General features: G+C 68.4%; 117 protein-coding genes and 1 pseudogene (2 of these 118 only partly in view). 31 read left to right on the forward strand and 87 right to left on the reverse strand.

Translation table 11 applies throughout. From position 1 onward, the window contains the following. Both FB475_RS09940 and FB475_RS09945 read left to right on the forward strand, forming a co-directional pair. A protein-coding gene (locus FB475_RS09940; RefSeq protein WP_141854644.1) for a hypothetical protein crosses the window boundary here: on the forward strand, positions 1 to 76 show its final stretch. Its footprint begins 1,373 nt before the window's first position; the window shows 76 of its 1,449 coding nt (coding positions 1,374–1,449); its start codon lies beyond the left edge, outside the window; it ends in the stop codon at positions 74 to 76. Between the two features lie 73 nt (positions 77 to 149). Next, positions 150 to 710, forward strand: a complete 561-nt coding sequence (locus tag FB475_RS09945; RefSeq protein WP_141854646.1) for a TIGR03086 family metal-binding protein — start codon at positions 150 to 152, stop codon at positions 708 to 710. Positions 711 to 736: 26 nt separating this feature from the next. On the opposite strand, the gene FB475_RS09950 is transcribed toward FB475_RS09945, so the two are convergent. From FB475_RS09950 to groES, 10 genes are all read right to left on the reverse strand, one after another. Further along, positions 737 to 1,141, reverse strand: a complete 405-nt coding sequence (locus tag FB475_RS09950) for a hypothetical protein (RefSeq protein WP_141854648.1) — start codon at positions 1,139 to 1,141, stop codon at positions 737 to 739. A 41-nt stretch (positions 1,142 to 1,182) separates the two neighbouring features. Further along, positions 1,183 to 1,911 (reverse strand): alpha/beta fold hydrolase, encoded by a 729-nt coding sequence (locus FB475_RS09955; RefSeq protein ID WP_185759171.1) that lies wholly within the window; start codon positions 1,909 to 1,911, stop codon positions 1,183 to 1,185. Beyond that, positions 1,908 to 3,014, reverse strand: a complete 1,107-nt coding sequence (locus FB475_RS09960) for a GuaB3 family IMP dehydrogenase-related protein (RefSeq protein ID WP_141854652.1) — start codon at positions 3,012 to 3,014, stop codon at positions 1,908 to 1,910. The genes FB475_RS09955 and FB475_RS09960 overlap by 4 nt, the downstream gene beginning before the upstream one ends. 9 nt (positions 3,015 to 3,023) lie before the next feature. Beyond that, positions 3,024 to 3,779, reverse strand: a complete 756-nt coding sequence (locus FB475_RS09965; protein WP_141854654.1) for a DUF7674 family protein — start codon at positions 3,777 to 3,779, stop codon at positions 3,024 to 3,026. Then, the gene (gene guaB, locus FB475_RS09970; protein ID WP_141854656.1) at positions 3,776 to 5,290 is read right to left on the reverse strand and encodes an IMP dehydrogenase; all 1,515 of its coding nucleotides are present in this window, start codon (positions 5,288 to 5,290) and stop codon (positions 3,776 to 3,778) included. Before guaB ends, FB475_RS09965 begins: the two co-directional genes overlap by 4 nt. A 132-nt stretch (positions 5,291 to 5,422) precedes the next feature. Further along, positions 5,423 to 6,967 (reverse strand): hypothetical protein, encoded by a 1,545-nt coding sequence (locus FB475_RS09975; protein ID WP_141854658.1) that lies wholly within the window; start codon positions 6,965 to 6,967, stop codon positions 5,423 to 5,425. Further along, positions 6,960 to 7,583: an RNA polymerase sigma factor ShbA gene (gene shbA, locus FB475_RS09980; protein ID WP_141854660.1), complete on the reverse strand. Its 624-nt coding sequence runs from the start codon at positions 7,581 to 7,583 to the stop codon at positions 6,960 to 6,962. The genes FB475_RS09975 and shbA overlap by 8 nt, the downstream gene beginning before the upstream one ends. A 125-nt stretch (positions 7,584 to 7,708) precedes the next feature. Then, positions 7,709 to 8,341, reverse strand: a complete 633-nt coding sequence (locus FB475_RS38085) for a GNAT family N-acetyltransferase (protein ID WP_272952061.1) — start codon at positions 8,339 to 8,341, stop codon at positions 7,709 to 7,711. Between the two features lie 1,648 nt (positions 8,342 to 9,989). Continuing rightward, on the reverse strand, positions 9,990 to 11,609 hold the full coding sequence (gene groL / locus FB475_RS09995; protein WP_141854665.1) for a chaperonin GroEL: 1,620 nt from the start codon (positions 11,607 to 11,609) through the stop codon (positions 9,990 to 9,992). Positions 11,610 to 11,731: 122 nt separating this feature from the next. Then, entirely contained in the window at positions 11,732 to 12,028 is a 297-nt protein-coding gene (gene groES / locus FB475_RS10000; protein WP_133782216.1) for a co-chaperone GroES, read from the reverse strand. A gap of 213 nt (positions 12,029 to 12,241) precedes the next feature. Between groES and FB475_RS10005 the strand changes: the two genes are divergently transcribed. Both FB475_RS10005 and FB475_RS10010 read left to right on the forward strand, forming a co-directional pair. Next, positions 12,242 to 12,832 (forward strand): peptidoglycan-binding domain-containing protein, encoded by a 591-nt coding sequence (locus tag FB475_RS10005; protein ID WP_141854667.1) that lies wholly within the window; start codon positions 12,242 to 12,244, stop codon positions 12,830 to 12,832. Between the two features lie 9 nt (positions 12,833 to 12,841). Then, on the forward strand, positions 12,842 to 14,011 hold the full coding sequence (locus FB475_RS10010; RefSeq protein ID WP_141854669.1) for a class I SAM-dependent methyltransferase: 1,170 nt from the start codon (positions 12,842 to 12,844) through the stop codon (positions 14,009 to 14,011). Here FB475_RS10010 and FB475_RS10015 read toward each other — a convergent pair. Then, complete coding sequence (locus FB475_RS10015; RefSeq protein ID WP_141854672.1) at positions 13,969 to 14,922, reverse strand: zinc-binding dehydrogenase; 954 nt, start codon at positions 14,920 to 14,922, stop codon at positions 13,969 to 13,971. The genes FB475_RS10010 and FB475_RS10015 overlap by 43 nt on opposite strands. Positions 14,923 to 14,976: 54 nt before the next feature. On the opposite strand from FB475_RS10015, the gene FB475_RS10020 reads away from it, so the two are divergent. Further along, positions 14,977 to 15,753, forward strand: coding sequence for an AraC family transcriptional regulator (locus FB475_RS10020; RefSeq protein WP_141854674.1), 777 nt, complete (start codon positions 14,977 to 14,979; stop codon positions 15,751 to 15,753). A gap of 175 nt (positions 15,754 to 15,928) precedes the next feature. Here FB475_RS10020 and FB475_RS10025 read toward each other — a convergent pair whose 3' ends face one another. The 10 genes from FB475_RS10025 to FB475_RS10070 are packed head-to-tail and all read right to left on the reverse strand — an operon-like array spanning position 15,929 to position 24,404. Beyond that, positions 15,929 to 16,654 carry an alpha/beta fold hydrolase gene (locus tag FB475_RS10025; protein ID WP_141854676.1) on the reverse strand — a complete coding sequence of 242 codons (726 nt, stop codon included), beginning with the start codon at positions 16,652 to 16,654 and terminating at the stop codon, positions 15,929 to 15,931. Then, entirely contained in the window at positions 16,651 to 17,097 is a 447-nt protein-coding gene (locus tag FB475_RS10030) for a GNAT family N-acetyltransferase (RefSeq protein WP_141854678.1), read from the reverse strand. Before FB475_RS10030 ends, FB475_RS10025 begins: the two co-directional genes overlap by 4 nt. Beyond that, a complete protein-coding gene (gene tsaD, locus FB475_RS10035; protein WP_141854680.1) occupies positions 17,094 to 18,146 on the reverse strand; it encodes a tRNA (adenosine(37)-N6)-threonylcarbamoyltransferase complex transferase subunit TsaD in 1,053 nt (350 codons plus the stop codon). The genes FB475_RS10030 and tsaD overlap by 4 nt, the downstream gene beginning before the upstream one ends. Beyond that, complete coding sequence (locus FB475_RS10040; RefSeq protein WP_141854682.1) at positions 18,143 to 18,592, reverse strand: GNAT family N-acetyltransferase; 450 nt, start codon at positions 18,590 to 18,592, stop codon at positions 18,143 to 18,145. The genes tsaD and FB475_RS10040 overlap by 4 nt, the downstream gene beginning before the upstream one ends. Then, positions 18,589 to 19,269: a tRNA (adenosine(37)-N6)-threonylcarbamoyltransferase complex dimerization subunit type 1 TsaB gene (tsaB, locus tag FB475_RS10045; protein WP_141854684.1), complete on the reverse strand. Its 681-nt coding sequence runs from the start codon at positions 19,267 to 19,269 to the stop codon at positions 18,589 to 18,591. Before tsaB ends, FB475_RS10040 begins: the two co-directional genes overlap by 4 nt. Position 19,270: 1 nt before the next feature. Beyond that, positions 19,271 to 20,197 (reverse strand): tRNA (adenosine(37)-N6)-threonylcarbamoyltransferase complex ATPase subunit type 1 TsaE, encoded by a 927-nt coding sequence (tsaE, locus tag FB475_RS10050; RefSeq protein ID WP_141854686.1) that lies wholly within the window; start codon positions 20,195 to 20,197, stop codon positions 19,271 to 19,273. After that, a complete protein-coding gene (locus FB475_RS10055; protein ID WP_141854688.1) occupies positions 20,194 to 21,312 on the reverse strand; it encodes an alpha/beta fold hydrolase in 1,119 nt (372 codons plus the stop codon). The genes tsaE and FB475_RS10055 overlap by 4 nt, the downstream gene beginning before the upstream one ends. Before the next feature lie 6 nt (positions 21,313 to 21,318). Then, a complete protein-coding gene (gene alr / locus FB475_RS10060; RefSeq protein ID WP_141854690.1) occupies positions 21,319 to 22,482 on the reverse strand; it encodes an alanine racemase in 1,164 nt (387 codons plus the stop codon). Between the two features lie 15 nt (positions 22,483 to 22,497). Beyond that, a complete protein-coding gene (locus FB475_RS10065; RefSeq protein WP_238332063.1) occupies positions 22,498 to 23,139 on the reverse strand; it encodes an HAD family hydrolase in 642 nt (213 codons plus the stop codon). 56 nt (positions 23,140 to 23,195) lie between these two features. Further along, on the reverse strand, positions 23,196 to 24,404 hold the full coding sequence (locus FB475_RS10070) for a GH12 family glycosyl hydrolase domain-containing protein (RefSeq protein ID WP_141854693.1): 1,209 nt from the start codon (positions 24,402 to 24,404) through the stop codon (positions 23,196 to 23,198). A 145-nt stretch (positions 24,405 to 24,549) separates the two neighbouring features. Here FB475_RS10070 and FB475_RS10075 point away from each other — a divergent pair, with 145 nt between their 5' ends. Continuing rightward, positions 24,550 to 25,323, forward strand: coding sequence for an META domain-containing protein (locus FB475_RS10075; protein ID WP_238332064.1), 774 nt, complete (start codon positions 24,550 to 24,552; stop codon positions 25,321 to 25,323). On the opposite strand, the gene FB475_RS10080 is transcribed toward FB475_RS10075, so the two are convergent. The 3 genes from FB475_RS10080 to FB475_RS10090 form a co-directional block, all read right to left on the reverse strand. After that, a complete protein-coding gene (locus tag FB475_RS10080) occupies positions 25,307 to 28,249 on the reverse strand; it encodes a PIG-L family deacetylase (protein ID WP_141854695.1) in 2,943 nt (980 codons plus the stop codon). The genes FB475_RS10075 and FB475_RS10080 overlap by 17 nt on opposite strands. A gap of 105 nt (positions 28,250 to 28,354) precedes the next feature. Then, a complete protein-coding gene (locus FB475_RS10085) occupies positions 28,355 to 29,746 on the reverse strand; it encodes an NAD(P)H-hydrate dehydratase (protein WP_141854697.1) in 1,392 nt (463 codons plus the stop codon). Positions 29,747 to 29,749: 3 nt separating this feature from the next. Further along, entirely contained in the window at positions 29,750 to 30,100 is a 351-nt protein-coding gene (locus FB475_RS10090) for a holo-ACP synthase (RefSeq protein ID WP_141854699.1), read from the reverse strand. Between the two features lie 67 nt (positions 30,101 to 30,167). On the opposite strand from FB475_RS10090, the gene FB475_RS10095 reads away from it, so the two are divergent. Next, positions 30,168 to 30,950, forward strand: coding sequence for a COG4705 family protein (locus tag FB475_RS10095; protein ID WP_185759173.1), 783 nt, complete (start codon positions 30,168 to 30,170; stop codon positions 30,948 to 30,950). Here FB475_RS10095 and FB475_RS10100 read toward each other — a convergent pair. Continuing rightward, complete coding sequence (locus FB475_RS10100; protein ID WP_141854703.1) at positions 30,947 to 31,945, reverse strand: LacI family DNA-binding transcriptional regulator; 999 nt, start codon at positions 31,943 to 31,945, stop codon at positions 30,947 to 30,949. The two genes, FB475_RS10095 and FB475_RS10100, sit on opposite strands and share 4 nt — an antisense overlap. Positions 31,946 to 32,099: 154 nt before the next feature. Here FB475_RS10100 and coaA point away from each other — a divergent pair, with 154 nt between their 5' ends. Next, a complete protein-coding gene (coaA, locus tag FB475_RS10105) occupies positions 32,100 to 33,053 on the forward strand; it encodes a type I pantothenate kinase (RefSeq protein WP_141854705.1) in 954 nt (317 codons plus the stop codon). Positions 33,054 to 33,059: 6 nt separating this feature from the next. Here coaA and FB475_RS10110 read toward each other — a convergent pair whose 3' ends face one another. Continuing rightward, positions 33,060 to 34,223, reverse strand: coding sequence for an MFS transporter (locus tag FB475_RS10110; protein WP_141854707.1), 1,164 nt, complete (start codon positions 34,221 to 34,223; stop codon positions 33,060 to 33,062). Between the two features lie 101 nt (positions 34,224 to 34,324). Between FB475_RS10110 and FB475_RS10115 the strand changes: the two genes are divergently transcribed. From FB475_RS10115 to murQ, 6 genes are all read left to right on the forward strand, one after another. Next, complete coding sequence (locus FB475_RS10115) at positions 34,325 to 34,873, forward strand: 4'-phosphopantetheinyl transferase family protein (RefSeq protein ID WP_141854709.1); 549 nt, start codon at positions 34,325 to 34,327, stop codon at positions 34,871 to 34,873. A gap of 102 nt (positions 34,874 to 34,975) precedes the next feature. Next, positions 34,976 to 37,576: a glycoside hydrolase family 3 N-terminal domain-containing protein gene (locus FB475_RS10120; protein WP_185759175.1), complete on the forward strand. Its 2,601-nt coding sequence runs from the start codon at positions 34,976 to 34,978 to the stop codon at positions 37,574 to 37,576. A gap of 10 nt (positions 37,577 to 37,586) precedes the next feature. Beyond that, entirely contained in the window at positions 37,587 to 38,861 is a 1,275-nt protein-coding gene (locus tag FB475_RS10125) for an exo-beta-N-acetylmuramidase NamZ family protein (RefSeq protein ID WP_141854711.1), read from the forward strand. Positions 38,862 to 38,920: 59 nt separating this feature from the next. Further along, positions 38,921 to 40,597: a serine hydrolase domain-containing protein gene (locus FB475_RS10130; RefSeq protein WP_185759177.1), complete on the forward strand. Its 1,677-nt coding sequence runs from the start codon at positions 38,921 to 38,923 to the stop codon at positions 40,595 to 40,597. A 36-nt stretch (positions 40,598 to 40,633) separates the two neighbouring features. Continuing rightward, on the forward strand, positions 40,634 to 41,521 hold the full coding sequence (locus FB475_RS10135) for a MurR/RpiR family transcriptional regulator (protein WP_141854714.1): 888 nt from the start codon (positions 40,634 to 40,636) through the stop codon (positions 41,519 to 41,521). A gap of 58 nt (positions 41,522 to 41,579) precedes the next feature. After that, positions 41,580 to 42,464, forward strand: coding sequence for an N-acetylmuramic acid 6-phosphate etherase (gene murQ, locus FB475_RS10140; protein ID WP_141854716.1), 885 nt, complete (start codon positions 41,580 to 41,582; stop codon positions 42,462 to 42,464). 68 nt (positions 42,465 to 42,532) lie between these two features. Here murQ and FB475_RS10145 read toward each other — a convergent pair whose 3' ends face one another. Continuing rightward, the gene (locus FB475_RS10145) at positions 42,533 to 43,696 is read right to left on the reverse strand and encodes a low temperature requirement protein A (RefSeq protein ID WP_185759179.1); all 1,164 of its coding nucleotides are present in this window, start codon (positions 43,694 to 43,696) and stop codon (positions 42,533 to 42,535) included. Positions 43,697 to 43,706: 10 nt separating this feature from the next. Continuing rightward, positions 43,707 to 45,215 carry a ketol-acid reductoisomerase gene (locus tag FB475_RS10150; protein ID WP_238332065.1) on the reverse strand — a complete coding sequence of 503 codons (1,509 nt, stop codon included), beginning with the start codon at positions 45,213 to 45,215 and terminating at the stop codon, positions 43,707 to 43,709. A 332-nt stretch (positions 45,216 to 45,547) separates the two neighbouring features. Here FB475_RS10150 and FB475_RS37505 point away from each other — a divergent pair, with 332 nt between their 5' ends. Continuing rightward, positions 45,548 to 46,579 (forward strand): LysR substrate-binding domain-containing protein, encoded by a 1,032-nt coding sequence (locus FB475_RS37505; protein WP_238332066.1) that lies wholly within the window; start codon positions 45,548 to 45,550, stop codon positions 46,577 to 46,579. Here FB475_RS37505 and FB475_RS10160 read toward each other — a convergent pair. Beyond that, positions 46,503 to 47,567 carry a LacI family DNA-binding transcriptional regulator gene (locus FB475_RS10160; protein WP_141854720.1) on the reverse strand — a complete coding sequence of 355 codons (1,065 nt, stop codon included), beginning with the start codon at positions 47,565 to 47,567 and terminating at the stop codon, positions 46,503 to 46,505. The two genes, FB475_RS37505 and FB475_RS10160, sit on opposite strands and share 77 nt — an antisense overlap. Positions 47,568 to 47,712: 145 nt before the next feature. Between FB475_RS10160 and FB475_RS10165 the strand changes: the two genes are divergently transcribed. From FB475_RS10165 to FB475_RS10185, 5 genes are read left to right on the forward strand one after another with little or no spacing between them, the layout of a single operon-like run. Beyond that, positions 47,713 to 48,945, forward strand: a complete 1,233-nt coding sequence (locus FB475_RS10165; RefSeq protein ID WP_141854722.1) for a sugar ABC transporter substrate-binding protein — start codon at positions 47,713 to 47,715, stop codon at positions 48,943 to 48,945. A 6-nt stretch (positions 48,946 to 48,951) separates the two neighbouring features. Next, positions 48,952 to 49,890: a carbohydrate ABC transporter permease gene (locus FB475_RS10170; RefSeq protein ID WP_141854724.1), complete on the forward strand. Its 939-nt coding sequence runs from the start codon at positions 48,952 to 48,954 to the stop codon at positions 49,888 to 49,890. 10 nt (positions 49,891 to 49,900) lie between these two features. Beyond that, a complete protein-coding gene (locus FB475_RS10175) occupies positions 49,901 to 50,701 on the forward strand; it encodes a carbohydrate ABC transporter permease (RefSeq protein ID WP_238332067.1) in 801 nt (266 codons plus the stop codon). Between the two features lie 31 nt (positions 50,702 to 50,732). Further along, a complete protein-coding gene (locus FB475_RS10180; RefSeq protein ID WP_141854728.1) occupies positions 50,733 to 51,500 on the forward strand; it encodes a ThuA domain-containing protein in 768 nt (255 codons plus the stop codon). Next, a complete protein-coding gene (locus tag FB475_RS10185) occupies positions 51,493 to 52,569 on the forward strand; it encodes a Gfo/Idh/MocA family protein (protein ID WP_141854731.1) in 1,077 nt (358 codons plus the stop codon). Before FB475_RS10180 ends, FB475_RS10185 begins: the two co-directional genes overlap by 8 nt. A 54-nt stretch (positions 52,570 to 52,623) precedes the next feature. Here the strand turns inward: FB475_RS10185 and FB475_RS10190 are convergent, their stop codons facing one another. Further along, positions 52,624 to 53,472: a LacI family DNA-binding transcriptional regulator gene (locus FB475_RS10190; RefSeq protein WP_141854733.1), complete on the reverse strand. Its 849-nt coding sequence runs from the start codon at positions 53,470 to 53,472 to the stop codon at positions 52,624 to 52,626. Positions 53,473 to 53,545: 73 nt separating this feature from the next. Here FB475_RS10190 and FB475_RS10195 point away from each other — a divergent pair, with 73 nt between their 5' ends. The 6 genes from FB475_RS10195 (at position 53,546) to FB475_RS10220 (ending at position 60,207) form a co-directional block, all read left to right on the forward strand. Further along, the gene (locus tag FB475_RS10195; RefSeq protein ID WP_141854735.1) at positions 53,546 to 54,754 is read left to right on the forward strand and encodes an ROK family transcriptional regulator; all 1,209 of its coding nucleotides are present in this window, start codon (positions 53,546 to 53,548) and stop codon (positions 54,752 to 54,754) included. A gap of 224 nt (positions 54,755 to 54,978) precedes the next feature. Next, the gene (locus FB475_RS10200; RefSeq protein WP_238332068.1) at positions 54,979 to 56,643 is read left to right on the forward strand and encodes an ABC transporter substrate-binding protein; all 1,665 of its coding nucleotides are present in this window, start codon (positions 54,979 to 54,981) and stop codon (positions 56,641 to 56,643) included. Then, positions 56,643 to 57,632 (forward strand): ABC transporter permease, encoded by a 990-nt coding sequence (locus tag FB475_RS10205; protein WP_141854740.1) that lies wholly within the window; start codon positions 56,643 to 56,645, stop codon positions 57,630 to 57,632. Before FB475_RS10200 ends, FB475_RS10205 begins: the two co-directional genes overlap by 1 nt. A 9-nt stretch (positions 57,633 to 57,641) precedes the next feature. Beyond that, positions 57,642 to 58,574, forward strand: a complete 933-nt coding sequence (locus FB475_RS10210; protein ID WP_141854742.1) for an ABC transporter permease — start codon at positions 57,642 to 57,644, stop codon at positions 58,572 to 58,574. Beyond that, positions 58,571 to 59,410: an ABC transporter ATP-binding protein gene (locus FB475_RS10215; protein ID WP_141854744.1), complete on the forward strand. Its 840-nt coding sequence runs from the start codon at positions 58,571 to 58,573 to the stop codon at positions 59,408 to 59,410. Before FB475_RS10210 ends, FB475_RS10215 begins: the two co-directional genes overlap by 4 nt. Beyond that, positions 59,407 to 60,207 carry an ABC transporter ATP-binding protein gene (locus FB475_RS10220; RefSeq protein ID WP_141854746.1) on the forward strand — a complete coding sequence of 267 codons (801 nt, stop codon included), beginning with the start codon at positions 59,407 to 59,409 and terminating at the stop codon, positions 60,205 to 60,207. The genes FB475_RS10215 and FB475_RS10220 overlap by 4 nt, the downstream gene beginning before the upstream one ends. 46 nt (positions 60,208 to 60,253) lie before the next feature. On the opposite strand, the gene glmM is transcribed toward FB475_RS10220, so the two are convergent. From glmM to rplM, 3 genes are read right to left on the reverse strand one after another with little or no spacing between them, the layout of a single operon-like run. Then, positions 60,254 to 61,600 carry a phosphoglucosamine mutase gene (gene glmM, locus FB475_RS10225; protein WP_141854748.1) on the reverse strand — a complete coding sequence of 449 codons (1,347 nt, stop codon included), beginning with the start codon at positions 61,598 to 61,600 and terminating at the stop codon, positions 60,254 to 60,256. Between the two features lie 7 nt (positions 61,601 to 61,607). Then, positions 61,608 to 62,129: a 30S ribosomal protein S9 gene (gene rpsI / locus FB475_RS10230; protein ID WP_141854750.1), complete on the reverse strand. Its 522-nt coding sequence runs from the start codon at positions 62,127 to 62,129 to the stop codon at positions 61,608 to 61,610. 35 nt (positions 62,130 to 62,164) lie between these two features. After that, on the reverse strand, positions 62,165 to 62,608 hold the full coding sequence (gene rplM, locus FB475_RS10235; protein WP_131286311.1) for a 50S ribosomal protein L13: 444 nt from the start codon (positions 62,606 to 62,608) through the stop codon (positions 62,165 to 62,167). Positions 62,609 to 62,895: 287 nt separating this feature from the next. Here rplM and FB475_RS10240 point away from each other — a divergent pair, with 287 nt between their 5' ends. Continuing rightward, the gene (locus FB475_RS10240) at positions 62,896 to 64,182 is read left to right on the forward strand and encodes a citrate synthase (protein ID WP_238332069.1); all 1,287 of its coding nucleotides are present in this window, start codon (positions 62,896 to 62,898) and stop codon (positions 64,180 to 64,182) included. A gap of 540 nt (positions 64,183 to 64,722) precedes the next feature. Here FB475_RS10240 and FB475_RS10245 read toward each other — a convergent pair. The 3 genes from FB475_RS10245 to FB475_RS10255 all read right to left on the reverse strand — a co-directional run bounded on the left by FB475_RS10245 (position 64,723) and on the right by FB475_RS10255 (position 67,282). Then, the gene (locus tag FB475_RS10245; protein WP_141854754.1) at positions 64,723 to 65,328 is read right to left on the reverse strand and encodes a PIN domain-containing protein; all 606 of its coding nucleotides are present in this window, start codon (positions 65,326 to 65,328) and stop codon (positions 64,723 to 64,725) included. A gap of 26 nt (positions 65,329 to 65,354) precedes the next feature. Then, on the reverse strand, positions 65,355 to 65,795 hold the full coding sequence (locus FB475_RS10250; RefSeq protein ID WP_141854755.1) for a helix-turn-helix domain-containing protein: 441 nt from the start codon (positions 65,793 to 65,795) through the stop codon (positions 65,355 to 65,357). 1,031 nt (positions 65,796 to 66,826) lie between these two features. Continuing rightward, complete coding sequence (locus FB475_RS10255) at positions 66,827 to 67,282, reverse strand: nuclear transport factor 2 family protein (RefSeq protein ID WP_141854757.1); 456 nt, start codon at positions 67,280 to 67,282, stop codon at positions 66,827 to 66,829. 123 nt (positions 67,283 to 67,405) lie between these two features. Here FB475_RS10255 and FB475_RS10260 point away from each other — a divergent pair, with 123 nt between their 5' ends. Continuing rightward, entirely contained in the window at positions 67,406 to 67,954 is a 549-nt protein-coding gene (locus FB475_RS10260) for a TetR/AcrR family transcriptional regulator (RefSeq protein WP_238332070.1), read from the forward strand. 35 nt (positions 67,955 to 67,989) lie between these two features. Further along, positions 67,990 to 68,952 (forward strand): glycoside hydrolase family 18 protein, encoded by a 963-nt coding sequence (locus tag FB475_RS10265; RefSeq protein WP_141854759.1) that lies wholly within the window; start codon positions 67,990 to 67,992, stop codon positions 68,950 to 68,952. Here the strand turns inward: FB475_RS10265 and FB475_RS10270 are convergent. The 3 genes from FB475_RS10270 to FB475_RS10280 all read right to left on the reverse strand — a co-directional run bounded on the left by FB475_RS10270 (position 68,949) and on the right by FB475_RS10280 (position 72,183). Then, positions 68,949 to 70,631, reverse strand: a complete 1,683-nt coding sequence (locus FB475_RS10270; protein WP_141854761.1) for an ABC-F family ATP-binding cassette domain-containing protein — start codon at positions 70,629 to 70,631, stop codon at positions 68,949 to 68,951. The two genes, FB475_RS10265 and FB475_RS10270, sit on opposite strands and share 4 nt — an antisense overlap. Before the next feature lie 270 nt (positions 70,632 to 70,901). Continuing rightward, a complete protein-coding gene (locus FB475_RS10275; RefSeq protein WP_141854763.1) occupies positions 70,902 to 71,657 on the reverse strand; it encodes a hypothetical protein in 756 nt (251 codons plus the stop codon). Beyond that, positions 71,650 to 72,183, reverse strand: coding sequence for a SigE family RNA polymerase sigma factor (locus tag FB475_RS10280; protein WP_238332071.1), 534 nt, complete (start codon positions 72,181 to 72,183; stop codon positions 71,650 to 71,652). The genes FB475_RS10275 and FB475_RS10280 overlap by 8 nt, the downstream gene beginning before the upstream one ends. A 92-nt stretch (positions 72,184 to 72,275) precedes the next feature. On the opposite strand from FB475_RS10280, the gene FB475_RS10285 reads away from it, so the two are divergent. After that, on the forward strand, positions 72,276 to 74,054 hold the full coding sequence (locus tag FB475_RS10285) for a hypothetical protein (RefSeq protein ID WP_141854767.1): 1,779 nt from the start codon (positions 72,276 to 72,278) through the stop codon (positions 74,052 to 74,054). Between the two features lie 50 nt (positions 74,055 to 74,104). Here the strand turns inward: FB475_RS10285 and FB475_RS10290 are convergent, their stop codons facing one another. The 10 genes from FB475_RS10290 to FB475_RS10335 form a co-directional block, all read right to left on the reverse strand. Further along, positions 74,105 to 74,713, reverse strand: a complete 609-nt coding sequence (locus FB475_RS10290; protein WP_141854769.1) for a class I SAM-dependent methyltransferase — start codon at positions 74,711 to 74,713, stop codon at positions 74,105 to 74,107. After that, positions 74,706 to 75,518, reverse strand: coding sequence for a tRNA pseudouridine(38-40) synthase TruA (gene truA / locus FB475_RS10295; RefSeq protein WP_141854771.1), 813 nt, complete (start codon positions 75,516 to 75,518; stop codon positions 74,706 to 74,708). Before truA ends, FB475_RS10290 begins: the two co-directional genes overlap by 8 nt. Positions 75,519 to 75,578: 60 nt before the next feature. Beyond that, on the reverse strand, positions 75,579 to 76,271 hold the full coding sequence (gene rplQ, locus FB475_RS38275; RefSeq protein ID WP_141854773.1) for a 50S ribosomal protein L17, sunset domain variant: 693 nt from the start codon (positions 76,269 to 76,271) through the stop codon (positions 75,579 to 75,581). 81 nt (positions 76,272 to 76,352) lie between these two features. Then, entirely contained in the window at positions 76,353 to 77,378 is a 1,026-nt protein-coding gene (locus tag FB475_RS10305; RefSeq protein ID WP_130384620.1) for a DNA-directed RNA polymerase subunit alpha, read from the reverse strand. A 103-nt stretch (positions 77,379 to 77,481) separates the two neighbouring features. Then, positions 77,482 to 78,090, reverse strand: a complete 609-nt coding sequence (gene rpsD, locus FB475_RS10310; protein ID WP_141854775.1) for a 30S ribosomal protein S4 — start codon at positions 78,088 to 78,090, stop codon at positions 77,482 to 77,484. Between the two features lie 26 nt (positions 78,091 to 78,116). After that, complete coding sequence (rpsK, locus tag FB475_RS10315; RefSeq protein WP_131286332.1) at positions 78,117 to 78,524, reverse strand: 30S ribosomal protein S11; 408 nt, start codon at positions 78,522 to 78,524, stop codon at positions 78,117 to 78,119. A 35-nt stretch (positions 78,525 to 78,559) separates the two neighbouring features. Then, positions 78,560 to 78,931, reverse strand: coding sequence for a 30S ribosomal protein S13 (rpsM, locus tag FB475_RS10320; protein WP_141854777.1), 372 nt, complete (start codon positions 78,929 to 78,931; stop codon positions 78,560 to 78,562). A 175-nt stretch (positions 78,932 to 79,106) separates the two neighbouring features. Continuing rightward, positions 79,107 to 79,220, reverse strand: a complete 114-nt coding sequence (gene rpmJ / locus FB475_RS10325; protein ID WP_008361054.1) for a 50S ribosomal protein L36 — start codon at positions 79,218 to 79,220, stop codon at positions 79,107 to 79,109. A gap of 32 nt (positions 79,221 to 79,252) precedes the next feature. Further along, positions 79,253 to 79,474 (reverse strand): translation initiation factor IF-1, encoded by a 222-nt coding sequence (gene infA / locus FB475_RS10330; RefSeq protein ID WP_012923661.1) that lies wholly within the window; start codon positions 79,472 to 79,474, stop codon positions 79,253 to 79,255. Positions 79,475 to 79,566: 92 nt separating this feature from the next. Next, complete coding sequence (locus FB475_RS10335) at positions 79,567 to 79,890, reverse strand: winged helix-turn-helix transcriptional regulator (RefSeq protein ID WP_141854779.1); 324 nt, start codon at positions 79,888 to 79,890, stop codon at positions 79,567 to 79,569. Between the two features lie 76 nt (positions 79,891 to 79,966). On the opposite strand from FB475_RS10335, the gene FB475_RS10340 reads away from it, so the two are divergent. Then, positions 79,967 to 80,833, forward strand: a complete 867-nt coding sequence (locus FB475_RS10340) for an NAD(P)-dependent oxidoreductase (protein WP_141854780.1) — start codon at positions 79,967 to 79,969, stop codon at positions 80,831 to 80,833. On the opposite strand, the gene FB475_RS10345 is transcribed toward FB475_RS10340, so the two are convergent. From FB475_RS10345 to FB475_RS10530, 38 genes and pseudogenes are all read right to left on the reverse strand, one after another. Beyond that, complete coding sequence (locus FB475_RS10345; RefSeq protein WP_238332072.1) at positions 80,814 to 81,563, reverse strand: type III secretion system chaperone family protein; 750 nt, start codon at positions 81,561 to 81,563, stop codon at positions 80,814 to 80,816. The genes FB475_RS10340 and FB475_RS10345 overlap by 20 nt on opposite strands. Before the next feature lie 62 nt (positions 81,564 to 81,625). Next, the gene (locus FB475_RS10350) at positions 81,626 to 82,084 is read right to left on the reverse strand and encodes a DUF1707 SHOCT-like domain-containing protein (RefSeq protein ID WP_141854783.1); all 459 of its coding nucleotides are present in this window, start codon (positions 82,082 to 82,084) and stop codon (positions 81,626 to 81,628) included. A gap of 67 nt (positions 82,085 to 82,151) precedes the next feature. Beyond that, positions 82,152 to 82,973: a type I methionyl aminopeptidase gene (map, locus tag FB475_RS10355; RefSeq protein ID WP_420359204.1), complete on the reverse strand. Its 822-nt coding sequence runs from the start codon at positions 82,971 to 82,973 to the stop codon at positions 82,152 to 82,154. Positions 82,974 to 82,985: 12 nt separating this feature from the next. Next, on the reverse strand, positions 82,986 to 83,558 hold the full coding sequence (locus tag FB475_RS10360) for an adenylate kinase (RefSeq protein ID WP_185759181.1): 573 nt from the start codon (positions 83,556 to 83,558) through the stop codon (positions 82,986 to 82,988). Continuing rightward, the gene (secY, locus tag FB475_RS10365) at positions 83,558 to 84,859 is read right to left on the reverse strand and encodes a preprotein translocase subunit SecY (protein ID WP_141857909.1); all 1,302 of its coding nucleotides are present in this window, start codon (positions 84,857 to 84,859) and stop codon (positions 83,558 to 83,560) included. The genes FB475_RS10360 and secY overlap by 1 nt, the downstream gene beginning before the upstream one ends. Before the next feature lie 135 nt (positions 84,860 to 84,994). Next, positions 84,995 to 85,435, reverse strand: coding sequence for a 50S ribosomal protein L15 (gene rplO, locus FB475_RS10370; protein WP_141854789.1), 441 nt, complete (start codon positions 85,433 to 85,435; stop codon positions 84,995 to 84,997). A 1-nt stretch (position 85,436) separates the two neighbouring features. Then, a complete protein-coding gene (rpmD, locus tag FB475_RS10375) occupies positions 85,437 to 85,619 on the reverse strand; it encodes a 50S ribosomal protein L30 (protein WP_141854791.1) in 183 nt (60 codons plus the stop codon). Further along, positions 85,619 to 86,218 (reverse strand): 30S ribosomal protein S5, encoded by a 600-nt coding sequence (rpsE, locus tag FB475_RS10380; RefSeq protein WP_141854793.1) that lies wholly within the window; start codon positions 86,216 to 86,218, stop codon positions 85,619 to 85,621. Before rpsE ends, rpmD begins: the two co-directional genes overlap by 1 nt. Positions 86,219 to 86,248: 30 nt before the next feature. Next, on the reverse strand, positions 86,249 to 86,632 hold the full coding sequence (gene rplR / locus FB475_RS10385; protein WP_141854795.1) for a 50S ribosomal protein L18: 384 nt from the start codon (positions 86,630 to 86,632) through the stop codon (positions 86,249 to 86,251). A gap of 2 nt (positions 86,633 to 86,634) precedes the next feature. Next, entirely contained in the window at positions 86,635 to 87,177 is a 543-nt protein-coding gene (gene rplF / locus FB475_RS10390) for a 50S ribosomal protein L6 (protein WP_141854797.1), read from the reverse strand. A 27-nt stretch (positions 87,178 to 87,204) separates the two neighbouring features. Further along, on the reverse strand, positions 87,205 to 87,612 hold the full coding sequence (rpsH, locus tag FB475_RS10395) for a 30S ribosomal protein S8 (protein WP_141854799.1): 408 nt from the start codon (positions 87,610 to 87,612) through the stop codon (positions 87,205 to 87,207). 94 nt (positions 87,613 to 87,706) lie between these two features. Then, on the reverse strand, positions 87,707 to 87,892 hold the full coding sequence (locus FB475_RS10400) for a type Z 30S ribosomal protein S14 (protein ID WP_012923674.1): 186 nt from the start codon (positions 87,890 to 87,892) through the stop codon (positions 87,707 to 87,709). Between the two features lies 1 nt (position 87,893). After that, a complete protein-coding gene (gene rplE, locus FB475_RS10405) occupies positions 87,894 to 88,466 on the reverse strand; it encodes a 50S ribosomal protein L5 (RefSeq protein WP_141854800.1) in 573 nt (190 codons plus the stop codon). Next, a complete protein-coding gene (rplX, locus tag FB475_RS10410; RefSeq protein WP_238332073.1) occupies positions 88,466 to 88,867 on the reverse strand; it encodes a 50S ribosomal protein L24 in 402 nt (133 codons plus the stop codon). Before rplX ends, rplE begins: the two co-directional genes overlap by 1 nt. Before the next feature lies 1 nt (position 88,868). Further along, on the reverse strand, positions 88,869 to 89,237 hold the full coding sequence (rplN, locus tag FB475_RS10415) for a 50S ribosomal protein L14 (RefSeq protein ID WP_012923677.1): 369 nt from the start codon (positions 89,235 to 89,237) through the stop codon (positions 88,869 to 88,871). A 91-nt stretch (positions 89,238 to 89,328) separates the two neighbouring features. Beyond that, entirely contained in the window at positions 89,329 to 89,625 is a 297-nt protein-coding gene (gene rpsQ, locus FB475_RS10420) for a 30S ribosomal protein S17 (protein WP_141854802.1), read from the reverse strand. Further along, complete coding sequence (gene rpmC, locus FB475_RS10425; protein WP_141854804.1) at positions 89,622 to 89,900, reverse strand: 50S ribosomal protein L29; 279 nt, start codon at positions 89,898 to 89,900, stop codon at positions 89,622 to 89,624. Before rpmC ends, rpsQ begins: the two co-directional genes overlap by 4 nt. Next, positions 89,900 to 90,319: a 50S ribosomal protein L16 gene (rplP, locus tag FB475_RS10430; protein ID WP_141854806.1), complete on the reverse strand. Its 420-nt coding sequence runs from the start codon at positions 90,317 to 90,319 to the stop codon at positions 89,900 to 89,902. Before rplP ends, rpmC begins: the two co-directional genes overlap by 1 nt. A 3-nt stretch (positions 90,320 to 90,322) precedes the next feature. After that, a complete protein-coding gene (rpsC, locus tag FB475_RS10435; RefSeq protein ID WP_141854808.1) occupies positions 90,323 to 91,195 on the reverse strand; it encodes a 30S ribosomal protein S3 in 873 nt (290 codons plus the stop codon). Between the two features lie 133 nt (positions 91,196 to 91,328). Further along, positions 91,329 to 91,802: pseudogene (rplV, locus tag FB475_RS10440) on the reverse strand (50S ribosomal protein L22); the annotation flags it as partial. Positions 91,803 to 91,857: 55 nt separating this feature from the next. Beyond that, complete coding sequence (rpsS, locus tag FB475_RS10445; protein WP_141854812.1) at positions 91,858 to 92,139, reverse strand: 30S ribosomal protein S19; 282 nt, start codon at positions 92,137 to 92,139, stop codon at positions 91,858 to 91,860. Positions 92,140 to 92,154: 15 nt separating this feature from the next. After that, positions 92,155 to 92,988, reverse strand: a complete 834-nt coding sequence (gene rplB / locus FB475_RS10450) for a 50S ribosomal protein L2 (protein WP_141854814.1) — start codon at positions 92,986 to 92,988, stop codon at positions 92,155 to 92,157. Next, entirely contained in the window at positions 92,988 to 93,293 is a 306-nt protein-coding gene (rplW, locus tag FB475_RS10455; protein WP_141854816.1) for a 50S ribosomal protein L23, read from the reverse strand. Before rplW ends, rplB begins: the two co-directional genes overlap by 1 nt. Beyond that, positions 93,290 to 93,982, reverse strand: coding sequence for a 50S ribosomal protein L4 (rplD, locus tag FB475_RS10460; protein WP_141854818.1), 693 nt, complete (start codon positions 93,980 to 93,982; stop codon positions 93,290 to 93,292). The genes rplW and rplD overlap by 4 nt, the downstream gene beginning before the upstream one ends. Beyond that, a complete protein-coding gene (rplC, locus tag FB475_RS10465) occupies positions 93,979 to 94,635 on the reverse strand; it encodes a 50S ribosomal protein L3 (protein ID WP_141854820.1) in 657 nt (218 codons plus the stop codon). Before rplC ends, rplD begins: the two co-directional genes overlap by 4 nt. A gap of 16 nt (positions 94,636 to 94,651) precedes the next feature. After that, complete coding sequence (gene rpsJ / locus FB475_RS10470; RefSeq protein WP_012923688.1) at positions 94,652 to 94,960, reverse strand: 30S ribosomal protein S10; 309 nt, start codon at positions 94,958 to 94,960, stop codon at positions 94,652 to 94,654. 360 nt (positions 94,961 to 95,320) lie between these two features. After that, complete coding sequence (tuf, locus tag FB475_RS10475; protein ID WP_141854823.1) at positions 95,321 to 96,514, reverse strand: elongation factor Tu; 1,194 nt, start codon at positions 96,512 to 96,514, stop codon at positions 95,321 to 95,323. Between the two features lie 74 nt (positions 96,515 to 96,588). Next, complete coding sequence (gene fusA / locus FB475_RS10480) at positions 96,589 to 98,649, reverse strand: elongation factor G (protein ID WP_238332270.1); 2,061 nt, start codon at positions 98,647 to 98,649, stop codon at positions 96,589 to 96,591. A gap of 121 nt (positions 98,650 to 98,770) precedes the next feature. Continuing rightward, the gene (gene rpsG / locus FB475_RS10485) at positions 98,771 to 99,241 is read right to left on the reverse strand and encodes a 30S ribosomal protein S7 (RefSeq protein ID WP_141854827.1); all 471 of its coding nucleotides are present in this window, start codon (positions 99,239 to 99,241) and stop codon (positions 98,771 to 98,773) included. After that, positions 99,241 to 99,615, reverse strand: coding sequence for a 30S ribosomal protein S12 (gene rpsL, locus FB475_RS10490; RefSeq protein WP_141854829.1), 375 nt, complete (start codon positions 99,613 to 99,615; stop codon positions 99,241 to 99,243). Before rpsL ends, rpsG begins: the two co-directional genes overlap by 1 nt. 275 nt (positions 99,616 to 99,890) lie before the next feature. After that, entirely contained in the window at positions 99,891 to 100,673 is a 783-nt protein-coding gene (locus tag FB475_RS10495; protein WP_238332074.1) for a maleylpyruvate isomerase N-terminal domain-containing protein, read from the reverse strand. After that, positions 100,666 to 101,970 (reverse strand): nuclear transport factor 2 family protein, encoded by a 1,305-nt coding sequence (locus tag FB475_RS10500; RefSeq protein WP_141854831.1) that lies wholly within the window; start codon positions 101,968 to 101,970, stop codon positions 100,666 to 100,668. The genes FB475_RS10495 and FB475_RS10500 overlap by 8 nt, the downstream gene beginning before the upstream one ends. Before the next feature lie 161 nt (positions 101,971 to 102,131). Further along, complete coding sequence (locus tag FB475_RS10505; protein ID WP_141854832.1) at positions 102,132 to 105,992, reverse strand: DNA-directed RNA polymerase subunit beta'; 3,861 nt, start codon at positions 105,990 to 105,992, stop codon at positions 102,132 to 102,134. A 68-nt stretch (positions 105,993 to 106,060) separates the two neighbouring features. Next, a complete protein-coding gene (rpoB, locus tag FB475_RS10510) occupies positions 106,061 to 109,543 on the reverse strand; it encodes a DNA-directed RNA polymerase subunit beta (RefSeq protein WP_141854834.1) in 3,483 nt (1,160 codons plus the stop codon). 262 nt (positions 109,544 to 109,805) lie between these two features. After that, positions 109,806 to 110,462: a hypothetical protein gene (locus tag FB475_RS10515; RefSeq protein ID WP_141854836.1), complete on the reverse strand. Its 657-nt coding sequence runs from the start codon at positions 110,460 to 110,462 to the stop codon at positions 109,806 to 109,808. Further along, a complete protein-coding gene (locus tag FB475_RS10520; RefSeq protein WP_141854838.1) occupies positions 110,462 to 110,953 on the reverse strand; it encodes a hypothetical protein in 492 nt (163 codons plus the stop codon). Before FB475_RS10520 ends, FB475_RS10515 begins: the two co-directional genes overlap by 1 nt. Next, positions 110,950 to 112,239, reverse strand: a complete 1,290-nt coding sequence (locus tag FB475_RS10525) for an MCE family protein (RefSeq protein WP_141854840.1) — start codon at positions 112,237 to 112,239, stop codon at positions 110,950 to 110,952. Before FB475_RS10525 ends, FB475_RS10520 begins: the two co-directional genes overlap by 4 nt. Continuing rightward, on the reverse strand, positions 112,236 to 113,003 hold the 3' portion of the coding sequence (locus tag FB475_RS10530) for an MCE family protein (RefSeq protein WP_141854842.1). It continues 474 nt past the right edge of the window; only the last 768 of its 1,242 coding nucleotides appear in the window; its start codon lies off the right edge, out of view; the stop codon is at positions 112,236 to 112,238. The genes FB475_RS10525 and FB475_RS10530 overlap by 4 nt, the downstream gene beginning before the upstream one ends.

Consider the following 113,003-nt stretch of genomic DNA (forward strand, 5'->3'; position numbering starts at 1 on the left):
GCTCGCCGCGACCGGCGATCTGGCCGCGTCGTACCACGCCCACGAGGCCGCGGAGCAACTCCAGCTCGGGCGTTGACAGCCGGTAAGGTCGCGGCCGCTTGACGGCTTGTCCGCTCCGGCGGACGCTGGCGCTGGGAGGGGGTGCGGTCATGGATGTGGTGGAGCTGCACAACCGCACGGTGACGAATTTCGCGGAGCTGGTGTCAGGGGTGGCGAGCGATCAGTGGTCGGCGCCGACACCGTGCTCGGACTGGGATGTCCGGGCACTGGTGAACCACGTCGTCGGGGAGGAACGCTGGGTCGTGCCGTTGATGGAGGGCAAGACGATCGCCGAGGTCGGCGACGCGCTCGACGGCGATCTGCTCGGGGACGACCCGGCCGGCGCGGCCTCGTCCGCGGCCCGCGAGGCGACGGCCGCGGCGTCCAGCCCGATCGACAAGGTGCATCTGTCGTACGGCGACGAGGATCCGCCCGAGTACCTGCGCCAACTCGCGGCGGACCACCTGATCCACGGGTGGGACCTGGCCGTGGCGATCGGCGTACCGCCGCGGATGGAACCGGAGCTCGTCGACGAGGTCGGGACCTGGTTCGCGCAACGCGAGGAGCTGTACCGCAGGGCCGGCATCATCGCTGAGCACATCGACGGGTACACCGAACCCGCCGACGCACTGATCGCCGCCTCCGGCCGCGACCCGCACTGGTCACCTTAAGAGTCCGCGACCCGGGCCCGGGCGCCTCAGGAGTCCTGGACCTCGGTGCGGAGCGCGCCGACGAACAGGCCGGCTTCGGCTTCGGTCATGCCGGTCTCGGAGACGACCAGGGCGGTCGCCTGATGGAGCTCGCCGGCCGCCTTGAGGGCGCGCGTGCGCTCGGCCAGGTTGGTGCCGGGCCGGCGGACCAGCGGCGTACCGGTCGTCGGTGGCACGTACCGGCCCAGGCGGATGTCGTCGACCAGCTCCCGCGACTGCTTCAGGTCGAGGCCGGTGCGCTCACGGATGAGCTTGACCGCGTGCACCGCCTTCTTCGTGGTGATCAGGAACCGCACCTGGTCCACGTCGTCCGGGGACAGCTGACCTCGCGCCGCGGCGAGGGCAACATTGTCCGTGTCCTGGCTGCTGCTCCGTCGGCTGAACCATCCCATGCCGCAATCCTTCCAGAACCTGCCAACCCGCGCGGCCCTACTCAGCCTGTGAGCAACCGCAGAACGTCGCGCCAGGCGAGCTCGCCCAGCTCCCGGTCGGCCTGCTCCGAACCGCCACGGGCCATCCGCTGCCCGCCGGCCTTCGGCTGCTCGCCCGGGAACAGTGGCCGGTGCCCGGCGGCCGCGACGGTAATCGTCCGGGTCGGCAGGTCCTCGCGGGCCTCGGCGATCTCTTCGGCGAAGTCGACCGACGGCCAGACCCGGTCGTCACCACCGGCGACCAGCAGCAGCTCGCCCGCGAACCGCTCGGCCGGGATCCGCGCGGTCTCCGCGTCCGCGCCGTACGCCCGCAGACTCTGCCGGTAGAAGTCGGTGTAGCTCGGCGGGTCGTCGTCCGGCTCCCAGGCGAGGTCGAACGGTACGTACGGCAGCGGCTGGTCCTTCCACGTCCACGCCGACGTCTGCAGTTCGTCCTCGATCCACGGCCAGACGTACGCGCTCGGCGAGATCGCGACCACCGCGTCGATCCGCGGGTCGACCGTGCCGAGCAGCAGCGCGGCCTCGGCGCCCCGGGAGACGCCGATCACCACGATCCGGTCGTTCCGCGCGGCCAGGCCGGCCAGCGGGAACGACTCGAGCGGGATCTCGCTGATCCGGCCGTCGAACCACCGCGGCGCGACCACGTCACACCCCGCGGCCTCGAGCAGCCGCGCACGCTCCAGGTCCGGCGTACCACTCGAACCGTGCAGGAGGAGGACCCCCGTGCTCAACCGACGACGACCTCGACCCGCTGGAACTCCTTGAGCTCCGTGTAGCCGGTGGTCGCCATCGCGCGCTTCAACGCGCCGACCAGGTTCATCGTGCCGTCCGGGACCCAGGACGGGCCGAACAGGATCTGCTCCATCGTGCCGGTGACGCCGACCTCGACACGCTCGCCGCGGGGCAGATCCTGGTGCCAGGCCTCGGCACCCCAGTGGAACCCGCCGCCGGGGGCGTCGCTCGCGCGGGCCAGCGGCGAACCGACCATCACCGCGTCCGCGCCGCAGGCGATCGCCTTCGCCACGTCACCGGATCGGCCGACCGAACCGTCCGCGATCACGTGCACGTACCGTCCGCCGGACTCGTCCATGTAGTCGCGCCGCGCCGCCGCCACGTCGGCCACGGCGCTGGCCATCGGCACCGCCACGCCGAGCACCTTGCGGGTGGTGTGCGCCGCGCCACCGCCGAACCCGACGAGGACGCCGGCCGCACCGGTCCGCATCAGGTGCAACGCCGCCTGGTGCGTCGCGCACCCACCGACGATCACCGGGACGTCGAGGTCGTAGATGAACTGCTTGAGGTTGAGCGGCTCCGCCTGGCCGGACACGTGCTCGGCCGACACCGTCGTACCGCGGATGACGAACAGGTCGACGCCCGCGTCCACCACGTGCTTGGCGAACTGCTTCGTCCGCTGCGGCGACAGCGCCCCGGCCACGGTGACGCCGGAGTCGCGGATCTCCTGCACCCGCTGGGAGATCAGCTCGGGCTTGATCGGCGCCGCGTAGATCTCCTGCAGCCGATGCGTTGCCTGCTTCTGATCGAGGCTGGTGATCTCCTCGAGCAGGCTGGTCGGGTCCTCGTACCGCGTCCAGAGACCTTCGAGGTTGAGCACGCCGAGACCGCCGGCCTTGCCGATCGCGATCGCGGTCGCCGGTGACATCACCGAGTCCATCGGCGCGGCCAGGATCGGCAGCTCGAACCGGTACGCGTCGATCTGCCAGGCGACCGAGACCTCCTCCGGGTCCCGCGTCCGCCGCGACGGCACGATCGCGATGTCGTCGAACGCGTACGCCTGCCGGCCCCGCTTGGCACGGCCGATTTCGATCTCGGTCATGCGCACAGGCTACCGCCTGCCACCCGGCTGTCCGGCTGGTGGATCGCTCCTGCGGTACGCCGCCCGCAGTCGCGGACCGAGCATCCGCAGGATCTCGCCGCCGCGCTCACCCGGTGCAGGCAACAGCTCCAGGAACGACACGTCGATCGCGTTGTCGACGGCCGGATTCTCGCCGTACTCCGACTCCAGGAAGTCCAGCAACGGGCCGACCTCGAGCCACCGGTCGCTCGCCGCCAGCTCGGCCGCGTCGTGCGACAGCTCCGCCAGCACCGCGTCGGCGAACCCGCCGTACCGGCGGCGCTGGGCGTGCTCGGCGACCCGGTCCGCCGCCTGCGGAACCTCCTCGCCGAGCTTGAACACGAAGTCGACAACAGACTCCAGCACTCCTGCCGCGTCGTCGAGCAGCTGATCCTCCCGGGCCTCCCACAGCTTCGGACCGAGCAGCTCCAGAACCTGCGCGGACCGGTCGGCCGGCTCCGGAAGGTACGCCACGAAGAAAGACTCGATCAGCTCGTCGACCAAGTCGTCGTGGCCGAGCTCGGACTCCAAGAACACAAGGAGCTCACGGATCTGGTCGCGCCGGTCGGCGCCGCGACGCCGGCAGTCGAGCGCAAGCTTCACGAGGAAGCCCGGCAGGTGTTCCACAGCGACCGGCGGCCCCGCCCAGTCCCCGACGTACGACCGCAAGTACTCGTCCAGCTCGGACCGAAGCCCTGGTACCGCGGCGAACATCCGCCGCACCAGGGCCTCGTCCGGCTCGGTCACCGTCCCGAGTAGTTCGGGGCCTCGACCGTCATCTGGATGTCGTGCGGGTGGGACTCCTGCAGGCCGGCAGAGGTGATCCGGACGAAGCGGCCGTTCTCCTGCAGCTCGGGGATTGTGCGGGCGCCGGTGTACCACATCGACTGGCGCAGGCCGCCGACCAGTTGGTGCGCGACGGCCGACAGCGGGCCTCGGTACGGCACCTGGCCCTCGACGCCCTCGGCGATCAGCTTCTCGTCGCTCCCGCCGTCGTGCTGGAAGTAGCGGTCCTTCGAGTACGACTTGCGCAGCCCGCCGGCCGACGACATCGCGCCGAGCGAGCCCATCCCGCGGTATGCCTTGAACTGCTTGCCGTTGATGAACACCAGGTCACCCGGCGACTCCTCACAACCGGCCAGCAGCGAGCCGAGCATGACCGTGTCCGCACCGGCGACGAGCGCCTTCGCGATGTCGCCCGAGTACTGCAGGCCGCCGTCGCCGATCACCGGGACGCCGGCCGGCTTGCAGGCCAGCGCGGCCTCGTAGATCGCGGTCACCTGCGGTACGCCGACACCGGACACGACCCGGGTCGTACAGATCGAACCGGGGCCGACGCCGACCTTCACGCCGTCCGCGCCTGCCTCGACCAGGGCCTGCGCGCCGGCCCGGGTTCCGACGTTGCCGCCGACGATGTCCACGCCACGGGTCGCCGGGTCGGCCTTGAGCTTGCGGATGATCTCGATCTGCGCCTTGGAGTGCCCGTGCGCGGTGTCCACGACGAGCACGTCGACGCCGGCCTCGACCAGCGTCATGGCCCGCTTGTACGCCTCGCCGAAGAAGCCGATCGCGGCACCGACCATCAGCCGGCCGGTCGCGTCCTTGGTGGACAACGGGAACTTGTCGCGCTTGACGAAGTCCTTCAGCGTGATCAGGCCGGTCAGCTTGCCGGCCTCGTCGACCAGCGGCAGCTTCTCCACCTTGTGCTTGCTGAGCAGCGCCATCGCGTCGTCCGCGGCGATGCCCTGCTTGCCGGTGATCAGCGGCTGCTTGGTCATCACCTCGCGCACCGGCCGGGACAGGTCGGTCTCGAAGCGCATGTCGCGGTTGGTGACGATGCCGACCAGGACACCGGCGTCGTCCACCACCGGGACGCCGGAGATCCGGTACTGACCACAGAGCGCGTCGGCCTCGCCGATGCTGGCGTCCGGGCCGATCGTGATCGGCTGCGCGATCATGCCGGACTCGGAGCGCTTGACCAGGTCGACCTGCTGGGCCTGGTCCTCGATCGAGAGGTTGCGGTGCAGGACGCCGAGACCACCCTGCCGGGCCATGGCGATCGCCATCCGGGCCTCGGTCACGGTGTCCATCGCGCTGGACACCAGCGGGATGTTCACCCAGACGTTGCGGCTGACCCGGGACCGGGTGACCGCCTCGGACGGGATGACGTCGGACTCGTTCGGCTGCAGCAGGACGTCGTCGAAGGTGAGGCCGAGGACGGCGAACTTGTCGGGAACTCCAGCGGGGGTGATGTCCATGGGGAAAACGAGCACCTTTGTACGGCGAGAACGGAGCCCCATCCTATCCGCGCCCATACCAGGCCCCGAATCCGCCGTCCACAGGCAACCGCCCGCCGCGATCTCGCGGCGGGCGGTCGGTGACCAGCTGGGTTACTTCTTCGGGTCGATCGGTGCGTTGACGATGCCGAGAATCGTGAGCAGGCTGGCGTCGTCGGTGGAGCCGTGGGTGCGGGCGATCGCCGCGTGCTTGCCCTCCGGGTACTGACCGGTCGAGTGCTTGCCCTTGGCGTAGGTCTTCCGGACCGAGCCGGTGCTGACCTCACCGCTGGAGTGCTTCCCGGCCTTCGTACTGGTCTTCGTCGTACGAGCCTTCGGCTTGCTGCCCTTGCGTCCGGACGCGCTCTTCGCTGGGGCGTCCGGCTGCACGGCTGCGGGCTTGCCGAAGTACTCCTCGGCGCTCGCGGGCACGTTCGGCTGACCGGTCGGTGTCGGCAGCACGATCTGGTTCGCGACCGAGTCGAGCACCAGGTTGACCAGGTCGTTGCCGGTGGCCGGGACCGTGGTCGCCCCATCGGCCGGCTTCTGGTCGTCGGCCGGCGTGGTCGTACCGGTGGTGTTGCCGGCGTCGCCTGCCCCGGTGGTGTTGCCGGCATCCCCTGCCCCGGTGGTGTTGCCCGCGTCGCCCGCCGGGGTGGTGGTGTCACCACTTGTCGGTGCGGTCGTGTCGCCCCCGGCCGGTACGCCGGTACCGGTGCCACCGGTGCCATCGGTCGACCCGGACGGGTCGCCGGTCGGAGCGGTCGTCGGGTTGCCCGCGCTGGGATCGGTCGACGTACCGCCGTCGCTCCCGGTGTCCGTCGTAGCCGGCGGTGTCGACGGGTCCGCCGGCGGCGGCGTCGTGGCGGTGTTCGTCGGGTCGCTGGTCGGTGTCGCCGGCGGCTCGGTGGTCGTCGTCGCCGGCGGCTCCGTCGGAGTCGTGGGCGGCGGCGTCTCGGTCGTCTTGGAATCGTCCGGCGTCGTCGTCGGCTTGCTACCGGTCGGCTCTTCGGTCGTCTTGGTGCCGGTCGGCTCCTGGGTCTGGGCCGGTTCCGTCGGGATGACGAAGTTGGTCACCACCGGCCTCTCGACATTCAGCGCCGGTGGCGTGACGACCGCCTTCTGCGCTTGCGCCGGCTCGGTGGTGCCGTCACTCGAGTCGTCCGTGCCGAGCTCGCCGGCCTTGGCCTTCTTCTCGAAGTCCTTGCCGACCTTGACGATCTTCGACCGGTCGACGACCGGCAGACCGTCCAGGTCCTCCTTCGGGAAGCTGGTCTGCGGGCGGACCGCGTCGACCATCTTCTCGATGACCTTCTCGTACGGCGACAGCGGGTCACCGTTGACCGCCGCCGCGACCCCGGACACCGACAGCGCCGCCACCGCGGCCACACCGAACGCCAGGCCACGGGTCGCGACCTTGCGGGCGAACGGGTCGGTGATCGGGTTCAGCGCGGCGCAGCGCGCCAGGAAGCTCTCCGGATCGTCGATGGACTCCACCGGGAGCTCGTCCTCGACCTCCACCGCAAGCCGCAGCTCGGCCAGCAGCGCGAGGGCCGGGTCGTGCTCGCCCGCCGCGCGGGCGGACTCCCCACCGGCGGCCAGCAGATCGAGCAGTGCGTCATCGGCCTCGATCGCGTCGAGATCGAAACGGTCAGCCATGATGCCCCTCCCCTGCTGCTCCTCGTTCCAACTGTGCTTCATGCCCCACAAACCCCCTGAGCGTGTTCAACGCCCGATGCTGTGCGACCCTCACCGCCCCCGGTGTCATCCCCAGTGCCCGGCCGGTCTCCTCGGCTGACATCCCCGCAACGACGCGCAGGCGGAGGATCTCGCGCAGCTTCTCCGGCAGTTTGTCCATCAGTCCCCAGATGTGCTGGACCTCGGACTGCCGAACCGCACGTTCCTCCGGCGTCGGTGACTCGTCCGCGCCGTCCGGTAGGTCCGGCGTCGAGACGTCGGCGACCGCGAACGCACGCTGGGCATCGGCGACCTTGCGGGCCGCGATGCCGTAGACGAAAGCCTCGAAAGGCCTCCCCTCGTCACGGTACCGGCTCAAGGCGCCGAACACCGCGACACAAACCTCTTGTGCGACGTCGTCGACCATGTCGGCGCCGCCGGGATAGGTCCACAGACGGGACCGTACGTAGCGGTGCGCCACAGCGCGCACCCTGGTGAGCAGGTCGTTGAGAGCTGTGCGGTCCCCGTCGCCGGCCAGCGCGGCAAGATCCCTGAGCTCGACCCGGTCGTGGGTGTCAGGCACTTTGACCTCTGCCACCCCTCGCCCCCTCGTGTTCCAGACCGGCCAAGCCAATCTTATGGCCTGACAGATGGTATAGAGCTCAACCTCGGTTGCCTAGTGGCAATTCGTGGTCAAGCGCATGTTTCCATCACGATCTGTAACTACTGGCGAGTCAGGTCCGCAGGTGCGGCGAACCGGATGAGCTCCGAGGCGTATTCGCCGCCCCAGTCGATCGCAGTACGTCCGGTCTCGACCCACCCGGCCCGCCGATAAAGCCGTACGGCGGCACCACCGTTGTCCACCACCTCAAGCGAAAGCTCCCGCCCCAACTCCGCAGCCATCACCACACAGTGCTCCAACAGTTGCCGCCCGATCCCCCGCCGCCCCACGCCCGGATCCACGAACAACCGCTCCACCTCAGCGCGCTCGCCAACAGCGGTCAACACCACATGCCCCACCACGCGCCGACCGTCGACAGCAACCCAACACCCAAGAGCACCCTCCGGCGTCAACCACCGCCCCGGATCCCCAGGCCAGTTGATCGGATACCCGGCCAGCTCATGCACCGAACGCAGCACCTCGACGCACACACCCAAATCCTCATCACACCGCTCCCGAATCAACACCCACCCATTCCACCAGCCCCCACCCACCACCACCACCACCGCCACCACCGCCACCACCGCCACCACCGCCACCACCACCGCCACCACCACCGCCACCACCGCCACCACCACCGCCACCACCACCGCCACCACCGCCACCACCGCCACCACCGCCACAGCAGCCCCCACCAGCCCCCACCCGCCAACACCGCCAACACCAGCAGCCACCGGCTACCGGCCACCGGCCCCCGGGCGGAACAGAGCACAGACCTCCGGAGGCCCGGAGCGCAGAGCCGAGCTGGGACCCGGGACGGGCGGGGGCAGCGCCAATGTTGGAACTACAACCGCGTGGCGGAGAGCCGGCCTGAGACCCCGCGACCCGGCGCGAGGAGCCTGGGCCACAACCCGATACAGGCGATGGCTTCTGGAGACAGGTAATTGCCTATCCCCAGACACCATTACCTGTCTCCCGACCCCGCCGAGGCAGTGCAACCCGCCGCACCTGAACCCAGCGGAACAAACCGCCGTACCTGAGCCCGGCGGAACAAACCGCCGTACCTGAGCCCGGCGGGACGAACCGCCGCACCTGAGCCCGGTAGCACGAACCACCGCACGCGCACGCGACGGCACGAGCCCCCACACCGGATCGGCACGTGCGGACCGCCGTACCTCGGCGTGGCAGGGCCGACCGAACGCGCGGCTGAACGGCCGGATCCGAGCGGTGCGGCTGGACCGTCGTAGCCGCACCCGACGGGCGGACCACCAAACCCGACCGGCTCACGTGAACCCCGAACCCGACCGGCTCACGCGAACCCCCGAACCCGACCCGCACGTGCGGACCGACGGACCTAGGCGTGGCGGGCGGACCCAAGAATCCCGAACGCGCGGCCGAACCGCTGGACCCGACCGGTGTGGGTGGACCGTCGTACTGACTGACTTCACCGAGGTGAACAAGCGGTGCCTCGTCATGCCCCGACGCCGTGCTTGCCACCTTCACGTCCTGGTGGAGGCCGGGGTGGGAACCGGAGATAGGCAATGGGGTCTGGAGACAGGCAATTACCTATCCCCAGACACCATCGCCTGTCTCCCGACCCGCCGAGACAGCGCAAATCGCCGTACCTGAGCCGCGCAAACCCACGCACTGAGCCCGGTGGCACAAAGGCAACCCCGTGCTCCAGCGCGTGTGCCCCCTCCGATCCGCGGTCTGTCGCCGCGGCCGGTACGACGGTCCGCACGCGCGGCGTTTGTGTCGGACGTCGCGCCTGCGGCGTTTGGGTCCGGCGGCCCGCCCCGCCGCGTGCGGGGTACGGCGGTCCACGCGTGCTGCTCGGTCGAGGGTTTGGGCCGGGGTGCATCACCGGACCTCAGGCGTGGAAGTTGGCGCATCGCCGTACCCGAGCCACGCGGGTGGACCGTCGTACTGGGGACGGCGGGTGGACCGTCGTACCCGGGTGGCGCGGTGGGGCGGCGTGCCTGCGGGCGGCGGGAGGAGCGTCGTACGTGCGCGGCGCGGTGAGCCGCGGTGCCTGGGGTGGCGGGAGGGGTTGTACCCGACCGGCGCGGTGAGCCGGCGCGGTGGGGCGGCGTGCGTGCGGGTGGCGGGAGGAGTGTCGTACGTGCGCGGCGCGGTGGGCCGGCGTGGCTGGGGTGGCGGGAGGGGCGTCGTATCCGGCCGGCGCGGTGAGCCGGCGTGGTGGGGTCGCGGGTCAGGCGTCGTAGCTGGGCGGCGCGGTGGGCGCAGGCGTGGGGTGGTGGGTGGGTTGTCCTGGACAGCAGAGCACCGCCCGGCAGCGGGGCTGCCGGGCGGTGCTTGTGCTGTGGAACTGCTGCCTGAGGGTCAGTGACCGTGGCCGTGGCCGTGGCCGGCGGCGGCGGGTTCCTCTTCCTCGGGCTTGTCGACCACCAGGGTCTCGGTGGTCAGCAGGAGCGCGGCGATCGAGCCGGCGTTGGCGAGCGCGGACCGGGTCACCTTGACCGGGTCCAGTACGCCGCTGCCGAGCAGGTCGCCGTACTCACCGGTGGCCGCGTTGAAGCCGTTGCCGGACTCCAGCTCCGCGACCTTGGCAACCACGACGTAGCCCTCGTAGCCACCGTTCTCGGCGATCCAGCGCAGCGGCTCGACGACTGCCTTGCGGACGATCTTGACGCCGGAGAGCTCGTCGCCCTCCAGGTCCAGGCCGTTGTCCAGCACCGCGGCCGCGTGCACCAGGGCGGAGCCGCCACCGGCGACGATGCCCTCCTCGATCGCGGCCCGGGTCGCGGACACCGCGTCCTCGATCCGGTGCTTCTTCTCCTTCAGCTCGACCTCGGTGGCCGCGCCGACCTTGATCACGCAGACGCCACCGGCCAGCTTGGCCAGCCGCTCCTGCAGCTTCTCGCGGTCCCAGTCGGAGTCGGTGCGCTCGATCTCGGCCTTGATCTGGTTGACCCGGCCCTCGATGTCCTCGGCCTTGCCGGAACCCTCGACGACGGTCGTGTTGTCCTTGGAGACGACGATCCGGCGGGCCGAACCGAGCACCTCGAGGCCGACCTGGTCGAGCTTCAGCCCGACCTCGGGAGCGACGACCTGCGCGCCGGTGAGCGCGGCCAGGTCCTCCAGCATCGCCTTGCGGCGGTCACCGAAGCCCGGCGCCTTGACGGCGACCGAGGTGAAGTTGCCGCGGATCTTGTTGACCACCAGGGTCGACAGCGCCTCGGCCTCGACGTCCTCGGCGATGATCAGCAGCGTCTTGCCGGACTGCACGACCTTCTCCAGCAGCGGCAGCAGGTCCGCGATCGCGGAGATCTTGCCCTGGTGGATCAGGATGTACGGGTCCTCCAGCACCGCTTCGCCGGCCTCGGCGTCGGTGATGAAGTACGGCGAGATGTAGCCCTTGTCGAACTGCATGCCCTCGGTGAACTCGAGCTCGGTACCGAAGGTGTTCGACTCCTCGACGGTGATCACACCGTCCTTGCCGACCTTGTCGAACGCGTCCGCGATCAGCGCGCCGATCTCGGCGTCGCGGGCGGAGATGGTCGCGACGTGGGCCATGTCGCCCTTGTCGTCGACCGGCTTCGCGGTGTCCACCAGCTTGGCCGAGACCGCCTCGACGGCCGCCTCGATACCGCGCTTGAGGCCCATCGGGTTGGCGCCGGCGGCGACCGCCCGCAGGCCCTCGTGCACCAGTGCCTGCGCCAGCACCGTCGCGGTGGTGGTGCCGTCACCGGCGATGTCGTTGGTCTTGGTGGCGACCTCCTTGGTCAGCTGCGCACCAAGGTTCTCGAACGGGTCGTCCAGCTCGACCTCACGGGCGACGGTCACACCGTCGTTGGTGATGGTCGGGGCGCCCCACTTCTTGTCCAGGACGACGTAGCGGCCCTTCGGGCCCAGCGTCACCTTCACCGTGTTCGCGAGCTTGTCGACGCCACGCTCCAGCGCGCGCCGCGCGTTCTCGTCGAACTCGAGGATCTTCGGCATGAAGAAAACCAGTCCTTTTCTGAATATCTCTGGTTGCAGGCACCGGCCCCGCTGCCCCGGACCCACTCCGCCCCGGCGCCAGAGGCCCCGGGGCGGTGTCAGTCAGGAACAGCGGGCGGACGTCACTTGCTGACGACTGCGAGGATGTCGCGGGCGCCCAGGATCAGGTAGTCCTGGCCGTCGTACTTGACCTCGGTGCCGCCGTACTTGGAGTAGATGACCTTGTCGCCGACGCTGACGTCCAGCGGGACGCGGTTGCCGTTGTCGTCGATCCGGCCGGGGCCGACGGCGAGGATCTCGCCCTCCTGCGGCTTCTCCTTGGCGGTGTCCGGGATCACCAGGCCGGACTTCGTGGTCTGCTCGGCTTCGAGCGGCGCGACGAGGACACGGTCCTCGAGCGGCTTGATCGTGACCGACACTTGCTGACCTCCACGGTCGATTTCGCTTGTCTGTGGCATGTGGTCGCGCTCCCCTGCCGTCGCGGGGGTCAGAGGCCGGACCGCTGGCACCCTCCCACGGAGAGTGCCAACACCGAATCTAGGCCGCGATTAGCACTCGGTCAACTCGAGTGCCAAACGAATCTCGGTTGCGGCGCACTGGCCGCCGGAACCAGGTGAGTACACAATGTGGTTATGCGGCTACCCAAGCTGTCCGGCAAGACCCTCGCCGTGCTGGCGGCGGTCGGCGCCGTCGCTGTCGGAGGCGTCGCAGCCAACGCCTCGAAGCACGACTCCCCGGCCGCTTCTGCAGCGCCGACGCCGGCCAAGCCTCAGACGGACCAGCCTCGGACGGACCAGCCGGTCTCGCACGTCGCGACGGCGGCCGAGTTGCAGGCCGCAGCCGCGCTGCCGCAGTGCAGATCCGCGAGGCTCGTCCCGGTCAACCGCAGCTGGGGCATCCCGATGCCGTCGCTGCTCGGCAGCACCAGCACCACATGCAATCTCAAGTACGGCGACAACCCGTACCGCGGCTCCGACCGGACGGGTGATCCGGAGACCGCGATCTTGGTACTGCAGCGCAATCTGAACTTCTGCTACGGCAGCAAGCTCTCCGTCGACGGTATCTACGGCAGCAAGACCCGCGCAGCGATCAAGGCCGTCCAGAGCAGGCACCACCTGGTGGTGGACGGCATCTACGGCCCGAAGACCCGCTCCGCGATGAACTGGCGCCTGTACTCGATGGCGACCCGCAGCTGGAGCAGGGGCTGTTCCAGCCCGCTCTAAAGTTGCTGGGTGACTGTCACCGCTTTGCTGGACAGACCGGGCGCCGAGGTGCTGGCTGCTGCCTGCGCCGAGTTCCGCCCCGGCAGCGAGCTCCAATTGGTGGAGAAGCTCAGACGCCGGTACGACGCAACGCTTGTCACGGCTGCAGTCACGCAAGCCGCGTTGCGCCACCGCGCCGTAGCCAAGTTCGGCCCGGACGCGGAGCGCATGTACTTCACCCCCGACGGCCTGGAGCAAGCCACCCGCACCACGGTCGCCACGCACCGCGCGACCCGCCTCGCGACGACCATGCCGGGCGCCACGATGGTCGACCTGGGCTGCGGCATCGGCGGCGACCTCATCACGGCGGCCCGCGCCGGACTACGGGTCACTGGCGTAGAACGCGATCCGGAGACAGCAGCCACCGCCCGCGCCAACCTGTCCGTACTCGGGCTGCCGGGTGACGTACTGGTTGGCGACGCCGAGTCCACCGACCTCACGCCGTACGACGTGGTGTTCGCAGACCCTGCCCGTCGCGCAGACGGGCGGCGTGTGTTCGACCACAACGCCTACTCGCCACCCTGGTCGTTCGTGACCGCTCTGCTCGAACGGACGGCCTGCGTGAAGGTCGCGCCCGGCATCCCGCACGACGCGATCCCGGAGAGCGTGGAAGCGGAGTGGATCAGCGACGCCGGTGAGGTCAAGGAGGCCGCGCTCTGGTCCGGGCAGCTGTCCACGGGCATCTCCCGCCGAGCCACACTGCTGCCGGGCGGAGCCACGGTCACGGATGCGCCGGACGTCGACAGCGGTCCGGTGGGCCAGTACATCTACGAGCCGGACGGTGCTGTTGTCAGGGCCGGTCTGGTCACCGCAGTCGCCGCGGTGGTCGACGGTTGGCTGCTGGATCCGCGCATTGCCTATGTGACGGCCGCGAAGTACGTCCCGACCCCACTTGCCTCGTCGTACGAGGTGCTGGAAGAGCTGCCCTACAAGGAGAAAGCCTTGCGCGCCTGGGTGCGTCAGCAGGGCATCGGGACGTTGGAGATCAAGAAGCGCGGTGTGGACCTCGACCCCGCCCAGCTGCGCAAGAAGCTCGCACCCAAAGGATCAGCGCAAGCGACCTTGATCGTCACACGCATCGGCCGGGACGCGGTCGCCTACTCCTGCCGCAGGGTGACGACCACCTTGCCGGTCGCCTGATCGTCCTCCATGTACCGGTGCGCCGCGGCGATCTCGTCCAGCTTGAACACCTGGTCCACGTTCGGCCGGTAGACGCCCGCCTGGACCTCGTCGACGATCCGCTGCAGCACGTCCGCGCGACCGCGCATCGTCTCGCTGTGGAAGGCGGTCAGCCGGGTACCACTCGGGATCATCGCGATCGGCTCGAACGCCTCGATCAGCCAGCCGCTGAGCGATCCCGCGACACAGACCGTGCCACCTGGTCGTACGACCTGCAGCGAGTCCACCGCCGTCCGCGCACCGACCAGATCGAGGACGTAGTCCGGTCCGTCGGGCCAGACGTCCAGCACCGATCCGTCGACCAGCACGTGATCGGCGGTGAGCGCGGCGGCCTTCCGCGCCTGCCGCGTGGTGACCGCCGTCTGCACGCCGTGCCCGGCGGCGATCGCGGCCGCAGCCATGCCGACCGAGGACGTACCGCCGCGGATCAGCAACCGGCCACCACGCTCGATCGCCAACGCGTCCAGCGAGCCCTGCGCGGTCAGATAGGTCTCCGGCAACGCCGCCAGCACCTCCCACGGCAAGGTCGAGGTGATCGGCATCAACGTTGCGTTGGGCAACAACGCGAACTCGGCGTAGCCGCCGTCGTACGCCCGGCCCATCTCGCCCATCACCGCCGCGACCGTGGTCCCCTCGGGGACGGCCGGATTCGTCGAGATCTCGACCACGCCGACGCACTCGATCCCGAGGACCCGCGGAAACACCACCGACGGCGAATGGCCCTGCCTGGTCCGCAGCTCCGACCGGTTGAGCCCGGCCGCGTACACCCGGACCAGACTCCAGCCGTCTCGCACCGCCGGCACCGGCAGCTCCCGAATCTCCAGCACCTCCGGGCCACCGGCCCGTACACACACCGCCGCACGCATCGTCATGCGTCCACTGTCGCCGCAGGACACCGTGGCCGACCACCGATAGAATGCCAAACTATGCCCGTTGGCCGCCAACCGGTCCGATCGGAGCTGTTCCCGTCCGCGGGCGCCCACCAGTGGGAGTCCGGCGGCATCAGCCCGGTGCACACCCACGACGAAGGACATCTCGTGTACGCCGCCCGCGGCGTCCTGTCGGTCCACACGGATCGGCGTACGTCGATCGTCCCGGCCAACCGCGTCGCCTGGACCCCGGCCGGTACCACCCACCATCACCGCGCGCACGGCGAGACGGACATGCGCATCGTCTTCCTGCCGACAGCACTGGCCCGTCGACTCCCCGATCGCCCAGCGGTCTTCCTGGCCTCAGGCCTCGCCCGCGAGGTCCTCCTCGCACTGACCAGCCGCGAGCTCGAAAGCACGGCCCGCGCTCGACTGCACCGGGTCCTCGCCGACGAGCTCGACGAAGCGACCGAGCAACCGTTGCAACTCCCCGAACCGCAGGACGACCGCCTTCGCGCGATCGCCCAGCACCTGCACGAGAACCCCGCCGACAACACGCCACTCGCGGACCTCGGCCGCCAGGTGGGAGCCGGCGCCCGCACGCTCAGCCGGCTGCTCCGCAACGAGCTCGGCATGACGTACTACGAATGGCGCACGCAGCTGCGCATCTACCACGCGCTCGTCCTGCTCGCCGACGGCCACGACACGACGTACGTCGCGCACGCGTGCGGCTGGGCGAACCCGAGCGGCTTCATCGCCGCCTTCGCCGCGATCGTCGGCACCACGCCCGGCCGGCATCGCGGACTTGCGCTCGACCAACATTCGAACATATGATCGATCTCGCGAGCGGGTCTCCGGGTGACTTGCCGACGAGCGAGGTGCTGCGCTCGTTGCCGCGCTCCCCGGAGGCCCGCCACTAATCCTTCATCGTGCGTTCACCTGCGGCGGCCAGGCTGGGAGCAGAACCGGTTGGCCGCTGACCGTTCGCCTGGGGAGCAAGCGGTGCGCGTCACCCCCAGGCCTTTGCCCGGACCCGTCTCTTCACCGGCAGCCGGAACCGCGCCGCCGCGATCCCGGCGACCGCCGACACGATCTCGACCCCCACGCGCGAACGGGTCACCGGCAAGTGCACGTCACCACCACCGGCCGGATCGCCCCGGACGAACTCGGCGACCAGGCGGTTCCAGTCCCTCGGCCGCTTCAGCATCGCGTGACCTTCGCCGGCGAGCGCGTACGTCGTCACCGCGACCCCGGCTGCCCGCAGCCGCCGTGCGTACACCGTCGTCGCCGCCGGATCGGTCATCGTGTCGTCGGTGCCGTGCACGAAGGTGACCGGCGGACGGAGCGCGACGAGCGGCTCACCCGGCGGCAGCCACGGCGCGAGCGCGAGAACGCCCGCCACCCGCGGATGGTCGCCGGCCGCGACCACGGCGCGCCCGCCCATCGAATGCCCGATCAGCAGCACCCGCTCGTAGCGCAACTCGTCCAGCACCGCACGCAGATCGATGGCCGGATCACCCTCGGCGTTCCAACCTCGGAAGCGATAGCGGGCGAACCCGATCGCCGCACCTGGTGCGGCTTTCCGCGCGACCGCGGCGAACGGCCACATCCGCAGCAACGCGGGCCGCCACAGATGCGGCGGCGCTTGCGAGTACTCCTCGCCGCCGTGGGCGAGCAGCACCAAGGTGCCGGCCCCCGCCGGATCGCGGACGAGGTCGACACCTGGCGGCCTCACGGCTGTGCGTACAGCTCGGCCGCTTCCTTGCGGATCGCCATCATCCGGCCCGGCGGCGTCTCGGTGAAACCGTACGAACGGTAGAGCTCGTGCGCGTCCGCCGTCGCCAGCAGCACCTGCCGCAGACCCTTCAGGTCCGGGTGTTCGAGCAGCGTCGACACGACGAACCGGCCGAGGCCGTGCCCGCGGTGCGACTCCACCACGAACACGTCCGCCAGCCACGCGAACGTGGCCCGGTCCGTCACCATCCGCGCGTACGCGACCATCGCACCGTCCGCGCCGTACACCCCGAGGTTCAGCGAACCGGCGATCGCCCGCTCGACGACGTCCCGCGGGATGCCGGTAGCCCAGTACGACGTACTCAGGAAGCCCTGCACGACCGCCGCATCGATCCGCTCAGCGTCGTCGTCCGCCTCGAAGCCGTCCGGCCCGGTCCATTTCATGTGTTCAGTACCTCCGTGATCGGCATCGAGGAGTCGGCGGGGAGATCCAGTGGCGACGGAGTACGGCCGGCGCGGACGAGTTCCGAACCCAGTGCGGCGACCATCGCGCCGTTGTCCGTACAGAGTCCGGGCCGCGGCACCCGCACCGCGATCCCGGCCGCGTTCGCCCGCTCCTCGGCCATCGCCCGGAGCCGGGAGTTCGCCGCGACGCCGCCGCCGATCAGCAGATGCTCGAACCCGCGATCCTTGCACGCGTCGATCGCCTTGCGGGTCAGTACGTCGCAGACCGCCTCCTGGAACGCGGCCGCGACATGGTTCACCGGCACGTCCTCCCCGTCGCGGCGACGAGCTTCGACCCAGCGCGCGACAGCGGTCTTCAGCCCGGAGAACGAGAAGTCGAACCGGTGCCGCTCGAGGTCCCGCTGCGAGGTCAGCCCCCGCGGGAACGTGACGTACAACCGGTCGCCGCCGTCACGGGCCGCCTTGTCGATCCACGGACCACCCGGGAACGGCAGCCCGAGCACCCGCGCGACCTTGTCGAACGCCTCGCCCGCCGCGTCGTCGATCGTGCTTCCCATCGGTACGACGCCCTCGGTGATGTCCTCGACCGCGAGCAGCGAGGAGTGCCCGCCCGACACCAGCATCGCGACACAACCCTTCGGCAGGTCACCGTGCTCCAAGGTGTCGACAGCGACGTGCGCGGCGAGGTGGTTCACGCCGTAGATCGGCTTGTCCAGCGACAGCGCGAGGCCCTTCGCCGCCGCGACGCCGACGAGCAGTGCTCCGGCCAGACCGGGACCGCTCGTGACCGCGACGGCGTCCACGTCGGCCGGCTTGATCCCGGCCGTCTCGCAGGCGCGGCGGATCGTCGGCACCATCGCCTCGAGATGCGCCCGGCTCGCCACCTCGGGAACCACGCCACCGAACCGCGCGTGCTCCTCGACACTGGACGCGATCGCGTCCGCGAGCAACGTCTGCCCGCGCACGATCCCCACCCCGGTCTCGTCACACGAGGTCTCGATCCCGAGGATCAGAGGCTCTTCTTTCACGCTTCCTCCCGCCACCGCATGATCACCGCATCCTCGCCACCGGCGTAGTACCCGCGCCGCCGGCTGATCTCCTCGAATCCGAATCCCCGGTAGAGGCCGATCGCCGACTCGTTGCTTGCAGCAACTTCCAGCAGGACAGTCCGTCCCGCACAACGTTCCAGGGCGATCGTCAACAGCTGCCCACCGATGCCCGTCCGGCGCTCGGCCGGCGCCACGGCGATCCGCAGTACCTCGACCACATCGAGCTCGACGGGTGGCAGCAGCAGTACGACGTACCCGACGACGGCGCCCTCGTCCGCGACCAGCACCACCCGATCCTCGGACAACCGCTCGAACTCGTTCACCCAAGCAATGGAGCTCCACGCTTCACGCCCGAAGCACACCGCATCGAGCGCGACCAGCGCAGCCAGATCGTCAGCGACAGCAGCCCGGATCGCAGGTCTCACAGCACGCTCTTCGGGCCGCTGGACATCGTCACGTCCGGACGGCGTAGATACATCGGCTCCGGCGCCACGACCTCCAGCGTCCGAGTCGCCACGCCGGTCGCCAGGACCTCCGCCGACGGGTACTCGGCCACACCGACCTCGTCGCCGGCGGCGACCGCTGATTCGACGCCGAGCGTCTCGCCGTACAGCACCGCACCGCGGCCGATCACCGGCAACCCGGAGAGCACGTGCGCGACCTCGGCCGGCTTGTCCACCGCGGGACCTTCCAGGCGGCGACGGCTGCCGTCGGCGGCGGGTCCGTCGTACAGCGCCCAGTAGATCTCCTTGCGCCGCGCGTCGGTGGCGACCGCGACCGGCAGCGTCAGGGTCGACTGCCGCGCGAGGATGTCGAGGCTGCACACCCCGGCGACCTCGATCCCGAGAACTTCGCCCATCGTCCGCGCGGTCACCAGCCCGACCCGCAGCCCGGTGAACGGCCCCGGCCCGACGCCGACCGCGATCCCGGTCAGGTCGCGCGGCGTCACGCCCGCGCTCTCCAGCGCCGCCGCGATCGCCGGCGCGAGCAGCTCACCGTGCCGCAGCGCATCCACGGTTGTCGACGAGGCGACGATCTCCCCGGTCGGTGTCGCCAGCGCGACGGTGACGGCAGCACTCGAGGTGTCGAAGGCAAGCAACATGTCAGTTCTTCTCCAGGGCCGAAACGCGTACGCCGGAGGCCGCCCAGCGGGGGCCGACCGGGGTGATCCGCAGTGAACGCGTCTCGTCGGTGTCGTCGTCGCCGCGCGTGACCACGATGTCGAGCCGGTCCGGCGCGAGCCCCTCGGCCAGCCCGTGACCCCACTCGACGACGGTCACCGCGTCCTCCAGGCTCGCGTCCAGGTCGAGGTCGTCCAGCTCGGCGAACCCGCCGACCCGGTACGCGTCCACATGCACCAGCGCGGGCCCACCGACCAGTGAGGGATGCACGCGCGAGATCACGAACGTCGGCGACGTGATCGCGCCACGGACCTTCAGCCCGGCGCCGAGCCCCTGCGTGAACGTGGTCTTGCCGGCACCGAGATCGCCGGACAGTACGAGTACGTCGCCCGCGCGCAGCTGGCCCGCGAGCTCCTCACCGATCGCCTGCATGTCGTCCGCGGTCGGCACCGTCAGCTCGATCGGGAGCGCCTTCGCGTAGATCAGGTTGTGCGCCTGACGGTCGACCACGGAGTACCCGCGGCGCCGCCAGAACTCCACGGTGTCCGGCAGCTCGACCCGCGCGATCAGGTTCACCCGGTTGAACCCACGCCGTACCGCGACCTCCTCGGCGCAGCCGACCATCGCGGACGCGACACCGCGGGCCTGGTACCGCGGGTCGACCGAGACACGACGCAGGTGCAGTACGTCGCCGTCCTGCTCGAACAGCATTGCCCCGAGCGGTACGCCGTCGCTGAGCACCAGCAGCCCGCCGTGCTCGGCGATCGCCGCACCGACCGTTGCGGCGTTCTCGGACAGCTGGGTCGACGGCGGGTCGAGCGCGCGCCGCGCGGAGAAGGCGTGATGGATCACGTTGACGATGTCGTCGACGTGTTCCTGCGTGGCGTCGACGACGTGCAGGTCGGTCATTGGGGTCCTAGAGATTGTTCGGCTCGCTCGATCATCCCAAGGAGGGCGGCGGTGAACTCACGGTGGTGCTCGATCAGGCCGAGGTGGCCGCAGTTCTTCACTTCGACCAGCTCGGCGCCCGGGACCCGGCGGACGATCTCCTCGGCGTGGTCGAACGGGGTGAGCGCGTCCTTGTCGCCGCCGATCACCACGCACTCCACCTTCTGCAACGGCTCGAGGGCCGCGTACTTGTCGTGCAGCGCGAAGATCGGGTAGAAGTCCGCGATCACCTCGATCGGCGTCGCCGCGATCATCTCGTTGACGAACTCGGTGAACGCCGGCGGCACCTCGGAACCGAACGAGTACTTCCGGGTCAGCAGGTAGCTGAGGTCGGTCCCGGCCTTCCGGCTGCGTTCGACCACGTCCGGGATCCGCGCCAGTGCCGCGACCGTCGGCGTCGCCAGCGCCCGTGCCAGCATCCCGAGCCGGCCCGGGAACACGATCGGTACGTTGTCCAGCCCGCCCGCGCTCGTCGAGCACAGCCCGACGCCGATCACCCGGTCGCCGAACAGCTCCGGGTGCTGTTCGGCCAGCGCCATGATCGTCATGCCGCCCATCGAGTGCCCGATCAGGATCACCGGTCCGGTCGGCGCGAACCGCTCGAGGATGCCGTACAGGTCCTTGCCGAGCTGGTCGATGCTGACGTTCTCCTTCGGCGACCGGCCGGACCGCCCGTGCGAGCGGTGGTCGTAGAACACCATCTTGCCGATGCCGGCCAGGTCGCGGCGTTCGAAGTGCCAGAGGTCCAGGTTCAGCCCGTACCCGTGCGTGAAGATCAGGGTCAGGTCCTCGGGCGGCACAGGCAGTTTCCGGCCGAGTCGCCGCTTCGGTGGCGGTGCCGGGCGGCGGGACCGCTTCAGCTCGTCGACCTCGACGTACAACTCGACGCCGTCGTCGGCGGTGAAGATGTACGGCGTACCGCGCTCGGAACCGAACGGCTCCGCCTCGAGCTGCTTGCGCTGCCCCGAGCGCCGGCCGATGACCGTCCGCTCGACCGCCACACCGGCCGCCGCTCCCGCGGCCAGCACTCCGACCGCGGCCCCGATCAGACCAGCAGTCCGTCCTGCTTTGGACATGCCGATCTACCTTTCGACTGAGGCGGTCTGAGAGCTGTCGACGTACCTGCGCGGAATCCGGGCGCCCAGGCGGGTGACGATCTCGTAGTTGATGGTGCCGGCCACCTCGGCCCAGTCGTCCGCGGTCGGCTCGCCCGCTGTCCCCGGACCGAACAGCACGACCTCGTCGCCGGCGGCCGCCTCGTCGTCCTCCAGGTTCAGCACGGACTGGTCCATGCAGATCCGGCCGACGATCGTCCGGCGGCGCCCGCCCGCCTGGACCGGTCCGCCATTCGAGGCGTGCCGCGGCAGGCCGTCGCCGTACCCCAGCGGGATCAGGCCGAGTGTCGACGGCCGGGGCGCGGTCCAGGTCAGCCCGTACGAGACGCCGGCGCCCGCGGGCACCCGCTTCACCATCGCGAGCCGGGCCTTCAACGTCATCGCCGGGATCAGGCCGAGCTCGGCCGACGGCAGCGCGTGCCCGAACGGCGAGAGCCCGTACGTCGCGACGCCGGGCCGGACGAGGTTGAAGTGTGTCTCGGGCAGCGCCAGCGTGGCGCCGGAGTTTGCCAGGTGCTTGAACTCGGCCTCGATGCCGAACGACTCGGCGACCTCGATCGCCTCGGTGAACGTGGCCAGCTGGGTCTCGTTCACCGGGCTCTTCGGCTCGTCGGACGACGCCAGGTGCGACCAGATGCCCTTGATCTCGATCCGCCCGGCCGCCTGCGCGCGGACCGCGGCGCGGATCAACGCCGGCCACTCCTCGGGTACGGCGCCGCCGCGCGACATCCCGGTGTCGATCTTGAGGTGCACCCGGGCCGGCCGGTCCTGCCCCGCGGCCGCCAGTTCGTCGATCTCCCAGGGCGCGCTCGCGGACAGGTCGATGCCGGCCTCGACCGCGTCGGCCAGCGGCTCACCCGGTGTGGTCAGCCAGCAGAAGATCGGCCCGGTATCCCCGGCGGCCCGCAGTCCGAGCGCCTCCTCGAGCACCGCGGCCCCGATCCAGTCGGCGCCCGCCTCGCGGGCTGCCCGCGCGACCGGGACCATGCCATGCCCGTACCCGTCGGCCTTCACGACCGTCATCAACTGCGCCCCGCCGGCCCGAGCACGCAGCGTGCTCACGTTGTGGCGGATCGCCGCCAGATCGACGACCGCCTCGGCCCGGACCGGGTGTGACTCAGGAGTAGACATGGTCTTTCCAGTGTCTCAGGCTCCGTCGATGAGGGCGGGCAGGGCCGCCATGTTGTGGAAAACCGTGTCCGCTTTCGAAAGTTTTGCCGGGTCGGTCATGCCGGCGTAGCCGAAGACCTTCATCCCGGCGGCGACCGCGGCGGCGACGCCGAGCGGGCTGTCCTCGATCACCAGACAGTCCGCCGGCTTCACCTCCATCGCCGCGGCCGCGTGCAGGAAGAGATCCGGCGCGGGCTTGCCGTGCTCGACGTCCTCGGCGCTGAAGATCCGCCCCTCGAACCGGTCCAGGAAGCCGACCGCGGTCAGCGCCGTACGGATCCTGCGATGGGTGCCGGACGACGCCAGGCAGTACCGGATGCCGCGCTCGTCCAGGTGATCGAGGACAGCCTCGACCCCCTCGATCGCCTGGAGGTGCGCGAAGGAGTCGAACAGCCGCTGGTGGTACCGGTCCTCGAGATCCGCCGGCAGCGGCCGTCCGAGTCGCGCCTCGGTCTTGCGGCGCATCGACTCCATGGATCCACCCATGAAGTCGCGCACCGTCTCCTCGAACGTGTACGGCAACCCCGCCTCGGTCAGCAGCTCCGCGAGGATCGTGTTCGCCAGCCGCTCGGAATCCACCAGCACGCCGTCGTTGTCGAAGATCACCAGTCCGGTCACACCGGAAACCCTAAGCGGCCACCGCCTGACCGCGGTGGCCGCCTTGGGTGTGGGGGTCAGTTCTCCTGGATCGAGAAATCGTTGAAGGTGAACCGCTGCTTCGCACCGCCGGTGGACACCACCTCGACGCCGTAGTCGACCTGCCAGGTGGTCGCCTTCGGGGCCCAGCCGCGACTCGTCATGTCGTTGAAGAAGCTGGCCAGCGGCATCGTCCCGGACTTCTGCGTGACCTGCGAGACGTACGCGGTGTAGCCGTCGCCGTGCCAGACGTCGTACTTGAAGCCGTCGAAGGTGACCGTGCCGACCTTGTCCCCGGACGGGGTCTGTCCGGAGTTGTCGGTCCAGATCATCAGCTCGTTGTTCAGACCGTCACCGATCCAGACGTCGAACGCGACGTCGAAGATGCAGCCCTTGCAGCTCGCCGGCGTGGTCGCGGCGAACTTGGCCGACTTGATCTTCGACAGCGGGACGTCGTTGTAGTCCTTGTGCACGTTCGGGTACGCCTGGACGCCGTTGTCACCCGGCAGCGGTTGCGTGACGTCCTCGTACCAGTTGTCGTAGTTGCAGGCCGCCATCGTGTACGTGCCGTTGTGGTTGTTCCACATGTTGTTGTGCAGGTAGTACGGACCGAAGTCGCGGCCCTCGCCCTGGTTGTTCGTGGCGGTGGTGACGAACGACGGGTTCGTGCAGGTGCTGCTCGGGCTGCCCGTGCTCGTCGGGGTGGACGTCGGCGGCTTCGTCGGGGTCGACGTGGAATGCGTCGGAGTCGCCGTCGGCGTGCTGGTTGTCGGGGGCTTCGTGGGGGTCTGCGTCGGCGACTTCGTCGGCGTGTTGGTCGGGGTGGGCGCCGGCGTGGTCGGCTGGCCCGCCACCGGGGAGAAGTCGTAGTGCACGGTGTACGTGATCCTGGTGCCGGCGCGGTACGGCTTGCCGTCGTACCGCAGCGCGCGCAACCGGTAGCTCTTGTCCGTCGTCCGGCGGGCGTCGATCGAGATCAGTGCGGGACCGGAGGCGGTCGCCGTGATCGCGACCGGCTTCTGACCGAAACCGTGCAGGACCGTGCATCCGGAGTACTTGTCCAGCACGCAGGTCTCGACGCGGCCGACGTTCGGCAGCAAGGCCGTCGCGGTGTCGGCGGCGTTCGCGGTCGCGACCGGCTGCTGCTTGTTCGCGTGCACGACGATCGGTACGGCGACGAGCGCGCCGACCGCGAGCAACGCCGCGGGGACGAGGATGCGAGTCCGAGGAATTCGGATCGAGGACATGCCAAACCTTCCTGTCTCTTCGTCGATCCCCCAGGAAGATTGGGCCTGACGTTATCGAACCGTGATCACAAGATGTCAACCCCGCACCCCGAATTTACAAAGCCTTCACCTGCAACGAAAACACATTCCTGGGCGTCCCCGGTACGTGAACAAACGGATGATCGCGCTCGCCGCGACCGGCCTGCTCGCGCTGTCGGCCTGCGGAAACGAGCCCGGCCCCGGTGCCGCCGATGCGTTGTCCGGGCGCACCTTCTTGTCCACTTCGGTGGTCGAGAACGGGAAACCGCGGCAGCCGCAACCGAAGGTGCGGCTGCAGTTCACCACCAACGGGCGGATGTCGTGGAATGCCGGCTGCAACACGTCCGAGACCTCGGTGTCGACGGCCGACAACCAACTGGTCCTGGGCAAGGAGATCACCTCGACCGCGATGGGCTGTCTCGGTCCTGCCGCCGACCTCGACAGCTGGATCGGTGGCGTGCTGGGGGCGAAGCCGGACTGGAAGCTCGACGGCAGCAAACTCGTGCTGACGACGAGCAGTACGACGATCTCGCTGCTCGACAAGGAGGCCGCCGAGCCAGATGTCGCGCTCGACGGCACCAAGTGGACGTTGACCTCGGTCGTGACGGGTCAGTCCGCGTCTTCTGAGCCGGGCTTCGACAAGGTCTGGCTGACGCTGAACGGCGAACGCGTGACAGGTTCGACCGGCTGCAACGAGTTCCAGGGCATGGTGGCGACATCCACCGGCAAACTAACGTTCGGCGAACTCGCCACCACCAGGCGCGCCTGCACCGGTCAGGCCGCCGAGCTGGAAACCCTGCTGCTGAAGGGTTTGCAAGGCGACCTGACCTACCGCATCGACGGCTCGACGCTAAGCCTTCGGTCCGCGAACGGAGGACTGGACTTCACCGCCCTACGTTGATGTCGAAGGCCTGGACCTCGTTCTTCGTCGTCTCGTAGGACACCAACAGGTGCCCGCGGTCCTGCAACTGCCGGCGTTGGGCCGCAGTCAACGGGATCGTCCAGTGCTGCACGCCAGGCGTAACGGCCTGCGTCGCCTGCTGGACCAGGTGGCCGCTCATGTCCGGTGACCACGGTGGCGTCGCGCCGTCGGTGATCGCGCACGGCGTGAACCCGTAGTCCGGCGCGGGGTCGGACGTACACGAGGTCGTCCAGACCGGGATCGCCGCGAGCTCGCCCGACGTCAGGAACGCCCGGGCGGTACCGGTCCCCTTCGACGATGTGACGAGTTGTACGCCGCTGCCGGTGACTCCGGCGGACACGATCTTCAGGTCCTCGGTCGGGACCCGTCCGGAGATCGGTACGCCGTTGCGCGCCGACTGGGCGATCGTTTGCGGCGAGAGGGCTCCGTTCAGGTTCGGGTTCGACACGTCCGGCGGCGCCGGGGTGGTCGGGCGGCCCGCGGGCGGGGTGTATCCGGGCAGCGTGGCGATCCCCCAGCGGTACGGGTCGGACTGGACGGACCCGAGCGCCGACCAGCCGAGCCGCGTGCTCATGTCGATGTGCCGGAGCGTCGTCGTACCGGGTGCCGAGGTGTCGTCGTTGTCGTACGGCGTGATGTTCAGGCCGAGGTGGTTCGGGTCGACCGCGGCCGGCAGGTCCGCGAGCGGGATCTTCACCTCGAGGTCGTACCCACCACCGGCGTACGCGTGCGGGACGGTCGTCTGGTTGCTGCCGACCCACTGCGCCGTCGACGCGACCTGGACGCCCGGGGCGTTACCGGTGTCGAGGGCGCCGCTCGAGTAGCCCTGGTGGTTGTCCGCGTCCCGCTCCCAGCACGGGCCGCCGCTCTGGGTGAACGGGAAGATCCCGAGTTTGAACGTGTTCGCGGTGTCCTTCAGGCTCTGCGACGCAGTGCCGCGAGGGTCGAGCAGGATCTCGACCGAGTCCGCCTGCCAGTGGCCGACGCATTCGGCCGGGGTCACGGCGTACGACTGGTAGTCGTCGCGGATGTGGATGAAGAAGTACAGCGCGTCGTCGGACCAGCTGACTTTCGCCGTACTGCCTTCTCCTGTTGACGAAACGCCGCAGTCGTCGACGCCGGTGCAGCCCGAAGCGCCTTGCCAGATCCGGCCGAGATCGAGGGTCGGGCCCGGGTACTCACCCGGCGCCGCCTTCCCGTCGACGACCGGCGAGGCCTGCGGAATCACCGTCGTCGGGACAAGCGTCAGCGTCAGCGTCTCCGTCCCTACACCTCCTGCGTACGACGTTCTGATCGGAAGCGCCACGTTCTGCTGCGCAGGCAGGGTGGTGTCGGTGTTGGTCAGCTTGAACGTCACGGTGACGTCCGCGCCCGGTGCCACGTCGTACGGCTTGTTGTTCGCGTCCACCGAGAAGTTGGCCGGGAGGTCGAGGGAAACGGCGCCGGTCTGCTGCTTGCTCGACCAGTTGTGCACCACGACCGGTACGTCGATCGTCTGCCCGATCCCCATCGACTGGATCGCCTGCGAGCGTCCGAGTCGATCGGCCTGCGGCGCGGTCGTCTGCAGCCACTGGTCGTATTCCTGCCAGTTTCCCCAGCGCTGGAAACGACCTTCCGCGGCGGAAACGATCCGGACCACGTTGTCGGTGTAGCCGGTCGCACGTTTGGTGGTGTAGAGCGCGGAGATCTTCGCGTTCTGGTCGACGGGCGCGGTGGCTGCCGGGGTCACGGTGAACGTGACGTCCGCGCTGGAACCTTCCTTGACCGGCTTCGGCCCGTCCGTCGTCCAGCCGGCCGGCACCGTCAGCTGTACGTTGCCCTTGGCAAGCTTTCCGCGCAGGTGCAGCGTCGCCTGGAACGGTTCACCCGCGACGTTGTAGAACCGGCTGAACGTCAGGTACTCGAGGGTGCCGAGCGGCAGCCCGCCCGGATCGGGTTTCGTCGCGCCGAACAGGATCGCGTCGTCCCGGCCGGCGGCCGGACTGCTGTTCGGCTGGAACGGTACGAACGACTCGGTCATCCCGAACCGCGGACAGCCCGGCGCGGAGACGCCCTTGTACATCACGCGACTCTGCGTCGGGTACGCCGCCCGCCCCTCGTCGGCCACCTGCTGCCAGATCTTCGGCGTACCGGCGGGCTGCCCCTGCGAGTTGCCGGCCGGCCAGGTGTACGGCGAGTTGTACCCGGTCCACACGCCGGCGACCGGGTCGAGGCCCGACGGGGTGAAGCCAGTGGTGCAGTTTGCGGCAGTCGTCGTACCGCCGGTGCCCGCCGTCGAACCGCCGGAGAACACCTTCTTGACCTGCCAGGTGCTGAGTGCGTGTGGCCCCTTCAACTGCTCCGGGAACATGTTCGGGTCGGCGGCCGCGAGGACACCTTCCCAGATCAGCCGGCCGGCCTGCTGGTGGTTGCCGTGCCCGGCGGCGAGCGTCGGCGTGAAGCCGATGTACACCTCGGGCTGCGTCTCACGGATCACCCGGGTGACACGCCGGAGCGTCTCCTGCTCGTCCCAGAAGTACTGCGTCAACGGCGCACTCTGGTTGTAGAAGAAGTCGATCCGGTCGAGGTTGAAGATGTCGATCGTCCCGGACCGGTAGTGCGCGACGCGGTCCTCGTTCTCCCTGCGCAGCCCGAGCGCGGGACCCAGCTCGGTGCCGGCAGCGTTACCGCCACCCTCACCGCGGGTCACCATGATCACGCCGCACTTCACGCCGTACAGCTGATGCCAGACGCCACACGGCCCGATGAAGCTCGTGTCGTCGTCCGGATGGGCCCACTCGCCCATCACGTCGATCTTCGTCTTCGCATCGGCGACGTACTGCTTGGTCTGCTCCCCTTGCGCCTGAGCAGGCACCGGCAGGACAGCCAGCAATCCGAGAACCAAAAGCCCCACAATTCGCTTCACGAGCACACTCCAAAGGCGGCGGAGGCACCAGCAACTATCCAGTCCTACGTCCACCCCCACCCACCCCGCAACACCAAACCGCGCGCCACAAGCACGCAAGTGTGTTCAGCTGAGGAGTAGGCGGGTGGCCTCGGGGAGGGCTTGGGCTACCGCGATTGCTGTGGTGGGGCCGCCGGAGGAGGAGAGGTTGGCGGCCGAGGCGTGCAGGTACGCGCCGACGGCGGCTGCGTCCAGGGGTGTCAGGCCTGCAGCCAACAGAGAGCCACAGAGGCCGGCCAGTACGTCGCCCGCCCCGGCCGTGGCGAGCCACGGCGTCGCGTTGGTGTTGACCCGGACCTCGCCGTCCGGACCGGCGATGACTGTCGTGGCGCCTTTGAGCAGCACGGTGACGTCGAAGCGCTCGGCCGCGAGCCGCGCGTACTTCAACCGCTCGGCCTCCACGGTCGCCCGCTCGACGCCGAGTAGCCGGGCGAGCTCACCGGCATGCGGCGTCGCCAGCACGTCGACGTGGTCGCCGGAGTCGTCGAGCGCCTTCAGCCCGTCGGCATCCAGGACGACGGGTTCGTCGGCGTCGAGCAGTTCACGGATCCGCGGCACGTCGAGCTCGTCGCCCAGCCCTGAGCCGATCGTCCACGCCTGCACCCGCCCATCGCCGACGACCTCCGGATGCGCTTCCCGTACCGCGGCGGCAACCGCGTCCGGGCCGACGTACCGGACCATGCCGATCGGGCCGGCCAGCGCTCCGGTGGTGGCGATGACGGCGGCGCCCGGGTACTGCGGCGAGCCGACCATCAGGCCGAGCACGCCGCGGGAGTACTTGTCGGACTCGCCGTGCGGGATCGGGTACAGCGCTCGGACGTCGGCCGCCTGCAGCGACTGCACCTCGGCGGGCGGGAGGTCGAGCCCGATGTCGATCAGATGCACCGGCCCGCACGCCGACGCGGCGGGATCGACGAGATGGCAGATCTTGTGGGTGCCGAAGGTGACGGTGAGCGCCGCCCGCACATGCGGTTCCGGCGTCTCCCCGGTATCGACGTCCACGCCCGACGGCGTGTCAACAGCAACGATCGGTACGCCGTACTGCTCGGCCAGCTGCACCGCCGCCAACGCATCCGGCCGCAAGCCCGGCCGCCCGCCGATCCCCACGATCCCGTCGAGCACCACATCCGCGCTCACGATGTCCGAGGTCGCCCCGACCCGCCCGCCGACAGCCAGCAACGCCGCGAGTCCGCCCGGATGCGCGTGGGACGACAGCAGTACGGCGGTCACCTGGGCGCCACGCCGCGCCAACCGGGCTCCGGCGTACAACGCGTCGCCGCCGTTGTCCCCCGACCCGATCAGCAGCACCACCCGAGCGCCGTAGGTACCGCCCAAGAAGTTGCTGACAGCAACAGCCAGCCCGGCCGCCGCCCGCTGCATCAACGTGCCTTCAGGGAGCTTGGCCATCAGCGCGGCCTCAGCCGCCCGGACCTGCTCGACCGTGTGCGCCTGACGCATCGCTCAACCCTCCAGGACGACGACCGCGGACGCGATCCCCGCGTCATGACTGAGCGACAGATGCAGGCTCTGCACGCCGAGCTTCGCCGCCTGCGCCGCGACCGTCCCGGTGATCTCGAGCCAGGGCCGCCCGGTCTCGTCGGTCTGCACCTCGGCGTCGTGCCAGTGCATCCCGCCCGGCGCACCCAGCGCCTTCGCCAGCGCCTCCTTGGCCGCGAACCGTGCCGCCAGCGAGGCGGGCGGCTTCACCGCCTCGACCGCGGTGAAGACGCGGTCCCGCAACCCCGGCGTCCGCTCGAGCGTCCGCATGAACCGATCCACGTCGACCACATCGATGCCCACGCCGACGATCATGTCCCTCACCTTAGGGCACGCCGCCGATCAGCCGCTTCTCAGCTTCGGACATCTACGCTCGCGCACCATGCGAACACGAGTGTTCCCGGCTCCGAAGGTACCCGCGGTCTTCGTGATGTTCTGGGTGGTCAAGCTGCTCACCACCGGCATCGGCGAGACCGCATCGGACTATCTCGGCAGCGTCAGCATCCCGCTGGCCGGCGTCATCGGGATCGGCACCTTCGGCACCGCCCTCTACCTGCAACTCAAGGCCGACACCTACCACCCGGTGCGCTACTGGGTCACCGTCCTCGGCGTCGCGCTGTTCGGCACGATGATCGCCGACGGACCACATGTGGCCCTCGGTACGCCGTACTGGTTCGACTCGATCGTCTACCTCGTACTGCTCTGCGGGCTGCTCACCTGGTGGCGCCGCAGCGAAGGCACCATCTCGGTGCACTCGATCACCACGGCTCGGCGCGAGCGGTTCTACTGGGGCGTCGTGCTGCTCACCTTCGGCCTCGGTACGGCGGTCGGCGACGCGACCGCGATCGACTTCGGCCTCGGTTTCACCTGGTCGATCGTACTGTTCGCCGTACTCATCGTCGTACCGCTCGGTCTGTGGAAGCTCGGCCTGAACGTCACCGTCGCGTTCTGGGCGTCGTACGTACTGACCCGCCCGCTCGGCGCGTCGATCGCCGACTGGCTCGGCAAACCCACCCACGACGGCGGCGTCGGCTGGGGCATCGGCCCTGTCACCCTGGTCGGACTGCTGCTGTTCGCGGCCTTCGTCACCTACCTTGCCGTGACGCACAGCGATGTCGACCACGCCCGCTCCGTCGAGCGCGAACCGGTCGACTCGCGGTCCTAGGCCGGGCCGGTGGACTGCCGGACCCTCATCTCGACGGCCAGGTCCAGCCGGAGCGCGGCCGGTGTCTTGCCGCGGGACAGGTCGAGGACGACGCGCGCCGCGAGCTCGGCCATCTGGTGCAGCGGTTGGTGGACCGTGGTCAGCGCAGGGGTGACCCATTGCGCGAGCGGCAGATCGTCGTACCCGACCACGGACAGGTCGCGGGGAACATCGAGGCCGAGCTCGCGGGCAGCCTGGTAGACGCCCAGCGCCTGCATGTCACTGCCGGCGAAGATCGCGGTCGGTGGGTGGGGTTCGCGGAGCAGGGCGAGCGCCTCGCGGTACCCGCCGCCGACCGAGAAGTCGCCCCAGCGGATCAGCGCCGGGTCGCCGTCGGCGCCGGTCGAGCGCAGCGCGTCGGTGTACCCGTCGACGCGCTGCCGCGAGCACAGCGTGTCGATCGGGCCGCCGATCATCCCGATCCGCTCGTGGCCGAGGGTGCGCAGATGGGTGGTCGCCATCCGGCCGCCGTTCCAGTTCGCGGAGCCGATCGACGGTACGTCGTCCCCGACGTCGCCGACCGGGTCGACCACGACGAACGGGATCCGCCGGGTCTCCAGCTGTGCCCGCTGCTCGGCGTCCAGGTCGGAGAACACCATGATCACGCCGAGCGGGCGCCGGTTGAGCACCGACTCGATCCACTCCTGCCGCGGGCGCAGCGCACCGCCGCACTCGGACAGTACGAGCTCGACGCCCTCGGACCGGGCGACCTGCTCGACGCCGCGGATCAGTTCCATCGCCCACTCGCCGCCGAGCTGGCTGAACACCAGGTCGATCATCGGCCCGGCCGCCGTACTCGCGCTCCGCCGCCGGTAGCCGTGCTCCTGGATCAGGCTCTCGATCCGCGCCCGGGTCGCCGCGGCGACGTCCGAGCGCCCGTTCAGCACCTTGGACACGGTCGGCACCGAGACTCCGGCCTGCTCCGCAATTTTCGCAATCGTCGGCCGCTCGTCCACCGCACCTCCCGCTCCGAAACTTTCGGCTCACCCTACCTGTGGGTGGTCCGGTGACCGAAAGTTTCGGGATCGAGCCCTGTTGTGGCACAGCTGAGACCAAGGCCACGCTCGCCCGATGTGGGTGCATCCGGCGCCGGTGGGAAGAATGGGCCTCATGCTGCAGCCGTCGCGGGAGGTGACTCCCTACACCGAGCTCGACCGGGCCACCTGGGCCCAGTTGGCCGAAACCACGATCTCGCCGCTGACAGCTGACGAGGTGGAACGGCTGCGCGGCCTCGGTGACGAGATCGACATGGACGAGGTCCGGGAGGTGTACCTGCCGCTGTCCCGGATCCTGTCGCTGTACGTCCGGCACGCCCGCGCGCTGCACGCCGACACCGAGAGCTTCCTCGGCAAACCCGCCGCCACCCGCACGCCGTTCGTGATCGGGATCGGCGGATCCGTTGCCGTCGGCAAGTCGACGACCGCGCGGCTGCTCCGCGAACTGCTGGCCCGCTGGCCCGAGCACCCGCGAGTCGCGCTCGTCACCACCGACGGGTTCCTCTGGCCGAACGCCGAACTCGAGCGCCGCAACCTGATGCAGCGCAAGGGTTTCCCGGAGTCGTACGACCGGAAATCGCTGTTGCGCTTCGTGGTCGAGGTGAAGTCCGGCATCGACACCGTCGAGGCGCCGGTGTACTCGCACCTGCACTACGACCGGATGAGCGGTGTCCGGACAACGGTCGAGCAGCCGGACATCCTGCTCCTCGAGGGCCTGAACGTCCTGCAGCCGGCGCCCCGGCACGCGGACGGCAAGAGCGGCCTCGCGGTCAGCGACTTCTTCGACTTCTCGGTCTACGTCGACGCCGCGGCCGACGACATCCGGTCCTGGTACGTCGCACGTTTCCTGAAACTCTGGGAGACGGCGTTCCGCAACCCCGAGTCGTACTTCGTCCGGTACGGCGAACTCAGCCGCGCCGAGGCGATCAAGAAGGCCGAGTCGCTCTGGGACGGCATCAACGGCCCGAACCTGCGCGAGAACATCCTCCCGACCCGATCGCGCGCCACGCTCGTGCTTCGGAAGGGCCCCGACCACGCCGTCCGCTGGGTCCGGCTCCGGAAGCTCTGACCCGGCTCAGGCCGAGGCTTTGACCGCCGGTAAGACGGCGACCGCCACGACCGCCGCGGTCATCGCGAAGGCGGCCGGGTAGCCGACCCCGGAAACGACCAGTCCGAAAACGATGGCGCCGAGGCCCCAGCCACCGTCGTACGCGAGATTCCAGAGCGCGCTGACCTGGCCGTAGCGGCTGCGGTCGACCCGGTTGTACATCAGGCTCAGGGTCAGGTTCTGCGCGGCGCCGAAGCCGCTGCCGAAGCAGACCGAGCCGATCAGGATCGCGACCGGGCTGGGCAGGAAGACGAGCGATCCGGCGCCGATCGCGGCGAGCACGAGCACGGGCGCGAGCAGTTTGGCCGCGCCGATCCGGTCCGCGTACCGGCCGGCCAGCCACCGGGCCAATGGCGCCGCGATCGCCTGGAGCAGCAGGGCTGTCGCGACCATCGACTGCTTGCTAGGGGCAACGGCCAGCGGGAGGAAGGTCACGCTGATGCCGGCTGCGACGGTGACCGCGGCGAAGACGAGCGACGGCATCAGCAGACCGCTTCGCCGTACGCCGCCGAGCACCTGGACGTGCTGCTCTTCGGTGCCGGCCGTGGCGGGCAGTCCGATCAGCATCACGAGTCCCGCCAGCGAGGTGACCGCGGCGAGAACGAACAGCGCGTCGAAGCCGATCACGTGGCCGAGGTACACGCCGAGCGGCAAACCGATCACCGCGGGAATGCCGACCGCCACGCCGTACACGCCGAGCGCTTCGCTGCGCCGGGTCGGCGGGGTGAGGTCCGCGATCAGCGCGACCGCGCCGACGACCAGGATCGCGAGGCCCGCGCCGCGGACGATGCACACGGCGAGGACGAGCGGCAGCGCTGCGGTCGCGAGCAGGATCAGTGACGGTGCGCCGAGGAGGACGAGTCCGAGGCCGAGGACCAGCTGGTAGCCCCAGCGGGCGAGCATCCGGGTGATCAGCAACTCGACGGACACCGCGGAGAACATCGTCGCGGCAGTGGACAGCCCGGCACCGATCCCGCCGGCACCGTTGGCCGCGAGGTAGAGCGGGACGACCGAGGTCAGCAGGTAGATGCTGAGCCCCGAACCGAACACCATCGCCAGCAGCCGGACGAACCGGGCGTCCAGCAGGCGGTCGGTTACCAGGGCTGTGGTGGTCTCGCAGGCGGTGGTCATAACTCGACGGTAGGGAGCTACCGGTACGGCCTACAGATCCAGTTATCGACCCGCCGAGAGGACCAGTTCGATCAACTTGTCGACAAGTTATCTTTCTTGGCGTGGTCAGCCCGGTGCACGTCCGATCAGCAATGGCCGGCGTCGAGCCCAGATCGGCCGCCCACTCGCTGCTGCTCGAGCTCGCGAGCACTCTCGTCGGTCGACCGGCGCTGACACATGACGACTCCGGCCGACCGCACATCTCAGGGCTGGCCGTGAGCATCAGCTACTCGCGGCATCGGGTCGCCGTCGCCGCATCGCACGAGGGGCCGGTGGGCATCGACCTCGAAGAGGTTCAGCCGCGCGACTTCCGGCCACTGGCCGACCGTTGGTTCACCCAACGCGAATTGGAATGGATGGGGCAACAGCCGGACCAGCCGATTGCCTTTCTGCGCCTGTGGACAGCGAAGGAAGCCGTTGGTAAGGCCCTCGGCCTCGGTCTACGCCAATCCGGCCTCCGCCGGGAGATGCCGCTCGACGGCGGCCCGGTCCCGTCCGCCCCTGGGCTCTCGGTGACGCGCCTGCTCTGGGTAGGCGGCGTACTCGCGGTGGCGGCACCGAACGGCGCGACTGTCGACCAAGGCGTCCCACCATCTGTCACCGACTCTTGACCCATCGTGCGCGTGTGGGTAACTTTCGCGTCGCGGGGGAGTATCTGTAATTCAATTACCTTGGCGTTCGCCCTGCCCGCCCGGAACGAGTTGGTGACACCGATGGAACTGACCCGACGCCAGACCCTCGGACTCGCGGCGGCCGCCGTCGCCGGATCGACGGTCGCCGGCACCGCCCCCTCCGCAGCAGTCCCCGCCGCCGCAGCCGACACCGCCGACACAGCCAACACCGCCCACCCGGATCGCTGGGTCCGGGACAAGCTCCGGCGGATGACGCTGGAGCAGAAGGTCGGCCAGCTGTTCGTCTGCTACGCGTACGGCCCGACGGCCGGCACCGCCGACGCCCGCAACACCAGCCTGTACGGCGTCGCGACCCCGGCCGAGGTGGTCGCGAAGTACCACCTGGGCGGCGTCATCTACTTCACCTGGACCGACTCGGTCCGCAACCCGGAGCAGATCGCCGGCCTGTCGAACGGCCTGCAGGCCGCGGCGCTCGCGGACACGGGGATCCCGCTGCAGATCGGCACCGACCAGGAGTACGGCTCGGTGGTCCGGGTCGGGCCGCCGGCCACCCAGTTCCCCGGCGGGATGGCGCTCGGCGCGACCCGCTCCCCCGCGTTCGCCCGGTCGGCCGGCGCGATCGCGGGCCGGGAACTGAGGGCGCTCGGCATCACCACGGACTTCGCGCCGGACGCGGACGTCAACGTCAATCCGCTGAACCCGGTGATCGGCGTCCGGTCGATCTCGTCGGACCCAGCGCTGGTCGCGCAGCTCGTCGCGGCGCAGGTGAAGGGCTACCAGCGCGACGGCCGGATCGTCTCCACCGCGAAGCACTTCCCCGGCCACGGCGACACCGCGACCGACAGCCACACCGGCATCCCAGTGATCGGCCACAGCCGCGAGGAGTGGACCCGGATCGACCTGCCGCCGTTCCAGGCCGCGATCCGGGCCGGGATCCACTCGATCATGACCGCGCACATCGTGGTCCCGGCGCTGGACCCGTCCGGCGATCCGGCCACCCTCAGCCGGCCGATCCTGACCGGCATCCTGCGCCGGCAGCTCCGTTTCGACGGCGTGGTGATCACCGACTCGCTCGGAATGCAGGGCGTCCGGGACAAGTACGGCGACGCGGAAATCCCGCTCCGCGCGATCGAGGCGGGTGTCGACCAACTGCTGATGCCGGTCGATCCGGGCCTGGCGTACAACTCGGTCCTGAATGCCGTCCGGGCCGGCCGGATCAGCGAAGCGCGGATCGACGAAAGCGTGCAACGCATTCTGACACTGAAATACGACACCGGACTCGTCGAGCAACCGTACGTCGATGTATCCCGGGTCCTGAAGGTCGTCGGTACGCCGGCCGGCACAGCAGAGGCCCAACGGATCGCGGACCGCAGTACGACGCTGCTCCGCAACGACGCTGCTCTACTACCGCTTTCCCCCGGGCCGCGGAAGGTGCTCGTCACCGGGTACAGCCCCGCCGCTGTGGCGACCGCACTGCAGAAGCGCGGCGCGACCACGATCGTGAAGGACACCGGTACGACGCCGTCCGACGCGAAGATCACCGACGCGCTGGCCGCCGCGTCGGCCGCCGACCTGACCGTTGTGCTGACCAACAAAGCCTGGGACACCGAGGTCACGGACAAGCTGGCCAAGCAGCAGAAACTCGTCAACGGCCTGCTCGCCGCAGGCGGCCCGGTGGTCGTCGTACCGGTCCGGGATCCGTACGACGTCGCGTACTTCGACGCACCGCAGACCGCGCTCGTCACGTACGGAAGCACCGTGGTGTCGATGGAGGCGCTCGCCAAGGTGCTGTACGGCGAGATCGCGCCGGCCGGAAAGCTCCCGGTCGAGATTCCGGCCCATCCGGAAACGACTGAAACGCTCTTCCCGTTCGGGCACGGGCTGACCTTCGATCCGCGGGACACCCGATTGACTGTTGCCTCGTACAACATTCATGCCGGCGCCGGGGAGGACAATGTTTTCGATCTCGACCGGACCGCCCGGGCGTTGAAGGCGCTGGACGCGGACGTGATCGGGTTGCAGGAGGTCGACGTCCACTGGGACAAGCGCAGCAACTGGCTGGACACGATCGCGGAGCTGGCCACACGGTTGGGGATGTACCCCGCGTTCGCGCCGATCTACGACCTCGATCCGCCGGCCGCAGGTCAGCCTCGGCGGCAGTACGGCGTCGGCGTCCTGTCCCGGTTCCCGCTCGTCAACGTCGAGAACCATTCGATCACCCGGCTGTCCACGCAGGACCCGAATCCGGTGCCGGCTCCGGCGCCCGGTTTCCTCGAGGTCGAGATCGAGGTTCGCGGGCGGCGGGTGCATGTCTATTGCACGCATCTGGATTACCGCGCTGATCCGACCGTGCGGCGAATGCAGGTTGCGGACACTCTCGCCATACTTGCCCAGGACCCTTCGGCCGAGCTGCAGATTCTGGTCGGGGACTTCAATGCCGAGCCTCGAGCACCGGAGCTCGCCCCGTTGTGGACGCGATTGACCGACTCGTGGACCGCGGCGGCAGCAACTACGGGCGGTCCGTTCACTTATCCGGCGGTTGCTGCGAGCAAGCGGATCGATTTCGTGACCGTTGGCGCGGGCCTGCACGTCCGCAAAGCCCAAGTACCCGCCGAGGTTCCGCTTGCCGAAGCGGCCAGTGACCACCGGCCGATGATTGCCGACCTCTCGTTCCGTTCCTGAGGAGACCGATATGAAGCGACGTAGTTTGCTGGCCGGCGCCGGTGCGCTGGCGGCCGCCCCGCTGATCGACGTACCGGCCGCGCAGGCGGTCTCGAACCGGAAGGTGATGACCGGCGCGGAGGTGCTCGCGCAGGACGGTTGGGGAGCACTCCAGGGCCAGAAGGTCGGCGTGATCAGCAACCCGACCGGGATCCTCCCCGACCTCCAGCACATCGTCGACACCATGCACGCGTCCGGAAACGTGGACATCGTCGCGGTGTTCGGCCCGGAGCACGGTTTCCGCGGCACCGCGCAAGCGGGCGGTTCGGAGGGCGACCACGTCGACCCGCGGACCGGGATCATGGTGTACGACGCGTACGGCGCGACCGCCGACAAGCTGGCCGCGCTCTACACGAAGTCCGGGGTCGAAACTGTTGTCTTCGACATCCAGGACGTCGGCGCCCGCTTCTACACCTACATCTGGACGATGTTCGAGGCGATGCTGGCCGCGGTCCGGACCGGCGCGCGGTTCGTCGTCCTCGACCGCCCGAACCCGGTCGGCGGGTACGCGCGCGGCCCGATGCTCAAGCCCGGGTACACCTCCGGTGTCGGCAAGAAGGAGATCCTCCAGCAGCACGGCATGACGGTCGGCGAGCTGGCCCGGATGTTCGACGCCGAGTACCTCCCGCTCGAGCCGAACGGCGGCCGGCTGAAGCAGCTGACTGTGATCGAGGCGAAGAACTGGAAACGCGACCAGCTGTACGCCGACACCGGCCTGACCTGGGTGATGCCGAGCCCGAACATGCCGACGCCGGACACCGCCCTGCTCTACCCAGGCCTGTGCCTGTTCGAGGCGACCAATCTGTCCGAGGGCCGCGGTACCACGCGCCCGTTCGAGCTGATCGGCGCCCCGTACGTCGACTACCGGTGGGCGCAGGCGCTGCAGACCAAGAACATCCCGGGCGTCGCGTTCCGCGAGGCGTACTTCACGCCGTCGATCAGCAAGAACGCGAACCTGCTGTGCGGCGGCGTCCAGGTACAGATCACCGACCCGCACCGGGTGGAGGCGATCACGGCCGCGACGCACATGATCGTCGAGGCCCGTAAGCTCTACCCCGACTTCAGCTGGCGGGCGGAGACCCCACCCGGCCGGTGGATCGATCTGCTGACCGGATCCGACCGATTCCGGACCATGCTTTCGGCCGATGCGCCGGCCGAGGAGATCGTGGCAGCCTGGAAGTCCGAGACGGACGCCTGGACGTCCCGGCGGGCGAAGTACCTGCTCTACAAGGGAGCTCACCGATGAAGCGGTGGGCTGCCCTGAAACTATGCACAGTCACGACGATCTCAGCGGTGATACTCACGATGGCGACCCCTGCAGTTGCCGGCGGCAATGTCTCCGGCCGGTTCGACCGTCCGTACGACGGTTACGCGCCGAAGTCCACGCTGCTCCGCGACGAGACGCCGGCGAAGGCCGGCCTGGACCCGGCGCCGATCGACGCCGCGCTGGCCCAGGTCGCCGCCTGGACCAAGCCGATCGGGACGGCGAAACCGTTGTACGCGGGCGCGGTCACGCTGCTCGGTCACGACGGAAAGATTGTCACCCGGACCGCGACCGGGCTCGCGCTGAAGTACGCCGACGGCGCGGGCACCGAGCTGCCCGCGGACCAGCAGCTTCCGATGCGCACCGACACGATCTTCGACATGGCGTCGGTGTCGAAGCTGTTCACGTCGATCGTGATCCTGCAGCTGGTCGAGAAGGGCAAGGTCGACCTGGACGCGCCGATCGCGACCTACATTCCGGAATTCGCGGAGAACGGCAAGGAAAACGTGACTGTGCGGATGGCGCTCACGCACACCAGCGGTTTCCCGTCCTGGCTGCCGCTGTGGAGTTCACGGCCCGATCCGGCCTCGAGACTCCAGATGGCCCTCACAGCGAAACTCCAGGACCCACCAGGCACGAAGTACCTGTACAGCGACCTCAACCTGATCGCGCTCGGCGAACTCGCGCACCGCGTCACCGGCAAGACCCTGGACAAACTCGTCGCCGACGGCATCACCAAACCGCTGCAGATGCGGGACACCGGCTACAACCCCGACCCGAAGAAGAAGCCCCGGATCGCGGCCACGGAATACCAGTCCTCCCCGCCGCGGGGCATGGTCTGGGGTGAGGTGCACGACGAGAACGCGTGGTCCCTCGGCGGTGTCGCCGGCCACGCAGGCGTTTTCAGTACTGCGGACGACATGGCGGTACTGGCGCAGACATTCCTGAACGGCGGTAGCTACCGTGGCGCCCGGATCCTCAAAGAATCCTCAGTGACCGCGATGATCACGAACTTCAACCAGGCGTTCCCCGGCAACGACCACGGTCTCGGGTTCGAGCTGAACCAGCGCTGGTACATGGGCGGCCTGTCCGGCCCGCGCGCCGCCGGCCACACCGGCTACACGGGCACGTCGATCGTGATCGACTTCGACTCCCGCTCGTTCGCGATCCTGCTCACCAACCGCGTGCACCCGAGCCGCGACTGGGGCAGCAACAACCCGGCCCGGCGTGCGGTCGCCCAAGGCCTCGCGCTGGCGCTCGGCGTCGGCCCGCGGCACGGCAAGGACGCCTGGTTCTCCGGTACGACGGACAATTCGACGGCCACGCTGTCCACCACGGTCGACGTACCGGCGGGCGGCGCGAAGCTCGCGTTCGACCTGTTCGTGGACACCGAGGACTCGGATCTGCTGTACCTGGAGACATCCGCCGACGGATCCACCTGGACCAAGGTGCCGTTCACGGTGCGGGACCGCGGATCGGTGATCGACACCGACGGCTCGATCAGCGGTTCCGGCGACCGGCACTGGCACCAGGTCGCCGCGGAGCTGCATCCGGGCCGGCAGACGATCCGCTGGCGCTACACCAGCGACCCGCTGTACCAGGGCCGCGGCGTGTACGTCGACGGTGTGAAGATCACGAGCGGGGACGGTGAACTTCTCGATGGCGAGCGAACGCCCGAATCATTTGCCGCAACGGGTTGGAGACTTTCGCGTCGGTGACCCCATCTCGTGCAGGGGCGCCGTACCGTGGCTGTCATGAATTCAACAACCTCTCCAGAACCCACGGGGCCGCTGCTGGTCCGGGTCCGCGCGGTGATGCCCGCGCTGGCGCCGGCCGAGCAGCGGGTGGCGAACGCGGTCCTCGCGGACCCGGGCGGAGTGGCGGCGATGACGATTTCCGAACTGGCCGAGGTGGCGTCCACCTCGGAGACCACGGTCATCCGGTTCTGCAAGCAGATCGGCGTCCCCGGCTATCCGCAGCTCCGCCTGCAGTTGGCGGCCCAGTCGGCGCAGGAGAGCGTCCGCCCGGAGGTCGGCGGGGACATCGAGCCCGGTGACTCGCTGGCCGACGTGGTCGGCAAGGTCGCGTTCGCCGACGAGCGGGCGGTCCGCGAGACCGCCCAGCAGGTCGACGTGGACGCACTGGCGAAGGTCGTCGACGCGGTGGTGAAGGCCTCGCGCGTCGATCTGTACGGTTTCGGCGCCAGCGCTTTCGTCGCGATGGATCTCCAGCAGAAACTGCACCGGATCCGCCGGGTCGCCTTCGCCTGGAACGACGTGCACGTCGCGCTGCCCAGCGCGGCGCTGCTCGGCGACGGCGACGTCGCGATCGGCATCTCGCACACCGGTACGACGGTCGAGGTCGTCGAGGCGCTCGAAGAGGCGGCCAAGCACGGCGCCACCACGGTCGCGGTGACCAACTTCCCGCGCTCGCCGCTGGCGAAGACCGCCGATCTCGTACTGACCACCGCCGCGCGCGAGACGACGTACCGCTCCGGCGCGATGTCGAGCCGGATCGCGCAGCTGACGGTGATCGACTGCCTGTTCATCGGGGTCGCGCAGCAGGTGCTGCCGGACGCCCGGAAAGCGCTCGAGGAGACCGCTTCCGCGGTCCGCGGTCACCGGTTGAAGGGCTCCGAGTAGCAGCTTGTCAAGATTCAACCGAATTGAAAATCCTTCAGTAGAAAACTAACATAATCCCGTGACCTCACCGACCGAGCAGCGCAACCCCCGGACGCTGGCCATCGACGCGGTGGGCACGTCCGAGATCCTCCAGCTGGTCAACAACGAGGACGCCCTGGTCGCCGGGGCTGTCAGCGTGGTGATCCCGGAGCTGACCAAGGCTGTGGACGCCGCCGTCGAGGCGGTCCGTGGCGGGGGCAGGGTGCACTACTTCGGCGCCGGTACGTCGGGACGCCTGGCCGTCCTGGACGCCGCCGAGCTGCTGCCCACGTTCCACGTCCCCGACGGTCTGGTGGTCGCGCACCACGCCGGCGGCATGGAGGCGTTGCTCCGCGCGGTCGAGAACGTCGAGGACTCCGAGGCGGGCGGGGCGTCCGACGCGGCCGCGGTCACCGGTCAGGACCTCGTCATCGGCCTCGCCGCTTCCGGGAGCACGCCGTACGTCGCCGGTGCACTGAAGGCGGCCCGCGCGGCCGGGGCGACGACCGTACTGGTGACCTCGAACCCGGACGCCCCGCTGGCGCCGCTCGCGGACATCGTGATCGCCGCGGACACCGGTCCCGAGGTGATCGCCGGCTCGACCCGGCTGAAGGCCGGAACCGCGCAGAAAATGATTCTGAACGCGTTTTCCACCACGCTGATGATCAAGCTCGGCCGGACCTGGTCGAACCTGATGGTCGACCTGGTCGCCACCAACAAGAAGCTCCGCGGCCGGATGATCCGGATCCTCGGCGAGGCGACCGGCGCCGACGAGGCCGCCTGCGAAACCGCCCTGGCCGCCGCCGACGGCGAGCTCAAGCCGGCCCTCGTCCACCTCCTGACCGGCACGCCGATTCCCGCCGCGCGAGCTGCTTTGGAGGCAGCTCACGGGCGCGTCGCCACCGCACTGGCCGAGCTCGCGTGACCGCTGGCGGGCTGTCGCACGGCTGACCCGTTGCAACCCGCTATCGGTGAAACAACCCGCCAGCCGCCTCAGTCCGCCGGCCGCACCGGCGGACGGAGGACCAGGGTCGCGACGACGCCGGCCATGAAGACGGCCGTGAGCGCGAACGGGATCGGGATCAGCGGATCCAGCAGCACCAGCACCGCGCCGACCGGTACGGCGATGTTCACGACCCGGTCGGCGTTGTCGCGGAGCGCGATCCACCAGATGCCGACGACGAAGATCGCGATCGGGATCGTCACCGTGTAGGAGGCGGCGACCTCGCTCAGCTCGGTGTGATGCGTGATGCTGTCGATCTCCACCTCGATCCCGGCCGAGAACGCGCCGGCCGCGGCGAACACGAAGTAGTGCACATACCCGTACCGCAGCGACCGGCGGAAGGACGTGATCGCGGTGTGGTGCGGCGGCCAGAAGTAGATCCACCACAGCGCGGCCGTGACGACCAGCGTGAGGGCCGAGAGCGCGATCAGCGGACCGAGCGACTCGTGGTCGTGCACCGCCTCGATGATCGCGTTCGCCGAGGCGAGCAGGCTTTCACCGAGCAGGATCAGCGTGAACAGCCCGTACCGCTCGGTGATGTGGTGCGGATGCCATGGCGTCACCCCGCGCCGCTCGGCCACGATCGGGACGGCGAGCTCGGCGATCACGAACACCACCCAGGCGATCACCTGGACCGATCCGGGCATCACCAGCAAGGTCAGCCAGAGCACCTGGACGATCGCGATCCCACCGGCGTAGAACTGCGCCGTCCGCCGGTTGCCGCCCCCGGAACGGGCCGCCCGCAACCACTGCGCGATCATCGCCATGCGCATCACGACGTACCCGATCACGACGACGGTGAAGTCGTGGTCGGCGAAGACCTTCTCGATCCCGGCGGCGAGCACCAGGACGCCGCTCATCTGGACGATCGTGAGGACCCGGTACAGCCAGTCGTCGGTGGCGAACGAGGTGGCGAACCAGGTGAAGTTCATCCACGCCCACCAGATCGCGAAGAACACCATCGCGTACGACAGCACGCCGCTGGTGATGTGCTTCTCGGACAGCGCGTGATGCAACTGCGCGCCCGCGACGCTGACCGCGATCACGAACACCAGATCGAAGAACAACTCCAGCGACGACGCGACCCGACCGGGTTCGTGCGGATCCCTCGGCCGCATCGGCACCAACCGTGAGCGCGTCATCTCTGGCGTCATGGCCCATAGGCTAAACCGAGATGTCGACGGACGGGCGGAGCTCGGCGGCCGCGGCAAGGGCCTCATGGGCCGGGTTGGCGAGGAACTCCTTGATCAGCTGCGCGTCGGCCGGCTGGTCGAGCTGCGGGAGGGCGATCTGCTCGTACACGGCCTGGAACCGCGGCCCCCACCGGCGGGCACCGAGCCGCGCGGTCCGTGAACAGTTGTCGACCATGTACGCGACGTCGCGGGCATGCATGTACGGCAACAACGAATCCACCGCCTCGATCACCGACTCATTGACAATCTCCGACCACGCATGCCCCCGCACCACAAACTCGTCCACCTGCCCCATCATCGTCCCCACAAACACCCCCGCCGTCACCGCATCGATGCCGGCCCCACCGCCCGCCGCAGCACCGCTCGCCCCGCCGCCCCGGGCGTCGCCGGACCCGCCTCCATACCGTACGGTTCGGTATGGAGTGCTCCGGCGGGCGTGGACCGTGGGGCTGTGCGACCACATCGGGCTGCCGCCGATCTGCGTCATCGGCCGGTTGGCGAGCCGCTGCTCGGCCAGGATCACGCTCCGCAGTTCGGTGCCGTCGGCAACCTCGTCGTAGATCTCCGCGACCAGGTCCCGGGCCGGCCGGTACGCCGCCGAGTACGCCCGATCGAACAGGTCGGAGTCCCCCGACGCCGCGCGCACCGCCGGGATACCGTGCTTCGAGATGGTCCGCGCGATCGGTCCGGTGATCGTCTCGGTGGACCGCTCGTACGCCGTCACCGGGTCCGCGCCGGCGATCCGGAAGTACCGGTACAGCGCCTCGACCAGGCCGTGCACCGCACCGAGCAGGATCGCCCGTTCGCCCACGATGTCAGAGTGGTACTCGGCGGACAGCGTGGTCGCGAACGTGTACGGCGACCCGAGCGCGATCGACCACGCGAGGGCCCGGTCCGTACCGTGCCCGTCCGGGTCGGCGTGTACGGCGATGCTCGCGTTGATGCCGGCGCCGTTGACGGTCGCGCCCTGCACGTACAGCCGCCGTACCGAGTCGCCCATCCCCTTCGGGCAGACCGCGATCACCGGATGCCCGGCCGGGAAGTCGCGGCCGAGCTCACGCAGGTAGCCGAGCAGGAAACCGTGGGACAGGCCAATGGTCGCGCCGGGCTTGAGGACCGCGAAGATCTCCTCATGGTGCGCCGCCAGCGCCGCGTCGGCGATCAGCAGGATCACCAGGTCCGCGCTCGCCGCGATCTCCAACCAGTCCCCGAGCGTGCCATCGTCTTCGTTGAACCCGTTCGCACGGGCGTCGTCGAGCGACCGGGACCCCGGCCGCAGTCCGACCGCCACGGTGATCCCGCTACCGGCCAACGAGTCCCGCAGGTTCAGCGCCTGCGCCCGCCCCTGCGGCCCCCACCCGAGCACCCCGATCCGCTCCACCCCGTGCAACGCACTCGGCAGCAACGGGAACAGATCCCGCCCACCCCGCACAATCGCCTCGGCCCCACCCGGAACCGTCATCGACTCAACCCGAAACACCGAACTCTCCATGCCCACCAGTCAACGGTCCGCCGACCTGTTGCAGCAAGCGCAACCTCCGCACCGCACCGTTCCACAATCTGCAACACTGAGCGGATGGCCACGCAATGGCGTCTGGGGATAGGCGATGGGGTCTGGGGACACGCAATTGCTTGTTCCCAGACTCCGCGCCGTATCTCCTGTTCGACCTGCCGCGTGCGGGGCGCGGGTCGGGTCGGCGTACCGAAGAACGGGTAGTGATGGGCGCTTTGTGCGGCGGGCACGCGTGCGCGGTCCCGGTCGAGGGCTGCGCAGGCTCACCACTACCCGTTCTTCGGTAGGCATCGGACTGGATGGAGGACTGGGTGGAGCAGCGGGAGTTGGAGTTGTTCCTGCATTTGGGGCGGTCGTTGAACTACGGGCGGACCAGCCTGGAGTGTCATGTCAGTGCGGCGACGTTGACGCGGACGATTCAGCGGCTGGAGGCGCGGGTCGGGGCGCGGTTGCTGGATCGTGGGCCGCGGGGCGTGGTGCTGACGGCGGAGGGCCGGCGGTTCACGGCGTACGCGGAGCGGGCGCTGGAGCTGTGGGCGGGTTACCGGGCGGGGTCTGCGGAGGATCTGACCGGTGAGCTCCGGATCTTCGCGACCGTGACCGCGTGCCAGACGCTGCTCCCGGAGCTGCTCCGGCCGTTGCGCGAACAGCATCCGCAGCTCCGGCTGGACATCCGCACCGGCGACGCGGCCGCAGCCCTCGCCCGACTCGACGAGGGCGAGGTGGACGCCGCGGTAGCCGGCATTCCGAAGCGCCTCCCGCAGAGCCTGGTGGCCCGCACCGTCGCCGTCACCGACCTAGTCCTCGTCCGCGCCGCCGAGAGGCCGTTGAACGGTCCGCCCAGCACCCCCGGCGGCCGCCCATCAGACAGTCCGCCCGGCACCCCCGCCGGCCGCCCATCAGACAGTCCGGACAGCACCCCCGCCGGCCATCCGTCAGACGGTTCACGCGACGCCCCCGGCGGGCGCTCGTCAGGCGGTCTGCGCGACCCCGACCAGCTGTCAGGTGATTCGCGGGACGCTCTCATTGAGGGTCCGTACGTCGTGCCGGCTCGCGGGCTGGTTCGGGAGAGCGCGTTTCGGTGGTTTCGGAGAATGGGGGTCAAGCCAACGATCGCGGCGGAGCCCGACGGGCACGAGGCGTTGCTTGCCCTGGTGGCGCTGGGGTGTGGCGTCGGCGTCGTACCGCGGCTGGTGCTCGACTCGTCCGCCGTCCGCGATCAGCTCGAGGAACTGCCGGCCGACCTGGAACCGCTCACGATCGGGCTTTGCGCGCGCCGCGCCGACCTGCATCGGCCTTTGGTCGCGGCGCTCTGGGCGCTGCGACCGTAGCGCCCGGCGACAGCTTGGCCGGGACGAGCTGCGGCGGCAGCGGATCGTCGCCCTCGAGCTCGCGGATCAACGAGTCGGTGCCGAGCTGACCCAGCTCCGGACCGGGCGTCCGCATCATCGTCAGCTCGGGGTCCGTCATCGCCGCGGTCTCCGGCACCATCAACAGCGACAACACCGACATGTCCCCCGGTACGTCGTACCCGGCCCGCTTGAGCCCCGACACGACGCCGAGCGCGGCGTACTCGTTCAGCACGAGCACCGCGGTGGTCTCCGGGTGCTGCGCGAGCAACTGCTCCGTCGCCGCCTTCCCCGCCTCGGTCGTGTCCGAACAAGGCACCACCACGATCGGCAGGTCGTACGACGCCGCGACCCGCCGGTACGCCTCCTCTACCCGGACCCACGGGCCGTACGCGTGGAACCGCGGATCGTCCAGATCGCCTGAAATCAAGGCAAGTTGGCGATGCCCGAACGAGTACAGGTGCCGCACAGCGTCCTCGACCGTGGTGTCGAAGTCGATGTCCACGTGCGACAACCCGGCCGGCTCGGTCGTCCGCCCGATCAACGCGAACGGCATCTTGGCACCCTGCAGTACGTCGATACGCGGATCGTCGAGCTGTACTTCCATCAGTACGACGCCGTCCACCAGGCCCTGCCCGAGCAGCTCCCGCAACTCGACGCCGTCGTTGCCGACCGGCCACAGCACCAGGTGGTAGTCCGCCTTGCGAGCCGCCTCGGCCGCGCTGGTGAAGAACTCCGACGTGGACATCCCGAACCGGTGCTCGAGCGCCGGGTAGGCCATCGCGATGATGTGCGTCCGCCGCGACGCCAGCGCCCGGGCGACCAGGTTCCGCTTGTACCCGAGGTCGAGCATCGCCTGCTCGATCCGCGCCCGGGTCGCCGCTGTCACCGGCTTGGTGTCGTTGAGCAGGAACGAGACGGTCGCGATCGAGACCCCGGCACGCTGAGCGACGTCCCGCATCGTAACCATCGATCCTCCAGCGAACCCTTGACAGCGGTGTGACGTAGGGAACATAGTCCTTCAACACCTCAGTTAAGCGGTTTACCGCCCAATGCACAAGCGCGCTGCAGCTTCACTCGTTCCTCGGTTAAACGCTTTGAAGGAGTCAGATGTCATGATCAGCAAGCGGATCGCCGCCGCGCTGGCGGGTGCGACGACGGTGTCGCTCCTGCTGGTCGCCTGCGGCAACAACGGCGGCGGCCAGTCGTCCAGCTCGGGCGGCGACAGCGTCAAGAGCCTCACAATCCTGGACTACTACAACAACGACCCGGACAAGTCCCTGGTCCAGAAGGGCCTCGACAGCTGCGCCACGCAGCTCGGCATCACGATCCAGCGGGAGACGGTGCCTGGTGACACCTTGATCCAGAAGGTGCTGCAGCAGGCCTCGTCGAAGACGCTGCCCGACGTCCTGATGCTCGACAACCCCGACGTCCAGCAGATCGCCGCGACCGGTGCGCTCGCGCCGCTGAACGACCTGGGCCTGAACGCCGACGGTGTCATCAAGGGCATGGTCGACGCGACGTCGTACCAGGGCAAGCTCTACGGGCTCGCGCCGGTGACCAACACGATCGCGCTGTTCTACAACAAGGACATGCTCGCCGAGGCCGGCATCCAGCCGCCGAAGACCTGGGACGAACTGAAGGCCGCGGCCAAGAAGCTCACCAAACCCGGGCGGTACGGGATGGCCTTCAACGCGAACGCCACGTACGAAGGGTCCTGGCAGTTCCTGCCGGCGATGTGGACCAACGGCGGCGACGAGACCGACCTGACCAGCCCGCAGGTGGCCGAAGCCCTGCAGCTGTGGGTGGATCTGGTGAAGGACGGCTCAGCGTCCAAGAGCGTGATCAACTGGACCCAGGGTGACGTCAACGACCAGTTCATGGCGGGTAAGGCTGCGATGATGGTGAACGGGCCGTGGCAGATCCCGGCGCTGAACAAGAACCCCAAGATCAAGTGGGACGTGGTCACGTTCCCGCTGAACAAGCCGGACCAGACGCCGGTCGCGCCGCTCGGCGGTGAGGCCTGGACGGTCCCGCTGAACAAGGACCAGGCCAAGGAGCAGAAGGCCGCGGACTTCGTGAAGTGCCTGAACTCGGACGCGAACGAGCTGGCCTGGGCGAAGGCCCGGTACACGCTCCCGACCAAGCTCTCGCTGCTCGACGAGTACGCCAAGGAAGTGCCGTCGATGAAGGCCTTCGCCGAGCAGGTCAAGACCGCCCGCGCGCGGACCGGCAAGCTGGGCGACAAGTGGCCGGACGCCGCGAAGGTGATCTACCAGGCGATCCAGCTGGCGCTCACCGGCAAGGCCACGGCCCAGGACGCCTTCAAGCAGGCCTCCGGCGGCTGATAGCTGATGGTGACGCTCACACGTACGAGGGTGGCCGGCCGCGCGAAGGTGCGCGGCCGGCACCACCGGGGCGAGAGCCTGACCAAGGTGCTGTTCGTGCTGCCGGCCGCGCTGGCGATGCTGGCGCTGTTCGGCTACCCGGTGGTGAAGAACCTGCTGATGAGCCTGCAGGACTACGGGCTCAAGACGTTCTTCACCGGCGTCGCGCCCTGGGTCGGGCTGCAGAACTACAAGACGGTCGTGACCGACAAGCTGTTCTCGGACGCGATGCTGAACACCGCGCTGTTCACGGTCGGCTCGATCGCCTTCCAGTTCGCGATCGGTCTCGGGCTCGCACTGTTCTTCCGGAATCGTTTTCCGCTCAGCGGCGTACTCCGGTCGTTGCTGTTGCTGCCGTGGTTGCTGCCGCTGATCGTGTCGAGCGCGACCTGGCGGTCGATTCTCGAGCAGGACAGCGGCATCCTGAACCGGACGCTGCAAGCCCTGCACGTCATCAACGATCCCGTGCCGTGGCTGAACTCGCCGTCGGTCGCGCTGATCGCGGTGATCGGCGTGAACATCTGGATCGGCATCCCGTTCAACGTGACTCTGCTGTACTCCGGTCTGGCCGAGATCCCGGACGAGCTGTACGAGGCCGGCCAGCTGGACGGCGCGACCGGGTGGCGCGCGTTCCGGTACATCACCTGGCCGAACCTGCGCTCGGTCGCGAGCGTGCTGCTGATGCTCGGCGTCGTCTACACGATCAAGGTCCTGGACATCATCCTCGGCCTGACCGGCGGCGGTCCGGCGAACGCGACCCAGACGCTGGCGACCCAGTCCTACCAGAAGTCGTTCGTGGACTTCCGGTTCGGCCAAGGCGCGGCACTGTCCAACATCCTGATCGCGATCTCGTTCGTGTTCGCGATCTTCTACCTCCGCGGCACCCGTCGCGCCGTCGATGAGTAAGGGGAGTGCGATGCGACGTACGGCGTACACCGTCATCGGCGTGCTGATCCTGTGCGTGATGCTGTTCCCGGTCTACTGGATGGTGAACGCCTCGCTGCAGCCGTCCGGGAACACGCTGACCGCCGGCTTCCTGCCCTTGCATCCGACGTTCTCCGGCTACAAGCGCGCGCTCGACGAGCAGGGCGGCAACCTGGTCACGAGCATGATCATCGCGGCCGGGACCGTGGTACTGAGCCTGGCGATCGCGACCCCGTGTGCGTACGCGCTCTCGCAGTTCCGGTCCCGCTGGGTGTCGATCGGGTTGCTGGCGATCCTGATCTCGCAGATGATCCCCGGGATCGTGATCGCGAACGCGCTCTACACGGCCTACGAACGGATCGGGCTGCTGAACTCGATCCCGGGCCTGATCATCGCGAACTGTGCGAGCGGGATCCCGTTCGCGATCCTGATCCTGCGCTCGTTCATGCTCTCGTTGCCGCCGTCGCTGGTGGAGGCGGCCCGGGTGGACGGCGCCGGGCTGTTCCGGGCGTTCGTGGCGATCGTGCTGCCGATCAGCAAGAACTCGCTGATCACCGCCGGACTGTTCAGTTTCCTGTTTTCCTGGAGCGATTTCCTGTTCGCGCTGACGCTGACCACCAAGGGCGGCGTGCGGCCGGTGACGCTCGGGATCTACCAGTACCTCGGCACCCAGGTGCAGAACTGGAACGCGGTGATGGCGACCGCGGTGCTCTCGGCGGTCCCGGCCATCGTGCTGCTGGTCGCCGCGCAGAAGTACATCGCCGCCGGCGCCATCGGCGGAGCCGTCAAATAGACCACCCGAATACTTATTGGGGATACCAACAATGAACGTACTTGTCTGGGGCGAGAACCGGCACGAGCAGGTCGAGCCGCATGTCCGGGAGATCTATCCCGACGGGATGCACGAGACCATCGCGGCCGGCATCGCCGAGAACCTTCCCGACGCCAAGATCTCGACCACGACACTGGACGAGCCCGAGCACGGCCTGACCGAGGAGGTGCTGGCGCAGACCGACGTACTGGTCTGGTGGGGCCACGCCGCGCACGGCGAGGTCGACGACAAGGTGGTCGACCGCGTGTACCAGCACGTGCTGTCCGGCATGGGCCTCGTCGTGCTGCACTCCGGCCACTGGTCGAAGATCTTCGGCAAGCTGATGGGCACCACCTGCACGCTCCGCTGGCGCAGCGAGCGCGACCGCGAGCTGGTCTGGACGGTCAACCCGACGCACCCGATCGCGCAGGGCGTGCCGCACCCGATCGTGATCGAGCAGCAGGAGATGTACGGCGAGTTCTTCGACATCCCGGTACCGGACGAACTGATCTTCGTCTCCTCGTTCTCCGGCGGCGAGGTGTTCCGTTCCGGCTGCACGTTCCGCCGCGGACACGGGAAGATCTTCTACTTCTCCCCCGGCGACCAGGACTACCCGGTGTACCACCACAAGGATGTCCGTAAGGTGATCGCGAACGGTGTCCAGTGGGCCCGTACGGACCTGCCGAAGCGGGCCCTGCCGACGCTGCTGCGCTACGAGACCGACGATTTCTTCAACGGACACGGGTACACCGGTCCCATCGAGGAGCCTGCCGATGCCTGAACCCCTACGCCTGGTGCAGGCCGGAGCCGGCGGCATGGGCCGCGCCTGGCTCCGCACCATCGCGGCCAACACTTCCGTGCAGCTGGTCGGGCTCGTCGACCTGGACGTCGACGTGGCGCGTGCCGCGGCAGACGAACACGGCTACCACGACGTACCGGTCGCCACCTCGATCGACGAACTGGATGTCGAGTTCGAGGCTCTGATCGACGTGACTGTGCCGGTGGCGCATCCGACGGTCAGCGTGGAAGCGTTGCTGCGCGGAGTCCCGGTACTGTGCGAGAAACCGCTGGCGGAAACGGTCCGCGAGTGTCTGCAGATGGCGGCCGCGTCCGAGGTCAGCGGCAAGTTGTTGATGGTCTCGCAGTCGCGGCGGTACTTCCGGGCCGTGGAGGCGTTCCGCAGGCAGCTCGCCGAGCTCGGGCCGGTCGGGACGCTGTCGTGCGAGTTCTACAAGGCGCCGCACTTCAGCGGCTTCCGCGAGCGGATGGCGGAGCCGTTGCTGGTCGACATGGCGATCCACCAGTTCGACCTGTCCCGCAAGCTGATCGGGTCCGAGCCGGTCTCGGTGTACTGCGACTCGTACAACCCGTCCTGGAGCTGGTTCGACGGCAACGCGGCGGCGTCCGCGATCTTCACCTACGCCGACGGGACACGTTTCACCTTCGCGGGCAGCTGGTGCGCGCCCGGGCTCGAGACGTCCTGGAACGGTCGCTGGCGGGCCAGTACGGCCGGCGGTACGGCGACCTGGGACGGCGACAACGCCCCGGTCGCGGAACCTGATGTACCCGCGCCGCTCGGTGACGAACCCGAGGAGATCGCCGGTTCGCTGGTCGAGTTCGTGAACGCGGTCCGCACCGGGACGAAGCCGCAGTCCGAGGTGCACTCGAACGTCGTCAGCATCGCGATGGTCGAGGCCGCCGTACGGTCCGCCGACACCGGCGTACCGGTGCGGATCGCCGACATCGTCACCGACGCCTACACCGAGGCACTCTCCACCACCCAGAACCCCGACCTCCTCGCGGCCCTCAAGTCCTGGGGCGACCCGTTGGCCGTCCTCGGCCTGTCCTGACCGCAAGCCGCGCCGCTCCGCGGAACTCGAGGCGGCGCGGCCCGCGGAGGTGGACTAGCTGGGGCGGGGGGCTGGTGGGGTGGTGGAGCGGGCCAGGCGGATTGTTGGTTTGGGGACCTGGTAGGTGGTGGGCTCGGCGCCCTGGATCACGTTGAGGATTGCCTCGCCGACGATCATGCCCAAGCCGTGTACGTCGACCGTGACGACGCTCAGCGGTGGCGTGGCCAGTCGCGCCACCGCAGTGTCGTCCCAGGCAATGACGGACAGCTGGTCCGGGACCGCGAAGCCGAGCTCGCGCGCCGCGGCCAGGCCGCCGATCGCCATCAGGTCGTTGTCATAGACAACTGCCGTCGGGACTCGGCTGCCGGTCAGCAGCTGCTTGGTCGCGTCCCGCCCGGAGTCCTCCGAGTAGTCGCCCTCGATCACCCGCGCCTGCACGTCGTGCTCCGCGCAGGTCTCCATGAACGCGTCGTCGCGCGCCTGGCAGTGCAGCATGTCCCGCGGCCCGCTGACCCGCGCGATGTCGCGATGCCCGAGCCGCGCGAGCGCCCGGACCGCCGCGCGAGCACCCTCGGCATTGTCGACCAGTACGTTCGTGATCGGCACCTCGAGCTCCGGGCCGCCCAGCAGCACGGCCGGTACGCCGAGCCGCTGCAACTCGTCCAGCCGCGGGTCCGAGGTCCGCAGATCGACCATCACGATGCCGTCGACGTACCGGTTGGCGACCCAGCGCTGCCAGGTCTCGATCTCGCCGCGGATGTCCGCCGCGAACTCGATCAGCAGGCTGCAGCCGCGCCCGGCGAACACTTCCTCGATGCCTTGGACGACGTCGGCCATGAACGGCTCCATCCCGAGCAGCCGCCCGGGACGCGCCAGTACCAGCCCAGCGATCCGCTCATGCATACACTGCCCTCCAAGGCCATCGAAGCCACTATATTCACAGACCTAACAAACTCGACAGATTGCGGATGTCCCGATGCAGCAGGTCAGCGACGCGTCGTACGCACCGGGTTACGACCCGGCCCCGACGAACAGCCGCGCCCTCATTGTGGACAGCATCCGCTCCGCGGGCACGGTCAGCCGGGTGGAACTCACGCAGATCACCGGCCTGACCGCCCCCTCGGTCACCACGCTGGTCCGCCGGCTGATCGACGACGGGCTGGTCGACGAGGCCGGCCGCGGCTCGTCCACCGGCGGCAAGCCGCGCACGATGCTGCGGATCCGCGCCGCCGCCCGGTACGTCGTCGGCGTGCACCTGAGCCCCGACAGCGTGACGTACGTGCTCGTCGACTACGCCGGCGGGGTGGTGGCGCGCTGGCGGCGGGACGGGCCGGGCGACGAGAGCGATCCGGAGCAGGTCGTTGCCCGGATCGCCACCGAGACCACCGAGTTGATCGAGCGGGCCGGCGTCGATCCGGCGCTGATCCTCGGGCTCGGCTTCGTCTGCCCGGGCCCGCTGATCCGCAACCGCGGCGTCACCTCCGCCCCGCCGAGCATGGCGAACTGGGTCGACTTCCCGATCCACCAGCGCCTGGAGGAGCGGCTCGGACTGCCCGCGCTGCTCGAGAACGACGCAACCGCGGCCGCCGCCGGTACCAGGCTCACCACAAGGCATGACGTCTCGGTGATGGCCGGGTTGTTCATGAGTGAGGGCATCGGCTCGGGGCTCCGGCTGAACGGGAACGTCTACCAGGGCGCGCACGGCAACGCGGGCGAGGTCGGGCACATCTGCGTGCAGATCGGCGGCCCGCAGTGCTGGTGCGGGAGTACGGGCTGCCTGGAGGCGATCGCCGGTCCGGCCACGGTCGTCGCGAAGGCCCGGGCCGCGGGCCTCGACCTCGGGTCTCAGCGCCGTACCGGGGTCGCGGCGTTCGCCGCCATCGCCCGGCTCGCACTCACCGGGGACTCGCGGGCCGAGGCGATCCTGCGCGACTCGGCGTCCTGGCTCGCGCTCGGCGCGCAGACGATCACGAACATGTACGACGTCCAGCTGCTCGTGCTGACCGGTCCGGCGTTCGCCGTGGCGGGGACGATCTACCTGCCGATCATCCAGGAACGGATCATGAGCTCCGCGTTCGGGCGGGCCGTGAACACCGAAGTGGTGCTGGACGAGCGCGGGCACGACGCGGCCGCGATCGGCGCGGCGCTGATGATGCTGCGCTCCGAGCGCGCGATCTCTGCCTGACTTCGACCCTGCCTCCGGCCCTCGATCTGGCTCTCGATCTGACCCAGCAAACCCTTTCCCTCGCACATGTCTGTCGAAATCGTTACCACGCCGACCTCTTGCGCCTTCTTTGTTAGGCGAACTAAGTTACGGCCAGCTTCCCTGGCGGTGCCGGGTGACGCGTTCGAAGACCGCGTTGGAAAGGAATCAACCTTATGCTCCGCAACCCGACGAAACGCCCGCGCGTGCGACGCCTGGTGAGCGCCGCTGCCGCCGGGACGGCCCTCGCCCTGCTGCTCGCCGCCTGCAACGGCGCAGCGACCGCCAATCAGGGCACCTCCAAGGACGCCTCGATCACGGTCGCGGCCGGCGACATCACCACCGAGAACTTCAACCCGTTCAGCAGTACGGCGCTGCAGCCGACGCTGGGCGTCATCTACGAGCCGTTGTACTGGTACAACTTCGCGAAGCAGTCCGAGCCCACGCCCGTACTCGCGACCGGCTTCTCCTGGAACGCCGCCGGCACCGAGCTCACGATCAAGACCCGCCACGACGTGAAGTGGAACGACGGCCAGCCGTTCACCGCGAAGGATGTCGCCTTCACGTTCAACCTGGTCGCCAAGACACCCGCGCTGAACCCGTCCGGCCTCGCCGCGACGGCGAAGGCCACCTCCGACGACACCGCCGTACTGACGTTCAAGACGAAGTCCCTGATGCAGGAGCCGGCCGTGCTCGCCAACCAGGCGATCGTGCCCGAGCACATCTGGAAGGACATCAAGGACCCGACCACGAACCTCAACAAAAACCCTGTCGGCACCGGCCCGTTCAAGGTGAAGTCATTCACGCCGCAGAGCTTCGTACTGACCAAGAACGACCAGTACTGGGAGGCGGGCAAGCCGACCATCAAGGAGGTCCGCTACCTCCCGGTGGCTTCCGCGGACGCCGCAAGCGCGGCCCTGGTCGCGGGCAAGGTCGACTGGGCCAGCGCATACCTGCCGGGTATCGACAACATCATGAAGTCCGGCAAGAACCTGACCTACGTCAACACCCCGGTGATGACGACGGTCATCGTGACCTGCTCCAACGCGGCCCTCGGATGCACCGGTCCGCAGACCGATCCTGCCGTACGCAAGGCGATCTACCTGGCGATGAACCGCGAGCAGCTGGCGAAGCTGGCCGGCGGTGGTGTCGCGGGCGTCGGCTCGCCGACCATGCTGCTCCCGGGCCGCGACGACAACTGGATCGCGGACGCCGCGACGGCGAAGCTCCCGCAGAGCGCCGACACGGACGCGGCGAACAAGGCTCTCGACGCGGCCGGCTGGGTCAAGGGCAGTGACGGCGTACGGGCGAAGGACGGCAAGCGGCTGTCGCTGACTGTGCAGACCGTCACCGGGTGGAGCGACTACATCCTGATCAACGACACCCTCAAGCAGCAGCTGGCCGCCGTCGGCATCGAGCTCAAACCGAGCCAGGTGTCCTGGAACGAGTGGAACGCCGCGCAGACCAACGGCAAGTTCCAGCTCTCGCTGGACTCGGTCGGGCTCGGCGCGTCCACCAACCCGTACTTCACCTACAACAACAAGCTCGCCACCACGAACACCGCACCGGTCGGCAAGAGCGCCTCGGCCGGTAACCAGTCCCGCTTCTCCAACCCGGCCGTCGACGCGGCCCTCACGGCGGCCGCCGGGACCACGGACCAGGCCGCGCAGAAGGCGGAGTACGCGAAGATCCAGAGCATCATCGAGGACCAGCTGCCGTACATCCCGGTCTACGTGAACTCGATGCTGACCGAGTTCAACACCTCGCGCGCGACCGGCTGGCCGACCAAGGACAACCTGTACGTGCTGCCCGCCGCCTGGAAGGCGTGGGATGCCGGGATCGTGCTCAAGACGATCAAGCCCGCCAGCTGATGCGCTACCTGCTCCGGAAACTCACCTTCTACGTGGCCGCGCTCTGGGCGGCGCTGACGCTGAACTTCCTGATTCCCCGGCTGATGCCGGGGAACCCGGTCGATCTCATGCTGTCGAAACTCGCCACCAAGGGCCCGGTCACGCCGACGACCCGGGCAGCGATCCAGGCGTTGCTCGGTACCGACACCAGCTCGTCGCTCTGGACGCAGTACTGGCGCTACCTGCACCACCTGGCCACCGGCGACCTCGGTACGTCGATCGCGTACTTCCCGGCGCCGGTGTCCCAGGTGATCGGGCAGACGCTGCCGTGGACGGTCGGGCTGATCGGGATCGCGACGGTGATCTCGTTCGCGGTCGGGATCCTGCTCGGCCGCGCGGCCGGCTGGCGGCGTGGCTCGTGGATCGACAACCTCATCCCGTTCACCACGATGCTGCAGTCGGTGCCGTATTTCTGGCTCGCGCTGCTGCTGCTCTTCCTGCTCGGGAGCACGTGGCCGGTCTTCCCACTGAGCGGCGGGTACGACGTGTACTCCGTGACGCCCGGCTGGAGCCTGCCGTTCGCGCAGTCCGTGCTGTACCACGGCGCGCTGCCGGCGCTGACGATCGTGATCTCGTCGATCGGCGGCTGGATGCTCGGGATGCGGAACATGATGGTGTCCACGCTGTCCGAGGACTTCGTGGTGACCGCGGAGGCGAAGGGCCTGACCCCGCGCCGGATCCGGTCCCGGTACGTGGCCCGGAACGCGATCCTGCCATCGGTGTCCGGGTTCGCGATCTCGCTCGGGTTCGTGGTCGCCGGGTCGATCGTGACCGAGGCGGTGTTCTCCTACCCGGGCATCGGTTCCGCGCTGTTGCTTGCTGTCGGCAACAACGACTACGCCTTGATGCAGGGCGTCTTCCTGATCATCACGCTGGCCGTGCTCGGCGCGAACCTGCTCGTCGACCTGCTGTACGGCGTCATCGACCCGCGCACGCGTGCGCGCTCCTGAGGAGGGCTCATGGCCATCACCACTGAAGGGGCCGCGCAGGTCGCCTCGGCGGACGGCCCGTCGCCGGTCGCGCAGACCCGGCGCCGGCTGCCGCCGATGACCCTCAAGCTCGCCGTCGGCCTGACGATCGCCGGCGTGATCGTTCTGTTCGGCGTGCTCGGCCCGTTCCTCGTCGGCAATCCGTCCACCGTCCGCGACATCGGGCTGACCGGTCCGGGGAACGGCTTCCTGCTCGGTACCACGCAGAGCGGGCAGGACGTGTTCGCGCAGCTCGCGTACGCCACCCGCGGCTCGCTCATCATCGGCGTCGTGGTCGGCGCGATCACGCTGCTGCTGTCGTCGTTCTTCGGCGTCGTCGGCGCGTTCGTCGGCGGCTCGACGGACGAGGCGTTCTCCCTGTTCACCAACATCATGCTGGTGATCCCGGGCCTGCCGCTGGTGATCGTGATCTCCAGCTACGTACCGAACAAGTCGATCTGGCTGGTGGCCGCCGTACTCGCGATCACCAGCTGGGCCGGATCGGCCCGGGTCCTGCGCGGGTTCACGCTCAGCGTGCGCAGCCGGGACTATGTGCTGGCGGCAAGGATCGGCGGCGAGAAACGCTGGCGGATCCTGGCCGTGGAGATCCTGCCGAACCTGATCCCGCTGCTCGCCTCGCAGGTGGTGTTCGCGGTGATCTTCGCGATCCTCGGCGAGGCCGGACTGTCGTTCCTCGGGCTCGGCGCGTCCGGGTCGTTCACCTGGGGCACGATGCTGTTCTACGCGCAGAACGGGCTGGCGCTTCGGCTCGGCGCCTGGTGGTGGTTCGCGCCGCCGGGGTTGGCGATCGCGCTGTTCGGCGCGGCGCTGTCGCTGATCAACTTCTCGATCGACGAAATCATCAATCCGAAGCTGCGCTCGCAGACCCGAGCCGAGCGCAACACCTGGAGCGTGAAGCCGTGAGTGTGCTCAGCATCGAGAACCTCAGCATCGACTACCTCGCCGAGACAACGGTGCACGCCGTCCGCGAAGTCTCGCTGACCTTGGAACGGGGTGAGATCCTCGGGCTCGCAGGAGAAAGCGGTTGTGGAAAGTCCACACTGGCGTACGCGATCACCCGGCTGCTGAAGCCGCCGGCGCGGATCACCAGCGGCCGGGTACTGTTCTCGTCCCGCGAGGGGTACGACATCGACCTGTCGTCGCTGACCGGCGACGACCTGCGGGCGTTCCGCTGGGACAAGATCGCGATGGTCTTCCAGGGCGCGATGAACTCGCTCAATCCGGTACTGCGGATCTTCGAACAGCTCGAGGACGTGTTCATCACGCACCGGCCGGAAATCGGCAAGGTCGAGCGCCGGCTGCGGTGCGGCGAACTGCTCGAACGCGTCGGCGTCGACCGCGACCGGCTCCGCGCGTACCCGCACGAGCTGTCCGGCGGGATGCGGCAGCGGGTGATGATCGCGATGGCGCTCGCGCTCGAGCCGCAGGTACTGATCATGGACGAGCCGACGACGGCGCTCGACGTGGTCGTCCAGCGGGAGATCCTGCGCGAGATCACCCGGCTGCGGTCCGAGCTCGGGTTCGCGGTCGTGTTCATCACCCACGACCTCCCGCTGCTGCTGGAGATCAGCGACCGGATCGCGGTGATGCGCGACGGGGTGATCGTCGAGCTCGACGACGCGCTGACGCTGTACACCAAGCCGCAACACCCGTACACGAAGCAATTGCTGTCGTCGTTCCCCAGCCTGACCGGCGAACGCGGCGCCTTTGTCCGCACCGGCATCGAGGAGCCAGTATGAGTGCGCTCGAGATGCGCTCAGTTGTGAAGGAGTACCGGCTGCGCAACGGGCTGCGTACGACCAGGCTGCGTGCGGTCGACGAGGTCAGCTTCGAGCTACAGCCCGGCCGTACGATCGCACTCGTCGGGCAGTCCGGCTCGGGCAAGTCGACGATCGCGAAGCTCCTGCTGCAACTGGAGCGCCCCACGTCCGGCGAGATCCTGGTGGACGGCGAGCCGATGCAGTACCGCGGCGCGGCGGCAGCGACGTACCGCAAGGCCGTCCAGATGGTCTTCCAGGACCCGTTCGCGTCGTTGAACCCGTACCACTCGATCGCCCACCACCTGGCGCGGCCGGTGAAACTGCACCACCCGGCGTTCACCCGTTCGCAGGTCGACGAACGCGTACTGGAGCTCCTCCGCCGAGTCCGCCTCGACGAGTCGTACGCCCACCGCAAACCCCACGAACTCTCCGGCGGTCAACGCCAACGCGTCGCCATCGCCCGAGCCCTGGCCCCCGAACCGGCCATCCTGGTCGCCGACGAACCGGTCTCGATGCTCGACGTCTCGATCCGCCTGGGTGTCCTGAACCTCCTGGCAACCCTGCAACGCGAGGAAAACCTAGGAGTCCTCTACATCACCCACGACCTGGCCACCGCCCGCCACTTCAGCGACGAAATCATGGTCCTCTACCAAGGCCAGGTAGTAGAACAAGGCCCCGCCGACGCCGTGATCCTCAACCCCCAACACGAATACACCAAACTGTTAGCCGAAGCCGCCCCAGCCCCCGAACGCCGCCTCGCCCAACTGCGGCCGTAAACGAGAAGTGCGCCGGAGAGAGTCTCTCCGGCGCACTTTGGTTTGTTCAGAGTTTTAGGGAGGTGGCGACTACTTCGGCCAGGGAGTGGGCTATTTCGTGGGCGGTGTCGGAGGACTCTGCTTCGACCATGACGCGGACCAGGGGTTCGGTGCCGGATGGTCGGAGGAGGACTCGGCCGGTGTCGCCCAGGCGGGTGGTTGCCTCGGCGACGGCGGTCTGGACCGTGGGGTCCGTGCCAGCGCGGTTCTTGTCGACGTTCTTCACGTTGACGAGGACCTGTGGGAGGCGGGTCATCGCGCCGGCCAGGTCGGCCAGGGTCTTGCCGGTCTGGGCTACCCGGGCCAGCAGGTTGACCGCCGTCAGGGTGCCGTCGCCGGTGGTGGCGTGGTCGGACAGGATGACGTGGCCGGACTGCTCGCCGCCGAGCTTGTGGCCGCCGGCTTTCATTGCCTCGAGCACGTACCGGTCGCCGACCTTGGTCTGCTCTACCGCGATCTGCTCCCGGACCATCGCCTGGACGAAGCCCAGGTTGCTCATCACGGTCGCGACCACGGTGTCGTTCGACAACCGGCCGCTGTCTCGCATCGCCAGCGCCAGGATCGCGAGGATCTGGTCGCCGTCGACGAGCTCGCCGTTCGCGTCCACCGCCAGGCAGCGGTCCGCGTCGCCGTCGAGTGCGATCCCGACGTCCGCGCGGTGCCCGACGACCTCACGCTGCAGACCCTCGATGTGGGTGGATCCGCAGTTCAGGTTGATGTTCAGCCCGTCCGGCGCGGCGGCGATCGTGATCACCTCGGCGCCCAGGCGGCGCAGCGCCTCCGGAGCGGTCTGCGAGGCGGCACCGTTCGCGCAGTCGATGACGACCTTCAGCCCGTCGAACCGGTTCGGGGCCGAGCGGACCAGGTGCGAGACGTACGTCTCGAACCCCTGCCCGTCGTCGGTCACCCGGCCGACGGTCGCCCCGGTCGGACGCTGCCACTCCTCGCCCATCCGGGCCTCGATGGCGTCCTCGATCACGTCGTCGAGCTTGATCCCGCCGCGGGCCAGGAACTTGATGCCGTTGTCCGGCATCGGGTTGTGGCTGGCGGACAGCATCACGCCGAGGTCGGCACCGGTCGAACCGGTCAGGTACGCGACGGCCGGGGTCGGCAGTACGCCGAGCCGGACGACGTCGACGCCGGCGCTGGCCAGACCGGCCACCACGGCGGCTTCCAGGAACTCACCACTGGCACGCGGATCCCGGCCCACAACGGCGCGCGGCCGGTGCCCTTCGAAGGCACCGGCCTCGCCGAGTACGTGAGCTGCCGCGACCGAGAGGTCGAGCGCCAGCTCCGCGGTCAGGTCCACGTTCGCCAGGCCACGGACTCCGTCCGTGCCGAACAAACGCCCCATCAGATGATCAGCGCTTGCTGTACTGAGGCGCCTTACGGGCCTTCTTGAGACCGGCCTTCTTGCGCTCCTTGATCCGCGCGTCGCGGGTGAGCAGACCGGCCTTCTTCAGACCCGGGCGGTTCGCCTCGAGGTCCGCCGCGTTCAGGCAGCGGGCCACGCCGAGCTGCAGCGCACCGGCCTGGCCGGTGATGCCGCCGCCGTTGATCCGGGCGATCACGTCGTACGAGCCCTCCAGGCCCGCGACGACGAACGGCTCGTTCACGTGCTGCTGGTGGACCTTGTTCGGGAAGTAGACGTCGAGGTCCTTCCCGTTGATCTTCCACTTGCCGGTGCCCGGGACGATCCGCACGCGGGCGACGGCCTCCTTGCGGCGACCAGTGGCGCCCGCCGGGTTGATGACCGCGACCCGACCCGTCTCGGCGCGCTGCTCCGGAGCCGGGTTGGTCTCGGAGGTGTAGGCGACCGGGCCCTCGCTGTCGATGGGGACCTCGGGGTCGAACTCTTCGGTCTCGGTGGTGATGTCGCTCACGCTGTGAATCCTCGTTTACCTGGTTCGTCGATCGCTTACTGGGCGATCTGGGTGATCTCGAACGGCTTCGGCTGCTGGGCCGTGTGCGGGTGCTCCGGACCGGCGTACACCTTCAGCTTGGTGAGCAGCTTCCGGCTCAGGCGGTTCTTCGGCAGCATGCCCCAGACGGCCTTCTCGACGGCCTTACGCGGGTCCTTGTCGAGGATCTCGCCGATCGGCGTCGCGGTCAGACCACCCGGGTGGCCCGAGTGGCGGTAGGCCAGCTTGTCGGTCCGCTTGGTGCCGGACAGGGCCACCTTGGAGGCGTTGACGACGACAACGAAGTCGCCACCGTCCACGTGCGGGGCGAACGTCGGCTTGTGCTTGCCGCGCAGCAGGGTTGCGATCTGGACGGCGAGCCGACCGAGCGTGACGTCGGTGGCGTCGATCACGTGCCACTCACGAGTGACGTCAGCAGGCTTCGGGCTGTACGTGCGCACGGTCGTTGACCTTCGTTTCTCAGAGGTTGACTAGAACTGGACGTCGGCGAGCGGTCAGCCGACAAGACGAGTGTCTGTACTGGACCTGATACGCACAACAGCAGCCCAGAATACCGGCGACGGCGGGCGCGGGTCAAAGTGAGCCGAACCGCCGAACCGACCCCGGCTTGGAAGGAGCTGAGGACCGCACTAGTTTAGCGGTGAAGATTGCAGTCCAGACCCGCGTCCCGCCGGCTGATCTACCCTCATTCATCCAGGCGATGACGCCAGCTTCCGAAGAGGGCATCGTGACCGAACAGTCGCTCACCGTCCGGGACAACCGGACCGGCAAGGACTACGACCTTGCCATCACCGATGGCACCATCCGTGCCGCAGATCTCAAGCAGATCAGTGCAACCGACGGCGACGGTGGCCTGGCCACCTACGACCCGGGCTTCGTCAACACCGCCTCGACGCGGTCCGCCGTCACCTTCATCGACGGCGACAAGGGCATCCTCGAGTACCGCGGGTACCCGATCGAGCAGCTCGCCGAGCAGTCCAACTACCTCGAGGTCGCGTATCTGCTGGTGAACGGCTCGCTGCCGAACAAGGCGGAGTACGAGGCCTGGGCGCACGACGTGACGTATCACACGTTCGTGCACGAGAACCTGAAGACCTTCATGCAGGGCTTCCGGTACGACGCCCACCCGATGGGCATGCTGCTCGCCTCGGTGGGCGCGCTGTCGACGTTCTACCCGGAGTCGCGAGAGATCTTCAACGAGGAGTCCCGGGCGCTGCAGATCCGTCGGCTGATCGCGAAGATGCCGACGCTCGGCGCGTTCGCGTTCCGGCACGCGCAGGGCAAGCCGTACGTCTACCCGGACAACGAGCTGAGCTACGCGGCCAACTTCCTCTCGATGCTGTTCAAGATGAGCGAGCCGAAGTACGCCGCCGACGACCGGCTGGTGCGGGCGCTGGAGATCCTGTTCATCCTGCACGCCGACCACGAGCAGAACGCGTCCACCAACGCGGTCCGGGCGATCGGCTCCACCCAGGTCGACCCGTACAGCGCGGTCACCGGCGGGATCGCGGCGCTCTACGGCCCGCTGCACGGCGGCGCCAACGAGGCGGTGCTGAAGATGCTCCGCCGGATCGGCACCATCGACAACGTGCCGGCCTTCATCGAGGGCGTGAAGAACGGCGAAGAGCGGCTGATGGGCTTCGGCCACCGCGTCTACAAAAACTATGACCCGCGCGCCAAGATCATCAAGAAGGCCGCCGACGACGTCTTCGAGGTCACCGGCATCAACCCGCTGCTGAAGATCGCCGTCGAACTGGAGAAGATCGCGCTCGAGGACGAGTACTTCGTCTCCCGCAAGCTCTACCCGAACGTCGACTTCTACTCCGGCCTGATCTACGAGGCCCTGCAGTTCCCCCCGGAGATGTTCACCGTCCTGTTCGCCATCCCCCGCACCTCCGGCTGGCTCGCCCAGTGGCTCGAGATGCTCGGCGACACCGACCAGAAAATCGCCCGCCCCAAACAGATCTACACCGGCGCCCGAGGCGTCCAGTACGTCCCCATGGGCGACCGCTGACCCGCTCACCCCACAGCCGCCGCGAACCCACCGTTCCGCGGCGGCTGTTCCTTTGCAGACACCTGTAAAAGGACACCGCTTCGCGCCGGGCTGTTTCCCGTTGCGGACACCCGTAAAGGACACCGCTTCGCGCCGGGCTGTTTCCCGTTGCGGACACCCGTAAAGGACACCGCTTCGCGGCGGCTGCCTCATCGGCCGCCTCCGGCGGCATGCGCGAACCGCCGACGCCGCCCGACCGCACCGGCGCCAGACGACCGACCTCCGATCAGACCGCCACGTGTGCCGAGAGGTCTCGTAGCGCAACAAGCCGCAGGCGCGAAAACTGGGCCCAAGGACCGGTGTCGGACCGATCCCCACCGACGCCGCTGCCTCCTCGCCTGCGCCCGGCCCCCACCGGAGACGCCGTCGAGCTCCGCACCCCGACGTCCTCGAGCCCTGCCGGCCTCGCCCCGCCGCCAAGGTCTCCGCCCCCGGGGGCCGTCGAGATCTCGGCCGCTGGCGGAGTGTTCATTGGCCAGCCTGAAGCAGCTAACAATGCAGCTAAGTGTCCGGACGTACAGTCAGAAAAGAGCAATCCATGTCCACGACGCGCAGGCGGACGCGTTCTGCGAATTCCTTACACCCCGCAGCACGAAGGGCCGCAGGAAGATCGGCTGCACCGGACCTCCGAAACCAGTAGGTCATCTGCTTCACGATGACCTTCTCCATCAACGAGGGTGCAGACGCCTCGACGATGCAGAAGAACTCATCGGGATGCAGCGGCTCGTACGGCAGCGCGTCGAGCTGCTCCTCAGGCATCTTGTGCCATCCGCCGTCGACGGTAAGCAGTACCCCTGCACCACAGGCCCTCACCGCGGCGTCGACATGGGCGTCGCCCGCATCAGCTCCCTCGAAGGTTCCATCCACGGTGTATTCGTCCACGCGCTCGTCAATGTTCGCGCTGATCCGTTCGAACATTTCCACGATCACCCTGCCTGGGGCAGTCGGATTGCGGTCGCGGTACCGAGCCGTCGCCTCGGCGATGACGTCCAAACTCGTCGACACCGTGTACATCCCTCCACCGGATTCCAGCTTGGTGAGGAACAACCAGTCGCGCAAAGTCCTTGAGAACAAGACGTCCGCATCGACGAATACCCGGGTGACCATGCCCCGGAGGCTATCCGAGCCCTCCGTCAGTTCTCGTCGAGTTCTTCTTCGAGCGCGCGCAGCTCGTCGAACGCCTTCCGCTGCCGCTCGATCCGAGCGCGCTTGAAGGCCAGCACGTCCGTGAGCTTCAGCCGGTGATGAGTTCCTTTGCGGTGCGATGGAATCTCGCCGGTCTGGATCATCTTCATCAGGGTCGGCCGTGAGACGCCGAGCTGCTCGGCTGCCACGGTCGTCGTCAGCTCCTCCGGCAATGAGCCGATCGTCACCGACCCGCCCCGAGCCATCACCTCGACGACGGTCGCGAGAATCCTGGCCAGCTCCGGAGGAAGTCCTACCGAGCGCTCCTCACTCTCGACAGCCAGCCGCTCAGGGTGACCAGCAAGGGCCGCAAACAACTCAGTAGCTTGACGCCGCTCCTTGGCCTCGACCAGAAGACTCTTACCCTGGCTGACAAGCTCGGTAGCCATCTCAACCTCCCACAGAATCCTTACAGATATAACTGTAAGCGCATTACACCTATAACCGCAACCAGACGACCAACAGCCACGTAGCGGGCGCCCTGCACCCGCGGCCACCTGGCGGCACATCGTCGGGCAGCACCCGAGCGGGCCGCGCAGCGTCGGCGCACCACCCGACCGGGCGGCACACCGCGCCACCACCTCCGCCATTCCCACCCCCGCGCACGCCGCCGAAGGCGGTCAACAAGACAGCCGCCGCGAAGCGGTGGCCTTTCCACCCCGGCGGTGGTGTACGCAGCCCGACCGGCGGCGGTCCGAGCACACAGCGCCCCGGACGAGCGGCACCTGGCGCCGGACACCTTCGCCCGGATCCACGCCCCGCGCACCCGCCGGAGGCGGCCACAGACAAGCCACCGCGAAGCGGTGACCTTACCGGGCCGGTTGGCGGAGGCGCCCTGGAGGGCAATGGTCAGCGCCGGGCACCTCCGAGCGGATCGACGAGCCGCGCCCGCCGCCGGAGGCGGCCAATAAGACAGCCGCCGCGAACCGGTCACCTTTCCACCGTCGGGTGCTCGGTGACGCGTACCTCGCAGGTCTGGTCGGCCAGTTGGACTGGTTCCTGCTGGCCGGTGCCGTGCTCGCTCTGTGGCCGCTGGCGTGGTGTACACAGTCCGAACGGCGGCGGTCCCGAGCAGACAGCGCCCCGGACGGGCAGCACCTGGCGCCGGACACCTCCACCCGGATCCACGCCCCCGCGCCTGCCGCCGGAGGCTGCCAACAAGACAGCCGCCGCGAAGCGGTGACCTTTTCACCGTCGGCGGTGGTGCACAGAGCCCGAACCGCGGCGGCCCCCGGAGCAGACAGCATCACGGACAGCACCTGGCGCCAGACACGTCGCCCGGATCTACGCGCACGCCGCCGGAGGCGGTCAACAAGACAGCTGCCGGGGCGGCGTCCGTCGTTGGTGGTCCGGTGGGGAATGGAGATGGCCCCGGGCGGGTGGTGGGCCTCGGTCCGGGGCCGTCTGGTGCTTCTGTGGGTTAGGACGCGGCTGGTGTGTCTTGGGGTTCCGTCAGGTGGGCGACGAGTTCGCCGACCTGGCCGCGGGCTCGGATCATTGCCAGGTGGTCGATGTCGTCGCGGGATTCCACGATCAGGCCGTTGCGGACGCGGAGGACGAAGATGGCGGGGACGCGGAACGGGGCGCTGGCGGCGAGGATCGTTCCGGCGTACTCGAATTCGGCGACGATCAGCTCCGGGTCGGTGGTGTGGTGGACGCGGATGTTGTCCGGCTGGAAGCGGACCACGTCGGTGACGCGGGGGCCGACGCCGCCGAAGTGTTCGCGGAGGGCGTCGCGGGTGAGCAGCGGGTGGTCGCCGTACGGGTTCATCGGGTGCCGTACGTCGGTCTGCTCGGCGTACAGCTCCGGCAGTACGGCGAAGTCACGATCCGCGACGCCGTGCACCAGCTTCAGGAAGACCTCTTCGGGAGTCATCGGGGTTCCTCACAGGAGATAAACGGAGTGATGACTATCGAATATATGGAGTCGTGACTTCGTTTACAACCGGATAACGACTCGGGGCGTCTTCTAGGCTGAGGGCGACGGAGGGGAGCTGGGGTGCGAGCAGACGCACGCGACAACCGGGCGAGGATCATGACGGCCGCGGACGACGTCTTCGGACGGTCACCCGGGGCGTCCACCGACGACGTGGCGAAGCTGGCCGGCGTGGGGATCGCGACCGTGTTCCGGCATTTCCCGACCAAGACCGAGCTGCTCGAGGCGGTGCTGACGCTGCGGCTGGAGCGGCTGCGGGACCGGGCCCGCGAGCTGGCCGGCAGCGACGACCCGGGCGCGGCGTTCTACGCGTTCTTCACGCAGGTGGTGTCCGAATCGACGTCCAAACTGGCGATCGCCGAGGCGCTGACTGCGGCCGGTGCTGCCGCCGGTGCGGAGGCCCGCGCGGCCGGTGACGGGATGCGCGAGGCGTTCGACGCGCTGCTCGTCACCGCGCAGAAGCACGGCGCGGTCCGGTCCGATGCCGAGTTCCCCGAGGTGTACGCGCTGCTGATCGGCGCGTCCCGCGGCGCGACCGCGGCGAAGCTCACGCCGGAGACCCGCGACCGAATGCTGGCCCTGGTGTACGACGGCCTGAAACCGCGCGGGTGAGACGCCGCTGGCGATCCTGGTCGCGCGGACGCCGCGTGCTGGTCACACTCGCGCTGGGCCTCGTCCTACTGATCGTCGCACCGCTCGGAACGTACGCGATCTCGCTCAGAGCGCAGTACTCCGGCGACCCGACCGCTCGCACCCGCAACCAGGACGCGCTGTGGCTCGGGCACGCCTGGGTCGACGGCCGCAAGACCGCCGCGGACGTGACCGCGCTGGCGCTACGCCTGCAGGGCACCGGGATCCGCGACCTGTACGTCCACACCGGTCCACTCGAGCACGACGGTTCGTTGCCGTTGGCAAAGGTCTCGCCGAAGGCGCACTGGTTCGTGGCGGCGATCCGGGCCGCGGCCCCCGACGTACGGGTACAGGCCTGGCTCGGCGACGTCGTACGGCCGGAGAAGAATCCGGGAATGGACCTCGACGATCCGGCGGTCCGCCAGCGCGTGATCGCCTCGGCGAAAGCCGTGCTGCAGCAGGGTTTCCAGGGCATCCACTACGACTTCGAGCCGGTGCGGTCCGGCTCCAAGGGGTACCTGGCGATCCTCGACGAGACACGTGCGCTCGGTACGACGCTGTCGGTCGCGGCGGCGCAGATCGACCCGCTGTGGTACCTGCATGCGATCCCGATCGACAAGTGGTGGTCACAGGACTACTTCCGGCAGGTCGCCGAGCGCGTCGACCAGATCGCCGTGATGTCGTACGACACCGCGATGCCGCTGGAGTCCCTGTACGGCGGCTACGTCGCCAAGCAAACCGAGCTGGGACTGGAGGTCACTCCCCCGACCACGGACCTCCTCATAGGGCTCCCGGCGTACTGGGAAAACAACGCCTCTCACTGGGGCCACGCGGAGACCGTGGCCGCAGCGGTACGCGGCGCCCGCCTCGGCCTGGGCAACTCCCCTCGCCCCAACTTCGGCCTCGCCCTGTACGTCGACTTCACCGCCACCGACAAGGACTGGACGTCCTACCGCAACAACTGGTGCCTGCAGCCCTAACGGGCGCGGTTTACGCGGCCTTCGTCCCAGACCGGCTCGTCCGGTTCGTACACCGAACCGTCTGCGCCGAAGACCAGAAAGCGGTCGAAGCCGCGGGCGAACCAGCGGTCGTGGGTGACGGCCAGGACCGTGCCGTCGAACGAGTCCAGGCCCTCCTCCAGTGCCTCCGCGGACTCGACGTCCAGGTTGTCGGTGGGCTCGTCGAGCAGCAGCAGCGTCGCGCCGGACAGTTCCAGCAGGAGGATCTGGAAGCGGGCCTGCTGGCCGCCGGACAGGCTGTCGAAGGTCTGCTCGGCCGCATGCGCCAGCTCGTACCGGTCGAGTTTCCGCGACGCCAGCTCGCGTCCCATGCCTTCTCGGTGGTCGTCCCCGCGGTGCAGGATCTCCAGCAGCGTCCGCCCGACCAACTCCGGGTGCTCATGCGTCTGTGCGAACCAGCCCGGCCGCACCCGCGCCCCGAGTTTCGCCTTGCCGGTGTGCGCCACCGGGGCGATCTTGACGTCGCCGATCGGCTGGTGCTCCACGTCCGGGTCGGAGCCGCCGTTGGCGAGCAGCCGGAGGAAGTGCGACTTCCCGGACCCGTTGGAACCGAGCACGGCCACGCGTTCGCCGTACCAGACCTCCAGATCGAAGGGCTTCATCAGACCGGTCAGTTCGAGCTCGGTGCAGACGACCGCGCGCTTGCCCGTACGGCCGCCGGTGAGGCGCATGCTGACCTTCTGCTCGCGCGGGAGTGCCTGCGGCGGGCCGGCCTCCTCGAACTTGCGCAGTCGGGTCTGCGCGGCCCGGTACCGCGAGGCCATGTCGGAGTTGTACGCCGCCTTCTGCTTGTACATCAGCATCTGTGCGCGCAGTTTCGCGTGCTCCTCGTCCCAGCGCTTCCGCAGCTCTTCGAAACGCTCGAACCGGTGCCGCCTGGCCTCGTGGTACGTCGAGAAGCCGCCGCCGTGCGTCCACGCGCTGTTACCGGCGGCGCCGAGCTCCACCGTGACGATGCGAGTCGCGGTGTTGGCCAGGAGCTCCCGGTCGTGGCTGATGTACAGCACGGTCTTGTCGGAGTTCCGCAGCTGCTCCTCGAGCCAGCGCTTCCCTGGTACGTCGAGGTAGTTGTCGGGCTCGTCCAGGATGAGCACCTGGTCCGGGCCGCGTAGCAGGGCCTCCAGCACCAGGCGCTTCTGCTCACCACCGGACAGGGTCTTCACCTCACGCCAGCGGCAGCGGTCGAACGGGATGCCCAGCGCGGCCGTGGTACAGACGTCCCAGAGGACCTCGGCGTCGTACCCGCCGACCTCGCCCCAGTCCGCCACGGCCTGTGCGTACTTGAGCTGGGTCTTCTCGTCGTCGGCCTCCATCATCGCCAGCTCGGCCTTGTCCAGCTTGGCCGCGGCCTGCTGGATCGCGTCCGGCGCGACGCCCAGCAGCAGGTCCCGTACGGTCGACTCGTCCCGCACCGAACCGACGAACTGGCGCATCACGCCGAGCCCGCCGGAGCGGGAGATGCTGCCGCTGTGCGGTTTCAGGTCGCCCGCGATGATCCTGGTCAGCGTGGTCTTGCCGGACCCGTTCGCGCCGACCAGCGCGACCTTCGCTCCGTCGCCGACCCGGAACGTGATGTCGTCCAGCAACACCCGCCCGTCCGGCAACTCGTACCCCACACCGGCGACGTCCACATGACCCATCCCCCCAGTCTGACGGCCCGCCCTGCTCCGTGCGAACCGTTATCGTGACCTCGTGCCAGGCGGGCCCAGGTGAGGACAGGTGCGATGGACGGGCAGCAGGCGGATGGAGGCGCGGGCGGTGGGCCGGCCGATGAGGAAATTGCCAAGCTTCGTGAGTTCCTCGGTGTTCACACCGGACCCGGCAGTGCCGGCTCGCACAAGGGTGAGCGACCGGACAACGTACGTCCGCTGGCTCCGCGGCGCGAAGGCCGCGTTCATGAAGTCGACTGACTACCAGTCTTTGAGGGCGTCCAGGTAGGTGCCGCGGGTCGGCCGGACGTTGCCGACCATGAACAGTTTCAGCGGGGCGGAGTACAGGCCGTACACCTTGGTGCCGGTGAAGAAGCCGGGGGACATGCAGCCGTCGTAGTGGACCCAGATCTCGCGGATGCCTGCCGCGGTGGTGAAGCGCAGGGCGATTGCCTCGGACGGCTTGGCGACCTGTGGCGCGCACTTGAAGACAGGGAGCGCCGGGTTGCGCTCCGGCAGCACCTTGATGGCGTCCACGACCTGCTGAGCCACCGCGGCGTCGAAGACCTGCTGGCCGAGGACAGCTCCGTTGGACATGCTGTAGCGGCAAGCGGTCAGACCGGTCACCGGGGTGTTCACGTCGAGGCCAGTGCCTGCCGGTAGGGCGTTCGGGGAAGGTGCCTGAGTGATCGCCGCCTGAGGCCGGCAGCCGGTGTTCACGGGCGAAGTCGCCAAGCCTTCCGCGTTCCGGCTCGGGACCGCAGCGGGAGCCGTGCCGGCATCGCTCTTGGTGTTCGAGACCGGTGACTCACTGCCGACCACCCCCCACACTCCCCCGGCCACGGCAGCGACCAGCACCGCCGCAGCTGCCACTGACCACGTCTGGCGACGCTTGTGCACCCTGCGACGCGCCTCATGCGCCAGCCCGGTCTTCTGAAGGCCGGTAAGTCCTGCGTGATCCTGCAGCGCCGCAGTGATCTTGGGGCCGAGCTCCTGCTCAGGGTCGTTCTCAGGCATCCTCGGCTCCTTCCGTGCTCTCTTGATGGCCCAGTGTGGTTTTCAGTGACGCCAGCGCGCGGTGGACGTGCGACCTCGCCGTCGCCTCCGCGCAGTGCAGTAGTTGGGCGATCTCGGCGTACGACAGCTCCTCGTAGAACCGCAGTACGACGGCAGCGCGCTGCTTGTCCGGCAACGTCGCGCACAGGTCCCAGATCGCGTCCGCCTCCGCGCGGTCCGCCGTACCGTCCGGAACCGCACGCGCCGTACGCACCGGGTCGTCGACGGGCGCCTCCCGCCGCCGGAACTTCCGCCACCAGGAGATGTGCGCGTTGACCACCATCCGCTTCACGTACGCCTCGGGGTCGTCGGCGCGGCTCACCCTCCCCCAACGGGCACAGGCGGTCGTCAGGGCATCCTGTACGGCGTCCTCGGCCAGGCTCTTGTCCCCGGTGAGGACATAGGCGAACCGCAGCAACGCGTCGGCCTTCTCGGTGACCCACACCTCGAAGTCGAGCGGCTCGACCCGCACCTCCGCTGCCGCCAAGGCTGCCTCCATACCGTCAGGACGACCCGCTCTGCCGATTCGTTGCAAACGTCGGCCAGGGGGTGAACGTCTGGCCAATTATGGTGGCCGCCATGGTTGACGAGCGCCGATTGATCGACGGCAGATCCGAGCGCACCCCCATGCTCGCCGAGGTCTGGGTTCATCGGCTGGACAACGCGCTCGGCCGTCGGCATCGGCACGGGGCACTGGCGCTGTACCGGTGGGACGACGACCAGCGACCGAGCGAGCCGCACCCGGACGGTTCACTCACGTTGAGCCGGCAGACCGCGACGTGGATGCGTACGGTCGGCGACCGGCTCTACAACGCGACGTACGACGGGCAGTTCCCCCCGCCGACGAGAGCCGACATACGGGCTGTCCGGGCCGCGCTGGCCGACTTCGGAGACACGTACCTCGACTCGGTGCAGCCTGTCGACCGTACGTCGGGACCGGCGGCGCACGCGCTGGACGTCGGCGTACGGGCGAACACCGTCGACATCTCGGGCATCCTCGCCGGGAGCCGCGGAATCACCGACATCTACCCCGCCATCGACAGGTTCACTGGTCCGGACCGCTACCCGCTGCTGCAGGGTGCAGCCGCTGCGCTGACCGAACAGGTGAGCCGGCGGACGGGGATGCGGCCCGGTGAGGTCGACGCGCTGCTCCGGCAGACGGCTGCGGGACAACGCTTCGAGGCCGTGGCCGAGTACCTCGTCGCCAGGGATCCCCAGCAACGGCGGCTGCCCGACGGCTCGCCGCGGCTGCTGCCGGACGATCACGTGGATCGGCTGAGGACAGCCGTGGCGCACGAGCTCGAGGAGACGTTCCGGGGGTTGAGCGAGCGGGACCCGCAGAGCTCGCGGGGAGACGGTCAGCGGGCTGTCGAGCAAGGGATGCGGAACGTCGCCATGCGGATGGCTGAGTTCCGCGACACGATCCACACTGATCAGCGGGGCTATGCGCAGGTTGCCAGTGTGGTTGCGGCTGTGCAGTCGGAGTTGGCGACGAGTCCTGCGACGACGGCGGCCGGGCGGGATTCCGGGGCGTTGACGTTGCAGCTCAAGCCGAGGACGGACTACTGGAGCGGGGAGCTCCGCGAGACCAGTGAGGTCCTGGGCGCGGCTGGGGTCGACCGTTCGCTGACATTCGACCGTGACCGGGTGATTGCCGTTCTCGCTGCGGTGGATCCTTGGCAGCCGCCGTCGCCGACGCTTCGCGCCGCGGTGCGAGCTGTGGGCGTTGAGAGTGCACGGCTGTGCAACCCGGAGGGCGTCGTACCGACGGATGCTGTCGGGCAGGCGCTGGAGGACGAGCTGGCGCGGGACTTCGCCGAGCGGCAGGAGCCGCGGCTGCTTGGTGCGCTCGGCTTCGATCCGCAGCAACTGGCGGACGAGAGCAGTCCGTCCGCGACTGCTCAGGTCGTTGCAACGCTCGCGGCGGAGGCCGGTCGGCACATCGGCCTGGAAGCCGACGATGTCAAGGCACAGCTGCTGACCACGCCGCCGAAGCAGCGGCTCGAGAAGGCAGTCGCGCTGAGTCTCGCGGGCAGTACGCCGACCCGCGAGCAGCGCGATCGCCTGACCGCCGACCTGCGCGCGGCCCTCACCAGCGCGATGGAGGCCGACCACGACGGCAAAACCAAACTCCACACCTGGAGGCGCTCCACCGCGGGCGAATCCCTCGCCGGCAAAGTCACCTCGGCGATCCACCACGCCCGAAAAGGTGCCCCCAGCAACAACCTCCAGCGCCTAGCCGCCGCCGCAACCACCGGCCAACCCCCACCCGGCACCCGCCGCCCCACCACCCCCACCTCAACCCCAGCCCCCGCACACCACCCCGCACCCCCCACCCACACCCGCGACAGCCGCTAACCCTCTCCCCTCCTACTGGCGGTGACGGAGGTGGGCGCCTGCGGGTGGGGTTAGGCGGAGCGGGTGGTTGTGGCTCGGAGGACTCGGAAGCCTTTGGCGCTGGCGGTTCGGTGGCAGGGGTAGCCCTGGGCGGTGAGCCAGCGTTGGAGGGAGTCGCCGCCGAGGTTCTTGCCTACGACGAACCAGGCGACGCCGTCGGGAGTCAGGCGGCTCAGCCACTGCAGCAGCATCTTGTGGAGTTCTGGTTTGCCGATGTGGATGGCCGGGTTGGACCAGATCTGGTCGAAACGTACGTCCGCAGGGACATCCTCCGGCAGCGCGGCCCGGACCCGGCCGGAAACGCCTGCCGCGGAAGCGTTCAACCGGGTCAGCTCCAGCGCGCGGTTGTTCACGTCGACGGCCCACACCTTCGCCGCGGGCGCCTCGACGGCCAGTGCGCACGCGATCGGCCCGTAGCCGCAGCCGAGGTCCAAGAACGTCCCGGCACCCGACGGCGGTTCCACCGAGCGCAGCAGGACCGACGTACCGATGTCCAACCGGTCCCGCGAGAACACCCCGGTCGCCGTCGTGAACACGTACGGCTTGTCCCAGATCCGTGCCTCGACGGTACGCCGTACGTCCGCGGAAGTGGGCTCCGCCGAGAAGAAGTGGTCACCCACGCTGATGTACCTCGCCTCGTACCTGACGCGCCTGCAACGCCCGCGCGCCCAGCTCGTCGTCCGCGGGATAACGCACTTCCTCCAGCGTCAACCCGTGCGCCGGCAGCACCGACACCGCGGAGTCCCGCACCTTCCCGGCCAGTACTGCGGCCGGCCAGGTCACGTCGCGCCGACCGTCACCCACCGGGATCATCGAACCGACCAGAGCCCGCACCATCGAATGGCAGAACGCATCCGCGATCACCGTGCCCTCCAGCTGTCCCACACCGGTCCGCTGCCACGAGAACTCCAGCAGCGCCCGCACCGTGCTGGCGCCCTCCCGCTTCTTGCAGAACGCCGCGAAGTCGTGCTCCCCGAGCAGACCGGCCGCGGCGGCGTTCATCCGATCCACATCCATCGGCCGCCCGACCCGCAGCACGTGGCCACGTGTCAGCGGATCCCACCCCAGCGGGTCGTCGCACAGCCGGTACACGTACCGCCGGACCAGAGCCGAGAACCTTGCGTCAAAACCCTCTGGAGCCGCCCTCACGGCCGTGACAGCCACGTCCGCGGGTAGTACGCCGTTCAGCCCTCTGAGGAGCCGTACGGGGTCCACAGCGCCGTCGACGTCCACATGGGTGACCTGGCCACGTGCGTGCACCCCGGTGTCCGTACGCCCGGCACACGTAACCGTCACCGGCTCCGCCAACCGCAGTACGACCCGCAGGGCCTCCTCGAGCACCCCCTGCACGGTCCGGAGACCCTCCTGACGAGCCCACCCGTGAAAGGCCGTCCCGTCATACCGAAGATCAATCCGCCAACGCACACGCCAATCTAACGCAACGAGGCCCCCGCACCGTGTGGTGCGGGGGCCCCGTCAGCGGACTTACTTGTCGTCGTCGTCCGAACCGCCGGCCTTGGTGAAGCCTGCGGCCTCGGCGTCCTCGGCGGTCTTGAACCAGACCTCGGCGACGGTCTGCTCGTACCACGGGGACTCGGTGGTGTGGTACTTCATCGAGTCCTCGTTGCCCTTGACGGTGTAGCCCTCCGGCGCGGAGCCGTCGGCGGTCGGGGCGGCGGAGTTCTCGTACTTACCGGCCACGACGTCCTGCACCGGCGCGGTGTCCTCAGCCGGCGCGTCCTCGACCTTGGTCTCGGTCGCGGCAGCCTTCTTCGCCGGCGCCTTCTTGGCCGCGGTCTTCTTCGCCTTCGGCGAGTCGGACAGGGCCTCGACCAGCTCGATCTTCACCATCGGGGCGTTGTCGCCCTTGCGCGGGCCGAGCTTGGTGATCCGGGTGTAGCCACCCGGGCGGTCGGCGTACCGCTCGCCGATCTCGGTGAAGAGCACGTGCACGACGCTCTTGTCCTTGATCCGCTTCATCACCTGGCGGCGCGAGTTCAGGTCACCACGCTTGGCCTTGGTGATCATCTGCTCCGCCAGCGGCTGCAGGCGCTTGGCCTTGGCCGCGGTGGTGGTGATGGCGCCGTGCTCGAACAGCGACGTCGCGAGGTTGCTGAGGATCAGCTTCTCGTGCGCCGGGCTGCCGCCCAGCCGGGCACCCTTGGTGGGGGTTGGCATCTCATAACTCCAGGAATCTCAGGCCACGTCGGGCCGAAGGGGTTTAGGGCCCGACGGGCCTTGGGTCAGCTCAGTACAAGCTCAGTACTGCTCGGTCTCGGCGAAGCTCTCGTCCTCGTCGTCCGCCTCGTTGCCGTAGGCACCGGACGCGGCGCGGAGGTCGAACCCGGGCGGCGAGTCCTTCAGCGACAGGCCCATCTCGGCCAGCTTCAGCTTGACCTCGTCGATCGACTTGGAGCCGAAGTTCCGGATGTCCAGCAGGTCCTGCTCGCTGCGCGAGATCAGCTCACCCACGGTGTGGATGCCCTCACGCTTGAGGCAGTTGTACGACCGGACGGTCAGCTGCAGGTCCTCGACCGGCAGCGCCAGGTCGGCGGCCATCTGCTCGTCCACCGGGGACGGGCCGATGTCGATGCCCTCGGCCTCGACGTTCAGCTCCCGGGCCAGACCGAACAGCTCGACCAGGGTCTTACCGGCCGACGCGACGGCGTCGCGGGGCAGCATCGACGGCTTGGTCTCGACGTCGACCACGAGCCGGTCGAAGTCGGTGCGCTGCTCGACACGCGTGGCCTCGACCTTGTAGGTGACCTTGAGGACCGGGGAGTAGATCGAGTCGACCGGCATCCGGCCGATCTCGGCGTCCGCGGACTTGTTCTGTACGGCGGACACGTAGCCGCGGCCCCGCTCGACGACCAGCTCCATCTCGAGCCGGCCCTTCTCGTTCAGGGTGGCGATCTTCAGGTCCGGGTTGTGCACCTCGACACCGGCCGGCGGCGCGATGTCGGCGGCGGTGACGTCACCGGGGCCCTGCTTGCGCAGGTACATGGTGACCGGCTCGTCGTGCTCGGAGGAGACGACCAGGTCCTTCAGGTTCAGGATCAGCTGGGTGGCGTCTTCCTTGACCCCGGCAACGGTGCTGAACTCGTGCAGGACGCCGTCGATCTTGATGCTGGTGACGGCGGCACCGGGGATGGAGGACAGCAGGGTCCGGCGGATCGAGTTACCGAGGGTGTAACCGAAGCCCGGCTCCAGCGGCTCGATCACGAACCGCGAGCGGTACTCGTCGACGACCTCTTCGGTCAGGGTGGGGCGTTGTGCGATCAGCACTTCTGGTTCCTTCTTTCGTCGCGACGACCACTATTTGAGGTCGCGAGGGGTGAAGAACGCACCGGACCGGCCGGCAGCCCTGAGGCCACCGGCCGGCACGCGGTCAGTTCTTCGAGTAGAGCTCGACGATCAGGTGCTCGGCGACCTGGGTGTCGATCTGCTGCCGGGTGGGCAGCTGGTGGACGAGGATCCGCAGACGCTCCGGCATCACCTCGAGCCACGCCGGGACGACACGCTCCGAGTGCGTCTCCCGGGCGATGATGAACGGCGTCGTCTCGGCCGACTTCTGCTTGACATCGATGATGTCGTGAGCCGAAACCCGGTACGACGGGATGTTCACCTTGACGCCGTTCACGGTGAAGTGACCGTGCACGACGAGCTGACGGGCCTGGCGGCGGGTACGGGCGAGACCGGAGCGGTACACCACGTTGTCCAGCCGGGACTCCAGGATCTGCAGCAGGTTGTCACCGGTCTTGCCGGAGCGCCGCGAGGCCTCCTCGTAGTACCGGCGGAACTGCTTCTCGAGGACGCCGTAGGAGTAACGCGCCTTCTGCTTCTCGCGCAGCTGGAGCAGGTACTCGCTCTCCTTCGGGCGGCCGCGGCCGTGCATACCCGGCGGGTACGGACGACGCTCGAACGCCTTGTCGCCACCGACGAGGTCGACCCCGAGACGGCGCGACTTCTTGGTCATAGGTCCGGTGTAACGGGCCATGGTTCGCTACCTTCCTCTCTCTGGGGTCAGACCCGGCGCCGCTTGGGCGGCCGGCAGCCGTTGTGGGCGACGGGGGTGACGTCCTGGATGGTGCCGACCTCGAGGCCGACCGCACCCAGCGAACGGATCGCGGTCTCGCGGCCGGAGCCGGGACCCTTGACGAACACGTCGATCTTGCGCATGCCGTGCTCCATCGCCCGGCGCCCGGCGGCCTCGGCGGCCATCTGCGCGGCGAACGGGGTCGACTTGCGCGAACCCTTGAAGCCGACGGTGCCCGCGGAGGCCCACGAGATGACCGCGCCGGTCGGGTCGGTGATCGTCACGATCGTGTTGTTGAACGTGCTCTTGATGTGCGCGTGGCCGGCGGCCACGTTCTTCTTCTCCTTGCGGCGCACCTTCTTCGCGCCGGCCGCCGTGCGGCTCTTGGGAGGCATAGGTCAGTTGCTCCTGGGGTTGACGGTCATCCGGGTCACTTCTTCTTCTTGCCGGCGATCGCCTTACGGCGACCCTTACGGCTACGGGCGTTGGTCCGGGTGCGCTGACCGCGCACCGGAAGCCCGCTGCGGTGCCGGCGACCCTGGTACGACCCGATCTCGATCTTGCGGCGGATGTCCGCGGTCACCTCGCGCCGGAGGTCACCTTCGATCTTGTAGTTGCCTTCGATCCAGTCCCGGAGCTTGACCAGCTCGTCGTCGCCCAGCTCGTGGACGCGCTTGTCCGGGGAGACCCCGGTGTTCTTCAGCGTTTCCTGGGCGCGCGTGCGGCCCACACCGAAGATGTACGTGAGAGCGACCTCGATGCGCTTGTCGCGCGGCAGGTCGACTCCAACGAGGCGTGCCATGTGGCGGTGTTCCTTTCGTCGGCAGAGGTGTGGTGGCGCGCTGCGTCCCCGCCCGCCTCGGTGAGTTGTTGTTCACCGGCAGGGCCCTGGCCTCTGTTCCAGGGGCAACATCCAGTGACCTGGATGAGCATGCGCGCTGTGGTGCGAAAGTGCCGTGTTCCTGCGTGAGGCTTTGTCAGCCCTGCCGCTGCTTGTGCCGCGGGTTCTCGCAGATCACCATGACCCGGCCGTGCCGGCGGATCACCTTGCACTTGTCGCAGATCTTCTTGACGCTCGGGTTGACCTTCATCGAGCTACTTTCTTCGACAGGTGTTGGTGGTGTTACTTGTACCGGTAGACGATGCGACCCCGGGTGAGGTCGTACGGCGACAGCTCCACGACGACCCGGTCCTCGGGGAGGATCCGGATGTAGTGCTGCCTCATCTTGCCGCTGATGTGCGCGAGCACCTTGTGCCCGTTGGACAGCTCAACACGGAACATCGCGTTCGGCAGGGCCTCGACGATGGTGCCCTCGAGTTCGATTACTCCCTCTTTTTTGGGCATGTCCTCGCACTTCTGTAGACGTGACTGGCTATGGCTACAAAGAGCCAAGGAAAAAGTGTACGCCACGCGCGGCCATCATCCCAATTGACCCCTCAGCGGGTACTCTCCAGCTCCGCCATATGCTCCGCACCCCACGCGTCGAGCGGCAACAAGGCGACGTTCAGCGACTGCCCGAGCTCGGTGAGTGAGTACTCGACCTTAGGTGGCACCTGGTGGAACACCTCCCGGTGCACGATGCTGCGCGACTCCAGTTCGCGCAACTGCTGGACCAGCATCTTCTCGGTCACCCCAGGGATCTCCCGCCGCAACTCCCCGAACCGCATCGGGCCGTGATGCAACGCCCAGAGGATCCTTGGCTTCCACTTCCCGCCGATCACGTCGGCCGCCGCGTCCAGACCACAGGTGTACGGGCGCATACTTACCTTTCCGTCAGTACCTGACTTTTTAGTCGGTACTTGTCCATCGTAAAGCCGCAGCTCGAAGGTGGACCCCATGAAGTCACCTGTCACCGTCCTCGGGCTCGGGGCGATGGGAACCGCCCTCGCCCGCGCCTTCCTCGCCGCCGGCCACCCGACCACCGTCTGGAACCGCACCCCCGGCCGCTCCCCCGAGCTCGACGCCCTCGGTGCGATCCGCGCCACGACCGTCGCGGACGCGATCGCCGCCGGCCCGCTCGTCGTCGTCTGCCTGCTCGTCGACGACACCGTCCGCAGCACGCTGGACGGCGTCGACCTCACCGGCCGGACAGTCGTCAACCTCACCAACAGCACGCCCGACCAGGCCCGTGGCACGGCGGAGCGAGCAGCCGCCGCGGGAGCGCAGTACCTCGACGGCGGGATCATGGCCGTCCCACCGATGATCGGTACGCCGGGCGCCTTCATCTTCTACAGCGGCCCGCAGGACGTGTTAGAGCAGCACCGTCCGGCGCTCGAGGTGCTCGCGCGTCCGGCGTACGTCGGAACGGATCCGGGCCTCGCCGCGCTGTACGACATCGCCCTGCTCAGCGCGATGTACGGAATGTTCGGCGGCGCCCAGCACGCCCTCGCCCTCATCACCAGTTCAGGTAACCCGACGGAGCCGTTCACCAACGACTTCCTGGTCCCGTGGCTGACGGCGATGCTGACGAGCCTCCCCAGCATGGCCAGGGAACTCGACCACGGTCCTGCGACTACGGCCGACTCGAATCTCTCGATGCAAGCAGCTGCCTACGAGAACCTGGTCACCACAGCCGAACGGCAAGGTGTCGACCCGAGGCTGCTGACCCCGATGGGTGAATTGATGCAGCGGGCCGTGGATGCCGGGCACGGCGACGGTGGACTGTCGGCACTCGTGGGATTGCTCAGGACTCCTGCTGACTAGCCGCCCACTGTTCGCCGGCGCGCCAGACCTGTTCGGGCATCAGGTCGAGCAGGTCACAGGCCGCGTCCAACTGGGCCAGGGCGGTCCCGGAATCCCGGTACGCCGGCAGGATCGCGACGAACCGCCGCCCCTCGCAACTGAAGCCGAACGGCGGTACGTCGGCCAGCGCGGCCACCGCCCGCGGGTGCAGCACTGCGCGGGCATGGTCCTCGCGCCCGTTGTACAACCGGTACTGCGTCTGCAGACCGTCGACCTCGACCGGCAGCGGCAGCAGGCTGGCCGCGGCGACCGGTGCGAGGCCCGCGGGCAGGATCTGCAGCGGCGGCAACGGCCGGTCCACCTGCAGGTCGAGGAAGTCGAAGCCGAGCTCACGTCGCCGGACCTTGTGCCGGAACCGCCCGGTCCAGAACTCGCGCCCGCGATGCCGCCCGGACGTCACGTCCACCACGTCGGCCTTCGGGTCCGTGTCGAACGGTGGGAACGGCCAACGTTCCAGCAGTTCGTCACCGGACGCGCTGACCCGCCACCCCAGCTGCCCGGCGGCGTCCACCCACTCGCGCCGCCGCCTGCTGTCACCGATCCGCAGCGCCACCGTGAACACCACCAGCACCACGAACCAGGCCATCACCACCCACCCGACCCACCGCGGTTCCAGCAACAGCCCGATGATCGCCAACGGTACGGCGACCACGAACCACACCACGTAGACGATCGCGGCCCCCTCATGCACCTGCCACGCCACAGCCGGCCGCAACCGCGGACCGGCTACTCGGCGACTGACCGGGGGCGCGGTCAACGGCGCCTGCCGAGGCCGCCGAGGGCGATGATCGCCCAGGGGATCAGCAGCCAGACCGGCCAGAAGTGCGGCCAGTGACCGCCGTTGCCGAGCCCGACCACGAACCAGATCACGACGTTGATCGCCACCACACCGGTGAAGCCACCACCCAGCGCAGCCAGTCCGTGCCGGCGCGGACGGTTGTCGCGCCGCCGCTGACGCTCCGGGAAGCTGCCCGGCTCGGGTGCGGGCGTGGTGTCCTGGACCACCGCGGGCGTCTGGTACGTACGCACCGGCGGCAGGTCACGCACCAGCGGTTCGAGTTCGCCGTACGTCTGCACCGCGTACAGCTGGTCGAGCCGGGACGAGAACTCGGGCTGGTCCAGCCGGCCGTCCGCGAAAGCGTCCCGCAACCGTCCGGCGATCTTGTCCCGGTCGGCTTCGGTGAATCGCTGATGCGGCTGGTACTGAGGCATGTCTCAAGTGTGCCTCAGCTCAGGTCCGCCCGCGTCCCCCAACGGGTGGACCAGCAGGGTCCACCGATCAGTCGGACAGCGGGCCGAACGTGACGCCGAGTTCGGCGAGTTTCGCCTCGCCACCGTCGAGGGCGGTGAGCACCCACGGGCCTTGCGGAGTGAGAGTGAACGTGTGCTCGGTGTGAGCGGCGGCCTGGCCGTCGTCGGTGACGACCGTCCAGTCGTCCTCGAGCGTGTGGTTGTCCTGCTTGCCGAGGGTCAGCATCGGCTCGACCGCGAGCGCCATCCCCTCGACCAGCTTCGGGCCGCGACCGGGACGGCCGAAGTTCGGCACGTTCGGCGGTTGGTGCATGGCCGAGCCGATGCCGTGCCCGACGAAGTCCTCGACGATCCCGTACGACGAGTTCGCGCGGACGTGCGACTCGACCGCGGCCGAGATGTCGGACAGCCGGCCACCGAGCCGGGCGGCGGCGAACCCGCGCCACATCGACTCCTCGCAGACCCGGGCCAGCTCGAGCAGTTCCTCGGCGACCTCGCCGACCCCGACGGTGATCGCGGCGTCGCCGTGCCAACCGTCGACGATCGCACCGCAGTCGATCGAGATCAGATCACCCTCGGCCAGCACCCGGCCGCCGGGGATGCCGTGCACGATCTCGTCGTTCACCGACGCGCAGATCGAGCCGGTGAACCCGTGGTAGCCCTTGAACGACGGGGTGGCGCCGGAGGACCGGATGTTGTCCTCGGCGATCGCGTCCAGCTCGGCGGTACTGATACCGGCCCGGACCGAGCCGCGGAGCAGCTCCAGCGTGCGGCCGACCACCAGGCCGGCCTTGCGCATCGCCAGAATCTGCTCGCGGGTCTTGATCTCGATACCGCGGTCCCTGAACATCACGTGCGCTCGCTACTCCGTGATCGACTTCAACGCGGCGAGGACGCGCTCGCTGACCTCGTCGATCTCGCCGACGCCGTCCACCTCGACGAGCAGGCCGCGCTCGGCGTACACCGCGAGCAGCGGCTTGGTCTCGGCGGCGTACACATCCTGGCGGTGCCGGATGACCTCTTCGGAGTCGTCCGAACGGCCGTCGGTCTGGGCCCGCTTGAGCATCCGGCCGACCAGTACGTCGGTGTCGGCGACCAGCGCCACCACGGCGTCCAGCTTGTGGCCGTGGTCGGCGATGATCTCGTCCAGCGTGCCGACCTGGGCCAGCGTCCGCGGGTACCCGTCGAGCAGGAAGCCGTCGCCGGCGTCGGCCTCGGACAGCCGGTCCCGCACCATCGCGTTGGTGACCTCGTCCGGCACGTAGTCGCCGGCGTCCATGTAGCGCTTCGCCTCGACACCGAGCGGCGTCTGGTCCTTCACGTTCGCACGGAAGATGTCGCCGGTGGACACGGCCGGGATATTCAGGCGTTCCGCAAGCACCTTTGCCTGCGTGCCCTTGCCCGCCCCGGGCGGACCCATCAGCAACATTCTCATCAGCGCAGGAACCCTTCGTAGTTACGCTGCTGCAGCTGACTCTCGATCTGCTTCACCGTGTCGAGTCCGACGCCGACCATGATCAGGATCGACGTACCACCGAACGGGAAGTTCTGGCTCGCGTTCAGCAGGACGAGGGCCACCAGCGGGATCATCGAGATCGCCGCGAGGTAGATCGCGCCCGGCAGCGTGATGCGGTCCAACACGTACTTCAGGTATTCCTCGGTCGGCCGCCCGGCCCGGATACCCGGGATGAAGCCGCCGTATTTCTTCATGTTGTCCGCGACTTCCTTCGGGTTGAAGGTGATCGAGACGTAGAAGTACGTGAAGAAGATGATCAGGGCGACATACGTCACCATGTAGATCGGGTGGTCGCCCTTGACCAGGTTCCCTTGGATCCAGTTCGACCAGCTCTTGCCCTGCTGGAACTGACTGACCAGGACCGGGAGGTACAGCAGGCTGGAGGCGAAGATGACCGGGATGACCCCGGCCTGGTTCACCTTCAGCGGAATGTACGTCGAGGTGCCGCCGAACATCTTCCGCCCGACCATGCGCTTGGCGTACTGGACGGGGATCCGGCGCTGCGCCTGCTCGATGAAGATGACCGCGGCCATGATGACCAGACCGATCGCGATCACCACGACGAAGGTGGTGACGCCCTTCTGCTTGCGGATACTCCACAGGTTGGTCGGGAAGGTGGCGACGATCTGGGTGAAGATCAGGATCGACATGCCGTTACCGACGCCGCGGTCGGTGATCAGCTCACCGAGCCACATGATCACGCCGGTGCCGGCGGTCATGGTCAGCACCATCACGGTGACGGTGAACCAGTCGTCCTTGTAGAGCAGCGGCTCACTGCAGCCCTGGAACAGCCGGCCCGGCGTCCGGGCCAGCGCCACGAAGGCGGTCGACTGCAGGATCGCCAGACCGACAGTCAGGAACCGGGTGTACTGGGTGATCTTCGCCTGTCCCGCCTGGCCCTCCTTCTTCAGCGACTCCAGCCGCGGGATCACCACGGTGAGCAACTGCAGGATGATGCTGGCGGTGATGTACGGCATGATGCCGAGCGCGAAGATCGCGAGCTGCAGCAGCGCGCCACCGGAGAACAGGTTGATCAAGCTGTACAGGTTCGCGTTCGCGCCACCCTGCGAGATCTTGATACAAGTGTGCAGCGACTGGACGTTCACACCCGGGGCCGGCACCACGGAGCCGATCCGGAAGATCACGACGATGAAGAGCACGAACAAGATCTTCCGGCGCAGGTCCGGGGTCTTGAACGCGTTGGCGAAGGCGCTTAACACCTTGTCCTCCCACATGTTTCCCTTGCCGCGGGCACGGCAGGGGCCTAGCTGAGCCGCTGGGCAAGAGACGAGCCAGGGCCCGTCCGACCGGCGCAGGATATCAAGCACCGATCGTTACGAGCCCTGGACCTCGTGTCACACCTCGGTCGTGGTTCCCCCAGCCGCCTGGATCTTGTCCGTGGCGGACTTCGAGAACTTGTGTGCCGAGACCTGCAGTGCCACGGTCAGTTCGCCGTCACCCAGTACCTTCACCGGCTGACCACGACGAACCGCGCCCTTGGCGACCAGCTCGGCCACGCCGACCTCGCCACCCTCGGGAAACAGTTGTCCGAGCTTGTCCAGGTTAACGACCTGGAACTCCACCCGGTTCCTGCTCTTGAAGCCCTTCAGCTTCGGGAGCCGCATGTGCAGCGGCATCTGGCCACCCTCGAAGTACTCGGGGATGTTGTTGCGCGCCTTGCTGCCCTTGGTACCGCGGCCGGCGGTCTTGCCCTTGCTGCCCTCACCACGACCCACGCGGGTCTTGGCGGTCTTGGCACCGGGCGCCGGACGCAGGTGGTGAACCTTGAGCGCCATGTCAGTCGACCTCCTCGACAGTGATGAGGTGGCGAACCGCACGGACCATGCCCCGGACCTCGGGCTTGTCCTCGTGGACGGCGCTGTCGCCGATCCGCTTGACGCCCAGGGTGCGCAGCGTGTCGCGCTGGTTCTGCTTGCCACCGATGCCCGAACGGACCTGGGTCACCTTCAGGCGTGCCATCAGGAAGCCACCTCCGCCCGCGCCTTCAGCAGGGCTGCCGGAGCGACGTCCTCGACCGGCAGGCCACGGCGCGCGGCCACGGCCTCCGGGGTCTCCAGGCTGCGCAGCGCCTCAACGGTGGCGTGCACCACGTTGATGGAGTTGGACGAGCCCAGCGACTTGCTGAGGATGTCGTGGATCCCGGCGCACTCCAGTACGGCGCGCGCCGAACCGCCCGCGATCACACCGGTACCGGGCGCGGCCGGACGCAGCATGACCACGCCGGCGGCCTTCTCGCCCTGGACCGGGTGCGGGATGGTGCCCTGGATCCTCGGCACCTTGAAGAATGCCTTCTTGGCCTCCTCGACACCCTTGGCGATCGCCGCGGGCACCTCCTTGGCCTTGCCGTAACCCACACCGACGGTGCCTTCACCGTCACCGACGACCACAAGGGCGGTGAAGCTGAAGCGCCGACCACCCTTCACGACCTTGGCGACCCGGTTGATGGCTACCACGCGCTCGATGTAGGCGGTCTTGTCCGCCTGCTGACCGCGACCACCGTCGCGGCCACGGCGCTCACCACCGGCGCCGCCTCCGCGACGCTGCTGGCCTCCGCTCATTTCGAACTACCTTCCTTTGTGTACGCCATGTCAGAACCCGAGCCCGCCCTCGCGAGCGGCATCGGCCAGGGCTGCGATGCGGCCGTGGTACTTGTTACCGGCGCGGTCGAACACGACCGCGTCGATGCCGGCGGCCTTGGCCCGGTCGGCGATCAGGCCGCCGACGGTCTTGGCCTTGTCGGTCTTGTTGTCCGACGCGCCGCGCAGGTCGGCCTCCATGGTGGAGGCGGACACCAGCGTCTTGCCGGCGACGTCGTCGATCACCTGAACGAACAGGTGCCGCGACGACTTGGTGACCACCAGCCGCGGCCGGTCGGCCGTGCCGTTGATCTTCTTCCGGACCCGAATCTGGCGCCGCAGCCGCGAGGCCGTCTTCTTGGCGGAGTGCTTGTTGTGCCGCAGTCCGATCGCCATGGTTACTTACCAGCCTTTCCGACCTTGCGGCGCACCTGCTCGCCGGCGTACCGCACACCCTTGCCCTTGTACGGCTCGGGCTTACGCAGCTTGCGGATGTTGGCGGCGACCTCACCGACCGACTGCTTGTCGATGCCGATCACCGAGAACCGGGTCGGCGCCTCCACGTTGAACGTGATGCCTTCCGGCGCGTCCACCGTGATGGGGTGGCTGTAGCCCAGCGAGAACTCCAGCTGGGTCGGGCCCTTGGAGATCACCCGGTAACCGACACCGACGATCTCGAGCTTCTTCTCGTAGCCGTCCGTCACGCCGGTCACCAGGTTGGCGATCAGGGTGCGGGACAGACCGTGCAGTTCCTTGCTCTTGCGCTGGTCGTCGGGGCGGGTCACGGCGATCGCGCCGTCCTCGTCCCGGTTGACCACGATCGGCTCAGCGACGACGTGCGACAGCTGACCCTTCGGACCCTTCACGGTGACCGTCTGGCCGTCGATCGTGACGTCGACGCCGGACGGGACCGTGACCGGGAGCTTACCGATGCGAGACATTCTTGTGGTCCTCCTTCCGGTTCTTCGTCACCAGACGTAGGCGAGGACTTCCCCGCCGACGCCCTTGTTCTTGGCCTGCTTGTCGGTCAGTAGTCCCTGGGACGTCGAGATGATCGCGACGCCCAGGCCACCGAGGACCTTGGGCAGGTTGGTCGACTTCGCGTAGACCCGCAGGCCCGGCTTCGAGATCCGGCGCACACCCGCGATGGAGCGCTCCCGGCTCGGACCGAACTTGAGGTCGACGATCAGGGTCTTGCCGACGGCGCCCTCCTTGGGCTCCTCGACCTTGTAGGAGGCGATGTAGCCCTCCTGCTGGAGAATGTCGGCGATGCCCTGCTTGATCTTGCTGTACGGCATCGTGGTCGACTCGTGGTACGCCTGGTTGGCGTTCCGCAGACGCGTCAACATGTCTGCGATCGGGTCGGTCATCGTCATGGCCTGGGGCCTCTTTCCCGCCGTGGTTTCGCCGTTCGGCGACCTACGGTGACTAGGTGGTGGTGAATAGGGAGAAGTTCTGGAGTGGAAAAGGTCACCAGCTGGACTTGGTGACACCGGGCAGCTCGCCCCGGTGCGCCATCTCCCGCAGGCAGATCCGGCAGAGGCCGAACTTGCGGAAGACCGCCTTCGGCCGGCCGCAACGCTGGCAGCGGGTGTAACCGCGCACCGCGAACTTCGGCTTCCGGGCCTGCTTGACCTTGAGTGCTGTCTTCGCCACGTCAGTTCTCCTTGAACGGGAAGCCGAGCGCCCGCAGCAGGGCCCGACCCTCGTCGTCGTTCGTCGCGGTGGTGACCACGGTGATGTCCATGCCCCGGACGCGGTCGATCCGGTCCTGGTTGATCTCGTGGAACATCACCTGCTCGGTCAGACCGAAGGTGTAGTTCCCGGTGCCGTCGAACTGCTTCGGGGACAGGCCGCGGAAGTCGCGGATCCGGGGCAGCGCGAGCGCCAGCAGCCGGTCCAGGAACTCCCACATCCGGTCGCCGCGCAGCGTCACGTGGGCGCCGATCGGCATCCCCTCACGCAGCTTGAACTGCGCGATCGACTTGCGGGCCTTGGTGACCTGCGGCTTCTGGCCGGTGATCGCGGCCAGGTCCTTCACCGCGCCCTCGATCAGCTTGGAGTCGCGCGCCGCCTCGCCGACGCCCATGTTCACCACGATCTTGGTGAGCCCGGGCACCTGCATGACGTTGGCGTACTTGAACTCCTCGTGCAGCTTGCCGACGATCTCCTCGCGGTACTTCGTCTTCAGCCGCGGAGCGACCTTGCTCTCGGTAACTGCCGTGCTCATCAGATCTCCTCGCCGGTACGCCGGGCGATCCGGACGCTCCGGTAACCGGTGTACGTCGAACCGTCGGGACGGCGCTTCTGCACCTCGACGCGGTTGTAGCCGACGCGGGTGGTCACCTTCTGCTTCTTGCCGTCCTTCTCGACCTCGACGACAAGCATCACGTTGGAGACGTGGATCGGGGCTTCCTGGGTGACGATGCCACCGGTGGTGCCGCCGCGCTGGGCCTGCTGCACCTTGGTGTGCTTCTTGACCCGGTTCACGCCCTCGACGATGACCTTCTCGTCGTTCGGGAAGACCTGGATGATCTTGCCCTCGAGGCCCTTCGAGCGACCCGAGATCACCCGGACCTGGTCACCCTTCCGTACGTGCAGCTTCTTCTGCGCCTTTTTTTCTTGGGCCATCTCAGAGCACCTCCGGTGCGAGCGAGATGATCTTCATGAAGCGCTTCTCCCGCAGCTCACGGCCGACCGGGCCGAAGATGCGGGTGCCGCGCGGCTCGCCGTCGGCCTTGAGGATCACGGCGGCGTTCTCGTCGAAGCGGATGTAGGAGCCGTCCGGACGCCGGCGCTCCTTCACGGTCCGCACGACGACCGCCTTGACGACGTCACCCTTCTTCACACCACCGCCGGGGATCGCGTCCTTGACGGTGGCGACGATCGTGTCACCGACACCGGCGTAGCGCCGACCGGAGCCACCGAGAACGCGGATGCAAAGGATCTCCTTCGCGCCCGTGTTGTCGGCGACCTTCAGTCGCGACTCCTGCTGGATCATCTGTTGATCTCCTGGTTGTCTCGCTGGTTCTCAGCTGCGCCGAGCCTTGCGGAACGAATAATTTCGATTGGTTGCCAGCCGCGGCTGGGAACTACTTGGCCTTCTCGAGAATCTCGACGACGCGCCAGCGCTTGGTCGCCGACAGCGGCCGGGTCTCCATCAGGAGGACGCGGTCGCCGATACCGGCGGCGTTCTGCTCGTCGTGGGCCTTGAGCTTGCTGGTCCGGCGGATGACCTTGCCGTACAGGTGGTGCTTGACCCGGTCCTCGACCTCGACCACGACGGTCTTGTCCATCTTGTCGCTCAGCACCAGACCCTCACGGGTCTTCCGGCGGCCTCGCGCCTCGGCGGTCGTGCTCACGGTCTCGTCCTTCACGTTCTCGGTCATGCGTTCGCCTTCTCACTGTCGTCCGCAGCGTCCACGTCCGCGGCCGCCTCGGCCGGAGCGTCGACCTCTTCGGTGATGCCCAGAGCGCGCTCCGACAGCACCGTGTAGATGCGGGCGATGTCCTTACGGACGGCGCGCAGCCGGCCGTGGGACTCCAGCTGGCCCGTGGCAGCCTGGAACCGGAGGTTGAACAGCTCCTCCTTGGCTTCGCCGAGCTTGCTCAGCAGCTCGTCCCGGCCCAGGTTCCGCAGCTCGGCGGCGGTCAGGGTAGCCATCAGTTCTCACCTGCCTCTCGGGTGATGAAGCGGCACTTCATCGGCAACTTGTGGATCGCGCGGCGCATCGCCTCGCGAGCGATCTCCTCCGGAACACCGGAGAGCTCGAACATCACGCGGCCGGCCTTCACGTTGGCGATCCACCATTCCGGCGAACCCTTACCGGAACCCATCCGGGTCTCGGCCGGCTTCTTGGTCAGCGGACGGTCCGGGTAGATGTTGATCCACACCTTGCCGCCACGCTTGATGTGCCGGGTCATCGCGATACGAGCGGCCTCGATCTGCCGGTTGGTGACGTAGTGGCTCTCCAGTGCCTGGATGCCGAACTCACCGAAGGCGAGCGAGGTACCACCCTTGGCCGCGCCGGAGCGCGTCGGGTGGTGCTGCTTGCGGTGCTTGACCTTGCGGGGGATGAGCATCGGTCAGCTCTCCGTTCCGGTCGTCTCGGTCGCCTTGTCGGCAGCCGGCGCGGACTCCGCAGCCCCGCTGTTTGCCGGCACAGCCGCGTTGTCGTTACGCGAATCGCGGCGGTTGTCGCCACGGCCACCACGGCCGCCACGGTCACCGCGGTCACGGTCGCCACCACGGCCACCGCGGTCGTCGCGGCGGGCCGGCCGGCGCTGCTGAGTGGCGGCGCGGGCCGCGGCCTGCGCCTCGCGCTCGGCCCGGGAGCCGGCGACGTCACCCTTGTAGATCCAGACCTTCACGCCGATCCGGCCGAAGGTCGTCCGGGCCTCGTAGAAGCCGTAGTCGATGTCGGCCCGCAGCGTGTGCAGCGGGACGCGACCCTCGCGGTAGAACTCCGACCGCGACATTTCCGCGCCACCGAGCCGGCCGGAGCACTGGATCCGGATGCCCAGGGCGCCGCCACGCATGGTGGTCTGCATCGCCTTGCGCATCGCGCGGCGGAACGCCACGCGGCCGGACAGCTGCTCGGCCACGCCCTGCGCGACCAACTGGGCGTCGACCTCGGAGTTCTTCACCTCGAGGATGTTCAGCTGCACCTGCTTGCCGGTGAGCTCCTCGAGCGAGCCGCGGATGCGGTCCGCCTCGGCGCCACGGCGGCCGATCACGATGCCCGGACGGGCGGTGTGGATGTCGACCCGGACCCGGTCACGGGTGCGCTCGATCTCCACGCGGGAGATGCCGGCGCGCTCCATGCCCTTGCTCAGCAGGCGGCGGATCTTGACGTCCTCGCCCACGTAGTCCTTGTACAGCTTGTCGGCGTACCAACGGCTCTTGTGGTCGGTGCTGATGCCGAGACGGAACCCGTGCGGGTTTACCTTCTGTCCCACGTCAGGACTCCTTCTTCTCAGCGGTGGCCTTCTTGGCAGCCGTCTTCTTGGCGGTCGCCTTCTTGGCCGGCTTGTCCGCGGCCTCGTCCGCAGGCTTGGCGTCGGCAGCCTTCTTGGCAGCCTTCTTCGCCGGAGCCTTCTTGGCCGTGTCCGCGTCCGCCGTCTTCTTGGCGGCGGCCTTCTTGGCCGGCGCCTTCTCGACAGGCTCGTCGGACTCCCGCGGGCCGACGACCACGGTGATGTGGCTGGTCCGCTTGTCGATCCGGGTGGCCCGGCCCTGCGCACGCGGGCGGTGACGCTTCAGCGTCGGACCCTCGTCCACGAAGGCCTTGACCACGATCAGGTCGGCCCGGCTCAGGTGTTCGGTGCCCTCGGCGTTCGCCGCGGCGCTGTCGACGACCTTGTACACGGTCGCGGCAGCGGCCTGCGGGGCGAACTTCAGAGTGGCGAGTGCGTCGTCGACGCCCAGACCGCGCACCAGGTCGACCACGCGGCGCGCCTTCATCGGCGTCACGCGGACGAAGCGCGCGACCGCGAAGGCCCCGGGCTGCTCGCCCAGCAGGCTCTCGCGACGGGCGCTGATCGCCCTACGCTCTTGAACGCTCATGATGTTCGAATCTCTCCGTAGATTGCTTTCGCTTCGTCACTGAATCCCTTGCGGGTCAGCGACGCCGTGACTTCCGGTCGTCCTTCTCGTGACCCTTGAACGTCCGGGTCGGGGCGAACTCGCCGAGCTTGTGCCCGACCATCGAGTCCGTCACGAACACCGGCACGTGCTTGCGGCCGTCGTGCACCGCGAGCGTGTGGCCGATCATGTCCGGCACGATCATCGATCGGCGGGACCAGGTCTTGATGACGTTCTTGGTGCCCTTCTCGTTCTGCACCTCCACCTTCTTCATCAGGTGGTGGTCGACGAACGGGCCCTTCTTGAGACTACGTGGCATCTGGCCGGCTCCCTATCAGCGCTTCTTGCCGGCCTTGCGACGCCGGACGATCATGCGGTCGCTTTCCTTGCGGGTGCGGGTCCGGCCTTCCGGCTGGCCCCACGGGGACACCGGGTGGCGACCACCCGAGGTCTTACCCTCACCACCACCGTGCGGGTGGTCGACCGGGTTCATCGCGACACCGCGGACGGTCGGGCGCTTGCCCTTCCAGCGCATCCGGCCCGCCTTGCCCCAGTTGATGTTCGACTGCTCGCCGTTGCCGACCTCACCGAGGGTGGCGCGGCAGCGCACGTCGACCATCCGGACCTCGCCGGACGGCATCCGCAGGGTGGCCATCCGGCCTTCCTTGGCGACCAGCTGGATGCTGGAACCGGCCGAGCGGGCCATCTTGGCGCCGCCGCCGGGCCGCAGCTCGACCGCGTGGATCGTGGAACCGACCGGGATGTTGCGCAGCGGCAGGTTGTTGCCCACCTTGATGTCGGCGGCCGGGCCGTTCTCGACGATCGTGCCCTGCTGCAGGGTGGACGGGGCGAGGATGTAGCGCTTCTCGCCGTCCACGTAGTGCAGCAGCGCGATCCGCGCGGTGCGGTTCGGGTCGTACTCGATGTGCGCGACCTTGGCCGGCACGCCGTCCTTGTCGTAGCGCTTGAAGTCGATCAGCCGGTACGCCCGCTTGTGACCGCCACCGTGGTGCCGGGTGGTGATCTTGCCGGAGCTGTTCCGGCCGCCCTTCTTCGGCAGCGGACGCAGCAGCGACTTCTCCGGGGTCGAACGGGTGAGCTCGACGAAGTCGGCCACGCTCGAGCCACGGCGGCCCGGCGTCGTCGGCTTGTACTTGCGGATTCCCATTACGACTGGCCTCCGAAGATATCGATGCGGTCGTCGCCCTTCAGCGTCACGATCGCCCGCTTGGTGTCCGGGCGCTTGCCCCAGCCGGCACGAGTGCGGCGGCGCTTGCCCTTGCGGTTCAGGGTGTTGACGTCCGTGACCTTGACCTTGAACACCTTCTCGACCGCGAGCTTGATCTCGGTCTTGTTGGCGTCCGGTGCGACCTCGAACGTGTACTTCTGCTCGTCCAGCAGGCCGTAGCTCTTCTCGCTCACGACCGGCCGGAGCAGCACGTCGCGGGGGTCCTTGTTGACTCCGTGGCTCATGCTTCTACCTCCTCGGCCTCAGTCGACGTGGCGACGGCCTTGACGGACTTGCCCTTGGGCGCGCCGGCGACGAACGCGTCGAGTGCACTCTTGGTGAACACGACCGCGTCGCTGCACAGCACGTCGTACGCGTTCAGCTGGTCGGCCGCGATCAGGTGCACGTGCTGCACGTTGCGCAGGCTCAGCCAGGTGATCTCGTCGGCGCGGTCGACCACGACCAGCGCCTTGCCCGGGTCGGTGACCTCGCCGAGCACCTTCAGCGCCGACTTGGTGGAAGGCTTGTCGCCGTCCACGAAGCTCTCGACGACGAACACGCGGCCGTCACGGGCCCGGTCCGACAGCGAGCCGCGGAGCGCGGCGGCGATCATCTTCTTCGGGGTCCGCTGGCTGTAGTCGCGCGGCACCGGGCCGTGGACGACGCCACCACCGGTGAACTGTGGCGCGCGGGTCGAACCCTGGCGGGCGCGACCGGTGCCCTTCTGGCGGTACGGCTTGGCGCCACCGCCGGACACCTCGCCCCGGGTCTTCGCCTTGTGCGTGCCCTGACGGGCCGCCGCCAGCTGGGCCACCACGACCTGGTGGATCAGCGGCACGTTGACCTGGACGTCGAACAGCTCGGCCGGAAGCTCGGCGGAACCCTTCTTGGTGACCTTGTCGCCCTTCACGGCGACGACGTCGACGGTGCTCACTTCGCAGCTCCCTTCGCGGCGTTGCGGATCAGCACCAGGCCGCCCTTGGGGCCCGGGACCGCACCCTTCAGCAGGATCAGGCCGCGCTCGGTGTCCACAGCGTGCACGGAGACGTTCTGCGTGGTGACGTTCTCGCCACCCATGCGTCCGGCCATCCGCAGGCCCTTGAAGACCCGGCCCGGGGTGGCGCAGCCACCGATGGAGCCCGGCGAACGGTGCTTCTTGTGCACACCGTGGGTGGCCCGCAGACCACCGAAGCCGTGCCGCTTCATGACACCGGCGAAGCCCTTGCCCTTGCTGGTCGCGGAGACGTCGACGCGCTCGCCGGCCGCGAAGGTCTCGGCCTTCAGCTCCTGGCCCAGCGAGTACTCGCTCGCGTCCGCGGTGCGCAGCTCCAGCAGGTGCCGGCGCGGGGTCACGCCGGCCTTGTCGAAGTGGCCGCGGGCGGGCTTGGTCACCTTGCGCGGGTCGATGTCGCCGAAAGCGATCTGCACGCCGTCGTAGCCGTCGCGGTCCGAGGTACGGACGCCGGTGACGACGCAGGGGCCGGCCTGGATCACGGTGACGGGGACGACGCGGTTGTTCTCGTCCCAGGTCTGGGTCATGCCGAGCTTGGTGCCCAGCAGACCGCGCGTGTTCTTCACAGTGCTCATTGGTCTTTCCGCGTCCTCAGAGCTTGATCTCGATGTCGACACCGGCCGGCAGGTCGAGACGCATCAGCGAGTCGACGGTCTTCGGCGTGGGGTCGATGATGTCGATGAGCCGCTTGTGGGTGCGCATCTCGAAGTGCTCGCGGCTGTCCTTGTACTTGTGCGGCGAGCGGATGACGCAGAACACGTTCTTTTCCGTCGGCAACGGCACCGGGCCAGCAACCTTCGCACCAGTACGCGTCACCGTGTCGACAATCTTGCGTGCCGAGCTGTCGATGACCTCGTGGTCGTAGGCCTTCAGCCGGATGCGGATCTTCTGTCCCGCCATCGCTTCGCTTCGTCCTTCTCTATCGTCTAACGGTGCGTTGCTCCGACCCCCGCGGTCGGGTGTGTCGCGTGCGCGGAACGCGCGTGACTCACCGCTTTTCGACCTGGTTTGGAGATCGGGGCCCCGGTCTCGGACCGGAACCTCGGCATGGTCTCCGGTCCGGCGCACCAGCCAGATCAAGAAGATCTGGGACGCGCCCCGGCGGCCTCGCCTGAGCAACCTGAATATTGTGCCAGAGATCGGCGCCGGAACGCCAATCGGGTGGCTTCACGCCCGATCCCATCCCACCTGAGCGTGGGATCGGGCGCAAAGCAGAGGTCCGCGGGGGCTCAGTTCCGAGCCCTCGCGGACCTCATGAGATCACTTGATGATCTTGGTGACCCGGCCGGCGCCGACGGTGCGGCCACCTTCACGGATCGCGAACTTCAGACCGTCCTCCATGGCGATCGGCTGGATCAGCTCGACCGTCATGTCGGTGTTGTCGCCCGGCATGACCATCTCGGTGCCCTCGGGCAGCGTGACGACACCGGTGACGTCGGTGGTGCGGAAGTAGAACTGCGGGCGGTAGTTCTGGAAGAACGGCGTGTGACGGCCGCCCTCCTCCTTGGAAAGGATGTAGACCGACGCCTCGAAGTTCGTGTGCGGGGTCGTGGTGCCCGGCTTGATCACAACCATGCCGCGCTCGACGTCCTCGCGCTTCGTACCACGGAGCAGCAGACCGACGTTCTCACCGGCCTGGCCCTCGTCGAGAAGCTTGCGGAACATCTCGATACCGGTGACAGTCGTGGACTGCTTGGTCTCGTGGATGCCGACGATGTCGACGGTCTCGTTGACCTTGATGACACCGCGCTCGATCCGGCCGGTGACGACCGTACCGCGACCGGTGATGGTGAAGACGTCCTCCACCGGCATCAGGAACGGCTTGTCGATCTCGCGCTCCGGCTGCGGGATGTACTCGTCGACAGCGTTCATCAGCTCGATGATCGACTCGCCCCACTTGGCGTCGCCCTGCAGCGCCGGGTGCGCGGCAACCCGCACGATCGGCGCGTTGTCGCCGTCGAACTCCTGCTCCGAGAGCAGCTCGCGAACCTCGAGCTCGACGAGCTCCAGGATCTCCTCGTCGTCGACCATGTCGCACTTGTTCAGGGCGACGACCATCGCCGGCACGCCGACCTGACGGGCGAGCAGCACGTGCTCACGCGTCTGCGGCATCGGGCCGTCGGTGGCGGCGACGACCAGGATCGCACCGTCCATCTGGGCCGCACCGGTGATCATGTTCTTGATGTAGTCCGCGTGACCCGGGCAGTCGACGTGGGCGTAGTGCCGGGCCTCGGTCTGGTACTCGACGTGCGCGATCGAGATGGTGATACCGCGCTGGCGCTCTTCCGGCGCCTTGTCGATCTGATCGAAGGCCGAGGCCTCGTTCAGGTCCGGGTACTTGTCGTGCAGCACCTTGGTGATCGCCGCGGTAAGAGTGGTCTTACCGTGGTCGATGTGACCGATGGTGCCGATGTTGACGTGCGGCTTAGTCCGCTCGAACTTCGCCTTCGCCACTGGGGCCCTCCTAGATAAATGTTGACTACGCCGTACGCCGACGCGCTTGGGGTGTGGTGGCCAGGAACGAGTTGTTACTCGCCCCGGGCCTTCTTGATGATCTCTTCCGCCACGTTCTTCGGAACCTCGGCGTAGGAATCGAACTGCATCGAGTAGGACGCGCGGCCCTGGGTCTTCGACCGCAGGTCACCGACATACCCGAACATCTCCGACAGTGGTACCAGAGCCTTGACGACCCGGCTGCCACCGGGGCCCTCGTCCATCTGCTGGATCTGGCCACGGCGGGAGTTGAGGTCGCCGATCACGTCGCCCATGTAGTCCTCGGGCGTCGTGACCTCGACGGCGAACATCGGCTCCAGGATGACCGGACCGGCCCGGCGAGCAGCCTCCTTGAAGGCCATCGAACCGGCGATCTTGAAGGCGAGCTCCGAGGAGTCGACGTCGTGGTACGCGCCGTCCTGCAGCGTCACCTTCACGTCCACCATCGGGTAGCCGGCCAGTACGCCGAACTCCATCGCCTCCTGGCAGCCCTCGTCCACCGACGGGATGTACTCCCGGGGGATGCGGCCACCGGTGACGGCGTTGACGAACTCGTACCCGCCCTCGCCACCGGCCTCCACCGAGGTCGGCTCGATGTCGATGATCACGCGACCGAACTGACCCGAACCACCGGTCTGCTTCTTGTGCGTGTAGTCGACCTTCTCGACCTTCTTGGTGATGGTCTCGCGGTAGGCGACCTGCGGCTTGCCGACGTTGGCCTCGACCCGGAACTCGCGCTTCATCCGATCGACCAGCACCTCGAGGTGCAGCTCGCCCATACCGGCGATGATGGTCTGGCCGGTCTCCTCGTCGGTGCGGACCACGAAGGTCGGGTCCTCCTCGGCGAGCCGCTGGATCGCGACGCCCAGCTTCTCCTGGTCGGCCTTCGACTTGGGCTCGATGGCGACCGAGATGACCGGGGCCGGGAACTGCATCGACTCCAGCACGACCGGGTTCGCCGGGTCGGCCAGCGTCTCACCGGTGGTGGTGTCCTTCAGACCCATCACGGCGACGATGTGGCCGGCGCCGATCGACGCGATCTCCTCACGCTTGTTCGCGTGCATCCGGTAGATCTTGCCGATCCGCTCCTTGCGGCCCTTGGTCGGGTTCAGCACCTGGGTGCCGGTCTCGAGCTTGCCCGAGTACACCCGGATGAAGGTCAGCTTGCCCAGGTGCGGGTCGGCGGCGATCTTGAACGCCAGCGCCGAGAACGGCTCGCTGTCGTCCGGCTTGCGCAGCACGACCTTCTCCGCGTCCTTGACGTCGTGGCCCTCGATGGCCGGGACGTCGATCGGGCTCGGCAGGTACGCGTTCACCGCGTCGAGCAGCGGCTGGACGCCCTTGTTCTTGAAGGCCGTACCGGTCAGGACCGGGGTCAGCTTGCTGGCCAGGGTCGCGCGACGGATGGCGGCGACCAGCTGCTCCTGGGTCGGCTCCTCGCCCTCCAGGTACAGCTCCATGATCTCGTCGTCGGCCTCGGCGACGGTCTCGATCAGCTTGTCCCGCCACTCGGCCGCGAGCTCGGTGTGGCTGGCCGGGATCTCCTCGACCGTGTAGTCCTCGCCCATCTTGGTCTCGCCGCGCCAGGTCAGCGCGCGCATGCCCACCAGGTCGACGACGCCGATGAAGTCGGCCTCGGACCCGATCGGCAGCTGCATGACCAGCGGCACCGCGGCGAGGCGGTCCCGGATCATGTCGACGCAGCGCATGAACTCCGCGCCGGTGCGGTCCAGCTTGTTGACGAAGCAGATCCGCGGGACGCCGTACCGGTCCGCCTGGCGCCACACGGTCTCGGACTGCGGCTCCACACCGGCAACGCCGTCGAACACCGCGACGGCGCCGTCGAGCACGCGCAGCGAACGCTCCACCTCGACGGTGAAGTCGACGTGGCCCGGGGTGTCGATGATGTTGATGGTGTGGTCTTTCCAGGTGCAGGTCGTCGCGGCGGACGTGATCGTGATGCCGCGCTCCTGCTCCTGCTCCATCCAGTCCATCGTGGCGGCGCCCTCGTGGACCTCACCGATCTTGTAGGTGATACCGGTGTAGAAGAGGATCCGCTCGGTCGTCGTCGTCTTGCCGGCGTCGATGTGGGCCATGATCCCGATGTTGCGGACCTTGGCCAGGTCGGTGGTGATTTGTACGGCCACCTCGGTGGTCTACCTCTCGATTCTGTACTGCGTCAAAGGGTGAGCGCTGGGGTCCGGATCGGACCCCGGATCACCAGCGGTAGTGGGCGAAAGCCTTGTTGGCTTCGGCCATCTTGTGCGTGTCCTCGCGGCGCTTCACCGACGCACCGAGACCGTTGGACGCGTCCAGGATCTCGTTCATCAGCCGCTCGGACATGGTCTTCTCGCGGCGGGCCCGCGAGTACGTCGTCAGCCAGCGCAGCGCCAGCGTGGTCGACCGGCCCGGCTTGACCTCGATCGGCACCTGGTAGGTGGCGCCACCGACCCGGCGGCTCTTCACCTCGATGCTCGGCTTCACGTTGTCCAGCGCACGCTTCAGCGTGATCACCGGGTCGGTGCCGGTCTTCGTCCGGGTGCCCTCGAGCGCGTCGTAGACGATCCGCTGGGCGATCTGCTTCTTGCCGTCGACCAGGATCTTGGAGATCAACTGGGTGACGAGCGGCGAACTGTAGACCGGGTCGATGATGACCGGGCGCTTCGGGGCGGGGCCCTTGCGCGGCATTAGCTCTTCTCCTTCTTCGCGCCGTAGAGGCTGCGGGCCTGCTTACGGTTCTTCACACCCTGGGTGTCGAGCGAACCGCGGATGATCTTGTAGCGGACACCCGGGAGGTCCTTCACCCGGCCGCCACGGACGAGCACGATCGAGTGCTCCTGCAGGTTGTGGCCGACACCGGGGATGTACGCGGTGACCTCGATGCCGCTGGTCAGGCGGACACGCGCGACCTTACGAAGGGCCGAGTTCGGCTTCTTCGGCGTGGTCGTGTAGACGCGCGTGCACACACCACGACGCTGAGGGGAACCCTTCAGGGCCGGCGTCTTGTTCTTGGACACCTTGTCCTGGCGGCCCTTGCGGACCAGCTGCTGAATGGTGGGCACCGCGTAGCTCTTTCTGTCGTCCGGCTGGGTTTGTAGCTTTTACCTGACCCCCGCGGTCGGGTGTGTCGCGTGCGCACGAGCAGACCGAAGCCGTAATCTTCCAGACTGTCGGCAGGAGTCCCGTGCCACGCGGCCCGACCCGAAGGACTCGGGGCACGCATGACGGCCCAGGAAAGACCCCGGGCACGATCGTTAAGACTAGCGGGTGCCTCAAGCACGGTCAAAATGAGTAACCGACCGCCGTGGAGAGCCTCCGCCCTTCCAGTGTACAGGGCCTACGGAGTGGCCCTGCCGGCCAGGAAATCGCTGCCCACGACTGCGTCTCCCTCGACCGTCAGAACGGCCGTCGGCAAGCGCTTCCACAGGCACAGGTCGAGCTCCGCCGCGGTCCCCGAGAGCACCGCTTCGCCGACCGCCCTGCCGCGCTCGACCGCGGGCGGATTCCCTTCTGACAAAGGCGTCAGCGTCCATTCGTGCCCGGTGTCGGTGGCCCGTACGCCGACCTGCCGGGTGACCGCCGGAGCGAACCCGCGGGCGAGCATCCGGGGCAGGAACACCTCGAACACCTCGTCCACTCCGTCGGCCGCGATCGCCGCAGGTATCACCTCCAGACCAGTGCCGGCCTCTTGAGCGGCGGCCTGCCGGGCGTCCACGAGGTGGATGACCGTCTCATGCAGGCGCCGCCGGGCCCAGAATCCGGCGCGCTGATCGACCGGCGCGAAGTTCCAGCAGGGTTCGTCCGGATCGACCGCCCGGATCGCCGCGGACAGCGCCGCGCTGGTGGCGGCATACCAGTCGGCCCAGGAGATCGTCGTCCGCAGTACCTCCGGGACCTGCTGGGAGGTGCCGCTGAGCACGATCGAGGCCGCCCAGCGCTGCCCGGAGCCGATGTGCAGCGCCAGGTCGGCGACCGTCCAGCCCGGGCACGCGGGCACCGGCCGGGACGGGTCGAGATCGCCGAGGACGGCCGCCAGCTCGGCGGCCGTCCGGTCGAACTCGGCGAGGTGGTCGATCGGGTCCTGGGACCCGATCGACGCAGCGGAGAAACCTTCAGGCACGGAACTCGACGTCGGTGATAGCGCCGTCGACGACCCGGTAGAGCGCCAGCTGCGGGACGGCGCCGTCGTCGTCGTAGCTGTTCACGTGCTCCACCACCCACTCCCCCAGGGTGATCTTCTGCAGCACTTCGGTCTTGCAGCGGCCGGCCTCGAAGAGCGGGCGGTAATACTCCCGGAGGAACCGGCGGCCCTTCAGTTCGGAGCCGTTCGCGAGCAGGATGCGCGCCGTCGGCGAGTACGTCGCCAGGAAGGCCTCGAGGTCGTGTGCGGCGTACGCCGCGTGCTCGCGGGCGATCACCCGCGCCGCGGGCGTCTCGGCGGTGACAGCGGCCACCGTGGCCACCCCTAAGTCCGCAAGCGATGCCTGGACGGCCGGCACGACAGGAGCGGCCGGCGTGACAGCTGCCGGGACGGCCGGTGGCTGTTCGGGCTTCGGTGCCTGCCGAGTGGCGGGTTCGGCAGGTGCCTTGGGAGCCGTGGCGACCGCGGTCCTGGTCGTCCGGCGGGTAGCGGTGGTGGTGGTCGTCTTCCGGGCCGGTGGTGGTGGGACGAGGAGCTTGCCGTCGGCGCCAGGCTGCTCGCCGAGGTGGGCGATCGCCCAGTCGAGAGCCTTGGTCACGGCGGCGCGTGATTCTTCGGTGTGGTCGAGCATGTCGAACCCGTGGTGCCCTTTCGGTACGTCGATGATGTCCAGCGCGGCGCCACCCGCGGAGACGAACTCCGCTACCGGACCGGCGAGCTCCTCACGCTCGAGTCCGACTCTTGTCAGCAGCACAGGCAGGTCCTTGTGTTTGCCGATCACCTCGGCAGCAGTTACCAGATCGTCGACACCGGGCGGGGTGGCGAGCAACGGGTAGGTCAGGGATACGAAGCGCAGCCAGTCGGGGCGGCTGTCCAGCCACTCCCCGGCCAGCAGGCCGGCGCCCGAGAAGAACCACAGCCCGACCCGATCGGGGTCGACCCGTGGATCCGAACGCAGTACGGCGACCGCGGCCTCCACCTCGTCCGCGGCCTCGACCAGGCGGTCGAGGCCGTGGATCAGGCTGTGGTCGACGACTGCGGCCACCAGGCCTCGCCTGGCGGCAGCGGTCGCGTAGCCCTTGTAGACCGGCCAGTCCCGAGGCATCACCTCGAGGCCGTCCGGTCCGGGTCCCCCGTGCACGAAGAGAATTGCGCCGCCTCGGGCGGTACCGGGCGGGCGGTACAGGTCGATCTCCCCCAGGCGATCGACGCGTACGTCAGAACCTTCCAGAACCCCCAAGACGAAAGGCCGCAAGTAGGCCGGCAAATCCGTCATGCACCAATCTTGGCGCATCCGGCGGACACTTTCAGCCGCCACCCCGAGTGTCTTCGCCGGCCGCGCCGAAAAGCCGCGAGGGCGGCACTCCCGGATGGAAGTGCCGCCCTCTGTATTAATACTTTCCCCGCCCCACCGCCCCGGTCGGGGATTGACTCGAATCAGTTCTGGTACGAACCGAGGTCGAAGTCGTCGAGCGGGACCGACTGACCGCTGGACGGGCCGAAGTCGTAGTCGTACGACTCGTAACCGACCATCGAGTACATCGCGGCCTTCGCCTCTTCAGTCGGTTCGACCCGGATGTTGCGGTACCGGTCCATGCCCGTACCGGCCGGGATCAACTTACCGATGATGACGTTCTCCTTCAGACCGACCAGGGAGTCGGACTTGCCGTGGATCGCGGCCTCGGTCAGCACCCGGGTCGTCTCCTGGAAGGAGGCGGCCGACAGCCACGACTCGGTGGCCAGCGAGGCCTTGGTGATACCCATCAGCACCGGACGACCGGAGGCCGGCGTACCGCCCTCGGCCACCACGCGGCGGTTCTCCGCCTCGAAGGTGACCCGGTCCGCGAGCTCGCCCGGCAGCAGCTGGGCGTCGCCCGACTCGATCACCGTGACCCGGCGCAGCATCTGCCGGACGATGATCTCGATGTGCTTGTCGTGGATGGCCACACCCTGCGACCGGTACACCTCCTGGACCTCGTCCACCAGGTGCTCCTGCGCCTTGCGGACACCCAGGATCCGCAGAACCTCCTGCGGGTCCGGCGTACCCTGCGTCAACTGCTGGCCGACCTCGACGTGCTGGCCCTCCTCGATCAGCAACCGGGTCCGCTTGGACACCGGGTAGGAGACCTCCTCCGACCCGTCGTCCGGCGTCAGCACCAGCTTCCGGCTCTTGTCGGTGTCCTCGATCGAGATCCGGCCGGCCGCCTCCGAGATCGGCGCCTTGCCCTTGGGCTGGCGAGCCTCGAAGAGCTCGACAACACGCGGCAGACCGTGGGTGATGTCATCACCCGCGACACCACCGGTGTGGAAGGTCCGCATGGTCAGCTGGGTACCCGGCTCACCGATGGACTGGGCGGCGATGATGCCGACCGCCTCACCGATGTCGACCGGCTTACCGGTGGCCAGCGAACGGCCGTAGCACTTGGCGCAGGTACCGGTCTTGGCGTCACAGGTGAGCACCGACCGGACCTTGACCTCCTCGACACCCGCCTCGACCAGCTTGGCGATCGAGACGTCGCCCAGGTCGCTGCCGGCCGCCAGGACGAGGTTGCCGTCCGGGTCGAACGAGTCGGTCGCCAGGGTCCGCGCGTAGGCGCTGGTCTCCACGTTCTCGGCGTGCACGACCTTGCCGTCCGGGCCCTTCTCGCCGATCTTCTTCGGCAGGCCCCGCTCGGTCCCGCAGTCCTCCTCGCGGATGATCACGTCCTGCGACACGTCCACCAGACGACGGGTCAGGTACCCCGAGTCGGCGGTCCGCAGCGCGGTGTCGGCCAGACCCTTCCGGGCACCGTGGGTGGCGATGAAGTACTCGACCACCGACAGGCCCTCGCGGAAGTTGGACTTGATCGGCCGGGCGATGATCTCGCCCTTCGGGTTGGCCACCAGACCACGCATACCGGAGATCTGCCGGATCTGCATCATGTTGCCTCGGGCACCGGAGTGCACCATCATCCAGATCGGGTTGTCCTTGGCGAAGTTCTCCTCCATCGCCTTACCGACCTCGGCGTTGGCGCCGGTCCAGATCTCGATCAGCTCCTGGCGCCGCTCGGACGAGGTGATCAGACCCCGCTCGAACTGCTTCTGGACCTTCTCGGCCTGGGCCTCGTAGCGGGCCATGATCTCGGGCTTGCTCGGCGGCGTGCTGAAGTCGTCGATCGACACCGTGACACCGGACCGGGTGGACCAGTAGTAGCCCAGGTCCTTCAGCGCGTCCAGCGCGTGCGCGACCTCGACCTTGGTGTACCGCTCGGCCAGGTCGTTGACGATCCCACCGAGCTGCTTCTTGCCCACCTCGGTGTCGACGAACGGGTAGTCCGCCGGCAGCGCCTCGTTGAACAGCGCGCGGCCCAGAGTGGTCTCCAGACCGAAGCCACCGCCGTCCAGCTCGATCGCGTTCGCCGGAGCGGCCGAACCGCTCAGCCGGAGCGTGATCTTCGCCTGCAGCGACAGCTCGCCGTGGTCGAAGGCCATGATCGCCTCGGCGACCGAACCGAACGCCCGGCCCTCACCCTTCACGCCGTCCTTCAGCATGGTCAGGAAGTAGATGCCGATGATCATGTCCTGAGTCGGCATGGTGACGGGACGACCGTCGGCCGGCTTCAGGATGTTGTTCGTCGACAGCATCAGGATCCGGGCCTCGGCCTGCGCCTCGGCCGACAGCGGCAGGTGCACCGCCATCTGGTCACCGTCGAAGTCCGCGTTGAACGCGGAACAGACGAGCGGGTGGATCTGGATCGCCTTGCCCTCGATCAGCTGCGGCTCGAACGCCTGGATGCCGAGCCGGTGCAGGGTTGGTGCACGGTTCAGCAGGACCGGGTGCTCGGTGATGACCTCTTCCAGCACGTCCCAGACCTGGGCGCGCTGGCGCTCGACCATCCGCTTGGCGGACTTGATGTTCTGCGCGTGGTTGAGGTCGACCAGCCGCTTCATCACGAACGGCTTGAACAGCTCCAGCGCCATCGCCTTCGGCAGACCGCACTGGTGCAGCTTGAGCTGCGGGCCGACCACGATGACCGAACGGCCGGAGTAGTCGACGCGCTTGCCGAGCAGGTTCTGGCGGAACCGGCCCTGCTTGCCCTTGAGCATGTCGGACAGCGACTTCAGCGGCCGGTTGCCCGGGCCGGTGACCGGACGGCCGCGGCGGCCGTTGTCGAACAGCGCGTCGACGGCCTCCTGCAGCATCCGCTTCTCGTTGTTGACGATGATCTCCGGCGCGCCCAGGTCGAGCAGCCGCTTGAGCCGGTTGTTCCGGTTGATCACCCGGCGGTACAGGTCGTTCAGGTCCGAGGTGGCGAACCGGCCACCGTCGAGCTGGACCATCGGGCGCAGGTCCGGCGGGATGACCGGGACGCAGTCCAGGACCATACCCATCGGGCTGTTGTTGGTGGCCAGGAACGCGGTCACGACCTTGAGCCGCTTCAGGGCGCGGGTCTTGCGCTGGCCCTTACCGGTCTTGATCGTCTCGCGCAGGTTGTCCGCCTCGGCCTTCAGGTCGAAGGTCTCCAGCCGGCGCTGGATCGCGGCGGCACCCATGGCGCCCTCGAAGTACTTGCCGAACCGCTCCTTCATGGCGCGGTAGAGGATCTCGTCGCCCTCCAGGTCCTGGACCTTCAGGTTCTTGAACCGGGTCCAGACCTCGTCGAGGCGGTCGATCTCGCGCTGCGAGCGGTCCCGCAGCTGCTTGACCTCCCGCTCGGCGCCTTCCTTGACCTTGCGGCGGACGTCGGCCTTGGCGCCCTCGGCCTCGAGCTGCGCCAGGTCCTCCTCGAGCTTCTTCATCCGCGTCTCGATGTCGTTGTCACGACGGTTCTCGAGCTGCTTGCGCTCGACGTCGACGCGACCCTCGAGCGACGAGAGGTCGCGGTGCCGCGCCTCGTCGTCGACGTCGGTGATCATGTACGCCGCGAAGTAGATGACCTTCTCCAGGTCCTTCGGGGCGAGGTCGAGCAGGTAGCCGAGCCGCGACGGGACACCCTTGAAGTACCAGATGTGGGTGACCGGCGCGGCCAGCTCGATGTGGCCCATCCGCTCGCGGCGCACCTTGGAGCGGGTGACCTCGACGCCACACCGCTCGCAAATGATGCCCTTGAAGCGAACGCGCTTGTACTTGCCGCAGTAGCACTCCCAGTCCCGGGTGGGACCGAAGATCTTCTCGCAGAACAGACCGTCACGCTCGGGCTTGAGGGTCCGGTAGTTGATCGTCTCCGGCTTCTTGACCTCGCCGTGAGACCACTGGCGGATCTCGTCCGCGGTGGCCAGGCCGATCCGAAGCTCGTCGAAGAAGTTCACGTCGAGCACGATGTGTTATCTCCCGTTGCTAAAAGTGGTCTGAGTGGGTTGGTTGTTGATGTCAAGCGGCAACCCGCTCAGACCTCCTCGACACTGTTCGGCTCGCGCCGGGACAGGTCGATGCCCAGTTCCTCCGCCGCCCGGAAGACGTCCTCCTCGCTGTCGCGCATCTCGACCCGGCTTCCGTCGGACGAGAGCACCTCGACATTGAGGCAGAGGGACTGCATTTCCTTGACCAGAACCTTGAACGACTCCGGGATACCCGGCTCCGGGATGTTCTCGCCCTTGACGATCGCCTCGTACACCTTGACCCGCCCGACGACGTCGTCGGACTTGATCGTCAGCAGTTCCTGCAGCGCGAAGGCGGCACCGTAGGCCTCCAGGGCCCACACCTCCATCTCGCCGAACCGCTGGCCACCGAACTGGGCCTTACCACCCAGCGGCTGCTGGGTGATCATCGAGTACGGACCGGTCGACCGTGCGTGGATCTTGTCGTCGACCAGGTGGTGCAGCTTCAGCATGTACATGTAGCCGACACCGATCGGGTCCGGGAACGGCTCACCCGAACGGCCGTCGAACAGCCGGGCCTTGCCCTGGCCGTTGACCATCCGGACACCGTCGCGGTTCGGCAGCGTCGAGGACAGCAGGCCGGTGACCTCTTCCTCGGTGGCGCCGTCGAAGACCGGGGTGGCGACGTTCGTCATCGGCTCGGCCGCACCGGCGCCGATCTTGATCAGCCGCTGCGCCCACTCCTCCTCGTTCTCCGGATCCACTTCCCAGCCGCGGGAGGCGATCCAGCCGAGGTGGGTCTCCAGCACCTGGCCGACGTTCATCCGGCCGGGCACGCCCAGCGGGTTCAGGATCACGTCGACGTGGGTGCCGTCCTCGAGGAACGGCATGTCCTCGACCGGAAGGATCTTGGAGATGACGCCCTTGTTGCCGTGCCGGCCGGCCAGCTTGTCGCCGACCGAGATCTTTCGCTTCTGGGCCACGTAGACGCGGACCAGCTGGTTGACACCCGGCGGCAGCTCGTCGCCGTTGTCGCGGTCGAAGACCCGGACACCGATGACGGTGCCCTCCTCGCCGTGCGGCACCTTGAGCGACGTGTCGCGGACCTCGCGCGCCTTCTCACCGAAGATCGCGCGCAGCAGCCGCTCCTCCGGGGTCAGCTCGGTCTCGCCCTTCGGGGTGACCTTGCCGACCAGGATGTCACCGGTGGTGACCTCGGCGCCGATCCGGATGATGCCACGCTCGTCCAGGTCGGACAGCATCTCGTCGGAGACGTTCGGGATGTCCCGGGTGATCTCCTCCGGACCCAGCTTGGTGTCGCGGGCGTCGACCTCGTGCTCCTCGATGTGGATCGAGGTCAGCAGGTCCTGCTGCACGACGCGCTGGCTGAGGATGATCGCGTCCTCGTAGTTGTAGCCCTCCCACGTCATGAACGCGACCAGCATGTTCCGGCCGAGGGCCATCTCGCCCTCGTCGGTGCACGGACCGTCGGCCAGCGGCGTACCGACCTCGACCCGCTGCCCGGCGTCGACCAGCGGGCGCTGGTTGATGCAGGTGCCCTGGTTCGAGCGGCGGAACTTCGCCATCCGGTAGGTCTGGTACGTGCCGTCGTCGGCGGCGATCTCGATCAGGTCGGCCGAGACCTCCTTGACCACACCCGCCTTGTCGGAGACCACCACGTCGCCGGCGTCGACCGCACCGCGGAACTCCATCCCGGTCCCGACCAGTGGGGCGTCGGAGGTGATCAGCGGCACCGCCTGGCGCTGCATGTTCGAACCCATCAGCGCGCGGTTGGCGTCGTCGTGCTCGAGGAACGGGATCAGCGCGGTCGCCACCGACACCATCTGGCGCGGCGAGACGTCCATGTAGTCCACGTCCTCGACCGGGACCAGCTCGACCTCACCGTGACGGCGGCGAACCAGCACGCGGTCCTCGGCGAACCGGTTGTCGTCGGTCAGCGCGGCGTTCGCCTGCGCGATGACGAAGCGGTCCTCCTCGTCGGCGGTCAGGTAGTCCACCTGGTCGGTGACGGCACCGTCGACGACCTTGCGGTACGGCGTCTCGACGAAGCCGAACGCGTTCACCCGGCCGTACGACGCGAGCGAACCGATCAGGCCGATGTTCGGGCCTTCCGGGGTCTCGATCGGGCACATCCGGCCGTAGTGGGACGGGTGCACGTCGCGGACCTCGAAGCCGGCCCGCTCACGGCTCAGACCACCCGGGCCGAGCGCGTTCAGCCGGCGCTTGTGGGTGAGGCCGGCGACCGGGTTGGTCTGGTCCATGAACTGCGACAGCTGCGACGTACCGAAGAACTCCTTCAGCGCCGCGACCACCGGACGGATGTTGATCAGGGTCTGCGGCGTGATCGCCTCGACGTCCTGGGTCGTCATCCGCTCCCGGACCACCCGCTCCATCCGGGCCAGGCCGGTGCGCAGCTGGTTCTGGATCAGCTCACCGACGGTCCGCAGCCGGCGGTTGCCGAAGTGGTCGATGTCGTCCTCTTCGACCACGATCTCGCCGCGCGGTGCCGGCAGCTCGGTCTTGCCCTCGTGCAGCGCGACCAGGTACTTGATCGTGGCGACGATGTCGTCGACGGTCAGCACCGCCTGGTCGTGCGCCTCGTCCCGGCCGAGCTTCTTGTTGATCTTGTAGCGGCCGACCTTGGCCAGGTCGTAGCGCTTGCCGTTGAAGTAGTAGTTCTCCAGCAGCGCCTGCGCGGCCTCGCGGGTCGGCGGCTCACCCGGACGCAGCTTGCGGTAGATGTCCAGCAGCGCGTCGTCCTGCCCGGAGGTGTGGTCCTTCTCCAGGGTGAGGCGGATCGACTCGTAGTCGCCGAACTCCTCCAGGATCTGCGCGTCGGTCCAGCCCAGCGCCTTCAGCAGCACGGTGACGTTCTGCTTGCGCTTGCGGTCGAGGCGGACGCCGACCATGTCGCGCTTGTCCACCTCGAACTCCAGCCACGCGCCGCGCGACGGGATGATCTTGGCGGTGAAGATGTCCTTGTCGGACGTCTTGTCCGGCGTGCGCTCGAAGTACACACCGGGCGAGCGGACGAGCTGGGACACGACGACCCGCTCGGTCCCGTTGATGACGAAGGTGCCCTTGCGCGTCATCAGCGGGAAGTCACCCATGAAGACGGTCTGGCTCTTGATCTCACCGGTTTCGTTGTTCATGAACTCGGCCGTGACGAACAGCGGAGCCGAGTACGTGACGTCTCGCTCCTTGCACTCGTCGACCGTGTTCTTCGGGGGCTCGAAGCGGTGGTCGCGGAACGACAGCGACATGGTGCCGCTGAAGTCCTCGATCGGGGAGATCTCCTCGAAAATCTCTTCCAGGCCGCTGGGGCCGGACAGGTCCGACCGCCCCTCGGCCTCGGCGGCGGCCACTCGGGCCTGCCACGTTTCGTTGCCGACCAACCAGTCGAAACTGTCCACCTGCAACGCGAGCAGATCCGGAACCTGGAGCGGCTCGGAGATCTTTGCGAAGGAGATGCGGCGGGGGCCGGTGACGTTGGAAATGCTGTCGGACTGGGGGTTGCGCGAGGCGACCAAGGGGCGTCCTTCCACGGGCTCGCAAAATCACATCGGTGCTGGGAGCGCACGCCAAGCCGCCCCAGTCAAGTCGGAGACCCGAGCAGAGGCGAGAGAAAGGCAGCGCAAAGCAATAGGCTACATGATCCAGGCAAGCCTGTCCAATGGGGTCCAACAGTTTGCCGTCGGACCACCCTCTCCGTCAAGGACCGACCCGGGGTCTCCAGTGGGTAGATCACCCACGAGACCTCCGGCGCCCCTCTGGTGCGGAGTCACCTAGAGGTTACAGTCCGGCGATCTCCTGGACCAGCCATTGGTGGCCGTTTCGGACCATCGTGAACCGGGTCCGGTTCAGATCCACCCGGGGACTACCCTTCGTGATCGTACTGGTGGTGGTCTGGTTGACGAAGATGATCAGCGTGACCCGGTCGGCGTCGCCGTCGCGGACCGCGACCTCGCGCACGTCGGCCTTCACCGTGGCCTTGGTCTTGGTGGCCAGCTCGCCGGCCACCTTCGCGGTCTCGTCGAACTTCGCGGCGAAGTCCGGAGTCATCGTCGCCCGCGCCGCAGCGAAGCTTTTGTCCAGGTCACGGTAGTCGTAGCTGAGTGCGGTCTCGGCCGCCTTCCGGCCCGCCGCGGCCGCCTGGTCGCGGGCGTCCTCGGCCTCCTTGCCGTGCCAGGCCTTGATCCCGAGCACCGCGGCGACGGCCAGCGTGAGTACGACGACGACACCGAGCGCAGCGATCAGCGTGTTCCCGAGACCGGTCGGACGATCACTCTCCGTAGTCGATTCCGGAGTGATCGGTTCGGCGACGACCTCTTTTTCCGGCTCCGGTGTGGCCGGGGTCACATCCTGTTCGAGTCGTACTTCCGGCTCGCCGGGTTTCGCGCTCCGGCGCTGGCCGGCGATCCGCGGCCGACCGCTGCTGGAACCGGACATCAGCCCACCACCTGCAGGTCGGCGGTCAGCCAGCGGTCCTTCTCGCGGACCATGTCCAGCTTGATCCGGTACCGGCGTTCGGTCCCCGTGGTCGAGGCGGTGTTGGTCACCACCGCGTTCACGATCACCAGGACCTGGGCGGAGTCCTTGTCGTTCGACACCACGCCCGCCTCCTTGACGTCCCCCTTCGAGGTCGCCTTGTTCTGCACGACCTCGGTCTTCACCGCGTCGATGCCGTTCTGGAACTCCTGCTTGAACTGCCCGGTCGACTCGTCGATCACGCGCTTCGAGTCCGCGTCCCAGGTCTGGTAGTCGTACGTCGTGAAGTCCAGCGCGAGCTGCCGCGCCGCCTTCATCGCGCCGTGGCGCTCCGCGTCGTCGGCCCGCTGTTTGCGCAGCGCGACCACCGACAACGTCAGCCCGGCGAGTGCCACCACGAGCAACACGCTGAGCGCCCAGGCCAGCACGAGCCGGCCGTTCTTTGCGATCACTGCCCGGTCACCGGTCCGAGGATGAGTGCCTTCCAGGAGTCGCTGCCGAGCAACTCCTGCTGTCCGCCGGTCGAGCCGAGCACGATCGACGGCATGCCGCCGGACCCGCCCGCCTGACCGGTCGCCGGGTCGTAGCCGACGCCGTACCCGGTGCGGTTCAGGTAGCGCGACGACGGGGCCGGCTTGTTCTGCGAGCCGCGGACGTTGATCCCGCTCGACGGGCTCGCCGTACAGGCCGCCTTCGTGTTCGCCTGGGTGTTCGTCACGTCCTGCGGGACCCGCTTGTCGGTGCCCCCGTACCCGGGCCGGCAGGCGGGCGGGCTGAGGCCGACGACCAGCCCGAAGTGCGCGTCGTAGTGCCCGGTGCCCGGGTCCTTCGCGGGCACGACGTACCCGCCCATCGCGACCGCTGGATACACCACCATCAACTGCTCGACAGCGTCCAGCCGGACCGCGGTCAGTTCGCTCACCGTCAGCAGGTTACCGAGCAGCACCGCGATGTCCGCACTGTTGTCCCGGATCAGGCCGGTCAGCTGACTGGACGCGAACGAGCCCTGGTCGACGACCGTCCGCAGGCTCTTGTCCGACGCCACCAGGGTGTCCGACAGCAGCGCGAGGTTCTTCGCCCAGGTCTTGATCGCGTCACCGCTGGCGACCTGGGTGGCCAGCACGGTGTCGCCGTCGTTGATCAGCTTGATCGTCTGCAGCACGTTCGCGTCGGCGTTGTCGATCAGCTTGCCGGAGCTGTCGATGATCTTCTGCAGGTCGGTGCCCTTGCCCTTCAGCGCCGCCCCGAGCTCGTGCACCGTGGTCCGCAAGCTCTCCTTGTCGACCGAGTTCACCAGCTGGTCGAGGTTCAGCAGCAGTTCGGTGGTGTCGATCGGTACGGCGGTGTCCTGGCGCGCGATCTTGGAGTTGTTCTGCAGGTACGGCGCTCCGTCGCGGCGCGGCTGCAGGTCGACGTACTGCTCGCCGATCGCCGACCGGTTCGCGACCACCGCGAGCAGGTCGTTCGGGATCTTGAACTTCTTGTCGATCTCCAGGTTCACGTCGACACCGTCGGGCAGCAGCTTGAGCTCCCCGACCCGGCCGACCGGCTGGCCGCGGTACGTCACCTCGGCGCCGGAGAAGATCCCGCCGGACTCGGCGAAGCTGGCGCTGACGGTGTAGTTCTTGTTCACCACCAGCTGGTCGACCTGCGCGTACCGGGCGCCGACGAACGCGACGCCGACGACGGTGATCAGCAGGAACACCATCAGCTGGATCCGGACCGCTCTGGTGATCATGAGACCGCTCCCGGCATCAGGGCCCGGGCCAGGTCGGGATCGAACCCGGACCGCTTGAGCTGTGGCGAGCAGACCGGCAGCCCGAGCAGCGTGATGCAGGTCGTCGTGGTGCCGGTCGGCACCGGTAGCGACGGCAGCCCGCTGCCCCCGGCACCCGGAGTGAGGTGCAGCGGGAGGCTGATCCCGAGCGTCGGCAGCGCGGTCGGGCCGACCGTCGGCAGGTCCAGCCCGATGAGGCCCTTCAAAGCCTTCTGGGTGTTCACGTCGAGCGTGATGCCGAGGTTGGTGTAGTCGCCCTTCGCGGCTTTGGCGGCCTGGTCCGGGAACGGATACGTGAACAGCAGCTCCAGCGACTTCGGCAGGTTCGCGCCCGCCTCGGCCAGCTTGGTCAGCGTCGGGTACAGCGACTGCAGGTTGGCGACCAGGTCCTTCTGCGAGGAGGTGATCACCCGGGTCGCGGTGTTGCCCAGCGTGGCCAGGGCCTGCAGCGTCTTGACCAGTGCGGCCCGCTGCTGGTCGAGCGTCTTGATCGACTTCGGCAGCGAGTCGATCGCGGTCGCCAGCGTCGCCTTCTGCGCATTCAGCTTCTTGGCCAGCGCGTCCACCGACTTGATCGCGGTGATGATCGTGGCCTTGTTCTGGTCCAGGGTCCCGACGAACGTGTTGAGCTGGGTCAGCACACTGCGGATGGCCGGCTCGTTCCCGGTCAGGGCCTTGTTCAGCTCCTGGGTGATGATCTGCAGCTGGGCGACGCCGCCGCCGTT

It is taken from the genome of Kribbella jejuensis (assembly GCF_006715085.1).
GTDB lineage: Bacteria > Actinomycetota > Actinomycetes > Propionibacteriales > Kribbellaceae > Kribbella > Kribbella jejuensis.

Coding starts and splice junctions, on each gene's coding strand:
- FB475_RS09945 (WP_141854646.1), top strand. CDS start 150: ATGGATGTGGTGGAGCTGCACAACCGCACGGTGACGAATTTCGCGGAG.
- FB475_RS09950 (WP_141854648.1), bottom strand. CDS start 1,141: ATGGGATGGTTCAGCCGACGGAGCAGCAGCCAGGACACGGACAATGTT.
- FB475_RS09960 (WP_141854652.1), bottom strand. CDS start 3,014: ATGACCGAGATCGAAATCGGCCGTGCCAAGCGGGGCCGGCAGGCGTAC.
- guaB (WP_141854656.1), bottom strand. CDS start 5,290: ATGGACATCACCCCCGCTGGAGTTCCCGACAAGTTCGCCGTCCTCGGC.
- FB475_RS09975 (WP_141854658.1), bottom strand. CDS start 6,967: ATGGCTGACCGTTTCGATCTCGACGCGATCGAGGCCGATGACGCACTG.
- groL (WP_141854665.1), bottom strand. CDS start 11,609: ATGCCGAAGATCCTCGAGTTCGACGAGAACGCGCGGCGCGCGCTGGAG.
- FB475_RS10005 (WP_141854667.1), top strand. CDS start 12,242: ATGCGGCTACCCAAGCTGTCCGGCAAGACCCTCGCCGTGCTGGCGGCG.
- FB475_RS10015 (WP_141854672.1), bottom strand. CDS start 14,922: ATGACGATGCGTGCGGCGGTGTGTGTACGGGCCGGTGGCCCGGAGGTG.
- FB475_RS10020 (WP_141854674.1), top strand. CDS start 14,977: ATGCCCGTTGGCCGCCAACCGGTCCGATCGGAGCTGTTCCCGTCCGCG.
- FB475_RS10030 (WP_141854678.1), bottom strand. CDS start 17,097: ATGAAATGGACCGGGCCGGACGGCTTCGAGGCGGACGACGACGCTGAG.
- tsaB (WP_141854684.1), bottom strand. CDS start 19,269: ATGTTGCTTGCCTTCGACACCTCGAGTGCTGCCGTCACCGTCGCGCTG.
- tsaE (WP_141854686.1), bottom strand. CDS start 20,197: ATGACCGACCTGCACGTCGTCGACGCCACGCAGGAACACGTCGACGAC.
- FB475_RS10055 (WP_141854688.1), bottom strand. CDS start 21,312: ATGTCCAAAGCAGGACGGACTGCTGGTCTGATCGGGGCCGCGGTCGGA.
- alr (WP_141854690.1), bottom strand. CDS start 22,482: ATGTCTACTCCTGAGTCACACCCGGTCCGGGCCGAGGCGGTCGTCGAT.
- FB475_RS10070 (WP_141854693.1), bottom strand. CDS start 24,404: ATGTCCTCGATCCGAATTCCTCGGACTCGCATCCTCGTCCCCGCGGCG.
- FB475_RS10085 (WP_141854697.1), bottom strand. CDS start 29,746: ATGCGTCAGGCGCACACGGTCGAGCAGGTCCGGGCGGCTGAGGCCGCG.
- FB475_RS10090 (WP_141854699.1), bottom strand. CDS start 30,100: ATGATCGTCGGCGTGGGCATCGATGTGGTCGACGTGGATCGGTTCATG.
- FB475_RS10095 (WP_185759173.1), top strand. CDS start 30,168: ATGCGAACACGAGTGTTCCCGGCTCCGAAGGTACCCGCGGTCTTCGTG.
- coaA (WP_141854705.1), top strand. CDS start 32,100: ATGCTGCAGCCGTCGCGGGAGGTGACTCCCTACACCGAGCTCGACCGG.
- FB475_RS10110 (WP_141854707.1), bottom strand. CDS start 34,223: ATGACCACCGCCTGCGAGACCACCACAGCCCTGGTAACCGACCGCCTG.
- FB475_RS10120 (WP_185759175.1), top strand. CDS start 34,976: ATGGAACTGACCCGACGCCAGACCCTCGGACTCGCGGCGGCCGCCGTC.
- FB475_RS10125 (WP_141854711.1), top strand. CDS start 37,587: ATGAAGCGACGTAGTTTGCTGGCCGGCGCCGGTGCGCTGGCGGCCGCC.
- FB475_RS10130 (WP_185759177.1), top strand. CDS start 38,921: ATGGCGACCCCTGCAGTTGCCGGCGGCAATGTCTCCGGCCGGTTCGAC.
- FB475_RS10135 (WP_141854714.1), top strand. CDS start 40,634: ATGAATTCAACAACCTCTCCAGAACCCACGGGGCCGCTGCTGGTCCGG.
- FB475_RS10145 (WP_185759179.1), bottom strand. CDS start 43,696: ATGACGCCAGAGATGACGCGCTCACGGTTGGTGCCGATGCGGCCGAGG.
- FB475_RS37505 (WP_238332066.1), top strand. CDS start 45,548: ATGGAGGACTGGGTGGAGCAGCGGGAGTTGGAGTTGTTCCTGCATTTG.
- FB475_RS10160 (WP_141854720.1), bottom strand. CDS start 47,567: ATGGTTACGATGCGGGACGTCGCTCAGCGTGCCGGGGTCTCGATCGCG.
- FB475_RS10165 (WP_141854722.1), top strand. CDS start 47,713: ATGATCAGCAAGCGGATCGCCGCCGCGCTGGCGGGTGCGACGACGGTG.
- FB475_RS10170 (WP_141854724.1), top strand. CDS start 48,952: ATGGTGACGCTCACACGTACGAGGGTGGCCGGCCGCGCGAAGGTGCGC.
- FB475_RS10175 (WP_238332067.1), top strand. CDS start 49,901: ATGCGACGTACGGCGTACACCGTCATCGGCGTGCTGATCCTGTGCGTG.
- FB475_RS10180 (WP_141854728.1), top strand. CDS start 50,733: ATGAACGTACTTGTCTGGGGCGAGAACCGGCACGAGCAGGTCGAGCCG.
- FB475_RS10185 (WP_141854731.1), top strand. CDS start 51,493: ATGCCTGAACCCCTACGCCTGGTGCAGGCCGGAGCCGGCGGCATGGGC.
- FB475_RS10190 (WP_141854733.1), bottom strand. CDS start 53,472: ATGCATGAGCGGATCGCTGGGCTGGTACTGGCGCGTCCCGGGCGGCTG.
- FB475_RS10195 (WP_141854735.1), top strand. CDS start 53,546: ATGCAGCAGGTCAGCGACGCGTCGTACGCACCGGGTTACGACCCGGCC.
- FB475_RS10205 (WP_141854740.1), top strand. CDS start 56,643: ATGCGCTACCTGCTCCGGAAACTCACCTTCTACGTGGCCGCGCTCTGG.
- FB475_RS10210 (WP_141854742.1), top strand. CDS start 57,642: ATGGCCATCACCACTGAAGGGGCCGCGCAGGTCGCCTCGGCGGACGGC.
- FB475_RS10220 (WP_141854746.1), top strand. CDS start 59,407: ATGAGTGCGCTCGAGATGCGCTCAGTTGTGAAGGAGTACCGGCTGCGC.
- glmM (WP_141854748.1), bottom strand. CDS start 61,600: ATGGGGCGTTTGTTCGGCACGGACGGAGTCCGTGGCCTGGCGAACGTG.
- FB475_RS10245 (WP_141854754.1), bottom strand. CDS start 65,328: ATGGTCACCCGGGTATTCGTCGATGCGGACGTCTTGTTCTCAAGGACT.
- FB475_RS10250 (WP_141854755.1), bottom strand. CDS start 65,795: ATGGCTACCGAGCTTGTCAGCCAGGGTAAGAGTCTTCTGGTCGAGGCC.
- FB475_RS10255 (WP_141854757.1), bottom strand. CDS start 67,282: ATGACTCCCGAAGAGGTCTTCCTGAAGCTGGTGCACGGCGTCGCGGAT.
- FB475_RS10270 (WP_141854761.1), bottom strand. CDS start 70,631: ATGGGTCATGTGGACGTCGCCGGTGTGGGGTACGAGTTGCCGGACGGG.
- FB475_RS10275 (WP_141854763.1), bottom strand. CDS start 71,657: ATGCCTGAGAACGACCCTGAGCAGGAGCTCGGCCCCAAGATCACTGCG.
- FB475_RS10285 (WP_141854767.1), top strand. CDS start 72,276: ATGGTTGACGAGCGCCGATTGATCGACGGCAGATCCGAGCGCACCCCC.
- rplQ (WP_141854773.1), bottom strand. CDS start 76,271: ATGCCAACCCCCACCAAGGGTGCCCGGCTGGGCGGCAGCCCGGCGCAC.
- rpsD (WP_141854775.1), bottom strand. CDS start 78,090: ATGGCCCGTTACACCGGACCTATGACCAAGAAGTCGCGCCGTCTCGGG.
- rpsK (WP_131286332.1), bottom strand. CDS start 78,524: ATGCCTCCCAAGAGCCGCACGGCGGCCGGCGCGAAGAAGGTGCGCCGC.
- rpsM (WP_141854777.1), bottom strand. CDS start 78,931: ATGGCACGCCTCGTTGGAGTCGACCTGCCGCGCGACAAGCGCATCGAG.
- rpmJ (WP_008361054.1), bottom strand. CDS start 79,220: ATGAAGGTCAACCCGAGCGTCAAGAAGATCTGCGACAAGTGCAAGGTG.
- infA (WP_012923661.1), bottom strand. CDS start 79,474: ATGCCCAAAAAAGAGGGAGTAATCGAACTCGAGGGCACCATCGTCGAG.
- FB475_RS10335 (WP_141854779.1), bottom strand. CDS start 79,890: ATGCGCCCGTACACCTGTGGTCTGGACGCGGCGGCCGACGTGATCGGC.
- FB475_RS10340 (WP_141854780.1), top strand. CDS start 79,967: ATGAAGTCACCTGTCACCGTCCTCGGGCTCGGGGCGATGGGAACCGCC.
- FB475_RS10350 (WP_141854783.1), bottom strand. CDS start 82,084: ATGCCTCAGTACCAGCCGCATCAGCGATTCACCGAAGCCGACCGGGAC.
- map (WP_420359204.1), bottom strand. CDS start 82,973: ATGTTCAGGGACCGCGGTATCGAGATCAAGACCCGCGAGCAGATTCTG.
- FB475_RS10360 (WP_185759181.1), bottom strand. CDS start 83,558: ATGAGAATGTTGCTGATGGGTCCGCCCGGGGCGGGCAAGGGCACGCAG.
- rplO (WP_141854789.1), bottom strand. CDS start 85,435: ATGGCGCTCAAGGTTCACCACCTGCGTCCGGCGCCCGGTGCCAAGACC.
- rpmD (WP_141854791.1), bottom strand. CDS start 85,619: ATGGCACGCCTGAAGGTGACCCAGGTCCGTTCGGGCATCGGTGGCAAG.
- rpsE (WP_141854793.1), bottom strand. CDS start 86,218: ATGAGCGGAGGCCAGCAGCGTCGCGGAGGCGGCGCCGGTGGTGAGCGC.
- rplR (WP_141854795.1), bottom strand. CDS start 86,632: ATGGCGATCGGACTGCGGCACAACAAGCACTCCGCCAAGAAGACGGCC.
- rplF (WP_141854797.1), bottom strand. CDS start 87,177: ATGTCTCGCATCGGTAAGCTCCCGGTCACGGTCCCGTCCGGCGTCGAC.
- rpsH (WP_141854799.1), bottom strand. CDS start 87,612: ATGACGATGACCGACCCGATCGCAGACATGTTGACGCGTCTGCGGAAC.
- rplE (WP_141854800.1), bottom strand. CDS start 88,466: ATGAGCACGGCAGTTACCGAGAGCAAGGTCGCTCCGCGGCTGAAGACG.
- rplX (WP_238332073.1), bottom strand. CDS start 88,867: ATGGCCCAAGAAAAAAAGGCGCAGAAGAAGCTGCACGTACGGAAGGGT.
- rplN (WP_012923677.1), bottom strand. CDS start 89,237: ATGATCCAGCAGGAGTCGCGACTGAAGGTCGCCGACAACACGGGCGCG.
- rpsQ (WP_141854802.1), bottom strand. CDS start 89,625: ATGACCGAGAACGTGAAGGACGAGACCGTGAGCACGACCGCCGAGGCG.
- rpmC (WP_141854804.1), bottom strand. CDS start 89,900: ATGGCTACCCTGACCGCCGCCGAGCTGCGGAACCTGGGCCGGGACGAG.
- rplP (WP_141854806.1), bottom strand. CDS start 90,319: ATGCTCATCCCCCGCAAGGTCAAGCACCGCAAGCAGCACCACCCGACG.
- rpsS (WP_141854812.1), bottom strand. CDS start 92,139: ATGCCACGTAGTCTCAAGAAGGGCCCGTTCGTCGACCACCACCTGATG.
- rplB (WP_141854814.1), bottom strand. CDS start 92,988: ATGGGAATCCGCAAGTACAAGCCGACGACGCCGGGCCGCCGTGGCTCG.
- rplW (WP_141854816.1), bottom strand. CDS start 93,293: ATGAGCCACGGAGTCAACAAGGACCCCCGCGACGTGCTGCTCCGGCCG.
- rplC (WP_141854820.1), bottom strand. CDS start 94,635: ATGAGCACTGTGAAGAACACGCGCGGTCTGCTGGGCACCAAGCTCGGC.
- rpsJ (WP_012923688.1), bottom strand. CDS start 94,960: ATGGCGGGACAGAAGATCCGCATCCGGCTGAAGGCCTACGACCACGAG.
- fusA (WP_238332270.1), bottom strand. CDS start 98,649: ATGGCCCACATCGACGCCGGCAAGACGACGACGACCGAGCGGATCCTC.
- rpsG (WP_141854827.1), bottom strand. CDS start 99,241: ATGCCGCGCAAGGGCCCCGCCCCGAAGCGCCCGGTCATCATCGACCCG.
- FB475_RS10500 (WP_141854831.1), bottom strand. CDS start 101,970: ATGACGGATTTGCCGGCCTACTTGCGGCCTTTCGTCTTGGGGGTTCTG.
- FB475_RS10515 (WP_141854836.1), bottom strand. CDS start 110,462: ATGTCCGGTTCCAGCAGCGGTCGGCCGCGGATCGCCGGCCAGCGCCGG.
- FB475_RS10525 (WP_141854840.1), bottom strand. CDS start 112,239: ATGATCACCAGAGCGGTCCGGATCCAGCTGATGGTGTTCCTGCTGATC.